This is a genomic window from Duganella hordei, assembly GCF_040369125.1.
GTDB classification, from domain to species: domain Bacteria; phylum Pseudomonadota; class Gammaproteobacteria; order Burkholderiales; family Burkholderiaceae_D; genus Rugamonas; species Rugamonas hordei.
Genome location: NZ_BPWI01000019.1, coordinates 1 through 98,899, shown reverse-complemented (window position 1 = coordinate 98,899; position 98,899 = coordinate 1). Strand labels below are relative to the sequence as shown.

The following is a 98,899-nucleotide window of genomic DNA, read 5'->3' as shown; positions in this document are numbered from 1 at the left end:
TGGGCAGTCAACGTGAGCGTAGTGACGGCCGGCGGTTTCGTACTCGACGTGCGCGGTGTTGATGGTGATGCCGCGTGCTTTTTCTTCTGGAGCAGCATCGATCTGGTCGTAGGCTTTAGCTTCGCCGCCGAATTTCTTCGACAGAACGGTCGCGATAGCAGCGGTCAGGGTGGTCTTGCCGTGGTCGACGTGGCCGATGGTGCCGACGTTGACGTGCGGCTTGGTCCGTTCGAATTTCTCTTTTGCCATTTTATTCTTCCTTAGAACAATGTTTTAAATATGCGGGCGGAGGATCTCCCCGCCCGCAAAAATACAAAAATTACTTAGCTTTAGCGGTAACGATCGCGTCGATAACGTGCTTAGGCGCTTCCGAGTAGTGCTTGAATTCCATCGTGTAGGTAGCACGACCTTGCGTTGCGGAACGCAGGGTGGTCGAGTAACCGAACATTTCCGACAGAGGCACTTCAGCTTTGATGATCTTGCCACCGCCGCCTGGGATCTCGTCCATGCCCTGCACCATGCCGCGGCGGGACGACAGGTCGCCCATCACGGTACCGGCGTAGTCTTCCGGCGTTTCCACTTCCACAGCCATCATCGGCTCCAGGATGACCGGGTTGGCTTTACGGCAGCCTTCCTTGAACGCCATCGAAGCGGCCATCTGGAACGCGTTTTCGTTCGAGTCCACATCGTGGTACGAACCGAAGAACAGCGTGACCTTGACGTCGACCACTGGGTAGCCGGCCAGAACGCCGGTGTTCAGGGTGCCGCGCACGCCTTTTTCCACCGCAGGGATGTATTCGCGAGGAACGGTACCGCCCTTGATCGCGTCAACGAATTCGAAGCCCTTGCCTGGTTCTTGCGGTTCGATCTTCAGCACCACGTGACCGTATTGACCACGACCACCCGACTGCTTGACGAACTTGCCTTCGGATTCTTCGCAGGTCTTGCGGATCGTTTCGCGGTAGGCAACCTGTGGCTTGCCGACGGTCGCTTCGACGCCGAATTCGCGCTTCATGCGGTCAACGATAATTTCCAGGTGCAGCTCGCCCATACCACCGATGATGGTCTGGCCCGACTCTTCGTCGGTCTTGACGCGGAACGAAGGATCTTCCTGAGCCAGACGGTTCAGTGCCAGACCCATTTTTTCCTGGTCAGCCTTGGTCTTCGGTTCCACAGCCTGCTGAATCACCGGCTCTGGGAAGATCATTTTTTCCAGGGTGATGATCGACGATGGATCGCACAGGGTTTCGCCGGTGGTCACGTCTTTCAGGCCCACTGCGGCGGCGATGTCGCCGGCGCGCACTTCTTTGATCTCTTCGCGCTGGTTGGCGTGCATCTGCAGAATACGACCCAGGCGCTCTTTACGGCCTTTGACCGAGTTGTACACGGTGTCGCCCGAGTTGATGGCGCCCGAGTACACGCGGAAGAAGGCCAGCTGGCCGACGAACGGGTCGGTCATGATCTTGAACGCCAGCGCCGAGAACTTCTCGTCGTCCGCAGGGCGGCGGGTGGTCGGCTGGTCGTCTTCGTCCGTGCCGGCGACGTCTTCGATGTCCAGCGGCGAAGGCAGGAACTCGATGACCGCGTCCAGCATGGCCTGTACGCCCTTGTTCTTGAAAGCGGTACCGCACATCATCGGCACGATTTCCGAAGCGATGGTGCGTTCGCGCAGCGCTTTCTTGATCTCGGCTTCGGACAGGTCGCCCTCTTCCAGGTACTTGTTCATCAGTTCTTCGGACGCTTCAGCAGCGACTTCAACCATCTTCTCGCGCCACTCGGCGGCCGATTCGGCCAGCTCCGCAGGGATATCGACGTAGTCGAACTTCATGCCTTGCGACGCGTCGTCCCACAGGATCGCCTTCATCTTGACCAGATCGATCACGCCCTTGAAGTTTTCTTCAGCGCCGATAGGGATCTGGATCAGGACCGGGTTCGCCTTCAGGCGAGCGCGCATCTGCTCGTAGACCTTGAAGAAGTTGGCGCCGGTACGGTCCATCTTGTTGACGAAGGCCAGGCGTGGCACTTTGTACTTGTTGGCCTGACGCCATACGGTTTCCGACTGCGGCTGCACGCCGCCGACTGCGCAGTAAACCATGCAAGCGCCATCGAGCACGCGCATCGAGCGTTCAACTTCAATGGTGAAGTCAACGTGGCCCGGGGTGTCGATGATGTTGATGTGGTGTTCTGGGAAGTTGTTGGCCATACCTTTCCAGAAGCAGGTCGTCGCTGCCGAGGTAATGGTAATGCCGCGCTCTTGTTCCTGCTCCATCCAGTCCATGGTGGCGGCGCCATCGTGAACTTCACCGATCTTGTGGTTCACGCCCGTGTAGAACAGAACGCGTTCGGTGGTGGTGGTCTTACCTGCATCGATGTGAGCGGAGATACCGATATTGCGGTAGCGCTCGATGGGGGTCTTGCGGGCCATAATTATTCCTAAATCTTTGAATGGACAAAACCGAGCGCCATTTTTGCTGACAAAAATGAGCCCGGCCTCGAACAACAGATAACAACCAGATCCCCAAGGACCTGGCCGATTTTATTAGAAGCGGAAGTGCGAGAACGCCTTGTTCGCTTCAGCCATACGGTGGACTTCGTCACGCTTCTTCATCGCACCGCCGCGGCCTTCAGCCGCTTCCATCAGCTCACCGCCGAGGCGTTGTGGCATGGATTTTTCGCTGCGCTTGTTGGCAGCTTCACGCAGCCAGCGCATGGACAGAGCCATACGACGCACTGGGCGCACTTCGACCGGCACCTGGTAGTTTGCACCACCGACGCGACGGGATTTAACTTCAACCAGCGGCTTGGCGTTGTTGATCGCGGTAGCGAACACTTCCAGCGGGTCTTTGCCGGATTTAGCGGCGATGTGCTCGAAGGCACCGTAGATGATGTTTTCTGCGACCGATTTTTTACCGGACAGCATCAGAACGTTCACGAACTTGGCGACATCCGTGTTACCGAATTTTGGATCCGGCAGAATTTCGCGCTTGGGTACTTCACGACGACGTGGCATATCAATTCCTTTCAATCTTCAGTTGAGGTGCGCAGATATGGGATTCGCACTCTCGCGGAGGGCCATCATAGCCATCCACTTACTCGACCACTACGGTCGATTACATTCACTTAGCTAGCTGCCACTGAGCGAAAACTTTTATTGCAGATTACTTCTTGGCTTGCTTGGCGCGCTTGGTACCGTACTTCGAGCGAGCTTGCTTACGGTCTTTAACGCCCTGGGTATCCAGTGCACCGCGAACCATGTGGTAACGAACACCCGGCAAGTCTTTTACACGACCGCCGCGCAGCAGAACCACGCTGTGCTCTTGCAGGTTGTGGCCTTCACCGCCGATGTACGAAATGACTTCGAAACCGTTGGTCAGACGCACTTTGGCGACTTTACGCAAAGCCGAGTTAGGCTTCTTAGGAGTGGTGGTGTACACACGGGTGCAAACACCACGCTTTTGCGGGCTGTTTTCCAGCGCCGGCGATTTGCTTTTCACGGTCAGAGCGACACGTGGATTGCGAATCAGTTGATTGATGGTTGGCATCGTTCTAAACCCAACTAAATTACAACGTTGATAACCCGGACGGATGTCCGGGGACTAAAACCTAGTCCCAATTGATTTCACGACGGAGGCGCAAACAGCCACTCGCAAGGAGCGGCCTGAAACAGCGTATACGATGTGCAGAATAAATTGAGAACTCGCGAGTATAGACGTGGTCGAAGCGCCAGTCAATCTATTTCGCGGCAGCATGCGGCCGGGACGGCCTGTAAAAACTCGCTGCAAGGTCAAGAAACACTTGATAATAGCAGACAATATCATTGTCTCCGTTTCTATGCGATCCCTGTTGCGCCCCGCCCCCCTGTTCGTCCTCGCAAGCTATCTGCTGCTGTCGCTGGTGCCCTGCGTGCCAATCTTGCTGGGAAGGCAAGTGCCGGGTCTGGCGCATATATTGGCGGTCGAACTGCTGGCCTGGGCCGCGGTGTGGGGCGTGCTGCAGCGCCCAGCCTGGTTCCACTGGCTGCTGATCCCCGCCTTCCTCGCGCTGCCGACCGAACTCTACCTGTTCATGTACTACGGCCAGGGCATCTCCACCCACCACCTGGGCATCATCGCCGAGACCAGCCCGCGGGAGGCGCTGGAATTCCTCGGCCGTAAAGTCTGGCTGATGGGGCTGGTGATGCTGCTGGTCGTGGCCTGGTGGATCGCCGTGCAGGTGGCGGCGCGGCGCAGCCCGATGCTGGCCTGGCGCGGCAAGAGCCGCTGGAGCGTGCTGCTTATATTGGTGGCGCTGGCCGGGCTGTGGATCTACGGCTGGGAATTCGGCGTGCGCGCCAGGCCTGCTGTCAAAGCGGCGGCGGCCAAGGCCGCCAGCGCCAAGCCGGCCGGTTCGGCGTTGGGCTCGGCCATCGGATCCGCGCTGAGTTCGGCGCTCAGCCATGTGGGCATCACCGCCCCGGCATCGGCCAGCGATGACGCCTCCGACGAGGAGGAAGAGGAGGACGCCGAAGAGGACAGCGCGCCCGAGCACGCCGCCATCCCCGGCGCCGGCCGCAGCGGCTGGAAGTGGTCGCCTATGCCGTGGTGGGCCCGCTCGCCGCTGGGCTTCGACGACTTCGCCTCGTCGTGGCCGTTCGGCCTGGCCGCGCGCGGCGTCGACTTCTACAAGGAGCGCGAATACCTGGCCGACCTGGGCCGGCGCAGCAGCAGCTTCACCTTCAAGGCGCACCAGCCGGAAAAGAACGACAGGCCGGAAATCGTCATCATGGTGATCGGCGAATCGTCTCGCTACGACCGCTGGGGCGTCAACGGCTACGAGCGCGACACCAACCCGCTGCTGAAGAAGGAGGCCAACTTGGTCACGCTGCCGGACGTCATCACGGCGGTGTCGGCGACACGGCTGTCGGTGCCGGTGATCATCTCGCGCAAGCCGGCAACGCAGAGTCTGAAGGATGGCTTCTCGGAAAAATCCTTCTTGACCGCCTACAAGGAAGCCGGCTTCAAGACCTGGTGGCTGTCGAACCAGATCTCGTTCGGCCAGTTCGACACGCCGGTGTCGGTGTTCGCCAAGGAGGCCGACGTGATCCAGTTCATGAACCTGGGCGGCTTCACCAACAACTCCAACTTCGACCAGATCCTGCTCGAGCCGCTGCAGCACGCGATCGCCGATCCATCGCCGAAAAAGCTGATCGTGCTGCACACCCTGGGCAACCACTGGAACTACAGCCAGCGCTATCCGAAGGAATTCGACAAATGGCAGCCGTCGCTGTTCGGCGTCGACAAACCGGTCTACACCGACACCAAGATCAAGCCGCAGCTCAACAACAGCTACGACAACTCCATCCTGTACACCGACTGGTTCCTGTCGCAGGTGATCGGCCAGTTGAAGGGCACGCAGCAGCTGGCGGCTATGGTCTACGTGGCCGACCACGGCCAGACGCTGTACGACAACAGCTGCAACCTCGCTTTCCACGGCCACAACACGCAGTACGAATTCCACGTGCCGGCGCTGGTCTGGTACTCGGACGAATACAAGGACCGCTATCCGGAGAAAGTGAAGCAGCTGATGCGCCACCGCAAGGCGCGGCTGGCCACGGAAAACATCTTCCACACGCTGCTGGACCTGGGCAACATCGAGTACCCCGACGAGCGGCTGGAATGGAGCTTCATCAACAAGCAGTTCAAACAGCACAAGCGCTACGTCGACAGCTACGGCTGGAGCAACTACGACAACGCCAGCTTCAAGGGCGACTGCCGCGAGGTGATCGACAAGGGCAAGCCGCTCAAGCAGGAGAAATAATCGGGGATCAGGCCGGCTTGTGCACCATCAGCCAGTAGACGATCAGCAGCGCGCCGAAAGCGGGGATGCCCAATGCGATCCAGATTTTTTCATGGCGCCAGTAGCGCGCCGGCAGCGGCTCGCCGGCCAGCGCGGCATGCGCCGCCATGTCGCGCATTTTCAATTGCAGCCAGACCACCGGCAGCCAGCAGATGCCCGCCAGCGCATACAGCGCCACCGACCAGACGATCCACCGGGATGTGAACGGGAAGCCGGCAAGATGGATCATCCACAAGCCCGACAGCGGCTGGATGATGATGGCCGGCGTGGTGAACCACCAGTCGGCCCTGGCCACCAGCCGCGTCACCACCGCCATCGCCTGCACGTTGCCGCTGCGGTTGGCGAAGAACATGTAGAACGCCGTGCCAAAGCCGGTGCCGAACATCAGCGTGGCCGACAGGATGTGCAGCCATTTGATCGCCAGGTAGTCCATTATCTGCTCGCTCTCCACATCAGCAACATCAACGCCAGCAAGGGCAGGTTCTTGCTCAGGGGCCCAAACGGATGCAGCCAGAAGCCGGGCAGGCACACGCTCATGATCGCCGTGTAGCCGCCCACCAGCGCCAGCTGCAGCGCCCACACCCAGCGGCGCGGATACAGCAACAACAGCACGCCGACCGCCGCGTCGGCCAGGCTGGCGGCCAGCAGCATCGGCTGCTGCGCACCCGCGGGCACGCCGCATGCCGCCAGCCACGCCATGCTGTCCGCGCGCGGCCAGCCGAACCAGGACACGTAGGCGGTGATCAGCCACAGCAAGGCCATCGCCGCCGTCACCAGCGGCGCGCCCCAGGTCCAGGCGGCGGCGATGCGCTGGTCGGGGCGAGCAAACCGCACGGGGTCGCGCAGCGGACGGCCCAGCAGCGCGGCGGCCGGTCCGGCGTCGGCGGTATTGCCGCCATCGGCGCTTTGCTCCAGCATCAGCAGCGATTCCGGCGTCAGCGCGCTGGAAGGAATCATGCCGGCGACGCGGGCGACCACGCGCGCGAGCGGCATCGGCAAATCCAGCACCAGCGCCGGCGCGGCCTGCATGCCGCTGCGCAGCGCGCCGAGGTAACCGGCCATCGTCGTCGCGCGCGGCCCCACCACCGCCAGCTCGCGCGGCACGCCGCCCTCCGCCAGCACCAGCCTGACCAACACCGCCGCCAGGTCGTCGACGTGGATCGCCTGTACCTTGGCGCCGTGCGCCATCGGCATCATCAGCACCGGCAAGGTCGCCAGCATGCGGAACATCACGCTGCTGGCGCCATCCTCGCCATACACCAGCGACGGCCGGATGATGGTGACGCTGAGCCGGCGCGCCAGCAGGTCGGCTTCGGCCGCGCCCTTGCTGCGCCAGTAGCCGGTGGTGGCGTCCGGATGGCTGCCCAGCGCGGACACCTGCACCACGCGACGCACGCCGAGGCGCTCGCAGGCCGCGAACACGGCCACCGGCGCGGCGCGGTGCAGACGATCGAAATCGCCGTCGCGCGCTTCGCGGATAATGCCGACGCAGTTGACCACCGCATCCACGCCGGACAGCAGCGGCAGCCAGTCGCTCTCGCTGGTCATGCGGCCGAAATCGACCTCGATCCAGTCCTGCGCACGCTCGTCCGCCGGACGGCGGCGGCTGGCGCCGACCACGTCGCAGCCCGCCGCGCGCAAGGCACGCAAGGCGTGGCTGCCGATCAGTCCCGTCGCCCCAAGTATCAGCACTTTCATACCGTCTCCGTCTGTTATTTCTGTAAAAACAGAAATTAATGCTCAAAAAAATACAGCTTTTAATCCCCGCCCAGCAGCCGGGCCACCTTGCCGCCCATCTTCAGGAAGCGCTGCATGGTGGCCGGCGGCAGGTGCTTGTAATCGCCGTAGGTCGCGGTCAGCATTTCGAGGAAGTCCAGCACCTGCTCCATCTTGACCTTGGTGGCCTGCTCCAGCGCCGGATCGCCCTCGGCTTCCAGCGCGCACTCGCGCAGCACGGTCAGCGTCGGATCGATCTCGCGCTTCTTGCGCTCCTCGACGATGACGCGGAAGATCTCCCATACATCCTGCAGCGCGACGAAGTGGTCGCGGCGGTCGCCGGCCATATGCGTGATGCGCACCAGGCCCCAGCTTTGCAATTCCTTCAGGCTGTTGCTGACGTTGGAGCGCGCCACGTTCAGCGTGTCGGCGATTTCCTCGGCCGGCAGCGGGCGGTTCGACAGGAACAGCAGCGCGTGGATCTGCGCCACCGTGCGGTTGACACCCCAGCGCGTGCCCATCTCTCCCCAATGCAGGATGTATTTCTGGATGGTCGGTGCGAGCGTCATGGGCAATTCCTTTATTTCTGTCGTTACAGAAATAATAGAACTCCCAACGCCGGAAGTCAAAGACTATTTCGGACGTCTTCGCAATCGGCCGGATGCGCCATGTAGTCGCTCAGCCAGTCGAACACGCGGTTGGCCTTGGCCGATATGGCGTCGTCGAAGCCTCGGGTCCCGAGCAAGGCGATGCCGTTGGTCTCGCGCAGCACGCCGGGCGACAGCTGCAGGCGTCCGTCCACGCGGCTGACGCACCACGGCGCCAGCCGGTCTTCCAGCAGCGGCGCCAGCACCAGGTTGTGCGACGACACGATCACCGTGCCGCGCTCGGCCAGCGTGTGCAGCACCGCCGCCGCCGCCGATATCGATTCGAGGTGGTTGGTGCCGCGGAAAATCTCGTCGATGATGAACACCGCCGGTCCGCGCGCGGCCAGCGCCAGCAGCTCCTGCGCGCGGCGCAGTTCGGCGATGTAAAGACTCTCGCCGCCTTCCAGCGTGTCCTCGCCCTGCATGCTCGAATACACGGGCAGCATGGTCGCCGTGGCCGTGTCGGCATAGCAGAAGCCGAACGCGCGGGCGACGATCAGGTTCAGGCCGACCGTGCGCAGCAAGGTGCTCTTGCCGATGCCGTTCTGGCCGGAGATGAAGGCGCCCCGCTCGCGCGGCGCGAACGACAGCGGCGCCGCCTCCGCCAGCAGCGGATGCACAACCTGCGTCAACGCGACGCTGTCGCCGCGCTCGGCCCAGCAATAACGCGGCGTACCGGCAAGGTGCCGCGCCAGCGCCAGATCGGCCTCCAGCGTCGCGACGCGCGCAAAGCTGGAGCGCAGGAAGTCCGCCTGCGCGCGCACCACCTCCCGGCTGTTGAAGTAGTGACGGATATTCAGCAGCCAAAGCCAGTCGCCGTATTCACGCATGCCGGCCATGCCGGTCAGCGGCGAGCGCGCCAGGCTTCGGTTGATCTTGCCGGCACGCGCCGCGTCTTCGCTGAAGGCCGCGGTCGAAGACAAGCCGGATTCGGCCAGCAGCGTATGGGCGCGCAGCATCTGCTGCAGCGTCTCCAGTATGCGGCGCCATTCTTCGGCCGCTTCGTGAAACCGCACCTGCACCAGCGACAGCGCCAGCCATAATCCCAGCGCGACGCCCCACAGCGGCATGAAACCGGTCACCAGCGCCAGCGCCACCGACAGCAGGAAGGCCATCGGCATCCAGGGCAGCAAAGCGGTCCAGCGCGGGGCGGCCGCCATGGCGCGGCCGAACAGGGTGGCGCTGATCTCGCGATCGCTGCGGCGCAGGCCGCCGCAGGCCGCCTGCAGCTGCAGCCGTTGTCCGGCATCCCCGGCCAGTGTCCGCACGCGGACGGCGGACGCGGCGCCGTCCTCCCCCGCCTGCAAGCGGCGATGCAGCTCCTGCTGGCCGAAGATGCTGGTCTCGCGCGCCAGGTGGGCGCTGTATTGCGGCAGCAGCATATCGTCCCAGGTCTGCGCATCGATCGCGCCGGACTCGCCGTGCAGCGTGCGCTGGTACAGCGCGACATCGCTGGGGACGAACGGGTAATCGGCTATCGCCGCGTCATCGGCGGCAGGCGAAAGGAAGCGGGACAAACGGGAGATCAGGGTCATGGCGGGCCAGATGAACGGGACATCCCGGCATATGGCCCCGGATATCAAACTATCAAGTCCGGACGGACGCGCAGCGGACAAAGCGGACACCCATCGGACAGCGGACAGCTGCCTCAATTTCCTTTTAAATCAGCTACTTAAGAAGTGGCACGCTTCCTGCATAAAGTTGCCTGTCTTTTCACACTACCCAGCCAACCATGATACGTGACACCTCCAATCAAGACGCCGTCATCGCCCCGCCCAAAGGACAGGCAACCCGACGCCGCCTCGTCATCGCCGCCGGCGCCGTCGCCTTGCTGGCCGCGGCCTATGGCCTGGTGCACACCTGGCGCGGCAGCGACCACTCGGTCAACATCTCGCGCCTGCGCATCGCCGAAGTGGGACGCGGCACCTTGATACGCGACGCCGCCGTCAACGGCCGCATCGTCGCCGCCATCAGCCCGACGCTGTATTCGGCCTCGCCCGCCACCGTGACCCTGAAGGCGGCCGCCGGCGACACCGTCAAGAAAGGCGACGTGCTCGCCGTGCTGGAATCGCCCGACCTGACCGACGCGCTCAAGCGCGAGCAATCGAGCTACCTGCAGCTGGAAGCGGAAGTGGCGCGCCAGCAGATCCTGGCCCGCAAACAAAAGCTGCTGGCCCGGCGCGACGCCGACACCGCCGAAATCGACCGCCTGTCCGCGCTGCGCACGCTGGAGCGCTACAACGCCGTGTCCAACGAAGGCATCATCGCCAAGATCGAATACCAGAAAGCCAAGGACGCGCTGAACTCGGCCGAGATCCGCGCCAAGCACGCCGGCCAGGCGGCCGAGCTGGAAAGCGACAACGTCGCGCTGGAGCTGAAGACCAAGATCAATGAGCTGGACCGCCAGCGCCTGTCGCTGGCCAACGCCCAGCGCCGCGTCGACGAGCTGACCGTGCGCGCGCCGGTCGACGGCTTCATCGGCACGCTGTCGGTGGCCAACCGCAGCGTGGTGCCGGCCAATACGCCTTTGATGACATTGGTCGACCTGTCGCGCCTCGAAGTCGAGCTGGAAGTACCGGAGACCTATGTGTCCGACATCGGCCTGGGCATGAACGCGGAAGTGAACTTCGGCACCGGCACCGCCACCGCCAAGCTGTCGGCGCTGTCGCCGGAAGTGGTGAAGAACCAGGTGCTGGCGCGCGTGCGCTTCGCCGGCCAGCAGCCGCCCGGCCTGCGCCAGAACCAGCGCGTCACCGCGCGCCTGCTGATCGACGAAAAACCCAACACGCTGATGATCCAGCGCGGCCCGTTCGTGGAATCCGAAGGCGGCCGCTTCGCTTACGTAGTACGGGACGGCATCGCCATCCGCACCCCGATCAAGATGGGCGCCACCAGCGTCTCCGCGGTGGAGATCCTGAGCGGTCTGAAACAGGGCGACAAGGTCGTCATCTCCGGTACCGAGACGTTCGAGAACGCCGAGCGCGTCTCGATCAACCAATAATCCAACGTACATCCCAAGCAAAGAGGCCCTCCATGCTGCGCATGCAAAACCTGAGCAAAGTCTATCGTACCCACATGATCGAAACCCACGCGCTGCGCGGCTTCGAGATCAACGTCAAGCAGGGCGAGTTCGTCACCGTGACCGGCCCTTCCGGCTCCGGCAAGACCAGCTTCCTCAACATCGCCGGCCTGCTTGAAGAATTCACCGGCGGCGAGTACATCCTCGACGGCATCAACGTCAAGGGCATGGACGACAACGCCCGCTCGCGCCTGCGCAATGAAAAGCTGGGCTTCATCTTCCAGGGCTTCAACCTGATTCCCGACCTGTCGCTGTTCGACAACGTCGACGTGCCGCTGCGCTATCGCGGCTTCAACGCGGCCGAGCGCAAGGAGCGCATCGAGGACGCCTTGTCCAAGGTCGGCCTGGCCTCGCGCATGAAGCACTACCCGGCCGAACTGTCCGGTGGCCAGCAGCAGCGCGTGGCGATCGCGCGCGCGCTGGCCGGCTCGCCGAAGCTGCTGCTGGCCGACGAACCGACCGGCAACCTCGATACGCAAATGGCGCGCGGCGTGATGGAGCTGCTGGAAGAGATCAACGCCCAGGGCACGACGATCCTGATGGTGACCCACGATCCCGAACTGGCGGTGCGCTCGCAGCGCAACGTCCACATCATCGACGGCCAGGTGTCGGACCTGGTGCGCAAGGCGCCTTCCTTGTTCGACGCCAACGCCCACGCCGCCGACGGCAAATCCCATGTCGCTTAAGGAGCGCAGCATGTTCCAATACTACTTCCTGCTGGGCCTGCGCAGCCTGCGTCGCAACCCGGCCCTGACCGCGCTGATGGTGCTGACCCTGGCCGTCGGCGTGGCCGCCAGCGTGGCCACGCTGACCATCCTGCACGTAATGTCCGGCGACCCGATCCCGGACAAGAGCGCGCGCCTGTTCGTGCCGCTGGTCGACAACGGCCCGACCGAAGGCTACAAGCCGGGCGACGAGCCGAACGACCGCCAGCTCAGCTACCGCGACGCGGTCAACCTGATGAACAGCAAGATCGGCGAGCGCCGCACCGCGATATACGGCATCGGCGTGCCGGTCGAGCCGCAGCGCAAGGACATCGGTGTGTTCACCGCGCGCGGCCTGGCGCCGTACGGCGATTTCTTCAACATGTTCGAGGCGCCCTTCCTGCACGGCCAGGGCTGGAGCCCGGCCGACGACAAGGCCGGCGCCGACGTCGTCGTGTTGAGCCGCAAGCTGTCCGAAAAACTGTACGGCGACACCGATCCGGTGGGCCAGCGCATGACCCTGGCCGGCATGCAGTACCAGATCGTCGGCGTGCTCGACACCTGGAACGTGGTGCCGCGCTTCCACCGCATCATCGGCAGCAACGACGGCGCCTTCAGCGAGGAGGATGAACTGTTCATCCCCTTCACCAGCGCCATCCGCCACGAAATGCAGCGCAACGGCAGCACCAGCTGCTCCGTCGACGTCGGCCCCGGCTTCCAGGCCTTCATCGATTCCGAATGCACCTGGATCCAGGGCTGGATCGAGATGCGCAGCAGCGCCGACCGCGGCGAGCTGCAAAGCTTCCTCGACAGCTACGCCATCGAGCAGCGCAAGCTGGGCCGCCTGAAGCGCAACGCGGCCAACAAGCTGTATGACGTGCGCGAATGGCTGGACTACATGAAGGTGGTCGGCAACGACAACAAGCTGTCGGCCTGGCTGGCGTTCGGCTTCCTGGTCCTGTGCCTGGTCAACACCATCGGCCTGCTGCTGGCCAAGTTCTCGGTGCGCGCCGCCGAAGTGGGCATCCGCCGCGCGCTGGGCGCCTCGCGCCGCGAGATCTTCAACCAGTTCCTGATCGAGACCACGGTGGTCGGCCTGGTCGGCGGCTTCCTGGGCCTGGTGCTGGCCTTCGGCGCGCTGGCGCTGATCGCGATGCAGTCGAAGGCGCTGACGGTGGTCGCGCACATGGACTGGATCATGCTGCTGACGACCTTCGCGATGGCCGTGCTGTCGGCCGTGCTGGCCGGCCTGCTGCCTACCTGGCGCGCCTGCCAGGTCACGCCGGCGCTGCAACTCAAATCACAATAAGGGAGCCGCATCATGGAAATCCGCCCTATTCTCTCCGCGCTGCTGCGCAATAAAACCGGCCCGATACTGGTCGCCGTGCAGGTCGCCCTGAGCCTGGCGATCCTGGCCAACGCGCTGCACATCGTGCAGGTGCGCCAGGCGGTGTCGGCCCGCACCAGCGGCATCGCCAACGAGCAGGACGTGTTCGCCCTGCAGATCCGCCACCTGAAGAACGGCAGCCACCAGGACAAGCTGGCGGTGCAGTACCGCGAAACCGCGCTGTTGCGCGCAGTGCCCGGCGTGATGTCGGTCGCCGGCACCTCGCAGATGCCGCTGTCCCGCTCGGGCAACTACACCGGCCTGGCGGTCGACCGCAAGCAGGTCAAGTCGACCGCGCAATCGACCACCTATTTCGGCGCAGATTCGCTGGTCAAGACCTGGGGCCTGCAGGTGGTCGAGGGACGCGATTTCATGCCCAACGAGATCCCGGAAATCGACCAGAACACCAGCGACGAATTCCCCAAGGTGATCATGATCACCCGCAAGCTGGGCGAAAAAATGTGGCCGGGACAGAGCAGCTTCGTCGGCAAGACCATCTACTTCGGCACCGGTGAAAAGGCCAAGGACGCGCGCATAGTCGGCGTGGTCGAAAAACTGCAGACGCCGAGCGCCCAGATCGACGAAACCGGCGAGTTCTCGTCGCTGGTGCCGGTGCGCCTGACCGGCGACGACGCCGACAACTACACGCTGCGCGCCGAACCGGGCCAGCTGGACCGCGTCATCAAGGAAGCCGAGGCGGCGGTGCGCGCGGCCTCGCCGACGCCGGTGGTCATCCGGACCCGCAGCATGAATGAAATGCGCACCAACCGCTACCGCGCCGACAACGCGCTGGCGTGGATGCTGGTGACGGTCAGCGTGCTGCTGCTCTTGATCACCTCGAGCGGCATCGTCGGCATGGCCAGCCTGTGGGTCACGCAGCGGCGCAAGCAGATCGGCGTGCGCCGCGCCCTGGGCGCGCGCCGGGTCGACATCCTGCGCTACTTCGTCACCGAGAACATCATGATCACCAGCGTCGGCGTGGCGGCCGGCGTGCTGCTGGCGCTGGGCCTGAACCAGCTGCTGGTCAGCCAGCTGGAAATGGCGCGCCTGCCGGCCGGCTACCTGCTGGCAGGCGCCGGCGTGTTCTGGGCGCTGGGCATCGCCGCCGTGTACGGCCCGGCATGGCGCGCCGCCACCATCTCGCCGGCGACTGCCACCCGCAGCGCCTGACACCATGTTTGCAGCACCCGGCATGCCGCGACAATGTTATGCTTGCGGCATGCCTACCGTACTGATTATTGACGACAACTCCGCCGTCGCCATCGCCCTCGAAGTGCTGTTTTCGCTGCACGACATCGACGCGCTGCGCGCCGCCTCGCCCGAGGCCGGCCTGGCGCTGCTCAAACGGCACAACGTCGACCTGGTGATCCAGGACATGAACTTCAGCGCCGACACCACTTCCGGCGAGGAGGGCACGGCGCTGTTCCGCGCCATCCGCGAACAGCACCCGGACCTGCCGGTGATCCTGCTGACCGCCTGGACCCACCTGGACGCGGCGGTCGACCTGGTCAAGGCCGGCGCCGCCGACTACCTGGCCAAGCCGTGGGACGACAACCGCCTGATCGCCACCGTCAACAACCTGATCGAGCTGGGCCAGGCCAAGCGCGCCTTGCAGCAGCGCCTGCAGACCGAGCTGCGCCAGCGCCGCGAGCTCGAACGCGGCTACGATCTGCGCGGCATGGTGTGGCAGGATCCGGCCACCGAGCGCGTGGTGCACCTGGCCTGCCAGGTGGCGCGCGCCGACGTCCCGGTGCTGATCTCCGGCCCCAACGGCACCGGCAAGGAACGCATCGCTGAAATCATCCAGGCCAATTCCTCGGTGCGCGACGGCCCCTTCGTCGTGCTCAACTGCGGCGCGCTGCCGGCCGAGCTGATCGAGGCCGAGCTGTTCGGCGCCGACGCCGGCGCCTACACCGGCGCCTCCAAGGCGCGCGAAGGCAAGTTCGAGGCGGCCGACGGCGGCACGCTGTTCCTCGACGAAATCGGCAACCTGCCGCTGGCGGGACAAATGAAACTGCTGCGGGTGCTGGAAACGGGCCGCTTCGAACGGCTGGGCTCCAACCGCGAGCGCCAGGTGAAGGTGCGCGTGGTCAGCGCCACCAACGCCGACCTGCAGGCGATGATACGGGCCGGCAGCTTCCGCGAAGACCTGTTCTACCGCCTCAACGTAATCGAGCTGCGGCTGCCGCCGCTGGCCGGCCGTCCGGCCGACATCCTGCCACTGGCGCGCCACTTCCTCGGCGCCGGCAAGGAATTGCACCCGTCGGCGCAGGCGGCGCTGCTGGCCCATCCGTGGCCCGGCAATGTGCGCGAGCTGAAAAACATCATGGCGCGCGCCGGCTTGCTGGCCTCCGGCGACGTCATCAAGGTCGGCGACCTCGGCCTGCCGGCGGCCGCGGCCATCGCCATGGAGGACGGCGTGCGCGAACCCGACCGCGACGCCATCGGCCTGGCGCTGAGCCGCGCCGGCGGCGTGGTGGCGCAGGCGGCGGCCGAGCTGGGCCTGTCGCGCCAGGCGCTGTACCGGCGCATGGAACGGCTGGGCATCGCCCGCTCCTGATGGACCAGCACAACGCCTCGGCGCGCGGCAAGGGCACGCGGCTTTCGCTGCTGACGCGCTGGACGGCGATGGTCGGCACCCTGCTGACGGTCGGCATCCTGATCGCGCTGACCCTGACCCACTTCTTCCCCGACCATCCCGGCATGGTGCTGGCCGTGTGCCTGCTGTGCGTGCTGCCGATCTCCATCATCACCATCCGCGCGCAGCTGGAATACATGCTGTCCTTGTTCCGCGCGCTGACCGGCACCGTCACCAGCTACAAGGACGGCGATTTCTCGTTCAGCCTGCACTGGCCGCAAAACGACGAGCTCAGCGACCTGGTGGCCGCCCACAACGCGCTGGGCAACGTGCTGCGCCAGCAGCGGCTGGACCTGGTGCAGCGCGAACTGCTGCTCGACACCATGGTGCAGAACACGCCGGTGGCGATGCTGCTGGTGAACGAGGCCGGTCCCATCGTCTACGCCAACATCGCCGCGCGCCAGCTGCTCAACCAGGGCCGCAAGCTGGAAGGCCACCGGCTGGACGATGTGCTCAGCCACGCCGCGCCGGCGCTGGTGGAGGCGATGGCGCGCGGCGGCGACGGCCTGTTCACCACCAAGCAAGCAGGCGACGGCGACAAAGAAGCGATCGACGAGGAAGAGGTGTACCACCTGGCGCGGCGCAGCTTCAACCTCAACGGCCGCAAGCACGAGCTGCTGCTGCTGCGCCAGCTGACCATGGAGCTGCGCCGGCAGGAAGTGCAGACCTGGAAAAAAGTCATCCGCGTGATCAGCCATGAACTGAACAATTCCCTGGCGCCGCTGACCTCGCTGGCACACTCCGGCGCCGAGCTGGTGCGGCGCGGCCAGACCGAGCGGCTGCCGCAAATCCTCGCCACCATCGAGGAACGCACGCGCCACCTGGAAAGCTTTATCCTCGGCTACGCCCGCTTCGCCAAGCTGCCGACGCCGCGGCTCGAGCTGCACACCTGGCCGGAGTTCCTGGCGCAGCTGTCGGCGCAGGTGGACTTCACGATCAGCGGCGAGCCGCCGGCCGAAGCCTGCGCCTTCGATCCGTCCCAGCTGGAGCAGGCGCTGCTGAACCTGCTGAAGAACGCCCACGAATCCGGCTCGCCGGCCGGCGACGTCAGCCTGGAAGTACGGCGGCTGCACGGCGCGGTGCGCATCGACGTCCAGGATCGCGGCCCGGGCATGAGCGACACGGTGCTGACCAACGCGCTGGTGCCCTTCTATTCCACCAAGCGCAGCGGCACCGGCCTGGGCCTGGCGCTGGCACGCGAAATCGCCGAGGCGCACGGCGGCCGCATCACGCTGGCCAACCGCGACGGCGGCGGCCTGACCGTGACCTTGATCTTGCCGGTGTCGTCCGCCAACAACTAAGTCGCCTTGCATCAAGAGAAATGAATTTTAGAATTTATGCAAGGAAATTGAATTTTGGCAATTCCAGTACTGCTCAGCCCGTTCGATAGCATTTAGTTATGATAATTAGCTACATGATAAGAAAATAGCAAATGGACACCCGGCAACCGAAAAGGTACTTTGGGTCTTCTTTTGGGGAAAACTATGAAATTAAAATCAATCTTATTCGCGGCCATGCTGGCCGCAGGGTCGCTCGGCGCAGCGCATGCGGCCACGGACAACTGGACGGCACCGGTGGTGGCGCTCAACGGTGGGCCGATGGAATGGTCGATCGACTTCGGCCATACGCACACGGTGACGGGAACCTTCACCGATACTTACACGTTCACTTACTCCGGCCTGCCCAGCACCGCTTACGGCTTCTTCCTCAACATCAAGAATCCGGTCGGCGACATCAACTTCAACTGGGCCAAGCTGGACGGCACGACGATTCCGGCTGCCAACTTCGGTCCGCTGTCGGGTTCCGCCTTCTTCAACGTACCGGTTTCCGGCACAATCGAACTGCTCATCAAGGGCAAGACCCTCGACGCACCGGCTTCGTACAGCGGTACGCTGAGCGTGCTGACGGCCGTGCCGGAGCCTGCCACCTACGGCATGATGCTGGGTGGCCTGGCGCTGCTGGGCGTGGTCGCGCGCCGCCGCAAACAGTCCTGACCGCTCCGGCGCTCACCCTGAAAAGACGCTGCGGCGTCTTTTTTTTCGCCGGCTGGTAAACTGGCGCCATGTCCGCAAAAACTCCAACCCGCTACGACCAGCCCGGCCACCCTCCCGCCACCATCACCGAATACCAGGGCGTGCGCAGCCTGCACCTCGGCACCTCCTGGGTGCAGGGCGCGATGCGCATCGCCAAGCCCGACAACATCGAGCTCGAGTACGTGCAGATGATGATGATGTGGCTGCTCTTCAACGACAACCCAAGGCACGTCGTCCAGCTCGGCCTGGGCAGCGCCGCGCTGACCAAGTTCTGCTACCGCCGCCTGCCCGGCGCGCGCGTCACGGCCGTCGAGCTCAATCCCAACGTGATCGCCATGTGCCGCGCGCAGTTCGCGCTGCCGTCCGACGACGAGCGCCTCAGTGTGCGGGAAATGAACGCCATGGATTTCGTACTCGATCCAGCCAACCGCAACACGGTCGACGTGCTGCAGGTGGACCTGTACGACGAGGAGGCGCGCGGCCCGGTGCTGGACTCGCCCGAGTTCTACCAGGCCTGCTTCGACTGCCTGCGTGACGGCGGCATCATGACCACCAACGTGTTCGGCGATTTTTCCAACTACGACAAGAACCTGCAGGCAATGGAACTGGTGTTCGACGCCGTGGTCTGGCTGCCGGAGGTCCACGACGCCAACATCGTCGTGATCGCGTTCAAGCAGTCGCCGGTGCTGGATTTCAGCGTGCTGTACGAGCGCGCCGGCGCCATCAAGAAAAGCCTGAACCTGCCGGCCAAGGCCTGGGTCAACGGCCTCAAGGGCTGGATGCTGGACCAGCAATAAACTGGCCATAGTGATGCGTGCGCACCACACTTTTGCACCCTTATGCAGCAAGATTGATACCGACGGTTGGTCAGATTACGGTACATTCGGATACAAAGCACGCAATATTATCAAATGTGCATAAAACGCAACAAAATGGTGCAAGCCGCGTTGTAGCTCTTCAAGCCCGCAAGCTAGTATTTTCTCCACGGCGCCATCCGCAGCCGTAAAACAATGAGAGAGAAAATATGACAAGAGCACCGCAATTCAAACGTACCCTGCTGGCCAGCGCGATCCTGCTGCTGGCGGCCGGCCACGGCCAGGCGCAATCGGGCGCCGACGCCGCATCCGCCGCCAGGCCCGAAGAACAAACCGTCGTGGTGCTGGGCTCGCGCTCGGTCGCCAAGACCGCGCTGGACACTTCCGCGCCGGTCGGCCTGATCAGCCTGAAGGACATGCAAACCGCCGGCCCGCTGGAGCTGGGCAAGCTGCTGCAGACGCTGGACCCGTCGTTCAACTTCTCGTCCACCTTCATCAGCGACGGCACCGACAGCATCCGCCCGGCGACGCTGCGCTCGCTCGGCCCAGACCAGGTGCTGGTGCTGATCAACGGCAAGCGCCGCCACCAGCAGGCGCTGGTCAACGTGCAGCAAACCATCGGCCGCGGCTCGGCGGGCACCGACATCAACGCCATTCCGCTGGCCGCGATCCACCACATCGAAGTGCTGCGCGACGGCGCCGCCGCCCAATACGGCTCGGACGCCATCGCCGGCGTGATCAACATCGTGCTCAAGTCGAACGTCAACGAGACCTCGCTCAGCGGCAGTCTGGGCACCACTTCCGAAGGCGACGGCGACCTCTATTCGGGCAGCGCCAACACCGGCTTCGCGCTGGGCCAGGACGGCGGCTTCCTCAACCTCACCGTCGAAGCCCGCAAGCGCGGCGAGACCAACCGCGCCGGTCCCGATTCGCTGCGCGTCAACCCGCCGCGCGTGACCCAGCACATCGGCGACAGCAACACCAAGGATGTCTACCTGTGGTGGAACGCCGCGCTGCCGATCGACAAGGCCAGCGAGTTCTACGCCTTCGGCGGCCTGTCCAAGCGCAAGAGCGATTCCTTCGGCTTCTTCCGCTCGGCCGGCGACGACCGCACCGTGCCGTCGGTGTACCCGAACGGCTTCCTGCCGGCCATCCACACCGACATCAAGGACGCCTCGTTCGCCTTCGGCTACCGCCGCGACCTGGCCAACGACTGGAAGGCCGACGTCAGCATCAACCAGGGCAACAGCGAACTGGGCTTCCACGAATCGAACAGCCTCAACACCAGCTACTGGTACGAGCCCAAGCCGGGCGGCGGCATCTACGCCGAATCGCCGCGCGAAGCCGACACCGGCAAGCTGAAGTTCTCGCAAACCACCTTCAACGCCGACATCAAGGGGCCGGTCAAGTTCGGCGACGGCAGCATCTTCCTGGCCACCGGCTTCGAGTACCGCGCCGACAACTACCAGATCATCGCCGGCGATCCGGTCTCCTACCAGTACGGCCGCACCAACAACCCGGCCATCGCGATCACCACGCCGAGCGGCGCCACCGCCGGCGCGGGCATCCAGGGCTTCCCCGGCTACACGCCGGCCACCGCCGTCGATTCGGGCCGCCACAACATCGCGCTGTTCCTGGACGCCGAACACAAGCCGGTCGACACGCTGACCCTGGGCGGCGCCGTGCGCTATGAAAAATACTCGGACTTCGGCAGCACCGTCACCGGCAAGCTGAGCGCCCGCTTCGACCCGACCAGGCAGATCGGCTTCCGCGGCAGCCTGTCCACCGGCTTCCGCGCGCCGAGCGTGCAGCAGGAGTTCTACAGCTCCGTGTCGACCAATCTGAATAACGGCGTGCTGACCGAGACGCTGACCGCGCGCCAGGGCAGCGCCGTGACCCAGGCCTTCGGCATCGCGCCGCTGAAGGAAGAAACCTCGACCAGCGGCAGCATCGGCACCGTGATCCGTCCGGCCAGGAACATGTCGCTGACGGCCGACCTGTACGAGATCAAGATCAAGGACCGCATCGTCTTCTCCAGCGAGATCGCACCGGAAGCCGGCGGCGGCCCGATCGCCAACATCCTCAAGCCGCTGGGCGTGGGCCAGGCACAGTTCTTCACCAACGCCGTCGACACGCGCACCCGCGGCCTGGATATCGTGGCCGAGCACACCAGCAAGTTCGCCGCGTCGACCTTGGTGCTATCGGGTCAGTTGGGCTTCAACAAGACCGAGGTGACCAAGCGCCACTCGACGTCGACGGTGCTGAGCGGCGAGAAGCTGTTCGACAAGTCGCAGGTGACGCTGATCGAACACGGCCAGCCGCGCAAGCACCATGTGGTGGCCGCCGACTACACGATGGGCGCATGGAACCTGAACACCCGCGCCAACTACTACGGCGAGGTTGAAGCGGAAAACTTCAGCCCGTTGCAGAAGTGGGATGCGCGCTGGCTGGTCGATGCGTCGGTACGCTATGCGTTCAGCAAACGCACCTTCCTCAGCGTGGGCGTGAACAATATGTTCAACCAGCTGCCGTCGGAATGGACCAACGGCGGCGACTTCCCGAAACTGGGCTTCACCCGTTGCTGGGAAACCTGCCCGATCGGCGTCAACGGGCGCTCGATGTACATCCGCGCCGATACGGCGTTCTAAGCGGCCCGTCGTTTAGCGTTTGAACGGTTGGCGGCGTAGGCCGCAAGGTGCACGATCGCCGCCAACTGTTTGACCAGCCCTTCCATCCGCTCGGCCGGCACCTGCGCGTAGCCGAGCATCAGTCCCTTCCACCCGGACTCCCCTTGCGTATCTTGCCTGCTCAGGGAATTGACCACGATGCCGTGTTCCAGCGCTTGCGCGGCGACCGCCACGTCGTCGATGGCCGCGTCGTCGAAGCGCAGCGCCAGATGCATGCCGGCCGAACCGCCGTGCACCTTCGCCACCGATCCCAGATGTCTTTCCAGCGCCGCCACCAGCGCGTCGCGCCGCTGCCGGTACAGGCGCCGCATGCGCCGCAGATGCAGCGCGAACTGGCCGCTGCGCAGGAACTCCGCCAGTGCCAGCTGCTCGGCCACGCGTCCGCGTGCCGACGACTGCGCGCGCATCAGCGCGAACGGCTCGGCCAGCGCCGGCGGCACCACCACGAAACCGATCCGCAGCGACGGGAACATGGTCTTGCTGAAGGTGCCGAGATAGATCACCGGCGCGTCCGGCGCCAATCCCTGCATGGCCGGCAACGGCGGGCCGTCGTGGCGGAATTCGCTGTCGTAGTCGTCCTCGACGATCAGGGCGCCGGCACCGCGCGCCGCCTCGATCAGCGCCAGCCGGCGGCGCAAACTAAGCACGCTGCCGGTCGGGTATTGGTGCGACGGCGTGGTGTAGATCAGGCGCGGCGGACGCAATAGCCAGTCGTCCGGCCTGGGGGCGATGCCGTCATCGTCGACATCGATGCCGGCGACATTGAGCCCGCCCGCGCGCGACGCGGCCAGCGCCCCGCCGTAGCCGGGATTCTCGATCCAGATGGTGTCGCCCTGGTCGGCAAAGGCCTGCACGCAGACAGTCAGGCTGCTCTGGGTGCCGTCGGTGATGAACACTTGCGCGGCGTCGCACACCACGCCGCGCGCGGCACGCAGGTGGTCGGCGATGGCTTCGCGCAGCAGCGGCTCGCCGGCCGGATCGCCGTAGTTCAGCTGCGCCACGGTCATGCCGCGCAACGCGCGCTCCAGCATGCGGCGCCATAGCGTCAGCGGAAAGTGTTCAAGCGCCGGCACGCCGGGAACAAAGGCGCCCATCATCTCGGCCGGTCCCGGCAAGGACCTGAGCGCGCGGGCGCGCTGCGACAGGCCGGCCTGCGGCGGCTTCGACGTATGCCCGCCTGCGGTCGCAGCTTCGGCCGGCCCATCGGCCGGCTTGTGATCCGGCGCCAGCGCCGCGACCACGGTGCCGCGCCGGTCGGTGGTCACGTAGCCCTCGCTGGCCAGTTGCTCGTAGGCGTACAGCACGGTGTTGCGCGCCAGTCCCAATTCCTCGGCCAGCACGCGCGATGCGGCCAGCCGGGTGCCGGCAGCCAGCGTGCCGCTACGGATCGCGTTGCGCAGGCATTCGTGCAGCAACCGCTGGCGCGGCCAGCCGCGATGGGCGTTTTGCGCGGCATAGCCGTCGATCAGCAGCGTGAAATCCATTCGTGGCTCCATCAAATTAACGATTACTGGATCTGTTTAAGGAGCCAGCATCCCATTATATTGTCATTTCAACCTTTTTGGATGGAGATCATGACCGAACCAGCAACCCCAGCCGCACCGAGCGCACGCACCCGCATGCGCCGCGTCTCAACCAACGCGCACTACGACACCGCAACGCTGCATGCGATCATCGACGACGCTTACCTGTGCCACATCGCCTTCACCGACGACCATGGATCGCACTGCATTCCTACCGCCTGCTGGCGTGAGGACGGACACCTGTACATCCATGGCTCCAACGGCAGCCGCATGCTCAAGCGCCTGACCGAAAGCGAGACCTGCGTGACGATCACGCACCTGGACGGACTGGTGATGGCGCGTTCGGCTTTCAGCCATTCGATGAACTACCGGTCGGCGATGATCTATGGGCGCTTCGAGGTGGTGACCGACGAGGCCGAGCGCCATCGCACGATGGAAGCGTTCATGGAGAAGCTGGCGCCAGGCAGGCAGGCGGAGGTACGACCCGGTTCGGACAAGGAATACGCGGCCACAACGATCATGCGCATCGCACTCGACGAAGCGGCCTGCAAGGTGCGCTCCGGTGGTCCGACCGATGATGAGGAAGACCTGAGCTGGCCGGCGTGGGCGGGCGTGCTGCCGTTCGCCCGCGTGCCGATGAAGCCTGTCGCCGATCCGGCCTGCACCATCGACGCGCCGGCCTACGTCATCGGATGGCAGAAGTGGTAAGGGCGGGCTGACCGCAATAAGCGCTACGTCTTGCGCTGCTCGCGCCACCACAGGCCGAGCATGCAAAGCGCGAACAGCGCGCCAAATGGCGCCACCGGCAGCGGACGGCTGCTGCCGGTGACGCCGCTCTTCGTGGTGGTGCCTGGCGAGCGGGCCGCATACAACGCGGTGGCATCGCGCCGCAGCGCCTTCTGCCACGCCGGCCAGTCGCCGCGCGCGTAGACATACTCGGCCCCCGCCTCCGCCATGCCAGCCGCCTTGAATGCCAGCCATCCCGCCTTCTGCGGCCACATCGCCGCACACACAGCGTCCGCCTTGTCCGCGCGCGCCTGCAATTGAAGTTCCGCCGCACCGGCTACGCCAATCATCGTCCCCGGCTTCACGCCCTGCGCGCACACTTCGCTGCGCAAACCCGGCAGCGGCATCGGATCGGTCATCTGCCAGCCCGCCTTTTGTACGCTGGCCAGCGCGATACTATCCATCGCCCCCTGCCACCACAGGGCCAGCGCCTGAGGCGCGCTGATCGCATATTTGTGCCAGTCCGACACGCCGATCCATACTACGCGCCCTTGCTGCAAATCGCGCTGCCAGAGCCACGGTTGCTTCTTGCCGTCGCGCGCCAGCACTGACCATGGTCCTCCGGCACGATCATCAGGATTCAAGCCGGCCGGCGGCATCGCCAACGACGCACCGGCAACGCTGAACTGCCGCGTGTCTTCCTTCTCGGTGGTTGGCGACTGCGGGTGCAAGCGCAAGTCGAACTGACGCTGCCACAACGACGCGTCGGCCGCATTACCGCCCAAGACCACCAGCGGAACGCCCTGCCGCACCTGCGCCAACAACGCATCGCGCGCCGACGGATTCAAATGCTCCACGTAAGCCGCATCCACGACGACTGCGTTTGGCGCGGTCAACGGCACACGCGCCGTTTCGCTGCGCGCCACCGCCTTGCCCAGCGTGACGCTCCAGTCCAGGATCGCGCCGCCATCGGCCAGCAGCTGATTCAGCGCCCGCGCATCGAATGACGGCGCATCGAAGCGGCCCTGTATCTGCAAAGGCAGCGCATCCTTCACCTGCAGGGGAATCGGCCCCTGGGCGATCACGGCGCCGGCGGCGTCCAGCAAACGCGCCTGCAGCACCATGGCCTCCGCCACCGGCGGCAGCCACTGCACGCTCAACTGCGACGCGGCGGCGGTCGTCGAGGACTCCGCCAGCACCTGCTTGTTTTCCGCCAGCAGCTGCAAGCGCCAGCCGGCCTGCGCCTGCGAGCGGCGCACCGACAGCGTAAAAATCCGGCCCAGCGACATCGAACGCGGAAAATCCAGCCACAACAAATCGGCGGCGGCAGGCTTCCACTGCAAAGGCCGCGCAGGCAGATCGCGCCACTCCGCCTCGCGCAAGCCATCGCCAACCAGCGAGATGCCTTGCGCGCGCGGAATGGCCAGCCAGTCAGCCTCGCTGATTCCGCCCGACGCGTTGGTGGTCACCGTCAGAGTGTTCTCGCCGGCCTCCAGCAAGCGTATGTCCGCCAGCGCCACCGCCAGCGATGCGCCGGCCACCGCAGCCAGCGCCACATCGATCCATTTATGGCTGCGGGCGTACAGCATGGCGGCACTCACGACGCCAACCGCTAGCGCAGTCAATGGCGGGGCAACCGCCGCCAGATCCATCGACGAATTCACTGCGATACTCATTTCGACTGCTCCTTGCCACTCCAGGCCTGACGGAACGGGGTATCCGTCGAAGGGCGCGCCTGCAGCAGCACCGGCGCATCCGTCAGCGTGCCGCGCAGCCAGGCGCGCAGCTCACCGCGACAGGCGGCGCAGCCATCCTGCACATCCTGCACCGCGCGCTGGGCGCTCAGCTTCTGTTCCTGGTCGCCGATGCGCGCGGCGATGGTCTCGCGCGCCGCCTTGCTCCACAATGCGGGCAGCGCGCCGTCCTGCGCCAGCGCCTGCACCAGTTCGCGCACTTCGGCCGGCACCGTATCGCCGGCGGCGCCCTGCTCGCGCTTGTAACTCAGCACGCCGACGATATCGCCGCTCATGCGCTTCTCTTCCTTCAGCGCCGGCGGAACGAAAGCAGTACGATGCAGGTAGATACGTTCGGCTGCCTGCAATTCCTTGATCGCATCCAGCGCCTTGTACTCCGGCGGCAGTGCGGGCTTGGGTTCGACGGCGCGCAGCGATTTCTCCGCATCCCACATCGCCGACAGCGCGCGTTTCAATACGGCCTTGGTCTTCGGATCGAAGATGGTGGCATTGTCTTCCTGGTCGTGCGCGTGGCCGAATTCCTTCATGACGGCGATCTCGCCGCCGCCCGCCATGCCGCCGCCGTGGTGCTCTTCGCCTTCGTGTTCATGCTCGTCGCCGAACAGGCTCGATCCCTCGCCGAGGAACTGGCCGTAGCGCAGCCGCAGCTTGGCCTGGTCGGAAGCGATGCCTTCGCTGCGCGAGCGCACCGTGGCGGCAGCCATGTTCGGATTGGCCTTCATGTCGGCGACCAGTTGTTCGGTGTCGATGATGATCTGGCGCTGGCTGCGCAGGTTTTCCGGCTTGACCATCGACGGCAGCACGGTCGAATCCAGGCTCTCCGCCTCCGGCGCCGGCAGGCGCAGCGTGTAGGTCGGGGATTGCGTGGTGTGCGGATTGTCCGGCGCGTTGTCGGTGGCGCGAACGAAGAAGTACAGCTCGTCGCCTGGCTCCATGCCGAGTTCCGCCAGCGTCCACTGTTTTTTCCAGTTGCGCGTCTTCGGGTCCGCCGACTGCGGCAACGGCACTTCGCGGTCGCTGAAGCGGATGTTCTCGCCGCTGCCGCGCGCCAACGTCATGTGCAGGCTGGCGCGCGCGATGGCGTAGTCGTCGCGTGCCATGACGGACAGCTGCAAGGTCTTGGTTTCCTTCGGCAGGATGTGTATCAATTCGGTCGGCTCGATGATAGTGACTTGCGGCGGCTGATCGGGCGTGACGCGGATGTTGTAGCGCGAGCCCCCTTTGCCGCGCGCGCGCCAGAACAGCGATTCTTTCACGCGCTGCGATGCGCAGGCTTCGGTAACGGGGAGCGTCTGTCCGTCGCCCAGTTCCACTACCGGCTGCGCGCCACTCGGGTTGCGCACGCACCAGCGCACCTCGGAGAATTCCGGCACCTGGATGTCGCGGGCGGCGGTGTCGAACGATTTGACGCCGGTGTAAGCCGGCGGCGTAACGCGCAGATAAATTTCACCATCGACGATCGGCTTGTTGGCCGGCGCGCTCGCAACCGGTGCGGAGGCGGATTGCTTGCCGTGGTAGCCCCAGGCGACGCCAGCCGCCGCAAGGCTGAGCAGAACGGGCAGGATGCCGATGCGCACGCGGCTGCGGGCGATGCCGCGATAGTCGCCTTCGCCCAGAACAGCAGCAAGGCGGGTTTGCAGTCGCTGTCGCTGGAGTTTGGCGATGGATGTGTTGGCGTCGGCCGCCAGCAACATGCTGCTGTCTTCCAGCGCGGGGATGGCGGCGTTCAGCCACGATGTCCATTCGGCGTCGACCCGCCGGCGCCAGCGGTAAATGTCGGCGGCCAGCCAGATGGCCCACAGCGCGACCGCCGTCAGGACGATCGGGCGCGCGGGTGGGAGCAAGGCCGCGGCGATGACCAGCGGTGCCACGGCGGCAAGCCATTGCGGGGCACGGCGACGCAGGACGGCGGACCACAGCCGGCTGCGCAAATGCTTAGTTTCGCCGTGCATGGGTCAGTATCCGTTCTAATGCAAAAAGCGCGAGCAGGGCGAGAGCGAGCCAGGTTGCTGGCTTTGCGTTGGTGATGGCCGGCAGCGCGCTGCGGGCGGCGCCGAAGGTTTGCGACGGCGTCGGGTAGGCTGGCGCGGGAGATGCGGCCAGCAGTTGCCAGGCGTCGTAGATGGCGCGCCCGGTGTCGGCATCGCGCGCGGGCCAGGCGTCCGAGACCCACAGGCGGCCGCGAGGCGAGTCGACGTATTTCAGCGCGATGCCGTTGATGACCAGCGTCGAGGCCTTTGCCAATTCGGGGAAGGCGGCAGCTGCCGGGGCGGCGATCCACCAGTGCGGCGCGCGCCAGTTGGCGGGTGGCGCGTCCGGGGAATCCCAGACAATCAGCTCTGTGTTGACGTCCGGCTCGGAGGCCATGACGTAACGGCTGGCGCCAGTGCCGGCGCTGTCGAAGGCGGTGAACAGCGAGCGCCATGTGGCAGCGCGCTCCGCAACGGCGGTCAGCGCAACGCGATGCTGGACCGGCGCGGCGGCAGCGACGGGCGACAACTTGGTGCGCAGTTCAACTTGATGGCTGAATTGCGGCACGCGGGCCGGCATCGCTATCTGGTCGGCGCGGGCGACGACCAGCAGGCGCGCACTGGGGCGCCAGTCGCGTTCGTGCTCGCGCAGCCATTGCAGGCCATGCGAACCTTGCTGACCAGTGGCCGGCAGCTCAATGCGCTGCGCCGCGTTCATGCCGGCAGCAATGATCTGCTGATCCATCCACGCCTTGTCGGCGCCGGCATCAACCAGCACGGTATCGCCGCGCCACGGGAAGATGGTGGCCGCCAGCCACGCGATCAGCGCCACCAGCATCAGGCAGCGCACCAGCAACAGCAAGCGATCCCGCCACTGCCACACCCGCAGTTGCTCGGGTGCGGCGGAAGGCAGGAAGCGCGCGGTGGCCAAAGGCTCGGCTTTCAGCCGTTGGCGCTTCTGCCGATGCCACCAGATCGGCAGCAGCAAAACCGGCAGCGCCAGCCACCAGAAGGGATAGGAACTCAACATCATTTTGCCCGCGCTCCCGCCAACTGCAGCCAGCTGCGCAGCACAGCATGCAGCGGCTGCTCGATGCGCGCCTCGTAGTGGACGATATTGTTTTGACGGCAGTTGGCCGACACGCCATCGAAGTGCGCGCGGCTTTGCTGCTTGTAACTCTCGCGGTCGGCATTGCTCAAGCGATGCAAGCCGTCGCTTTGTTCGGGATCGCGGTAGGCCGTGCCGGATTTGAAGCTGGCATCCACCTCCGCCTGTGTGCGTAAGGTCAGCAATCGAACGTCATGCCGCAGGCTGCGCAGGCGCACCAGCGCTTCGCTCAACGGCGACGGCCAGTCGAGGAAGTCGCTGGCGGCGAAGATCAGGCTTGGCGAACGCGCGAAATGCAGATTCGCCCGCAGCACCTCGGCACTGGGCAAACTGCCTTCCGGCTTGGCCTTGGACAGCTGCGCCAGCACCCGCTGCAACTGGCGCGGCCCGCGCGAGGCTTGCGTGAATTCGACTTTTCCGCCGCCGCATATCACCAGCCCGAACGCATCGCCCTGCCGCTGCGCGATGGCTGCCACGCAGGCCAACACGGTGCAGGCGAACCAGAGTTTGTCGACACCGTTGATTTCGCGGCTGGGCTCCGCCATCGACGCGCTGGCGTCCAGCCACAGCCAGGTGGCGACGTGGCTGTCGCGCTCCGCCTCGCGGACGAAATAGCGGTCGGCGCGCGCCAGCAGCTTCCAGTCGACGCGGCGCCACTCGTCGCCCGGCGCGTAGGCCCGGTACTCGGAGAACTCCACGCCGGCGCCGCGCTCGCGCCCCGCATGCAAGCCATGGCCCAGCCCTGCCAGCACGTGACGGATGACCAGCTCCAGATCCTTGGTCTGGGCCATCATCGCAGTCATGGCGGCCGTCGCCGAACCTGGCACGGACGATGTCGAAGTCGCTTGCATAACAGCTTAGTCGGGACGGATATGCTCGCGCAACGCCAGCAGGATGTCGGCGATCGCGACACCGTCCGCCTCGGCCTCGAAGTTGCGGATCACGCGGTGCGCCAGCACAGGCAGCAGCATCTCGGCGATGTCCTCGCGCGTGACGGCCAGCCGTCCGTGCATCAACGCGCGCGCCTTGGAAGCCAGCACCAGCGCCTGTCCGGCGCGCGGACCGGCGCCCCAGCCCACATGCTTCTTCACCGCCGGCACCGTCGTCAGCGCCGGACGCGTGGCGCGCACCAGCCGCGTCGCGTAGGCCAGCAGATGATCGCCGATCTCGATGTCGCGCACCAGCTGCTGCAGCCGCAGCAGGGTCGCCACGTCCATCACCGGCTCCGCATCTTTCAGGCCGGTGTGCGTGGTGGCGGAGACCATCGCGATCTCCTCCTCCTCGGTCGGATAGACCACGTCGATGCGCAGCAGGAAGCGGTCCAGCTGCGCCTCCGGCAGCGGATAGGTGCCGGCCTGCTCGATCGGGTTCTGCGTCGCCAGCACGAAGAACGGCTTGGGCAGCTTGTGCGTCTGACCGGCGAAGGTCACGCTGCGCTCCTGCATCGCCTCCAGCAGCGCCGACTGGGTTTTAGGCGGCGCGCGGTTGATCTCGTCGGCCAGCAGCACCTGCGTGAACACCGGCCCTTGCTGGAAGCGGAATTCGCGCTTGCGCGTCGCATGGTCCTCTTCCAGGATCTCCGTGCCAACGATATCCGACGGCATCAGGTCCGGCGTGAACTGCACGCGATGGAAGTCCATGTCGGTCGCCTGCGACAACGACTTCACCAACAGCGTCTTGCCCAGTCCCGGCACGCCCTCCACCAGCGCATGGCCGCCGGCCAGCAGGCAGATGATCAGCGAATCGATCACGTTTTCCTGGCCGATGATCACGCGGGACATGCTCTTCTTCAGCGCCGCCACCTTGGCGCTCAGCGCGCCGATTTCATTTTCGCTCCAGGCGATTGCACTATCCAAGATCAAGCTCCCAACGCATATTGAATGATATTGACCGCAAAGCGGGTGTTGTCGACCACCAGCCACCGCTTGTTGCGGAAGTCGTAGTCCCACTCGCAGCCGTAGTCCTTGTTGCTGTACAAGAGCCGCACGCGGCCGCCGACTTCCACCGCCTTCAGGTAGTCGTGCACCAGGTCGTCGCCCCAGCCGTTCAGCTCGACGCTGGTGTTCGGCGGGCCGTCGAAATGGAAGAAGCTCGAATACACCGGATGGTTGTTCGGGATCTTGCGCAGCGCCTTGGGCCCGAAGATGCGGGCGATCTCCGCCTCGAACGATTTCGAGAACAGGCCGTCGATATCGTGATTGCAGTCGTCGACGAACAGGAAGCCGCCGCCCTTGATATAGCGCTCCAGGTTCTTGCGCTCCGCAGGCGTGAACTGCACCAGCTTATGGCCGGCGAAATAGCAGAACGGCGCCTCCAGCATTTTCGGATCGGACAGCGCGACGATGCGCTCGACGGGGTCGACCCGCAAGGTCGTATATTCGACCAGCGAGTTGAGCACGTTGCTGGGCATGCGGATATCGACGTCCCAGTCGCCCGACTCGTAGGTCAGGCGGGTGAAATAAAAATCGTAGTTGGCCACGCCGTTCCCTGTTCCCTTTGCCCCGCCCCTTAAACCGCGTCCGACAGGGACGTGAAGTTAAAGTCGCGCACCTTCATCGGCGGTATCAGCATCTGGAAGCGCACTTCGTCGCCGCCGATCACCACCGGCTTGCCCAGTTCATCGATATTGTTCAGCATCGACACCGGGCTTTCGTTGAAGCGGAAGTTCTTGATCGGATGCTTGATCTTGCCGTTCTCGATGTAGAACGTGCCGTCGCGGGTAAGGCCGGTCAACAGCAGCGATTGCGGGTCGACCATGCGGATGTACCAGGTGCGGGTGACCAGCACGCCCTTCTTGGTCGAGGCGATCAGCTCTTCGGTGGACTTGCCGCCGCCCGCCATGATCATGTTGCCGTGACGGCCTGCCGCGCGCTTGCCCTGCTTCTCCGCCCAGTAACGGGTGTAGTCCAGCGATTCGATCTTGCCGCCCTTGATCACGTCGGTGCGCTCGCGCGCCAGCATCGAAGCGCCGTCCCAGGCCAGCACCGGCACGTCCGGATTCCACGGATCGGCCCAGACGTTGACCTGCTCGTCGAACAGCTTCTCGCCAAGGCGGTTGCCGCCGCCCTTCTTCGACAGGAAGCTGCGGCCCTCGTCGGCCTGGCGCGCGTCGAAGGCGCCGAACATGCGGCCGATGATTTCCGACGTCGCAGCCGGCTCCAGGATCACGGTGTAGCGGCCCGGCTCCAGCGCCTTGGCCTCGACCGACTTCAACGCCTTCTCGATGGCGATCTCGGACGCTTCGCGCGCATCGAATTTCTTCGCATCGTTGGCCGAGCGCGTAGCCCAGCCGGAACCGCGCCCATCCTCGGTACGGGTGGTGACGGTGAAACCCAGATTGCTCAAGGTCTGGTAGCCGAACACGCCGTTCGAGTTGGCGATGGTTTCAAAGCCGGTGGTGTCGCTGAAGAAGCCTGCTGCGACAAGGCCCTGCTTCTTGCAGGCGTTGATGCTGACGGCGGCCACTTCGGCGCGGTAGTCCGGATCGATGGCGGCGGTGGCGTCGCTGTAGGTATTGGACAGCTTGTATTCCTGCTTCTTGATCGCCGGCTGGAACTCCGGATTTTCCGGCGCCAGGCGCGCCACGTCTTCGGCGCGGCGCACGGCCTTTTCCAGCGACTTGTCGTCGAACTCATTGATCGACGCGGTGCCCTGGCGCTTGCCGAAGGCGACGCTGACGGACAGCTGCGTGTTCTCGATCAAGCCGGCGGTCGACACCGCGTTGCGCGCATAGCGGATATTGCCGTTGCGGCTGCCGCTGATCTGCACACGGCACTCGTCGGCCTTGGACAGCGACATGATCTTGTCGCAAATGCGTTTTGCTTCTTCCTGGTTCAGCATCTTCATTGTTTATCCTATCTTGCGAGCGGTGTTGATCACGTTGATGCCGTTAAAGCGGGTGGTCGGCGAGCCGTGCGATACGGCGCTGACCTGGCTGGGCTGTCCCTTGCCATCGAAGAAGGAGCCGCCCATGCGCCAGTCGCGTTCATCGCACAGCGCCGTGCAGGCGTTCCAGAATTCCTGCGTGTTCGACTGGTAGGCCACGTCTTCCAGCTGATTGGCGATCTTGCCGTTCTTGATCTCGAAGTACAGCTGGCCGCCGAACTGGAAGTTGTAGCGCTGCTGGTCGATCGAATACGAGCCGCGGCCGAGGATATAGATGCCCTTCTTGACATCCTTGACCATGTCGTCCGGCGTCAGCGGCTTCTTGCCCGCTTCCAGCGAAACGTTCGGCATGCGCTGGAACTGCACGCTGCTCCAGCTGTCCGCATACGAGCAGCCGTGCGATTCCTTCTCGCCGATGATGTGCGCCTGGTCGCGCGTGGCCTGGTAGTTGACCAGGATGCCCTTGCGAATCAGGTCCCAGCGCTTCGAGGCCACGCCTTCGTCGTCGTAGCCCACGCAGCCCAGCGATCCCGGCGTGGTCTTGTCGGCGACGATGTTGACCAGCTCCGAACCGTAGTTGAATTTCTTGCTCTGCCATTTATCCAGCGTGGCGAAACTGGTGCCGGCGTAGTTGGCCTCGTAGCCCAGAACGCGATCCAGCTCGGTGGCGTGGCCTACCGATTCGTGGATGGTCAGGAACAGGTGCTCCGGCGACAGCACCAGGTCGTACTTGCCCGGCTCGACGGTTTTCGCCGTCAGCTTTTCCTTGGCCTGGCGGCCGGCCGCGCGCGCGTCCTCGATCAAATCGTAGGCGCCCTTGTACAGCGTGGTCACGCCGCCAGCGGCCTTGACCTTGTTGGCGGGCTTGGCGTCGAAGAATTCATAGCCCATGCTGGCCGGCGACGACAGGCCGTCGCGCGTGCGGAAGCGGTTGCTGGCCTTGTCGACCGCGGTGGCCGTCAGCGGCGCCCACAGGCGGTGGATGTCCTGGTCGATGTAGGAGCCGTCGGTGGAGGCGAAGTACTTCTGCTGGTTGACCTGGAACAGGTTGGACGACATGAAACTGGCGCCCGCCTCCATGCCGGCCTTGTTGGCGGCGATCAGCATCTCGGCTTTTTCCTTGATCGGCACGGTGCGCCAATCCTTCTTGAACGGCGTGGCCCAGGCCACCACGCCGACACCTTTGACGGGGGCAAGCTGCACCGGTTCGGTCTGCAGTTTGGCGTTGGCGCGGGCGATGGCGACGGCCTGCTGCGCGGCGGCGGCCACCGAGTCCAAGGTCATGACGTTGGTCGAGCAGAAGCCGTAGGCGCCGCCGGCGATCACGCGCACGCCGACGCCGGACGATTCGGTGTTGACGATGTTTTCCACGTTCAGGTCGCGCGTGGTGATGAACTGGTTCATGTAGCGGCCGATGCGCACGTCGCAGTAGCTGGCGCCGGCCTTGGTGGCCGCGTTCATCGCGGCGTCGGCCAGGGTCTTCTTGAACTGCACCGCCATGGGATTCATCAGCTCTTCAGCTGCGATGGCGTTGCCGAATACCGGTATCAGCAAGCTGCCGCCGGCGGCCGCGCCTACCTTCAGAAATGAACGTCGTTCCACAATAACTCCCCAATAAATGAAACAGGGCCGGAACCTGGGTTCCGGCCCTTGCTACCTTACACCGCGTCCGACAGCGACGTGAAGTTAAAGTCGCGCACCCGCATCGCCGGGATCAGCAGCTGGTATTGCGACTCGTCGCCCGACAGGATCTCCGGCTTGCCCAGTTCCTCGATGTTGTTCAACATCGTCACCGGGCTTTCGTTGAAGCGGAAGTTCTTGATCGGATGCTTGATCTTGCCGTTCTCGATATAGAACGTGCCGTCGCGGGTCAAACCGGTCAGCAGCACCGATTGCGGATCGACCATGCGGATGTACCAGGTGCGGGTGACCAGCACGCCCTTCTTGGTATTGGCGATCAGCTCCTCGGTCGACTTGTTGGTGCCGGCCATGATGATGTTGCCCGGCGAGCCGATGGCGCGCTTGCCCTGCTTCTTGGCCCAGTACATCGAGTAGTCCAGGTTGGCGATCTTGCCGCCCTTGATGATGTCCTGGCGTTCGCGCGCCAGCATGTTTTGCGCATCCCACGGCAGCACGGCGACGTCCTTGTCCCACGGGTCGGTCCAGACGTTGACCTGCTCGTCGAACAGCTTCTCGCCCATGCGGTTGCCGCCGCCCTTCTTCGACAGGAAGCTGCGGCCCTCGTCGGCCTGGCGCGCGTCGAAGCCGTTGAACATATAGGCCAGGACGTCCGAGGTCGCCGCCGGCTCCAGGATCACGGTGTAGCGGCCCGGTTCCAGCGCCTTGGCGTCCACCGAGCGCAGCGCTTTTTCAATCGCCACGTTGGACGCTTCGCGCGGGTCGAACTTGCTGACGTCGCCGACGCTGCGCTTGGCCCAGCCTGAACCGCGGCCGTCTTCGGTGCGCACGGTGACGGTGAAGTCCAGGCCCGTGTCGCGCTGGAAGCCGAACACGCCGTTCGAATTGGCGATGGCGGTGAACTGCGAGCTGTCGGTGAAGAAGCCCGCCGCCACCAGCTTGTTCTTCTTGCTGTTCTCGATGCTGTAGGCCGCCACCTGCGCGCGGAATTCAGGATCGATGTCGGCGGTCTTCTGCGAGAAGGTGTCGCTGGCCTTGTATTCCTGCTTGGTCGGCGTCGGCATGAACTCCGGGTTTTCCGGCGCCAGGCGCGCCAGGTCCTCGGCGCGGCGCACGGCTTTTTCCAGCGACTTGTCGTCAAACTCGTTGATGGTGGCGACGCCCTGCTTCTTGCCGAAGGCGACCGACACCGCCAGCTGCATGTCCTCGATCAGGCCGGCGGTCGACACGGCGTTGCGCGCATAGCGGATATTGCCCTTGCGGCTGCCGGTGATGTTCACCTCGCACTGGTCGCCCTTGGAATAGGACAGCACCTTGTCGCAGATACGTTTTGCTTCTTCTTGACTCAAATTCTTCATCTCGTGGTCTCCAGGGCTTAGGCGATCTTGCGCGCGGTGTTGATGACGTTGATGCCGTTGAAGCGCGTCGTCGAAGCGCCGTGCGATACCACGGACACTTGCGGCGGCTGGCCTTTGCCGTCAAAGAAGGAACCGCCCATGCGCCAATCGCGCTCGTCGCAGATGCCGACGCAGGCATTCCAGAACTCCTGGGTGTTCGATTGGTAGGCCACGTCTTCCAGCATGGCGCCGATCTTGCCGTTCTTGATTTCATAGAACAGCTGGCCGCCGAACTGGAAGTTGTAGCGCTGCTGGTCGATCGAGAAGGAGCCGTCGCCGACGATGTAGATGCCCTTCTTGACGTCCTTGACCATTTCGTCCGGCGTCATCTTCTTCTTGCCCGCCTGCAGCGAGACATTGGGCATGCGCTGGAACTGCACGTTGGCCCAGTTGTCGGCGTACGAGCAGCCGTGCGATTCCTTCTCGCCGATGATGTGCGCCTGGTCGCGCGTGGCCTGGTAGTTGACCAGGATGCCGTCCTTGATGATGTCCCAGCGCTTGCACTTGACGCCCTCGTCGTCGTAGCCGACGTTGGCCAGCGAACCCGGGGTGGTCTTGTCGGCGACGATGTTGACCAGGTCGGAGCCGTACTTGAATTTCTTGCTCTGCCATTTGTCCAGCGTGGCGAAGCTGGTGCCGGCGTAGTTGGCCTCGTAGCCCAGCACGCGATCGAGTTCGGTCGGGTGGCCGACCGATTCGTGGATGGTCAGCCACAGGTGTTCCGGCGACAGCACCAGGTCGTACTTGCCCGGCTCGACCGACTTGGCGGTCAGCTTTTGCTTGGCCTGCTTGCCGGCCGCGCGCGCATCCTCGATCAGGTCGTAGGACTTGGTGTACAGCGTGGTCACGCCGCCGGCGGCCTTGATCTTGTGCTCCGGGCGGGCGTCGAGGTATTCATAGCCCATGCCGACCGGCGACGACAGGCCCTGGCGCGAGCGGAACTTGTTGGTCTTCTGGTCGACGGCGGTGGCGAACACCGGCATCCACAGGCGGTGCACGTCCTGGTCGATGTAGGAGCCGTCGGTGGAGGCGAAGTACTTCTGCTGGTTGACCTGGAACAGCAGCGATTGCATGAAGCTGGCGCCGCCTTCCATGCCGGCCTTGTTGGCGGCGATCAGCAGTTCGGCCTTCTCCTTGATGGCGACGGTGCGCCAGTCCTTGACGATGGGCGTGGCCCACGCCACTTCGCCGACGCCCTTGACCGGCGCCAGGATCACCGGCTCGGTCTGCAGCTTGGCGTTGGCCTTGGCGATGGCGACCGCCTGGCGCGCGGCGCCGGCCACGCCGTCCGGCGTCATGTCGTTGGTGGCGGCAAAGCCGTAGGCGCCGCCGGCGATCACGCGCACGCCGACACCGGCAGATTCCGTGTTGGTGACGTTCTCAACGTTCAGGTCGCGGGTGGTGATGAACTGGTTCAGGTAGCGGCCCACGCGCACGTCGCAGTAGGAGGCGCCGGCCTGGGTCGCCGCCGTCATCGCGGTATCGGCCAGCATTTTCTTGAACTGCAGGGCGACCGGCTTCAACAACTCTTCCGCCGCGATCGCGCGGCCGAAGGCGGGCAGCAGCATCGTGCCCAGCGCCAGACTACTCACATTGAGGAATGCACGTCGTTCCATAGTATCTCCAACAGGATTGCGGGCCAGCCGCCCGAAGAGGCAATAAGAGCAAAATACGTGCCACCGAAATCATTATGCAAGTGACTGATATGCAAGACCGAAGCGGAGCGAAACGGATCGAAGTGTCCGCTCATCTGTCCGGCAAGTGTCCGCAAAGTGTCCGGCCGGTGTCCGCAGCCAATTAGCTTGACCTCCCTGCAAGCTTGACAGATGATCCGGCAGGGCGACCGTCCCCGCGTCGCCCCGAGCCCACGAACCTTCAGGAGACTTTGCATGAAACGAACCATACTGGCCGCGCTGGCCACCACCATGCTGCTTGGCGCCGGCGCCGGCGCCGCTGTCGCCGCCGAAGACGCCGCGCTGAAGGCCGCCATCGCCGCGCCGTCGCGCACGCCGGCCAACGTGGCGCGCGACGTCTACCGCCATCCGTACGAGACGCTGGCCTTCTTCGGCATCAAGCCGACCATGACGGTGGTGGAGCTGGCGCCGGGTGGCGGCTGGTACACGGAGATCCTGGCGCCCTACCTGCGCGACCACGGCAAGCTGATCACTGGCGGCAACGACCTGGCCTCGCCCGACGCCAACGAGCGCAAGGCGGCCGAGCGCTTCATGGCGCGCCTGAACGCCAATCCGGCCGTCTACAACAAGGTGGCGCTGGGCGTGTTCTCGCCGCCGCGCAAGTACGAGTTCGCGCCGGCCGGCAGCGTCGACATGGTGGTCACCTTCCGCAACGTCCACAACTGGATGGAAACCGGGCCCGACAATATGAAGACGCTGTTCGCCAGCCTCTACACCAGCCTGAAGCCGGGCGGCATACTCGGCGTGGAAGAGCACCGCCTGCCGGCAGGCAAAACCCAGGACGCCGACGCCAGCTCCGGCTACATGCACGAGAAATACGTGATCGGCCTGGCCGAAGCGGCCGGCTTCAAGCTGGCGGCCAAGTCGGAAATCAACGCCAATCCCAAGGACAACGCCGACCACAAGGGCGGCGTGTGGGCGCTGCCGCCGACCTACGCCAACAAGGATGAAGACCGCGCCAAATACCAGGCCATCGGCGAGAGCGACCGCATGACGCTCAAGTTCGTCAAGCCTTGATGCCGCAAATTTTTTGCTGAAGTCAGTCACTAGTTAATATCCTGTCGAAGGGGCCGGTCCTACACTCAGGCGTTTATTTCCAGTCGGAAATTAGCCTTTGAAGGAAACCATGCTACGCAATCTCAGCATCCGCGCCCGTTTGATTTTTGTTCTCGCCTTGCTGTCGCTGCAGCTTGTCGCCATCGGCGTCTACGGCCTGTCTGGCATGGCGCAGGTCAACGCTTCGCTGAAGACCGTGTACGACGACCGCCTGGTCGCGCTGGGCCAGCTCGACCAGGTGGCGCGCTCGCTGGTGCGGGCGCAATTGCAGATCGCGCTGGCCGCCAAGGCCGGCGCGCCGCCGCAGCTGGCGGCGATCCGCGAGACGCTGCAGCGCGAGCGCGACAACTGGACCGCCTACGCGGCCACCTACCTGACGCCGCGCGAAAAGGAACTGGCCGCGCTGTTCGTGGCGCGCCGCGCCGCTTTCGAGACGCAGGCCATCGCCACCACGCTGGCGGCGCTGGAGCACGGCCAGCCGGAACTGGCCGACCAGCTGGTGCGCGGCACCATGCTGCCCATGTACGACAGCCTGCGCGCGCCGCTCAACGACCTGATCGCGCTGCAACTCGACGTCGCCAAGGCCGAGTATCAACAGTCGCAGGACAACTACGGCGTGCGGCGCGCGCTGGCCACCGGCATCATCGCGCTCGGCCTGCTGCTCGCGGGCGGCATCGGCTGGTGGCTGGTGCGCGCCATCACGCGGCCGCTGGCGCACGCCGTCAGCGTGGCGCGCAGCGTCGCCGCCGGCGACCTGACCCGTGACATCGCCGTGCGCAGCAACGACGAAACCGGCCAGCTGCTGCAGGCGCTGCGCACCATGAACCGGGACCTGGTGGGCATCGTCGGCCAGGTGCGCAGCGGCACCGACAGCATCGCCACCGCGTCCAGCCAGATCGCCGCCGGCAACCTGGACCTGTCCGCGCGCACCGAGCAGCAGGCCGCCTCGCTGGAGGAAACCGCCTCCTCGATGGAACAGCTGACCGCCACCGTGCGGCAAAACGCCGACAACGCGCGCCGCGCCAACGAGCTGGCGGCATCCGCGTCGGAGGTGGCGGCGCAGGGCGGCGGCGTGGTCGGCCAGGTGGTCAGCACCATGGACGACATCAAGCACAGCTCCGACAGGATCGTCGACATCATCGGCGTCATCGACGGCATCGCGTTCCAGACCAATATCCTGGCGCTGAACGCGGCGGTCGAGGCGGCGCGCGCCGGCGAGCAGGGACGCGGCTTTGCCGTGGTGGCCACCGAGGTGCGCAGCCTGGCCCAGCGCAGCGCCGACGCGGCGCGCCAGGTCAAGGCGCTGATCGGCGATTCGCTGGAGAAGGTCGATGCCGGCAGCCGCCTGGTGCGGCAGGCCGGCGCCACCATGTCCGACATCGTCGCCAGCGTGGAGCGCGTCAGCGGCATCATGGCCGAGATCAGCAACGCCAGCCGCGAACAGACGCTGGGCATCGACCAGATCAACCAGGCCGTCGCGCAAATGGATGAAGTCACGCAGCAGAACGCCGCGCTGGTGGAGGAGGCGGCGGCCGCCGCGCAATCGCTGCAGGAGCAGGCCGCCGGCCTGCTCGGCACCGTCAGCGTATTCCAGCTGACGCCTGCCGCGCAGGCGCCGCGGCAGGGGCCGCGGCCGGGCTTGCATCAAGTCGCCATGCTCGCCTAGCGCCCCGCCGCCAGCCTAGAACCGGGTGAACTTGGTCTCGTCCGGCGAACCGTCGGCGACCAGGCCGAGGTTGCGCGGGCGGGCGGCGCGCGCCGAGGCGACGCCCGGCCGCAGCATCGTCGGACGCGTCGAGCGCGTGCCGCGCGGGGCCTCGTCGACCGCGTACTGCTTGAACACCGCCATCAAGGCGCCCAGCTGCTCGGCCTGGGCGCTCATCTCTTCCGACGTCGCCGCCAGTTCCTCCGAGCTGGCCGCGTTGAGCTGCGTGGTCTCGCTCAGCTGGATCACCGCGCTGTTGATCTGCCGTACGCCGGAACTCTGCTCCTCCGACGCCGCCGTGATTTCCTGCACCAGGTCCGACGTCTTGCGGATGTTGGGCACCAGCGCGTCGAACATCTGGCCGGCCTGCTCGGCCAGCTCCACGCTGTCCGACGCCACCTTGCTGATTTCCTGCGCCGCCACCTGGCTGCGTTCGGCCAGCTTGCGCACCTCGGCCGCCACCACCGCGAAGCCCTTGCCGTGTTCATGCGCGCGCGCCGCCTCGATCGCCGCGTTCAGCGCCAGCAAATTGGTTTGATAGGCGATGTCGTCGATGATGCTGATCTTGCTGGCGATCTGCTTCATCGCCGCCGCCGTCGCCTTCACCACCTCGCCGCCGCGCGTCGCGTCCACCGCCGCCTGGGTGGCGATGCCGTCGGTGACCTTGGCGTTTTCCGTATTCTGCGCGATCGACGCCGTCATCTGCTCGATCGAGGCGCTGGTTTCCTCGACGCCGGCGGCCTGCTCGCTGGACGCCTGCGACAGCGACTGCGCGGTGGCGCTGACTTCCTGCGAGGCGCCGGCCAGGCTGGCGACCACCGACTGCACCTCGCGCACGATGCCCGACAGGCTGCGCGCCAGCCACACCGCCAGCACGCAGCCGAGGATGGCGATGCAGACGTCGACCGCCAATATCATCTGCTTGGCGGAGTTGGTCACCTCGGTCATCGCCGTCGATTCAGCCTGCGTTTCGCTGGCGTTGACCTTGAGCAGTTTGCGGAAGGCGCTGGCGATGGCTTCGTCGGCGCCCTTGATCGACTTGTCCATCTCCACCGGGGTCATCCCCTTCTCGTGCATGGCCTCCAGCTGGGTCATGCTGTCGCCATAGGCCTTGGTGCTCACCGCCACCTCGTTCAACAGCGCCTGCTCCTCGGCGGTGACGCTGCCGGCGCTCTTGTAACCGGCCATATGCTGCTCGATGGTGGCCAGGTCGGCGCGGAACTTGCTGTTGTAGTCGCCGCCGCGCAGGATGTAATTCTTGAAGTGGTGCACCGCCAGGCCTTGCGCCGTCACGCCTTCCAGCACCGCGTTCTTGCGCGCCAGGGTCACGGTCTCGAACTCGTTCCAGTGATCATGCAGAGAAGTCAGCTTGGCGAAGGCTATTACGCCCAGCAATATCACCAGCAACACGATGCCGCCAAAACCGGCATGCAGCCGGGTTTCCATTTTCATCTGCTTGAACATGAGGGGTTTCTCCGAGGTAACGTGTAGCCACTAGCCATTGTGAACCAATCCGCAGCACCAAATCTAACCAATACTCACGCTGTGGCGTACGATCCACGCCACACGCGCCGGGACTCAGAACTTGATGAAGTTCATCTCGTCCGGATCGCTCATTTCGGCCATGCGGCGGCTGCCGGCCATGGCGCCGGCTTTCGGCTTGGCCCGCGGCGCCATGCGCACCGGCGCCACCGCGCGCACGCTGCGCGACACACCAGCGAGCTTGAAGAAGGACATCGCCTGTTGCAGCTGCTCGGCCTGGCCGCTCATCTCCTCGGCGGTGGCGGCCAGCTCCTCCGAGCTCGACGCGTTCTGCTGCGTGGTCTGGCTCAGCTGCGTGACGGCCGAATTGATCTGGCCGACGCCGGCCGACTGCTCTTCCGACGCCGCCGTGATCTCCTGCACCAGGTTGGAGGTGCGGCGGATGTTGGGCACCATCTCGTCCAGCAGCCGGCCCGCCTTCTCGGCCAGCTCCACGCTGCTCGACGCCACCTGCTCGATTTCCTGCGCCGCCACCTGGCTGCGCTCGGCCAGCTTGCGCACCTCGGCCGCCACCACCGCGAAGCCCTTGCCGTGCTCGCCCGCGCGCGCCGCCTCGATCGCCGCGTTCAGCGCCAGCAGGTTGGTCTGGTAGGCGATGTCGTCGATGATGCTGATCTTCTTGGCGATCTGCTGCATCGCCGCCACCGTCGAACGCACCGCCTCGCCGCCCTCGGCCGCCTCCAGCGCCGCCTTGCTGGCGATACCGTCGGTGACCTTGGCGTTCTCGGTGTTCTGCGAAATCGACGCCGTCATCTGCTCGACCGAGGCGCTGGTCTGTTCGGTGCCGGCGGCCTGCTCGCTGGCCGCCTGCGACAGCGACTGCGCGGTCGCGCTGACCTCTTCCGAAGCGCTGGCCAGCGCCTCGGCGCCGTTGTTCACTTCCTGCACCACGTGCGACAGCTTCTCGATCATGCCCTTCATCGCCGCCAGCAGGCTGGTGCTGTCGCCGGACTTCAGCTCGACGTCGGCGCTCAGGTCACCGTCGGCCACCTGGCGCACGATCCGGGCCGCATAGCCCGGATCGCCGCCCAGCTGGCGCATGATGCCGCTCAGGATCAGCAGGCCGATCGCCACCAGCAGCGCAAGCGCCACGCCGGACGCCACATACATGCTGGTCAGCGCGCTGGACGACGCCGCATCCGCCTCCTGCACGGAGTCGTCGCCGTATTTGACGTTCAACTCGACCAGCTTGTCGAGACTGGCCTCGACCTCGCGGAAGACGGGGCGGTTGTCGGCCTGGTTGCGGTGCAGCTCAAGGAACAGCTCCTTGCGCCGGGCCAGATCGGCGCCGCGGATCTGGCTCAGCAGGCCGCCGAACTCCGCGTCCTTCAGGCGCCAGGCGTCCCACTGCTTGACAAAGGTCTTCCACAGCGCGGCTTCATCGGTGCTCTGCGGCAGCGGCTCGTAGACTTTCCAGGCGCTGTCGATCTCGGCGAAGATCTCGGTGCGACGCTTGATCTGCTGCGCGATTTCCGCCGTATCTTCGGGATAGGCGGCGACCACCTCGGCCGCGCGGTTGGCCGAGCGGATGCCGGTCTTGCCCTCGTTGATCGCCATCAGCGCCTTCACCGAAGGCATGCGGTTCTTGCCGATTTCGGCCAGCATCTCGCTTTCTTTTTTCAGCCCCTGGAAAGCGATCGCCATCACCATCAACAACGCCAGCACGGCGATCGCGATCAGCGTCAGGATCTTGGTCCTGACGGTTATCTGTGCAAACATATCCGTCTCCTGAAGAGTGGCGCTATGAATTCTGTGGCAAGGCCCCGCCGGCCGACAGCGCGGCGATCTCGCTGGCCGATACCACGTGTTGCACGTTCAGCAGCAGCACGAAGCGGCCGTTGACCTTGCCTATGCCCTGCAGCAGCTCGGCGCGCACCTGGGCGCCGAAGCTGGGCGCCGGCTCGACATCGGCGGCCGGAATATCCAGCACCGCGTTGACGGCGTCGACCAGGATGCCGATCACGAAGGGGCCGTCGTCGCTGTCCACTTCGACCACGATGATGCAGGTGCGCTTGCCGATCGGCGACGGCGCCCGTTCCAGCCGCCGCGCCAGGTCCAGCACCGGCACCGCCGTGCCGCGCAGGTTGATCACGCCGCTGATACAGGCCGGCATCTGCGGCACTGGCGTGACGCCGGCATACTCGAGTATCTCGCGCACCGCCAGGATGCCGATGGCGAACATGTCCGGTCCCAGCATGAAGCTGAGATATTGCGCTGGACCCGCCGCCAGTTGCCGCGGCTCCGCTACGCTCAAGGTATTCATGCCGGCCTCGCTTAGAATTTAGTGAAATTGCTTTCGTCTGGATCGCTCATTTCCGCCATGCGGCGGTTGCCGGCCGTGGCGCCGGCTTTCGGCTTGGCCCGTGCCACGCGCACCGGCGCCACCGCGCGCACGCTGCGCGTGCTGGCGCCATAGCCGGCCAGCTTGAAGAAGGACATGGTCTGCTGCAGCTGCTCGGCCTGGCCGCTCATCTCCTCGGCCGTGGCGGCCAGCTCCTCCGAACTCGACGCGTTCTGCTGCGTGGTCTGGCTCAGCTGCGTGACCGCCGAATTGATCTGGCCGACGCCGGCCGACTGCTCTTCCGACGCCGCCGTGATCTCCTGCACCAGGTTGGAGGTGCGGCGGATGTTGGGCACCATCTCGTCCAGCAGCCGGCCCGCCTTCTCGGCCAGCTCCACGCTGCTCGACGCCACCTGCTCGATTTCCTGCGCCGCCACCTGGCTGCGCTCGGCCAGCTTGCGCACCTCGGCCGCCACCACCGCGAAGCCCTTGCCGTGCTCGCCCGCGCGCGCCGCCTCGATCGCCGCGTTCAGCGCCAGCAGGTTGGTCTGGTAGGCGATGTCGTCGATGATGCTGATCTTCTTGGCGATCTGCTGCATCGCCGCCACCGTCGAACGCACCGCCTCGCCGCCCTCGGCCGCCTCCAGCGCCGCCTTGCTGGCGATACCGTCGGTGACCTTGGCGTTTTCCGTGTTCTGCGAGATCGACGCCGTCATCTGCTCGACCGAGGCGCTGGTCTGCTCGGTGCCGGCGGCCTGCTCGCTGGCCGCCTGCGACAGCGACTGCGCGGTGGCGCTGACCTCTTCCGAAGCGCTGGCCAGCGACTCGGCGCCGTTGTTCACTTCCTGCACCACGTGCGACAGCTTCTCGATCATGCCCTTCATCGCCGCCAGCAGGCTGGTGCTGTCGCCGGATTTCAGTTCGACGTCGGCGCTCAAATCGCCGTCGGCCACCTGCCGCACGATCTCGGCGGCGTAGCTCGGGTCGCCGCCCAGCTGGCGCAGGATGCCCGTCAATATCAACAGGCCCAGCGAAACCAGCAGCGCCAGCGAAATGGCGGACGCCGTGTACATCTGGGTCTGGGCGCGCGACGACGCGATCTCGGCCTCCTTGACCGAGTCGTTGCCGACGTCGACGTTGATCTGCACCAGCTTGCCCAGGCTGTTCTCAATCGCGTGGAAGGCGTCGCGGTTGGCCAGCAGCACCTTGTGCAGCTCGACGAATTCCTCCTTGCGCTTGTCCTTGTCGGTACGTATCAGTTTCGACAGCTGATCGGTGAACATGGTGTTCTTCTGCTTCCAGTCGTCCCACTCCTTGATGAACTGCTTCCACACCTTTTCTTCCTCGACCGTCTGCGGCAGCGGCTCGTAGATTTTCCAGGCTTTCTCGAACTGCGCCATGATATCGCCCTGCCGCTTCAGCTCATGCGGCAGCTCGTCGGCCTGGTCGGGATAGTTGGCCAGCGCATCGACGGCGCGCGCCGACGAGCGCAGCGCCGTCTTGGCCTCGTTCATCGCCATCAGCGCCTGCACCGACGGCAGGCGCACCACGCCTATCTCGCGCAGCATCTCGCCTTCCTTTTTCAAACCCATGAAGGAAATGATCACCACCACCAGCAGTGCCAGCACTGCGACGCCCAGCAGCGTCAAAATCTTGGTCCTGACTGTAATCGTTGCAAACATAATAGCTCTCCAGTTAGGCCGTTTTTTTAGATATATTTAATCAGGACGCGATGCCGCGCCCTGGCCCTGCTCGTCCACCGCCAGCGCCCGCAAGCGGCGCCGGTCCTGCCTCATCCACCCGACCAGATCCTCCGCCGGCATCGGCCTGGCCAGCAGATAGCCCTGCGCCATGTCGCAGCCCAGCTCGCGCAGCAGCTTCCAGTCCTCGATCGTCTCCACCCCCTCCGCCACGGTGGCCACGCCCAGGCTCTGGCCCAGGTCCAGCGCGCTCTTCAACACCACGTGGCGGTTGGCCCGCTGCGACGCGCCGTTGACGAAGGCGCGGTCGATCTTCAGTTCGGTGAACGGGCAACGCGCGAACTGCTGCATCGACGAATAGCCGATGCCGAAATCGTCCATCGCCAGGCCGAAGCCCATCAGCCGCAAGCGGCCCATATTGGTCAGCGCCTGCGACAGCTGGCGCATCACGCTGGTCTCGGTGACTTCCCACACCAGCGTGGCCGGCTTCACCGAGGAGGCCATCACCAGCGCCGTCAGCCGGTCGATGAAGCTGCGCTCGGCCAGGTTGTCGGCCGACAGGTTGATCGACACCGTCAGCGGCGGCAGGCCGTGCCGCTGCCATTCCTCCAGCTGCGCCAGCACCTGGCCGACCATCGCCAGCGTGAAGTCCTCCATCAGCGGCGTGCCTTCCAGCGCATCGATGAAATGCGCCGGCGCCAGCAGGCCGCGCACCGGATGGCGCCAGCGCGCCAGCGCTTCCATGCCCTTCAGCTGGCCGCTCTGCATGGCGATCTTGGGCTGGTAGTAAGGCAGGAATTCGCCGCGCGCCAGCGCCTGCGCCAGTTCGTCGAGCAGCGGCTGGTCCGGCTGCGCGCAGGCCGGCTTGGCGGCCACCGCACGCCCGGCGCGCTCCAGCAACTGCGTCAGCGCGTCCAGCTGCACCGGCTTGAGCAAGGTGCCCAGCAGGTCCAGGCAGGCATCGTCAAAGCTCATGTTCTCGATGATCTCCAGCAGCCGCGGATCGCGCGCGCTGACCACGATCAGGTTTTGCGCCAGCCGACGGTCGCGCAGCTGGCAGGTCAGCTCGATGCCGTCCATGCCCGGCATTTCGAGGTCGGTCAGCACCAGGAACATCGGCTCGCCGTCCTGCCGCTCCAGCATCTGCAAGGCTTCGTTGCCGTCGCCCGCCTCCAGGATGTCGCCGAAGCCGAGCTGGCGCAGCAGGCCGACCAGGTAGCCGCGCTGCACCGCGCTGTCCTCCACCACCAGCACGCGCTGGCCGGCCCAGGCCCGGGCGACGGCGGTCTCGTTGACGGTGGCGGTTTGTGTCGGCATGGTGCGCGCTGGTTCCATATGCGGTAAAAGGTCAGTAGCCGAGCTGCTGCAGGATTTCACGGTAGATCGCGTTCAGCGGCACCGACTTCTCCACGCCGCCGCGCTTGACCGCTTCCTTCGGCATGCCGTACACCACGCAGCTGGCCTCGTCCTGCGCCACGGTGCGCGCGCCGGCCTTGAACATCTCCAGCATGCCGGCCGCGCCGTCGTCGCCCATGCCGGTCATGATCACGCCCAGCGCGTTGGCGCCGGCCGCGCGCGCCGCCGAGCGGAACAGCACGTCGACCGACGGCCGGTGGCGGTTGACCAGCGGGCCGTCGACCACCTCGACGAAATACTGGGCGCCGGTGCGGCGCAGCAGCATATGCTTGCCGCCCGGCGCGATCAGCACCTGGCCTTGCAGCACGCGGTCGTTGTTGGCGGCTTCCTTGACGCGCACCTCGCACACGCTGTCGAGGCGGGCGGCAAAGGCGGCGGTGAATTTTTCCGGCATGTGCTGCACCACCACGATACCGGGCGACACGCGCGGCAGCGACGTCAGCACCTCTTCCAGCGCCTGGGTGCCGCCGGTGGAGGTGCCGATCGCCACCACGCGCTCGGTGGTGGCGGTCATCGGCTTGTGGTCGGACGGCGGCAGCACGGCGTCGGCATTGAGCTTGGGCGCCGGCACCGGCGGCGGACGGTTGACCAGCTTGCCGACGTGGGCGCCGGCGGCGGCGCGCACCGCCGACACCAATTCGTCGGCGCTGTCGTGCAGGAACTGCTTCAGGTCCAGCCGCGGCTTGGTGATGATGGCCACCGCGCCAGCGCTGAGCGCCTCGACCGAGGTCTGCGCGCCCTTCTCGGTCAGCGTCGAGCAGATCACCACCGGCGTCGGGCGCTCGGCCATGATCTTGCGCAGGAAGGTGATGCCGTCCATCTTCGGCATCTCGACGTCGAGCACGATCACGTCCGGCCATTGGACCTTCATGCGCTCGATCGCCAGCAGCGGATTGGCCACTGCGTGGGTGACGGTGATGCCGGCCGCCGCGTTGAGCAGGCCGCTCAGCACCTGCCGCACCACGGCCGAGTCGTCGACGATCATGACCTTGATTCCACTCATGCCTTTTCCTTGGTCTTGCGGGGCGCCGCCGTATCGGGCGCCACCTGGCGGCTCAATACTTCGCCGCTGCGGATGGTGAAAATCAGCTGGCGGTGTCCTTCGCCGAACAGGCTTTCGGACACCGCCTGGATGCCGTGCTGCTGCAACAGGCTGCGCGCGTAGTCGCCGTTCTGCATGCCGATGTCGCGCACCTTGGCGTTGCGCGGGAACATGGCGGCGCCGCCGAAGATCTTGCCCTGGCACTGGATCGGCGGCGCGCCGTGCTGCGCCATCCCTTCGAGCATCAGCGCCATGGCGTCGGCGCCGTAGATGCCGGGCTTGTCGTGGGCCTTCCTGCGGCCGGTGCCGGGCAGCAGGAAATGCGACATCGCGCCGATGCGCAGGGCCGGATGCCACAAGGTGATCGACACGCAGGAGCCAAGCAGCGTGCGCACGCGGTAGCGCTGGTCGCCGACGAAGAAATCGCCGGGCATCAGGAAGATATCGATCAGCTTGGAATCGGCCATGGTCAGCGTCGCCGTCATGGTTTGCGATAGATGGAGGGCGCCACCGCAAGCAGGGTATCGTTGATGTCGTTGAGCGTCTCGGAATGGCCGATCAGGAAGTAGCCGCCGGGCCGCAGCTGCGCCAGCAGCCGCGCCACCACCTGACGCTTGGTCTCCAGGTTAAAGTAGATCATCACGTTGCGCAGGAAGATCACGTCGAAGCTGCCGATCTTGGGCAGCGGCTCGTTCAGGTTCAGGTGGCGGAACTGCACGCGCTGGCGCAGCGGGCGCTCGATCAGCATGGTGCCGGCCTCGCAGCCCTGGCCCTTGAGGCAGAAGCGCTTCAGGTAGGCCGGCGGCATCTGGCTGGCGCGCTCCATCGGATAGTGGCCGCTGCGGGCGCGCTCCAGAACCCGGGTGCTGATGTCGGTGCCCAGCACCTCCCAGGCGGCGTCGCCCAGCACGTCGGCCATCACCATGGCGATGCTGTACGGTTCCTCGCCGCTGGAACTGGCGGCGCTCCACACGCGCAGGGTCTGCTTCTTGTCGCGCGCCTCGGTGGCCAGGTCGCGCAGCAGCGCGAAGTGCTTGGGCTCGCGGAAAAAATAGGTTTCGTTGGTGGTCAGCAGGTCGACCGCCACCTGCAGCTCGGCCGGCTGCGTGCGGCTTTCCAGCAGCCGCAGATAGTCGCCATAGCTGTTGAGCTGATAGTGGGCCAGCCGCTTGGCCAGACGGCCGCTGACCAGCGCCTGCTTGCCGTTGGCCATGAAGATACCCGCCGCATCGTAGATGAAGCGCTGGAACTGCATGAACTCGCGGTCGGTGATGGCGGTGACGGGCATGGGCTGCTTTGCTTCGATGGTCAGTTGCTGCGGGCGGCGACGGTGTCGCGCGCCATTTCCACGATTTCCTCGTTCGACAGCACGTGTTCGATGTCGAGCAGGATCACGAACTTGCCGTTGAATTTGCCGATGCCGGCGATGAAGTCGGGCCGGATGCGGGTGCCGAACGACGGCGCCGGTTCGATGTCGCCGGCGGCGATCTCCACCACCGCGTTGACCGCGTCGACCAGCATGCCCAGCACCTGCTTGCACTCGCCGTCGCCGCTGTCGACTTCGACGATGACGATGCAGCTGCGCTTGCCGATGACGCTGGGACTGCGGCCGAAGCGCGCCGACAGGTCCATCACCGGCACCACGGCGCCGCGCAGGTTGATCACGCCGCGCACGCAGTCCGGCATCATCGGCACGGTCGCCAGGCTGCCGTACTCGATGATCTCCTTGATGTGCAGGATACCGACCGCGTACTGGTCCTCGCCCAGCATGAAGGTCAGGAACTGGCTGGGCAGCGCGGCGCCGCTCTGCAGCGCGACGATGGCGCTGCTCCCGTAAGTCACGACATTGTTGACGGCGGTATTCATGGTTTCCTCTTTCAGGCTAGGCGGCCAGCGCCACGGCGGCGCCCTTGCCGCTGACGGCCTGCATCAGCGCCGACACGTCCAGGATCAGCGCCACTTCGCCGCTACCCAGGATGGTCGAGCCGCTGATGCATTTGACTTCGCTGAACATCGGGCTGAGCGGCTTGATGACGGTCTGGAATTCGCCCAGCAGCGTATCGACCACCAGCCCGGCGCGCTGGTTGCCCAGCTTGAGCACGACGATGCTCTCGCGCCGCGTGGCGGCGCCGTCGATGCGGAACAGCTCGCGCAGACGCACGAACGGCAGCACCTGCCCGCGCAGGTTGCAATAGTCCTGGCCCGGCTCGGTGGCGTACTCGATGCACTCCTCGATCATGTCGAGCGGGATCACGAACACCGACGATCCCACCTGCACCAGGAAGCCGTCGATGATGGCCAGCGTCAGCGGCAGGCGCACGGTGACGGTGGTGCCGGCGCCTTCCTTGCTGCTGACGTCGACGCTGCCGCGCAGCGCGGTGATGTTGCGCTTGACCACGTCCATGCCGACGCCGCGTCCGGACAGGTTGGTGATCTTCTCGGCGGTGGAAAACCCGGCCTCGAAGATCAGGTTGTAGATCTCGCTGTCGGTCAGCTTGCGGTCGGCGTCCACCAGCCCGCGCTCGACGGCCTTGGCCAGGATCTTTTCCTTGCGCAGGCCGCCGCCGTCGTCGCTGACTTCGATGACGATGCTGCCCGATTCATGGAAGGCGTTGAGCTTGATCATGCCCTTGGCAGACTTGCCGTTGGCCACGCGCACGTCGGCCGGCTCGATGCCGTGGTCCATGGCGTTGCGCACCAGGTGCATCAGCGGATCGCCGATCTTCTCCACCACGGTCTTGTCCAGTTCCGAATCCTCGCCGTCGACGATCAGGCCGATGTCCTTGCCCAGCTCGCGCGCGACGTCGTGCACCACCCGCTGGAAGCGGTTGAAGGTGGCGCCTATCTTCACCATGCGCAGCTCGAGCGCGGCGTCGCGCACGTCCTCCACCAGCCCGGTCAGGGTCGAGGTGCATTCGAGCAGCTCGGCGTTCTGGATATGCTGGCCTATCATGTTGGCGCGCGCGCCGGCGATGATCAACTCGCCGACCAGGTCGATCAGCCGGTCCAGCTTGTCGGAATCGACGCGGATCGAGCGGCTCTCCTGCGCCTTCTGTTCGCTGACCTGCTTCTGCTTGGCCAGCGCCGCCTCCACCACCACCGGCGGCACGTTGCCGGCGCCGACCAGGATGCTGCCCAGCTGCTGCTGCGGCTCGTCGGCCGGGCGCTCCTCGGTCGACTGCTGGTGCAGCGCCCCCTCCAGCTCGAACGCGGTCACGCTGCCGCAGCGCACCAGTATCTCGCCCAGGCGCGCGGCCTGCTCCGGCAAGGCGCGGATCAGGTCGACGTAGTGCGACACCTTGCTGTGCGGCGGGATGATGCGGATCTCGCAATCGTCCTGCACGAACTCGAACACGCCGGCGATGGCGTCGCGGTCGGCCGTGCTGTCGAAGGCGATTTCAAAGCCGAGGTAGCACAGCTCCGCGTCCATCTCGTCGGCGGGCGGCAGCGCATCGGGCACGGTGGCGATGCCCACCACGCGGCCCAGCTTGGCCAGGTAGCGCAGGAAGGCGATCGGGTCCATGCCGTTCTGCAGCACGCCGCGGCCGAAGCGCAGCGAGATGTGCCAGTAGTCGCTGTCGCCGCCGTGCTGGGCGATGCGCTCGACGCCCGGCTCGGCCTGCACCGCCAGCGGCGCCGACGCTGCACCTGCGGCTGTGCCGGCGGCGTCCGCGCCGCCTTCCATGTGGCGGCGCAGCTGCTGCAGCAGCATCTCGCCTTCGGGCGCGGTGTCCGGATCGGCCTCCAGCCGGCCGGCGGCCAGCGCGTCCGTCATGCCGGACAGGTAGTCGCAGCACGACAGCAGCAGCACGATCATTTCATCGTTGAGCACCACGCGGCCGTCGCGCACTTCGTCGAGCAGGCTCTCGACCACGTGGGTGAAGGCGACGATGTGATCGAGGCTGAACAAGCCGGCCGAACCCTTGATGGTGTGGGCGGCGCGGAAGATGGCGTTGATCGCCTCGCTCTGGTCGCCCGCAAGGTCGACGTTGAGCAGCGCGTTTTCCATTTCCTCGAGCAGTTCGCGGCTTTCCGTGATAAATGTCTGTAGCGCTTCGTCCAGGTTCATGGCGTGGCCTCGCAGGTCAGTCGTGTATCAGCAGGGCGTCGCCGAAGAACGCGCCCAGGTCCAGCATTTCGAATATCTCGACCACGGCCGGGCTGTGGTGCAGCAGGCGCAGTTCGCGCTTGTCGGCGTTGGCGGTCTGCTTGGCCAGCATCAGCACCTGCAGGCCGGCGGTATCGAGTTCGGTGATGCCGGCCAGGTCGATCTCCAGCACGCGCGACTTGCGCAGCGCTTCCAGCACCGTGACTCTGAGGTCGGCGGCGCGGTAGATCGTCATCTCGCCGTCGATGGCAATGCGGGTGACGTCCTGCGGTGATTGGTCCGGCATCGCGGCCTCCGTTCAGTCGTTCGGTCGTTCGGTTTAGGGCAGCACCAGCTTGGCGACGGCGCCGAGCAGCACCTCGGGCTTGAACGGCTTGACCACCCATGCCTTGGCGCCGGCAGCCTTGCCCTCTTCCTTCTTGCTCTCCTGCGATTCCGTGGTCAGCATGATGACCGGCGTGAAGCGGTAGTTGGGCAGGGCCTTGAATTCCTTGACGAAGGTGATGCCGTCCATATTCGGCATGTTGACGTCGCACACCACCAGATGGATTTTCTGGCCGGTGCATTTGGACAGCGCGTCGACGCCGTCGCGGCCCTCGATCACGTCGTAGCCGGCGCCCTTGAGCGCGATGCCGACCACCTGGCGCAGGGATGCGGAATCGTCGACCACCATAATGGTTTTTGCCATGGTTTAGCTATCCTCAGAAGAAAGTGATTTCATCGGCCGCGGCGGCGACCGGGGTGGCGTGGCGCGAGCCGGTGTGGATCGCGTGCTCCTCCGCCATCGCATAGGTTTTTTGCAGTTCGTGCAGCAGCGGCTGCGGGTCGAGCGGCTCCAGCACCTGGTCGGCGTGGTAGCGGTCGCGGTTGTCGCGCAGCAGCGCCGGCAGCAGCTCCATGTTTTCGCGCACATGCGCCATCACCTGGCTGACGCGGTCCTGGAACTGCAGCTGCACCAGCGCCTCGCCGACCTCGCCCTGGATGCCGACGCTCTGCTGCTTGAGCAGGTCGGACGACTGCACCAGCTCGTCGGTCATCCGGCGGAAGTCCTGCAGCACCGTATCGATCATGCCTTCGGCCGACTGCATCGACTTGTCTTCCTGCTCGCTGGACTGTTCGGCCGCCTGGCTGGCGGCCAGGATGGCGCTGCTGATCAGGCCGACGCGGTTGGAGATGTTGCGGCCGGTCTCGGCCGAGCGACTCGACAGGTTGCGCACTTCCTGCGCCACCACCGCGAAGCCGCGGCCGGCGGGACCGGCGCGCGCCGCCTCGATGGCCGCGTTCAGCGCCAGCAGATTGGTTTGCGCGGCGATGCTGGCCACGCCTTCGGCCATGTCGCGCAATTCGCGCGTGAAGCTTTCGAGGTCCTTGATCTTGGCCAGCATGGCCTGCTTGGAAGCCATCGCCGATTTCATCGACACCACCACCGAGCCCAGCTGGGTTTCGCTGCGCGCGAACACCTCGGTCATCGCGGGGCCGCCCTGGCCGCCGCCGTGGCTGGACACATGGACCGCGTTGTCGAGCTTGTCGACGATGCTGGAGAAACGCCCGGCCAGGTCGGCCACCGCTTCCTCCATCTGGGTGCGCGAGTTTTCGATGTGGCGGCACCAGATCGGCAGCACGGCGTCGCCGAACTGCTCGCGTCCGGCCAGGTAGCTGTCTATCATCTGCTGCTCGCCGCCGCCCATGCCGGCCGCGCCCGACGCGCGCGCGCACCACGCGGCGGCGGCCAGCAGCAACGCCGACCACAACAGCGTGTACCAGCCCCAGGTGCTCCAGCCGGCAACCACGGTCCCCAGCGCGCCCGCGCCGGCCAGGCCGAAGGGCATCAATATCCTGCTATCCATACCCGCATTATTCTTCACTGGACGCCACCCCACTATCATCTCGCAAGGCGCATGTGCGGCCTTGTGGAAGTCCAACTGTATCCCAGAAATAAAGCCTGCGCCACAATGTGGCCGACAATCAATTGTATTGTGGAGTTTTAAGCCACAGCACCTCAAATTGCTTCAAAAGAAAAATAAAGTAAAGTTAAGATAGATGCTTGCATGATGGATGTTGCTTGCTACTGTTGTAGCAGCACCACCGCAGCAAGCCAGCGCGGCATTGCCTTACTTTCGACCTTACTCACTATCACGCTGGAACCTTCTATTCCTCTGCCGAATATCGATCTCTCGCTACCGTTGCTGGTGGTGGACGGCAATCAACAAATGCGCTCCCTGGTCAAAGGCATCCTCGCCGATCTCGGCTTCGCCAACGTGTTCCTGGCCGGCAGCGGCGAAGAAGCTTGCCGCATCCTCAACGAACGGCCGATCGCCGCCGTCATTTCGGACCTCGACATGCCGGGCATGAACGGCCTGCAATTGCTGCGCTGGGTGCGCAGCACGCTGGCCGACAAGGAGCTGCCGTTCATGCTGCTGCCCGGCGAAGCCAACCGCGAAGGCTTGCTGGCGGCGACCCAGGCCGGCGTGACCGATTGCCTGATCAAGCCCTTCACGCTGGCCACCTTCCACAGCAAGCTGCAGGCGATGTTCCAATCGCGCGGCGACGCCGCCGCCAAACGCGCGGGCATGCGCCGCGCCGCCGCGTCCGCCGCCACGCCGGCGCCGGCGCCGCTGATCGGCATGGAACGCCCGCTGGAGGAACGCCTGCGCGAAGCGACCGTGCTGGTGGTCGACGACATCGCCACCAACATCAAGGTCATCGCCGGCATGCTGCCGAGGACGGCTACGGCGTCAAGGTGGCGATCTCCGGCAAGAAGGCGCTGGAGATCATTCCCGTGCACCGGCCGGACCTGATCCTGCTCGACATCATGATGCCGGAGATGGACGGCTTCGAAGTGTGCCGCCGCCTCAAGGCCGATCCCGCCACCGCCGACATCCCGGTGATCTTCCTGACGGCCAAGGACCAGACCGGGGCATCGTCGGCGGCCTTGAGCTGGGCGCGGTCGACTACGTCACCAAGCCGGTCGATCCGGCCATCCTGAAGGCGCGCCTGCGCACGCACCTGCGGCTGGCCGGCATGATGGCCGACCTGAAGCGGCAGAACTCGGCCGTGGCCGACAACGCCCAGCTGCGCGAGGAAGTCGAGCGCCTGAGCCGCTACGACCTGAGCGCGCCGCTGGCCGAGGTGATCGCCGCCGGCGAACAGCTGCTGGCCGATCCCGCGCTGGCCGCGGCGCCGGCCCGGCGCGACACGCTGCAGCGGCTGGACGAGGCGGCGCACCGCGCTGCGGCTGGCCAGCCTGTCACTCGAACTGTGCCGCATCGAACAGGGCGTGTGCCAGCCGGGCAGCGAGCCGCTGGCGCTGAACGCGGTGCTGGCGCGCGCCACCGCCGCCACCGCCCGCACCCATCCGGTGATGCTGCCGCCGGCGCCGGTGCTGGCCGACCGCACGCTGTGCCAGACGCTGTTCGAACACCTGGCGCTGAACGCCGCGGCCCATACGCCGGCGGGCACCTCCATCGTGCTGGGCGCCGCGCTGGAAGACGGTTGCTGGACGCTGTCGCTGGAATATGCCGGCGTGCTGCCGGCCGCACCCGTTTGCTGCTGCGCCTGCCGGCCGCGTGAAAATTCCGCGCTCGACTTTTTGCTCCGTCCCGGGTAGATTGACAACGTTGCAAATACATTATGCAAACTGGCTCATTCTATCGAAGGAAAAACATGAAACAATATGGCGCGGAATTTTTTGGAACATTTTGGCTGGTGCTCGGCGGTTGCGGCAGTGCCGTGCTGGCGGCGGCCTTTCCCGGTGTCGGCATCGGCCTGCTGGGCGTATCGCTGGCCTTCGGCCTGACGGTGTTGACGATGGCCTACGCCATCGGCCACATCTCCGGCTGCCACCTGAATCCTGCGGTGTCGATCGGCCTGTGGGCCGGCGGCCGCTTCCCCGCCAATAAGCTGCTGCCCTACATCATCGCGCAGGTACTGGGCGGCATCGCCGCCGGCGGCGTGCTGTTCGTCATCGCCAGCGGCAAGGCCGGCTTCGACGTCATGGGCGGCTTCGCCTCCAACGGCTACGGCGCGCATTCGCCGGGCGGCTACTCGCTGCTGGCGGCGCTGGTGACCGAGGTGGTGATGACGATGATGTTCCTGCTGATTATCCTCGGCGCCACCGACGAGCGCGCGCCCAAGGGCTTCGCGCCGCTGCCGATCGGCCTGGGCCTGACCCTGATCCACCTGATCAGCATTCCGGTCACCAACACCTCGGTCAACCCGGCGCGCAGCACCGGCGTGGCGCTGTACGTGGGCGACTGGGCGGTCAGCCAGCTGTGGCTGTTCTGGGTCGCGCCGATCGCCGGCGCGCTGCTGGGCGCGGCGATCTACCGCTTCATCGGCACGCCGGAAAAAGCCTAAACATTACCGCCTGAGCGTTACGGCCTGAGCGTTACAGCTGCCCCTCAGGCCAGCATGGCGCGCGCGCCGCCGCGCGCCGGCATCGCCGGCCGCCGCGGCGCGGCGTCGCCCAGCTTGAAGATGCTGACGGCGTCGGCCAGCTTGGCGGCCTGTTCCTGCATCGCATCGGCCGCCGCCGCGGCCTGCTCCACCAGCGCCGCGTTCTGCTGCGTCACGTGATCCATCTGCGTGATCGAGTTGTTGATCTGCTCGATGCCGTTGGTCTGCTCGCTGCTGGCGTTGCTGATCTCGGCCATGATGTGCGTGACGCGGGCTATGCTGGCCACCACCTCCTCCATCGTGCTGCCGGCCCGGCCCACCAGCCGCGTGCCGGTCGCCACCTTGGTCACCGAATCGTCGATCAGCGCCTTGATCTCCTTGGCCGCGCTGGCCGAGCGCTGCGCCAGGTTGCGCACCTCGGTCGCCACCACGGCAAAGCCGCGCCCCTGCTCGCCGGCGCGCGCCGCCTCGACCGCCGCGTTCAGCGCCAGGATGTTGGTCTGGAACGCGATGCCGTCGATGACGCCGATGATGTCGACGATCTTCTTCGACGAGGCGTCGATCGACGCCATGGTCTGCACCACGTCCGACACCTCGGCGCCGCCGCGCGCGGCCACTTCCGACGCCGACGCCGCCAGCTGGTTGGCCTGGCGCGCGTTCTCGGCGTTCTGCTTGACGGTGGACGTCAGCTGCTCCATCGACGACGCCGTCTCTTCCAGCGAACTGGCCTGCTGCTCGGTGCGCGACGACAGGTCCAGGTTGCCGGCGGCGATCTGCGACGACGCGGTGGCGATGGTGTCGGTGCCGCTGCGCACGTCGCTGACGATCTGCACCAGGCCGCTGGACATGCGGTGCAGCGCCTGCAGCAGCTTGCCCGGCTCGTCCTGGTTGTAGCCGGTCGTCGCATGGTTGCTGTGATCGACCAGGTCGCCGCAGGCCACGCACTCGGCCAGCGCCACCGCCTCGTTGATCGGCCGCGTGATGCCGGCCGTCAGCCACCACGCGAACGCCACGCTGAAGGCCACCACCAGCGCCGCCATCAGCACCAGCAGGTTGCGGCTGTTCCTGGCCACCTCGTCGATGCGGGCGGCGGCGCTGTCGATTTCCTTGCGCTGGTGGTCCAGCATTTTCTGCAGCATGGTCTCGTAGACCTTGGAGGCCGGCAAGTAAGCGCTTTCCAGCAGGCGGCTGGCCTCGTCGGCGTCGCCGCCGGCCTTGGCCTTCATCACGCCGTCGCGCGAAGCCACATAGTTCTTGCGGGTGCTGACCAGGTCCGCCATCAGCGCCTTGTCGCCGTCGTTGGCAAGCTCTTCGATTTTCTTGATCAGGCCCTGGGCGTAGGCGGTGGAGACCTTGGCGTCCTCGGCGAAGAAGGTGGCCAGCGCCGGATCGGCGCTCTTGGCCACCGCCGTGGTGCGGCGGATGCCGGCAAACACCACACGGTACCAGTCGGCGATCAGGCGCTCCTTGGCCAGCGGCGCCTCCATCATGGCGCGGGTGGATTCAGCGACGCCTTGCAGGCGGTAGATGCCGACACAGGTGTTCAATATCAGAATCGCAAGGATGACAGCAAAGCCAAGGGACAGTCGGCGTCCGATGCTGAGGTCGCTGATTTTCATGTGAGTCTCCCGAATTGTAGGCCGGTCGTGCGCCGCCGGCTGCGCTGGTGCTGTCTTATGGTAACGCCAAAATCCAGCCCCGCTCAACCTCTTTCAATTGCTTTAAGCTTGAAATATATTTGCGTTTTTAGTTCCAATCCGCAACGAAAATTGTCCCTTCCGCTGAGAAAACGTTTACACTTCCGGATATTATGTACGGCCATTTACATGCCGGGATTTCACAGCAAACCAAAAAAATGAATCAGGCATTCTTAGAACATAGAGCAAAATACCGGGAAATCATCGCCGAACGCTACAAGGTGACGACTGAAATGTACGATGAGGTGACGCGCCAGCTGGCGCCGCTGGCGGTGCCGGTGAGCTTGCGCAAGGGTGAATTTTTACAACGCATCGGCACGGTGGCGCAGAACGTCCACTGGCTGCACAGCGGCGTCGCCCGCACCGGCTTCATCACCGAGACCGGCAACGAAGTCACGCTGCAGTTCCTCACCGACGGCCAGCCGGCCGCCGCCCACGACGACCTGTTGCGCGCGCGCGAGGAAAAGCCCGCGCTCAATTTCGTCGTCGCCGAGACGGCCGTGCACGGCTACCGCCTGGACTGGCTGGAACTCAGCAAGCTGGCCGACAGCAGCCATGTGTTGCGCGACTACTACCTGAAGGTGTCCGAGCGCGGCATCATCGAGCAGGGCCGGCGCCTGTACCTGAACGCCTCGCCGGCGCAGGGTCGGCTGAACGCCTTCCGCCGCCAGTACCCGGGGCTGGAGCAGCGCATCTCGCAGAAAGTGGTGGCATCGTTCCTCGGCATCACGCCGCAGTACATGTCGCAGTTGCTGCGCAACGACAACGCATCGAAGCCGGAATAAAAAAGAGCCTTGCGGCTCTTTTCGGTTTACTTCTTCACTTATTTCTTCATGCCCGTGATCTTGTTCTTGTCGTCGACGAACACGACTTTCGGCTTGTAGTCCTTCGCCTGGTCCTCGGTCATCGGCGCGTAGGTGCAGATGATCAGCAGGTCGCCCAGCTGCGCGCGGCGCGCGGCGGCGCCGTTCAGCGAAATCTCGCCGGTGCCGCGCAGGCCGGGAATGGCGTAGGTGGAGAAGCGCTCGCCGTTGTTCACGTTGTAGAGCTCGATTTTTTCGTTGCCCCAGATATCCGCCGCTTCCAGCAGATCCACGTCGATACCGCAGGAACCTTCGTAGTGCAAGTCCGCCTGGGTGACCGTCACCCGATGCAACTTGGACCGCAGCATCACTCTTTGCATAGACATCTTCTTCATCCTTCGATTAGTAAACATTCAAGCTTTGCATTCAGGCCAGCATGGCTCCCCGACGCGCGGGCGACATGCTACCACATGGGCTGATACGCAACCACGCCGGCGCCGCTTTGTGGCATATTGCTAAGTAGCAAATCGGAAGGTGGACCGCAACATGAGACTAACCCGGTTATTCGGCGTCGCCGGTGCGGTGCTCGCGCTGCTGGTGTGCGGCATGCTGGGCCGGCTGCTGTGGGGCGAATGGCAACACTACAGCGCCACCGACAGCGGCCGCCATACGCTGCAACTGATGCGGCACTCGATGGTCGCCGCCGAAAAACTCTCCTCCGAACGGGGCCCGGTGAACGGCGTCCTGGGCGACCGCGCACCGGCCGACCCGGCGCGGCGCGAAGGCTTGCTGCGCGCCCGCGCCGCCACCGACCAGGCACTGGCCGAACTGCAGCAGGCATTGGCCGGCGGCGCCCGCACCAGCGTGCTGGCGCCGCTGTACGAAGCGCTGCGCGCGGCCCGCCTGACGGTGGACCGGCTGGCCGCGCTGCCGCCGGCCGAACGCACGCCGGAGCGCCTGACGGCCGCCGTCGACGCCATGTTCGGGCTGGTGCCGCTGGCGCTGGACACGGTGACCGGCTACACGCGCGCCTCCGAGGACATCTATCCGCGCATCGCCCGCATCCTGATGAAGGTGCGCTTCGCCGTCGAGCTGCGCGAATACGCCGGGCGCCTGGGGTCGGCGCTGACGGTGCCGCTGGCGCGCAGGCAGCCGCTGACCGAGGCGGACCGCCAGCAGCTGCAGTTCCTGCGCGGCCGCATCGAGCAGTTGCGCCAGCTGATCAAGATGCCGAGCAGCGACGCCGACCACGACCCGCGCGTGCTGGCGGCGGTGGCGCGCATGGACATGGTGTACTTCGGCCCCGGCCAGCAGCTGGTGGCCGGCGTCGAACAGGCCAGCCGCGAGGGCCAGGGCTACGACATGGACACGGCGCAGTTCGCGCGCCGCTACGTGCCCAGCATGGCGCCCATCCTGGCGCTGCGCGACGTGCTGCTGGAGCAGGCGCAGGAGCAGGCGCGGCAAGATTACGACGCGGCCCGCCGGGAACTGATGCTGGCCCTGCTGATCGGCGCGGCGATCCTGCTGTCGCTGGCATTGCTGCTGCTGATCGTACGGCGGCGCGTGGCGGTGCCGCTGCTGCACGCCACCGCCGCCGCGGTCCGGCTGGGCAACGGCGACTACACGCTCGACACGCTGGCCCATCGCGGCGCGGACCGCGCCGACGAAATCGGCGACATGCTGCGCGCGCTGTCGACGCTGCGCGCCAACAGCATGGAGCGCCAGCGGCTGGAGCAGGAACGGGGACATCTGATCGAGGAGCTGAGGCTGAGCGCGGACACCGACTACCTGACCGGCATCCTCAACCGCCGCGCCTTCACCGCGGCCGGCAACCAGCGCTTGCGCGGCGCCTGCGGCCGCAACGAAGCGCTGGCGGTGATCCTGTTCGATATCGATCACTTCAAGTCGGTCAACGACAGCTACGGCCACGACGCCGGCGACCAGGTGCTGATACGCATCGCCGGCGTGGTGCGCACCCTCCTGCGCGACGGCGAGATCGTGGCGCGCTACGGCGGCGAGGAGTTCGTGGTGATGCCGTCGCACTGCGGCATGGACTCGGCGCGGGCGCTGGCGGAGCGCCTGCGCGATGCGATCGCCGGCGAGCCGCTGACGCTGGCCGACGGCCACATTCTGCGCGTGACGGCCAGCTTCGGCGTGGCGGTGGCGCACGGTCCGTACGCGGCGCTGGACGACCTGTTCCACGCGGCCGACCTGGCGCTGTACCGCGCCAAGAGCGGTGGCCGCAACCGCGTGGAAGTGCAGGCCTGAGCTGGATTACTTCTTCTTGGCCTCGGCCTTGACCGGCGTGAAGGTGAGGTCGCGGAAGTCATAACTGAAATCGGTCTCGGTCGACACCGGCGCCATCTTCATGCGCTCGATGCTGCCGTCCGGGTTCAGCGCGAAGCTGACGTAGGCGTCGGCGTTGAAGTTGCGTTCCTTCCAGCGCACGATGAAGGTGTCATGCTGGAAGTGCTCCAGTTCCCCGACCAGGTCCGGCGTGCGGGCAAAGCTCATGACGTGTTTCTTGCCCTCGGCGCGGATGCTGATCTTGCCGTACCAGGCGTCTTCATACTCGCCATCGTAGGAAGCCAGCGGCAGCGACGGCGACGACTTCGCCGCGCGCGCCGACACTTCCTTGCCCTGCCGTTCCAGCTCCTCCTTGTGCATCGCCGCTTCCTGCTCGGCGTACAGCGAGATCCAGTCGCTGGCCGGCACGTTCAGGTACTGGTCCAGGATGCGCCAGTACAGCGACGCCATCACCGGGCTGTTCTCGGCGTTGGTCAGGATGGCGATGCCGAGTTTTTCCTCGGGCACCATCAGCACCGTCGAATAGAAGCCCTGCAGCGCGCCGCCGTGCATGGCGATCTTGCGGCCCTTGTAGTCGCGCAGGCTGAAGCCCAGGCCATAGGCCGCGAAGTTGGGTTTGGTGGCGGCCAGCGCCGGCTTCGGATCGCGGATGCGCATCGGCGTCTGCTCCGACCACATTTCGTTCAGCTGTTTTGTGCTGAGCAGCTGCTTGCCGTCTTCCAGCTTGCCGCCGCCCAGCAGCATGTTCATCCAGCGCGCGATGTCTTCGGCGCTGGTGTTGATGCCCACCGCGCCGACCGCGTTCTCCACCGGCATCGGCTTGACCACGGCGTTCCTGTCGTTGATCTTGCTGTGCGGCGCCGAGTAGTTGGACGAGGCCAGCATCTGCGCCACGCTGGTGGTGGTGCCGTTCATGCCCAGCGGCGCCAGGATGCGGTCGTGGATGGTTTCGCCCCAGCTCTTGCCGGATTTTTCCGCGACGATCTTGCCGGCGACGATGTAGAGCAGGTTGTCGTAGGCGTAGCTGTTGCGGAAGCTGGTGGCCGGCTTCACGTAGCGCAACCGGGCGATGATTTCGTCGGTGCTGAAATTGGTGGTCGGCCACCACAGCAGGTCGCCCGCGCCCAGGCCAAGGCCGCTGCGGTGCGTCAGCAGGTCGCGCACCGTCATCTGGCCGGTGACGTAGGAGTCGAACATCTGGAAACCCGGCAGGTGCTTGGTGACCGGATCGTCCCAGCCGATCTTGCCCTCGTCGACCAGCATCGCCAACGCGGCGGAGGTGAAGGCCTTGGAGTTGGAGGCGATCTCGAACTGCGTCTTGCCGTCGACCGGCGCGGTCGCGCCGCGCTGACGCACGCCGTAGCCCTTGGCGGCAACCACCTTGCCGTCCTTGACGATGGCGATGGCCACGCCGGGAATGTCGAAGGTCTTCAGCGCGCGCTCGACGTCGGCGTCGAGGTTGAAGACTGGCGCCGCGGCGGTCGCCGGCGCTGCCGGTACCGCCGGCGCATCGGCCGCCAGCGCCACGTTGGAGAAAGCCAGCAGCAGCGCGGCGGAAACGAAGGTATGGGAAAACTTGGTCATCATTTTTTGAATTGTTTATCGACGGAGCCCTGCGTCACAGGGTGGTAGTGTTCACGCGCCTTGGCGTAGATGGATTTGGCCCACTCCTTGTCGGACGGGTTTTTCAGCAGCGCGGTGTACAGCGGCACGACGAACTTCTGGCGGCCCACGCTCATCAGGAAGGCGCTCAGCGGTTCGCGCACATCGTAGCCGGCCTTGATCGAGGCCAGGTAGAAGCGGTAGGCGATTTCATTGTTGCCGCTCTTGCCCAGCGCGTAAGCCTGGTCCAGCTCTTTCAGCTGGGTGGCGTTGGCCTTGCCGTCGATATCGTTCAGGAAGTGCATCCACTCCAGCGCGATCCAGTGCTTGCCGTTCAATTCGGCGGTCGGCAGTTCGCCCTTCAGCCATGCGCTGCGCTGCGCGTCCAGCGCGGCCAGGCGCGGCGAGGCGGCGTGCCTGGCGCTGGCCGGGATGCCGGGACCGTACAGCCACTCGTCCAGCTCCGCCGGCGACATCACTTCCGGATGCGCGTCCAGCAGGTTCTTCTTCAGGTAGACGACGAATTCGTCGGTGGTGGCGGACTGGAACGCGTGCTGGTCGAACCAGCCGCGCAGGAATGGATCGAAGACGTCGCGGCCGGCGCGCTGTTCCAGCGTGCGCAGCAGCCAGGCGCCTTTCGGATAGACCAGGCCGCCGTCGGTGTAGGTGGCCGAGCTGGTGTCCGGATCGCGCGTGACCAGCGCCTGCTTGGCCGGCGGGATCGACGGCAGCGAAGCCATCGCCTCTTCCTGCTCGACCTGCAGGTTCATCTCCGCCACTTCTTCGCCGTACAGCTTCTCGACGATGCGGGTGGTGACGTAGGTGGTGAAGCCTTCGTTGAGCCAGAAGTGCTTCCACGACGCGTTGGTGACCAGGTTGCCGGACCACGAGTGCGCCAGTTCATGCGCGATCAGGTCGACCAGGCTGCGGTCGCCCGCGATCATGGTCGGCGTGAGGAAGGTCAGGCGCGGGTTTTCCATGCCGCCGATCGGGAACGACGGCGGCAGCACGATCATGTCGTAGCGCTCCCACCGGTACGGGCCGTACAGGCCTTCGGCGGCGCTGATCATTTTTTCGGTGTCGGCCAGCTCCCAGGCGGCGGCCTCGATGCGCGGCGCTTCCGCGTACACGGCGGAACGCGGGCCGAGGTTGCGCACTTCCAGCTCGCCGATGGCGATCGCCAGCAGGTACGATGGAATCGGCTGCGCCATCTTGAATTTCCAGCCGCCGTTGCCGGTGGCCTTCTGGTCGTTCTCGGCGCTCATCACCACGCGCATGCCGGCCGGCGCCTCGATGCGGGCGCTGTAGGTGAAGCGCACCGCCGGCGTGTCCTGCACCGGCGCCCACGAGCGGGCGTTGATTTCCTCGGACTGGCTGAACATGAACGGCAGCTTGCCGGACATGGTCTGCTGCGGCGACATCCACTGCAGCGCGGCGGCCGACGGCGCGGTGCGGTAGTAGACGCGCACCTTCTTCGGCTGGAACGGCACCGAGATGCGCAGCGCGCGGCCCTTTTCCGCATCCAGCTTGTCGAGCATGAAGGAGGCGGGACTCCAGCGGCCGTTCGGGTTCTGCACCTGCACCTTGGAGATGTTCAGTTCATTGGTGTCCAGCACCAGCGTGCGGGCCGCCTTGTCGATCCAGTCCAGCGTCAGCTCGGCGTAGCCGCCCAGCGTCTTGTGGCCGAAATCGGCCTTCAGGTCCAGATACAGGTCGCTGGTGCGCACCTGGTCGTAGCGGGCGTAGCTCAGCGGATCGGCGTGGGCAGATTGGGCCGCCAGCGCCGCCAGTGCGGATAGCACGAGCGCGGACATGGTCTTCTTGATGGGCATGGTGTTCTTTTCAATGAGTTGCACAAGCGCGAAGCAGAATAGCATAGCCATGTATCGGGCATGTGTACAGCCTGTCGGCTATGGTATGATGGCGGCCGTAAGTGGGGAGTAGTCGGCTTGCGCCGCCCGGTGCAAGAACCTGTGTCAACATAATCGGTCCGCAGACCGTGGTGCAGGTGGTTGAAAAACTTGACGAGACCATGATCGAGGTGCGGCCATGATGGGCCGGAGTCGCGCCTGGATCATTGGTTAATCGTTTCCGGCCCGCGTACTACACACACTCCCATGGAAGCTTTCTTCGTCTCTACCGGCATCGTCGCCCTCGCTGAAATCGGCGATAAAACCCAGCTGCTCGCCTTCGTCCTGGCTGCAAAGTTCCGCCGTCCGCTGCCCATCATCGCCGCGATTTTTGTCGCCACCATCGCCAACCATGCGTTTGCCGCCGCCGTCGGCAGCTGGATCACCGGCCTGCTCGGCCCCGACATCCTGCGCTGGGTGCTGGGCGTATCCTTCCTGGCGATGGCCGCGTGGACGCTGGTGCCGGACAAGATCGACGATGACGACGTGCCGCTGGCGAAGTACGGCGTGTTCCTGACCACGCTGATCGCGTTCTTCGCGGCCGAGATGGGGGACAAGACGCAGGTCGCCACGGTGGCGCTGGCGGCCCGCTATCACAGCCTGGTGGCCGTGGTCTGCGGCACCACCTTGGGCATGATGCTGGCCAACGTGCCGGCGGTCTACCTGGGCGACAGGATCGCCGGCCGCGTGTCGCTCAAACTGGTGCACGGCATCGCCGCCGCCGTGTTTGCGGTGCTGGGCGTGGCCACGCTGCTGGGCGCGGGCGCCGGCCTGGGCGCCTGATCGTCAAGACCTTTTTACGCCACTCTGTTAGCTTGCGCACCGATTTATCAAAATTGTCATTGTATTATACTTGCCAATCAGTTATTTTCTTGAGGCGGTACATGTCATTGTTGAGCAAGTCGGCAGCGCTGCTGCTGTGCGCCACCGTCTTCACCGTTGAGGCCCAGCCGATCGAGGTCGAGACGCAGGAGACGACGCAGGCCGAAACCTTCACCAAGGCGGCCCGGCCGCCGGCCACGGATCCGACGCAAGTTGGGGACCGGGGCGGCGTCAAACCGCAAAATCCCGCGGCGGCCAAGGTGGAACCGGCTCCGGTACCGGAGCCGGCGCATTACAAGCTGATACTGCTCGGCATAGCCATCCTGCTGCTGTTCGCGCGGCGCGACGCCCCGCGCGACGAGCCATGGACCAAGTGAGTTTCAGCTGATTACCAGACGTTACTGCGCAAGCAGGCTGACGTCGTCGACAATGAAGGCCGTCGATACCGTCGATCCTTCCACGCCTTCAAAGTAGATGCGCACTGTCTGACCCTTGTAGGCCGACAGGTCGAAACTCTTCTGCACGTACGTGCTGCCCTTGTTCAGATTCGAGTAGGTCGCCAGCGTCGCCAGCACGGCGTTGGCGCTGCTGCGCACCTGCACCTTCAGCGTGTCGTAGGCGGTGGTGGTCGTGGTTTCACTGGAATCCACTTTCAGCCAGAACGACAGCGTGGCGCTGGTGGCGGACGACGGAATCGTCACGGTCTGGTACAGCGTGTCGGTGTGGGCGCTGCCGTAACCGTCCAGCCAGGCCTTGTAGCTACCAGCATGCGCCGCCTGTCCTGAATCCGACGTGATCACGCCGGACGTCGCCGTCCAAGATGCAGCGCCCGATTCAAAGCCGCCGTTGGCGATCAGCTGCGTTGGAGTCGGGGTCGGGGTCGGGGTCGGTGTTGGAGTCGGCGTTGGCGTCGGGGTCGGCGTTGGCGTTGGCGTCGGCGTCGGCGTTGGTGTTGGAGTCGGGGTAGGTGTTGGGGTAGGCGTCGGCGTGCCGCCCGTCGTCTGCGTCACCCAGATCGGCGCCGACCACAGGATATTGCCGTCGTTCTGAGTCACCTTGGCGTAGTAGAAATGCTCGCCGACAGCCGGCGTGACGGTGGTGCTGGCGGTTGCCGACAGCTGCGTCACCGTGCCGTTGCGGCCCGGTACGCCCTCGTACATCTTCACCGTCGATACCGTCTTGCCGCTGCTGCTGGCGAAGTTGGCCACCAGCGCCAGGCTGCCGCTGTTGGTGAAGCGTTCGCCCATCACGTGGCCATTGGCGGTCAGGATCAGCTGCGAGGTCTTGTCCATCGTGGCGTACACGCGGCGCGCCTTGATGGCTGCGATCATGCTGGCCGACGACAGCGTGGTGCCGGTCGGGATCAACACGCCGGTGCGGTTGGTGTACGACGCGCCCCAGTTGGCGCAATGGTTGTCCTGGTCGGTCGAGAAGGCCACGTGATAGCCCGCCTCCAGCGCCTTGTTGCAGGCGCCTTCGTAGGTGCTGCGGCTGGTTTCGGTCTCGCTGGTGTTGGTCGAGAAGGCGGAGGTGTTGAGCACTTCGCACAGCGCCATCGCCTGGTCGCCGTCGGCCGTGTAGCCCAGCGCCGTGCCGTTGACGATGAACTGGCCCGACGATTCCGGGTGGTTGAACTGGCCCACCCAGCCGCGCTGGCGCATCAGCGTGTACAGGCCGGCGTAGTCGTTCTTGGCGGTGAGCGTGTCGGCGATCAGCTGGCCGCTGCTGTTGCTCTCCCAGCCCAGCAACTCGGTGGTGTTGAAGATGTTCATATGGCCGCCGTTGTTGATGACGCCCCACTCCAGGCCATACATCCCGAGGAAGCCGGGGTTCGCGCTGTTGTAGCTGGCGGCGGCGCTCAGGCCGGACTGGAACAGTGCCTTGGCCACGGCCGGATCGGCGGAGGCGTTGGTGCTGTCGGAGCCGTCGTACATGTGGTTATGCTCGGAGGCCATCAGGAAATCGAGGCCCTTGCCTTTGGCGTAGGCATAGGCGTCGGCCGGGCCGAGCGCCGCGCTTTGCGGATTCTGCGCGCCGGTGCAGCTGGACAGCGCGCCACCGCCGTCGCTGTGGTTGGTCTGGCTGTGCAGGTTGCCCAGGTAGACGGTGTATGGCAGCGACGCGGTGGCGGCGACGGCGCCCTGCACCACGCGGCCGTCGGTGCGCGCGGCGCGCGCGCGCGTGGCGGAAGTCGGCAAGGCCTTGAAGGCGGGCATGGCCTGCGCGGGCGCCTGGCCCACCGAGATGTCCCAGCTTTGTTCGATGGCCTCGTCGCCGGTGACGGCGCGCATGCGCGCCTGGTAGACGCCGTCGGTCAGGATCAGGCCTTCGGCGCGGCCGTCCCAGGCGATGCTGACATCGACCGGCTTGCCGCTGATGCCCTGCACGCCCTGCCACCGCTGCACCACGACGCCGTCCGGGCTGACCAGCTCAAGGTGCCAGTTGACGTCCTGCTCGCGCTCGAGCAGCGGGAAATCGAAGACCAGCTTGAAGGTGCGGGCTTCCGGCCGGTCCTGGTCGGCGCCGTCGGCGGTGAACGGCGCGTACAGCGTGGCCTCGAATTCATGGTGGTCGGCCTTGGACGCCTGGACCGCGCCAATGACGCCGGAAGACAAGAGCAACGTCATCGCGAGCCGGGACAGCATCTTAGATTTGTTCATTCTTTTTTCTCTCTCTATGCGGTTGGGGATCCAAAATTCTGGCAACTATGCATGACAAGAGGATGACGAACCAATTCGAATTTTCTTGGCTATTCAGATGTCTTTCAAATAAATGCGCTGACGCCCGGGAAGCGCGCCGCAACCGCACGAAAGATTATCTTCCGTGCTGTTGCGACAATGTTGAAAATGTCCAGAATGGGACACTTTGTTAAGAATCGGACTTCGCCGGTATCAGCAGTTCGACCTGATGGACGCTGGGAGTGTCGTACAGCTCGACCATCATGCCTGGCTGCCGTATGCCGTCCACCGTCATCTCCGGCACGATGGCCTGTGCCGACTTGACGACATTGATCACGTACGACGCGGCGCCGTGGCGATAGGTCAGCGAGAAGCGGTCCCACTCCGCCGGCATGCGCGGCGCCAGCGCCAGATGGTTGGCGGTGCGCGTGACGCCCAGCAGCGACTCCAGTATCAGCCGGTACATCCAGCCGGACGAGCCGGTGTACCAGCTCCAGCCGCCCCGTCCCACGTGCGGCGCCACCGCATACACGTCCGCCGTCACCACGTAAGGCTCGACCTTGTATTTCGCCGTCCCCTCGGCCGTCGCGCCGTGCATGACCGGATTGATCATGCGCGCCAGTTCCCACGCGCGTTCCGTGTCGCCCATGCGGGCGAACGCCATCGCGGTCCAGATCGCGGCGTGCGTGTACTGGCCGCCGTTTTCGCGCACGCCCGGCACGTAGCCTCTGATGTAGCCGGGGTTCGGCCCGGCCTTGTCGAATGGCGGATCGAGCAGCTGGATGATGCCTGAATCGCGCCGCACCAGCCGCTGGTTGACCTGCTCCATCGCGCCGCGCACGCGCACCGGATCGGCGGCGCCGGACAGCACGCCCCAGCTCTGCGAAATCGAATCGATCTGGCATTCCTCGTTGGTGTGCGAACCGAGCGGCGTGCCGTCGTCGAAATAGGCGCGGCGATACCACTGGCCGTCCCATGCATTGAGCTCGACGTTGGCGGCCAGCTTCTTCGCTTCGCTGCGGCACTCGGTGGCGAAATCGACGTCGCTTACCAGGTCGGCCACTTCGGCAAAACGCTGCAGCACCTCGCACAGGAAGAACGCCAGCCACACGCTCTCGCCCCGGCCATGCTCGCCGACCTTGTCCATGCCGTCGTTCCAGTCGCAGGAGCCGATCAGCGGCAGGCCGTGCTGGCCGAAGCGCAAGCCGTTGCGGATGGCGCGCACGCAGTGGTCGTACAGCGTGCCGCTCTGGCTCGAGCGGCTCGGCAGGTCGTAGTAGGAATCCTCTTCCGGCTTGACGGCGCGCCCTTCCAGGTAAGGCAGCGATTCGTCCAGCACGCTGGCGTCGCCGGTGCCGATGACGTAGCGCCAGGCCCCCAGCGGCAGCCACAGGTAGTCGTCGGAACAGTGCGTGCGCACGCCCCGGTCCGACGGCGGATGCCACCAGTGCTGCACGTCGCCCTCGATGAACTGGTGCGCGGCGCACAGCAGCAGCTGGTCGCGCAGCAGCTTCGGTTGCGTATGGATGGTGGCCATGGCGTCCTGCAGCTGGTCGCGGAAGCCGAACGCGCCGCCGGACTGGTAGTAGCCGCTGCGGGCCCAGATGCGGCAGGCGATGGTTTGATACATCAGCCAGCCGTTGGCGAGGACGTCCAGCTCGGGCTCCGGAGTTTCAATGCGCACCGCGCCCAGCGTCTGCTCCCAGTGCGCGTGCACGGCGGCCAGCGCCTCGTGCGCGGCGTCGGCGCCGCGGTGTTTCTGTACCAGGCTGCTGGCGTCGGCGTTGCGGCGGCCGCCCACGCCCAGCACGAACACGATCTCGCGCTCCTGGCCCGGCAGCAGGTCGAACGGCACCTGGATCGCGGCGCAGGCGTCCAGGCCGGCGCCGACCTTGCCGGACAGGCGCTGGCGCCGCAGCGCCACCGGCGCGGCCAGCGTACCGTTGCGGCCGAGGAATTCGCCGCGGTCGCCGGTGTAGCTGCGCAGCGTTGCGTCGCAATTGAAGAAGGCGACCCGGCCGGTGAACTCGGTGTTGTAGGCGTTCTTGGCGAACAGCGCGCCGCTGACCGGATCGGCCTCGGTGACGATGTGCATGCCCGACTTGGAGCGCATGTCGCCCAGCACCCACTCGACATAGCCGGTGGCCGACAGGCGGCGCGCCACCAGCGAATCGTTGCGCACCTTGAGCACCGTGTACTTGATTGGCGCGTCGATGGCGACGAAGGTCGTCATCTCGCTGGTGATGCCGGCCTCGGTGTGCTCGAACACGCTGTAGCCGAAGCCGTGGCGCGTGACATAGATGCCGTTGCCGCGCGCCGGCAGCGCCGTCGGCGACCAGTACTGGCCGCTCTGCTCATCGCGCAGGTAGAACGCCTCGCCGCTGGCGTCGCTGACCGGATCGTTGTGCCACGGCGTCAGGCGGAACTCGTGGGCGTTCTCGTGCCAGGTGTAGGCCTGGCCGCTTTCCGAGATGACGCTGCCGAATTGCGGGTTGGCCAGCACGTTGGACCACGGCGCCGGCGTGCGCTGCTCCTCGCTGGTGGTGATGACGTATTCGCGGCCGTCCGAAGAGAAGCCGCCGATGCCGTTTTCCAGCATCAGCCCGCGCGCCGGATGGGTGACCGGGCCGGCGTCCGCGTACTCGCCGCGGTTGTCCGTCAGCAGCGGCGGCATGCGCAGCGCCGGCGGGCCGGGACGCTTGATCTGCTCGGCCAGCGTGCCGCGGCTGTCGCTGAGGATGGCGCGCGCCACCGATTGCAGCAGCACGCGGTCCTCGTTGGCGATCTGGTCGGCCAGGCGCACGAAGATGCCGCCCGGGCGGTCGATCGCCTGGGCGTCGATGCCGGAGGCGATCAGGCCCATGATCTGTTCATGCAGCAGCTGGCGGTAGCCCGACTGGTCTTCGTACCAGATCACCAGGTCGACCACCAGCCCCTTCAGGCGCCAGTAGGCGTGCGCCTGCACCATCTGGCGCGCCAGCTCGATGTTGGCCGGGTCCTTGATCTGCAGCAGCACGATCGGCAGGTCGCCGGAAATCGCATACGCCCACAGGCCGGACTGGCCGCGCTGGTTCTTGATCAGGGTGGCGGCATCGGCGCGCAGCGCGGCGTTCGGATAGATGACCGAATTGGCCAGGCGGCCGTACAGCTGGGCGTCCGCCTCGCTGGCGTTGAGCTGCCGCAGCACGACCTGGCTGTGGGTCCACGCCAGTTCGAACACGCGGTCGGCCAGGTGGCGGTCCTGGTATTTGTCGATCAGGTGCAGCGCGGCCTCGCGCTGCTCGGTCATGCCGGTGACGATGTCGACGATGGCCGTCTGGTCGGGCTTGAGCGTGATGGTGTAGCGGATCGCCACCACCGGATCGAGCACCGAGCCTTCGCCGCCGCTCAATTCGCCCTCGCCCAGCATGGCGCTGGGCGCGGCCTGCGTGTTGCCGCGGCCGATGAAGCGCGAACGGTCGGTTTCGAACGAGACGTCCGTCACCGGCGCGTCGTGCACCATCATCGAATGCATCAGCCACGGCATGGCGTCGGAGTCGCCGCGCGGCCGGCGCGTGCACAGGATGGCGTTTTCGTCGCGCAGGATCTCGGTCTGCACGAACAGCTTGCTGAAGGCCGGGTGCGCGGCATCGGCGGCGGCGGGCGCCATCACCACTTCGGCGAAACTGGTCACCTCGATGGTGCGCACGCGGTCGGACTTGTTGGTGATGCGTGTGCGGCGCAGCTCGATGTCGTCTTCCGGCGAGACCACGATTTCCGTGTACAGGTCGATGTTGCGGTCGGAGCGGCGGAACTCGGCGCGGCCTTCGGAGAAGATCACTTCGTATTTGCGCGGCTCGGCCAGCGTGGGCTGGTAGGTGGTGGACCAGAAGCGGCCGTCGTCCATGTCGCGCACGTAGCAGAAGTTGCCCCAGTTGTCGCGGGTGCTGTCTTCGCGCCAGCGGGTGACCGCCAGGTCCTTCCAGCGGCTGTAGCTGCCGCCGGCGTTGGTGACCATGACGTGATAGCGGCCGTTCGACAGCAGCTGGGTTTCCGGCACCGGCGTGCTGTGCTGGGTCAGGATGCGCATCGGCATGGCCTGTTCCGGCGCGGTGGCGCGGATGGCCGCCATCTCGGTGGTGTTGGAGTAGAAGGCGCCCACCTGCGGGCTGCGCTCCTGCAGCACCAGCAGGGTCGATTGCAGCAGCGGGTCGGACTCGAAGCGGCGCTGCATCGGCCGGTCGTGCAACAGGTAGCTCAGCGCCAGCAGGCCCATGCCCTGGTGGTGGACCATGAACGAGCGGATGATGGCCGCGCTCTGGCCGCGCGGCAGGCGCGAGGCCGTGTAGTCGACCGCCTCGAAGAAGCCGTAGCGGCCCATGTAGCCCAGCCCCGCCATCTTCTGCAGGTTGAGGCAGGCCGCTTCCGGCTGCACCATCAGGCCCAGCATGGTGGCGTAGGGCGCGATGACCAGGTCGTCGGCCAGGCCGCGCTTGAGGCCCAGGCCCGGCACGCCGAAGGCGCGGTACTGGTAATTGAGGCTGGCGTCGACCGTGTTGTAGCCCGACTCCGAGATCCCCCACGGCACGCTGCGGCGCTTGCCGTAGTCGATCTGCGCGTCGATCACCGCGTTGTAGGTCTGGTCGAGCAGCGTGCTCGGATAGTTCGGCATCACCAGCAGCGGCATCAGGTACTCGAACATCGAGCCGCTCCAGGACAGCAGCACCGGCTTGCCGGCGACGATGCACAGCTGGCGGCCCAGCGCGAACCAGTGCTCCTGCGGCAGCTGTCCCTGGGCGATGGCGACGAAACTGGCCAGCCGCACTTCGGACGCCAGCAGGTCGTAGTAGCTGGCATCGAGCCGGCGCTCGCTGACGTTGTAGCCGATGGCCAGCAGGTTGGTGGTGGCGTTGTACAGGAAGCCATATTCCATCAGGGCGTAGGCGCCGCTGCGCTGCCCCAGCTCGGCCAGCGCGCGCATGCGTTCGTGCGCGGCGACGGCGCCCTGCTCGCACAGTCCGGCCAGCTGCAGCCGGCGTTCGAGTTCGGCCGGAGCCAGGTCGGTGACCGGCACGGCGGCCGAGCTGGCGGCCATGGCGGCCAGCTCGCGCAGCGTCGGCATGCGCGTCATGCTGGTGTCGAACACGGTATCCGGCGGCAGGCCGGCCCACGGTGTCAGCACGGCCAGTTCGGCCAGCGCGGCGCGGCATTGACGGACCAGCGCAGCGGCCCACATGGCGGCGGCCTCGCCCTGCCCTTCGGCCTGCGGCTGGTAGTGGTCGGCGGCATCGGCGACGCGGTTCAGCCAGCCGTGCAGCTGCTGCAGGTTGGCGGTGTCCGGCGCCGGCGTCAACGCCGCCAGCAGCGCCTTGATGTCGCGCGGATCGGCGCCGCTCTCTGCGTCCTGCTCGGCGTAGACCGGATTCGACGGCGAGGTGCCGGCGGCGGTGGCGCCCACGCTGGTTGCCGGGTGCGCGGCGGGTGCCTGCGCCGGCGTGGTGCCGGCCAGCGTTTCTTCCAGCACGCGGCAGGTGGCGACGATGCCGTCGACGATCTGCGGTCCCAGCACCGGCTGGTCGTACAGGCCGGTCAGGCCGGCCTGCAAGGTCAGCAGATGGCCGGCCAGGTTGCCGCTGTCGACCGTGGAGATGTACACGGGGTGCAGCGGTTTCAGCGTCTGGGTGTCGTACCAGTTGTAGAAGTGGCCCTGGTGGCGCTCCAGCTTGTCCATGGTCTCCAGCGTGGCGGCGGTGCGCTCCATCATCTGGCCGACGGTGATGTAGCCGAAGTCGCTGGCGCTCAGGTTGGCCAGCAGCGCCATGCCGATATTGGTCGGCGAGGTGCGGTGCGCGATCACCAGCGCCGGATGCTCCTGCATGTTATCCGGCGGCAGCCAGTTGTCCTCCGGCCCGACGAAGCGGTCGAAATAAGCCCAGGTGCGACGCGCCAGCTTGTTCAGGAACTGGTGCTGTTCCGGCGTCAGCTGCGCCGTCTTGCGCACGATCGGGCGGCTGATCCAGTCCGCCACCGCCGGCGCGACGAGCCACGCCAGCAGGAACAGCGCGGCCGGCGGCAGGCTGGTCGGCCGCCATCCCAGCAAGGCGCCGCCGACGAACAGCGCCAGCACCGGCGAGGCCCACATGGTGCGCCAGGTGCCGGCGTCGGCGTGGGCCAGGTTGGAGGCGCGCCATTCGAGCAGGCGCTTGCGCGACACCAGCATGCGCCAGGTGCTGCGCAGGATCGCGTCGAGGCTGAAGTAGGCCTCGTACGGCAGGAACACCAGCATCAGGATGGCGTGCGAGAACTGCAGGCCGCTGCGGCGCATCGAGGCGCGCACGTGCTGGCTCCACAGCGTGTCGCGCGGGCGGCGGAACAGGTCGTGCAGCGCGCTCACCAGCGGCGGCACGAAGATCACGGCCAGCACGGCGCCGGTCCACAGCCACGGGTCGGGCAGCCAGCGCCACGCGGTGATCAGCGACAGCACCAGCGCCGGCGCGGTCAGGCTGCGGCGCAGGTTGTCGAACAGCTTCCAGCGCGACAGCAGCGACAGCGGGTTGCGCTCGCGCTTGCGGTTCGCTCCCGGCACGCGTCCCAGCAGCCATGACACCAGCTGCCAGTCGCCGCGGATCCAGCGCTGGCGGCGGCTGACGTCGTCGCTGTAGCGGGCCGGGTATTCCTCGTACAACTGGGCGTCGCTCAGCAGGCCGGCGCGCAGGTAGCAGCCCTCCAGCAGGTCGTGGCTGAGGATCTGGTTCTCCGGCAGGCGCTGTCCCAGCACCTGCTCGAACACGTCGACGTCGTAGATGCCCTTGCCGATGAAGGAGCCTTCGTAGAATACATCCTGGTAGACGTCGGACACGGTGCGGGTGTAGGGATCGATGCCGGGTTCGCCGCCGCACAGTTTTTCGTAGCGCGAGGCGTTCTCGCTCGGCAGCGCCACCGTCACGCGCGGTTGCAGGATGCCGTAGCCTTCGACCACGCGCCCGCGCGCGGCGTCGATGCGCGGCTGGTTCAGCGGATGGCGCATGGTGGCGATGAACTGCGCCGCCGCGTCGCGCGGCAGCTGGGTGTCGGTGTCGAGGGTGATGACGTACTTGATGCTTTCCAGTTCGCTGGTGTCGCCGACGACGACGCTGAACTTGTCGCGCGCGCCGCCGCGCAGGAAGCGGTTCAGGTCCTGCAGCTTGCCGCGCTTGCGTTCATAGCCCATCCACACGCCCTCCTGCGGATTCCACAGGCGCGGGCGGTGCAGCAGCAGGAACGGCGAGGCCGGCTCGCCGTTAGGATGGGTGGCGTACTTGCGGTTCAGGTTGCCGATGCAGCGATGCATCTGTTCCACCAGCGCGGCGTCGGTGGGCAGCGTCTCGGACGGCGCGTCGGCGAAGTCGGTCAGCAGGCAGAACATCAGGTTCGGATCGCGGTTGGCGAGGAAGCGCACTTCCATCTGTTCGCACAGGTCCTGGATATTCTCCTTGCTGAAGGCCAGCGTCGGCACCACCACCATGGCGCGGGCGTCGGTCGGCACGCCGTCCTTGAAGTCCATGCGCGGCAAGGGGTGGGGCCGGGTGACCAGCGTGGCCACCCAGTTCACCAGGTTCAGCGCCAGCTGGCTGCTGCCCAGCAACACCAGCACGGCCAGGATCCCGATCACCGCGCCGTGGACGCCGTCGTGCACGGCCCGTTCCAGCAGCAGCGAGGTCGATACCAGCGCGATGGCGGAGATCGCGCCCAGGTAGGAAGTCAGCGGCGAGGCGCGCGAGGTTTGCTGCAGGGCCTCCAGCCAGGGACGGCGCATGCCGGCCTGTTTTTCCAGCGCGGCCAGGCCGCCGCCGATCAGGTAGAAGCCGACGTGGCCATGGCGCACGTTGCCGCCCTGGTAATTGGCCTGCGCCAGCTGCAAGGCTTGCTGCGCCACCTCGGCTTCCGAATATTTCGAACGCTTGGCGATTTTCTCGATCGCGTGGCGGTACTGGTCGCGCGTGGCGAATTCCATGCCGCCGTAGACGCCGGCCGGATCCTCGCGCAGGGTCTGCTCGACCACGCTCATGGTCTCGACGAACTCCTGCCAGTCCATGGTGCCGAGGAAGCGCAGGCTGCCGATGCTGTTGGCGATCGACACCTGCTCGGCCGCCTGCTGCTGGATCTCCAGCTGGATCTGCTGTTCGATGGTCTGGCCCGACTCGGCCAGGCGGTGCGTGATCCACGACAGCGCCAGGGTCAGCGCCGGGCTCTGTCCCTGCAGCCGGCGCGCCAGTTCGGCCACGAAGGCGCTGGTGATCGGCGGATTGGAGCGGGCCATGTCGGCCACCATCAGGATCAGGCCGCTGGGATTGCGGTCGGCGACGTCGGTCATCTGGTCGGCCCAGCTGTTGGCCAGGTCGCGGTGGATGCGGTTGTCGGCCACGCGGGCGGCCACGCGGCGCAGGTTCTCGATCAATGCCAGCCGCAGCATGATGGGGATCGCCCACAGCTCGCCCAGCTTCAGGCTGGCCACCTCCTGGTAGGCGTCGACGAAGCGGCACAGCGATTCGGGATCGACGCGGCCGTCGCCGTGGGAAATGATTTCCAGCGCGATCTTGTAGACGCGCGGCGTGCCCTCCGGCGCGCCGCGGCCCAGGCGCGGCAGCTCCTTGCTGTAGTCCTTAGGCAGGTGGCGGCGGGCGATGCGGATCTGGTCTTCGATCAGGTAGAAATTGTCCAGCAGCCATTCCGATGCCGGCGTGATCTGGCGGCCGGCCTTGACGGCGCCGGTCAGCTCGTCGCAGGTGGCGTCGATGACGGCGGCGTTTTCCGCCAGCCGCGACAACAGGCGATCGCGCCCGCCACGCTTGCTCAGCTCGTGGTGCATGGCCAGCGTCTTGCCGTGCGCAGCCATCTGCGCCGCGCTGAACAACTCGGCACGCAACGGCAAGTCTTCGTCGTCTTCGTCCGATAGCAGCGAGCCGGAGGGGGATTCGCGGAACCCGAGTGTCATCTCGGGCAGGAGGGGGGTGGGTTGGTTCAAAGCTGGTACCTCGCTTAAATCTGCGAATGGGAAATTATCTGTCAAGGCATCGTACGGGGGCGCACGGCAGGCGACTGTACGGTGGCGAACATAGTGCGCCGCACAAAAAAAAGGGCCGCTTGCGCGGCCCTGTAAAGGAAGAAAAACGAAACTTGAATGAGCGGCCTATGCGGCCAGCGGCAGCGGCGCCAGCGCCAGTCCGCCGACCAGGCTGTAGGCATAGGGATGGCCGAGACGGCGCAGGAACTGGGCGGCTTTCAAGCTGCGATTGCCGCTGCGGCAAAAGAACACCAGCGGCGCCGGCTCGCCGCGCAGCCACTCGCTGGCGTGCTCGGCCAGACGGCTCAGCGGCACGCTGCGGACCACGCTCCCCGCCGCGCCCGGTGCGATGGCGCCGGCGGCAAACTCATACGGTTCGCGCACGTCGATCAGCATGGCGTCGGGATGGGCTTGCAGGAAGGCATCCAGCGCGGCGCTGCCGAGCTGCGCATCGGCGGCCAGGCCGGCCTGGGGCTGGGCGGCCATGCTGATGCAGAATTGATTGTGTTCGTCGCGCGTCGGGCACAGCAGGGTCTGCGCGGCGCTGACCGCGCGCAGCGCTTCCTGCGCTGGCCGCGCGCTGAAGGCGAAGCGCACCGCGCCGGCAGGCAGGCGCGCGCCATCGGCGGCGCCCAGCAGGTAGTTGCGCAATTCGCCGCCGGCTCCGCCGGACACGCTGGCCAGCACTTGCGCGCCGAGTTTGATCGCGCCGACCAGCGCGCCGTCGTCCAGCGCGACAGTGGCGGCGTGCGCCGGCCAGCCATACACGTCCGTTTCGGCATGGCTGTCGAAGTGGCGGCCCAGCACGTCGATCAGCATGGCGCGGCCCGCGTTGGGCAAGGTGCTGACGATGGCCTGCACCTGGTAGTTCTGGCAGCGCACATACGATTCGATGCGGGCGCTCATTTCGGGCAGCGGGTCGATGACGATGCAGCTGCGGCTGGCGGCGTCCAGCACCATCCAGCTGCAGGCGCCCTCCACGCCCAGCTGCAGCAGGCCGTCGTGCGGCACGGCGGTGCGCTCGGACGGGATCAGGCAGCTGGCGCGCAGCGCGGCGCCGCAGCGCTCGATGCGGGCGCAGGCGTCGGTGATGGTGGCCTCGTCGACCAGCGGGCCGAAGGACATGCGGATCGCGCCGGCGCTGCGCCACAGCGGCGCGTGCATCGCGTCGAGCACGTAGCTGGGCGCGGCCTTGGCGGCCGAGCAGGCGCTGCCGGAGCTGACGCGCACCTGGGCCGCGTCGAACACATCCATCAGTTCGCGGCTGGCCAGGCCGGGCACGGAAAAGTTCAGCGTGGTCGGCAGCGATTTGTCGAAGGGATTGTTGAACACCACGCCGGGCAAGGCCGCGCGCAGGCTGTCGGCCAGGCGGGCGCGGAAGCCTTCCAGTTGCTCGTGGCCGCGGAAGGTGTCGCCGCGTTCCAGCGCGGCCAGCACCACGCCCAGCGCGGCGATGCCGGCCATGTTCTCGGTGCCGGAGCGCTGTCCGCCCTCCTGGCCGCCGCCCATGATCAGCGGCGTGAACGGCGCGCCGGCGCGCACGTACAGCATGCCGATGCCTTTCGGCGCGTACAGCTTGTGGCCGGAGAACGGCGCGTAATCGATGCGGGTCGACTGCAGGTCCAGGTCCAGCTTGCCCAGCGCCTGCACGCAATCGACCAGCCAGTAGGCGGCGGTGCCGGTCTCGGCCAGCACGACCTCGATGCCGGCCAGGTCGGTGACGACGCCGGTTTCATTGTTGGCGGCCATGGTGCACACCAGCGCCGCCCGCGGCGCCACGTCGCGCAGCAGCGCCAGGTCGTGCGCGCCGTGCTGGTCGACCGGCAGTTTGTACAGCTCCAGGTTCAGGCCCAGCAGGCGGTTCCAGTGCGCCAGGCTTTCCGGCACGGCCTTGTGCTCGGTGGCGCCGTAGACCAGCAGGCTGCCGATGGCCTCGCCGCCCGCCTGGCGCTCGCGCAACGCGACCAGCGCCGACAGCACCGAGGTCTGGATGCCTTCGGTGGCGCCGCTGTTGAACATCAGGCGGCCGTCGCCGACGCCCAGCAGACGCACCGCGCAGGCGCGCGCCTGGTCGAGCAGGGCCTTGGCCTTGAGGCCGGTGGCGTGGCTGCTGCTGGGGTTGCCGAAGCGCTGCCCCATGGCATCGGCCGCGGCGGCGATGGCGGCCGGCAGGACGGAGGTGGTGGCGTTGCCGTCAAGGTAGATTTCGGTAGTCATGTCGGTGCTGAGCTGTTGGAACAGGCTGCTAAATAATCGGTATACATAGCTTACCCATTCGAACGAAAATATATGTACTAAAATACTCTTCATGCGCACGCCATGTAGCATATTCATACCCAATTTCACGAATTAAGAGAATGAATCAACTTGACCGCTACGATTACGCCATCCTCTCCGCCCTGCAAGGGGACGGCACGCTCTCGATCGCCCAGCTCAGCGAGAAGGTCGGCCTGTCCAGCACGCCCTGCTGGAAACGCGTGCGCCGGCTGGAGGAGGAAGGCTATATCGAGAGCCGCGTGGCCATCGTCAACCGCCGCAAAGTGGGCTTGCCGGTGACGGTGTTCGTCAGCGTGCGCACCAGCCAGCACGATGAAAAGTGGCTGGCGCGCTTTGCCGCCGCCGTCATCGCGTTGCCGGAAGTGCAGGAATTTCACCGCATGAGCGGCGACATCGACTATCTTTTGAAGGTGGTTACGAGCGATATCGAAGGATATGACCGCTTTTACAAGAAACTGATCAAGGCCGCGCAGCTCACCGGCGTGTCGTCGGCGTTCTCGATGGAGCAGATCAAGATCACCACCGCCCTTCCGCTTGAGCTTGTTTCGCACCAATAAGGGGCAGACATGGGGTAATATTTGTCCCATTTCAAATACCTGATTTAACCCATGCGCGCATTGCTAGCCCCCTGGCTGCCCAGCCCCAGCACCGCCAGCCGCCGCGAACAGTTGCGCGCCGCCGGCGGCGCCCTGTTCGGCCTGCTGCTGACCGCCCTGATCGGGCTATACCTGTTCCCCGGCGGTTCCATCTTCCTGGTGGCGCCGATAGGCGCGTCCTCGGTGCTGCTGTTCGCGCTGCCCGCCAGTCCGCTGGCGCAGCCGTGGTCTGCCATCGGCGGCAACGTCGTCAGCGGGCTGATGGGTGTGATCTGCATGCGCTGCTTCGGCGACGTGCTGCCCGTGCCGCTGCTGTGCGCGCTGGCCGCCAGCACGGCGATCGCCGCGATGTTCGCGCTGCGCTGCCTGCATCCGCCCGGCGGCGCGGTGGCGCTGACCGCCGTGATCGGCGGCCCGGCCATCCACGCGGCCGGCTTCGCCTTCCCGCTGGTGACCGTGCTGGCCGACACCACGCTGCTGGCGGTCATGGCCATCCTCTACAACAACCTGACCGGGCGCCGCTATCCCCATGCGCAGCAAGGCGCGCATCCGAATCCGCACGCGACCCGGGACGCCGTGCCGACGGTGCGGCTGGGCTTCAAGCCCGAGGACCTGGACGCGGTGCTGCAGCAGTACAACCAGGTGCTGGACATCAGCCGCGACGACCTGGAGTCGCTGTTCATGCAGACCGAACAGCGCGCCTACCAGCGCCGCTTCGGCATCATCGCCTGCGCCGACATCATGTCGCGCGATATCGTCAACGCCGAGTTCGGCACACCGCTGGAAGAAGCCTGGCAGCTGATGCGCCTGCACCGCGTGGCCGCGCTGCCGGTGCTGAACCGGGCGCGGCGCGTGATCGGCATCGTCACGCAATCCGACTTCCTCGAGCATGGCGGACTGGACGACTATCGCGGCATCCGCCAGCAACTGCAGCGCTTCCTGCGCAAGACCGGCGTCACCCACACGGAAAAAGCCGAAGTGGTCGGCCAGATCATGACCCAGCATCCGACCACCGCGCGGCTGGACACGCCCATCGTCGACCTGGTGCCGCTGATGGCGGACTCGGGTTTCCACCACATCCCCATCGTCGACGAGGAGCAGCGGTTCGCCGGCCTCATCACGCAATCGGACCTGGTGGCGGCGCTGTACGAAAGCCGCTTCGCCGAGGCGGCGGCCTGATACAAATTTTTTCCCGGTCCGGCGGCGCTATCCCTTATGCTTAGCGCCGCTTGATTCACTATCGACCAGGAAACAGTTATGAAGCATCAACTTCGTCTCGCCGCGCTGGCTACCGCCGTAGCGCTGGCATTTGCCCCCGTTGCCAACAGCAACGCCGCCGATGCGCCCGCCGCACCGCACGCCAGCCCCGCGCCCGTGCACAAGGCCTTGCTGGCCATCGCCGACCAGTACTACGACGCCAGCGCGCGCTTCGAGCCCATCGGCGCCACCGAGAACGGCGACAACCGTTTCGACGACCAGCTCGGCATGAGCATCGCGCCGGCCAAGCGCGCGCAGCAATTCAAGCTGTACCGCCAGTTCGCCACCCGCCTGAAGACGATCAAGCGCGAGCAGCTCGACAGCGCGGACCGCATCAATTACGACATCCTCAGCTACGAGCTGCACGGCCTGCTGGCGATGGAGCGCTTCCCCGAGCACCTGCTGCCGATCAACCAGATGGACAGCGTGCCGGTCACCCTGGCCAACTACGCCGGCGGCGAGGCGTCGCAGCCGATCGGCACGGTCAAGCAATACCAGGCTTACCTGAGCCGCGTGGCGCAGCTGCCGGCCTGGATAGACCAGGCCATCGCCAATATGCGCGAAGGCATGAAGCAAGGCATCACCGAGCCGAAAGCCATCATGGAATCGGGCCTGCCGCAATTCAAGAAGCTGGTCAGCGACACGCCGGAAAGCAATATCTTCTACACGCCGATCACCAAGCTGCCGGCCGCCTTCTCCGACGCCGACAAGCAGCGCCTGACCGCGGCCTACCGCAAGGCCATCGCCGACAAGGTGATGCCGGCGCTGGCGCGCCTGGCGAACTTCCTGGAAACGGAATACGTGCCGGCCTGCCGCACCACGACCGGCCTCGGCGCGCTGCCGGACGGCGCCGCCTGGTACCAGGCCCGTGTCGCCAACGCGACGACAACCTCGCTGAAACCGGATGAAATCCACGCGATCGGCCTCAGGGAAGTCGCGCGCATCCAGGGCCAGTTCGAACTGCTCGGTCCCAAGCTGGGCTACAACGGCCCGGCCGCCGGCTTGCCGGTGTGGGTGGCGGCGCAGCCGAAGTTCTACCCGTTCAAGACTGAAGATGAAGTGCAGGCGGTGTACCGCAAGCTCAACGACGTGCTCGACACCAAGCTGCCGCTGATGTTCACGCTGCAGCCGAAAGCCAGGCTGGACCTGCGCCTCGAGCCCGAGCTGAGCCGCGCGACGGCTTCGGACCACTACACCGCGCCGGCCGGCGACGGTTCGCGTCCGGGCGTGTTCTGGTCGGTGGTCAACGATCCGACCAAGTACGGCAGCCCCGGCATGACCACGCTGTTCCTGCACGAAGGCAAGCCGGGCCACCACTTCCACATCGCGCTGATGCAGGAATTGAATCTGCCTAACTTCCGTAAATACGGCGGCAACAATGCCTACACCGAGGGCTGGGCGCTGTATGCGGAAACGCTGGGCAAGGAAATGGGCTTGTTTGAAGATCCGGCACAGTATTTCGGCCACCTGAACGACGAGCTGCTGCGCGCCACCCGCCTGGTGGTGGACACCGGCATGCACGCCCAGGGCTGGACCCGCGAGCAAAGCATCCAGTACATGCACGACACGCTGGGCTACGACACGGTGGCCAAGAGCGAAACCGAACGCTACATGGCGTGGCCGGGCCAGGCGCTGGGCTACAAGATCGGTTCGCTGAAGATCGTCGAGCTGCGTCAGCGCGCCGCCGCGGCGCTGGGCGACAAGTTCAGCCTGCCGAAGTTCCACGCGGTGGTGCTGGGCGACGGCACGCTGCCGCTGGCGCTGCTGGAGGAAAAAGTCGATCGCTGGATCGCGGCGCAAAAGTAATTGCCGGGAAAGTGACGACGCCCGCTGGCGGCGTCGTCAACGCGCTTTTCCATTTACTTGGCGTAACGCTTGATGCGAGCAATCACCCGTTCAGGCAAGGCCGTGATCTGTTTGGCATGATTGGCGAAGACGACCTGCTGACGCCCGACGGAGACCGCCTTGCCATCCGCATAAAAACGGAATTCCAGCCAAAATGAGCACTTCTTTATGTCAAAAGTATTCATCTCGCAGCTGATATCCTGGAACGGGAAGGTTTCCTGCAAATAGTCCTGTTCCGCATGTTTGGTGATGAATACCCCTTCCTTTTGCAGCATGTCGCGTGAAATACACTCGAAAAACCACTTTTCCCGGCAAATCCCCTGCCATTCGAAGTAACGCGCAAAGTAGGTATTGCCGTAGGCATTCGAGTCCTTCAGGTAGACCGTCAGGGTGTGGATAAAGGTCAGCCTGGCGTTGGCGGCGACAGCAGCGTTGATTTCGGACATTTCGACTTCGGTAGCGCGCAGCAACATGAGTATTCCCCTTTAAAAATGAAGCGCCGCGGCCGGCCGACCGCATGCGATCACTTAAAGCGGGTTTGCGTGATGCATGTTTGATCTGGCGCAAACTATTGTTCAATAGACAAGCGAACTATATCAACACGCGCAATACTTCGGGCTACCATCCAAAGCCCGTTGGAAAGAGCACATGCATTCCCTCCTGCCCGCCGTGGTTTCCCTGCTATTCCTTTGCTACGGCGCCTACGTGCTGCATTCGCGCGGGGTAAGCCGCATCAGCCTGACCTTTTTCCTGTTGTGTACAACCACCTTTTGCTGGCAGTTCACCTGGGCAGTGCTGTTCCAGATCCACGACGAACACGAGGCTATGTCGCTGGCGAAGATGGGGTATCTGCTGATCCTGTTCCTGCCGACCACGCTGTACCACTTCATCGCCGAATTGACGGCGCAGCGCAGCGAGCGGCGCTGGGTGGAGCTGTCCTATCTGCTGGCCGGCCTGCTGGGCGTGATCCTGTTGAGCACGAACTACCTGATTTCCGGCCTCTATCCCTATTTCTTCGGTTTTTACCCCAAGGCCGGCCCGCTGCACCCGCTGCACCTGGCGCAGACCGGGATCGTCGTCAGCCGCGGCCTGTGGCTGCTCTACAGGCGCCAGCGGATGGCGGTATCGACCGAAAGGACCCGGCTGCGCTATTGCCTGGTCAGCATGCTGATCTATTTCTTCGCCTCGGTCGATTATTTGTGCAATTACGGCATGCAGTTCTATCCGCCGGGCGTGCTGTTCGTGGCGGCCAGCCTCGGCCTGATCGCCCAGGCCATGGTCCGGCACAACCTGCTGGCGGACCCGATGGAGGTGGCGGCCACCATCGCCCACGAAATGCGCACGCCGCTGGCGACCATACGCAACCAGTCCCGGGTGCTGGCCAAGTGCCTGCCGGAACTGTTGGCCGGCTACCAGATGGCGGTCGAGCACCAGCACATCGACCAGCGGCTGCAGCCGGCGCAGCTGCAATACCTGGGCAAGCTGACCCAGCACATCGATGCCGAAATCAGCCGCTCCAATTTCATCGTCGACATGATGCTGGCCTCGGCGCGCGCCGGCACGCTGAACCGTAGCGATTTCGCCCATCACTCGATCAAAAAATGCGTGGAGGAGGCGCTGGCCTGTTATCCGTTCGAGAGCTCGATGCGCGATAAAGTGGTGGTGAAGGCGGCCGAGGACTTTACCTTTTTCGGCTCGGATGTATTGCTGGTCTATGTTTTATACAATCTCTTTAAAAACTCGCTGCATGCGATCAAATCCGCAGGACGGGGTGAAGTCGAGATTGCTTTCTTTACGAACGGGAATAGCAAGCAATTGCTGGTGACGGATACCGGCGCGGGTATTCCGGATGATGTATTGCCGCATGTATTCGAGCCGTTTTATAGCACCCGGCATAATGGCGGCGGCACCGGCATGGGATTGGCATTCTGCCAGCGTGTCATTACCGCTTTTGGCGGCAGGATTCATTGCGAATCCCAGGCGGGGCGATATACGCGCTTTTCTTTATTATTCCCGCAAAAAGACACGACGCCGATGTGGGCCGCCGCCGAGCTGATGGATTAATTCACGGCTACGTCTTCGCCGCTGATTTTCTCAAGATCGTTTTCATCGCCCAATACATAAATCTTTTGCTCGCGTAGCACTTGCAGAATAAATGGCTGTTGTTCGCGCAGGCGGCGCTTGAAATCGGGAATGGAGTACAGGTTGGGATTAATCTTGCGGCGTAATAAACGCTCGGCGACCGGCAACCTGGATAATAATTCGCCGTAGCTGGTGTTATCGCCGATCAGCATTAATTCCACCGGCGTATCCATGCCCTCGTGTTCCTTGGCGGTGGCGCCATAAACAAATGCCACATTCAATACGTGTTGCAACGGCGCCAGCGCCGAATTCAACACGCTGACCAGTCCGAAGGTTTTCTTGACCAGGTTGCTTAATTCCCCGAACACGATGCATTCCTTGTTGGGCTTGAACCGGCGCACATTGCCGATCCGCTCGGACACGATGACGCCCGACTCATGCAGCCGTTTGAGCTCCCGCTGAGCCGATGCGCTGCCCAAACCGGTCAGGCGCATGATCTCGTTCAAGTGGAAGCCTTGATTGACACGTACAAAGAGCAAGCCCAGCAGCTTTTGCTGGGCAGGGGTAAAGAGTGCTTGAGCGATCATGAGCCAAATCTTAGCATGAACGAACTGCTGTCTGGCATGTTTAACATGGGTTTTGCAGGCCAGCTTGCATCGGACCAGGCTGCGGGCGGACTTGGCGGTTGCAGGCCAGCAAATCACGCTAGACGAGACCCGTCCATATTGGATATGCGTACAGATAAACGGAGGTTACGATAAAGCCGAAACTGCTCGAGCGAACCACAATGGGCCAGGCTCAGCGTGGATGAAAAGCATGCATATGCCATTTAAGGCTAAGAGTATGCGATATATTAAATCTTTTAGAGCCCGGCGAAAGCCGTCGACAGATGAGATTAAACTATTCAGCAATACCTGGCGAAGTTGTTAATCGCGAATGCAAATAAAAAAACGGCACCCGAAGGTGCCGTTTTTATTTGCGGGACTAAAAGCTGAATTACGCTTCGCCGTCGTGCGGAGTAACCGTTTCGGTTGCTTCCACATCGCCGCCGGACATCGAGGCTTTTTCCGCCAGCAGCAGGGCTTGACGCTCTTCCACTTCCCACGCTTCTTTTTCTTTGCGTGCGCGGTGGAATGCCAGACCCGTACCGCCTGGAATCAGGCGACCAACGATGACGTTTTCTTTCAGACCGCGCAGACCATCGCGCTTGCCCATGATTGCGGCTTCGGTCAGAACGCGGGTAGTTTCCTGGAACGATGCGGCCGAGATAAACGAATCGGTCGACAGCGATGCCTTGGTAATACCCAGCAATACGTTTTCGTAGGTGGCAGGCAGTTTGCCTTCCGCGGTAACGCGATCGTTTTCGTCCAGCAGTTCCGAACGCTCAATCTGCTCGCCAACGATATAGTTGGTGTCGCCGGCATTAACGATCTGAACACGACGCAGCATCTGACGCACAATCACTTCGATGTGCTTGTCGTTAATCTTCACGCCCTGCAGACGGTACACGTCCTGCACTTCGTCAACGATGTAGCGAGCCAGCGCTTCGATACCCAGCAGGCGCAGGATGTCTTGTGGATCGGCCGGGCCGTCCACGATCATCTCGCCCTTGTTCACCACCTGGCCGTCGTGCACCAGCACTTGCTTGTCCTTGGTAATCAGGAACTCGTGCTTGTTGCCGTCCATGTCGGTGATTTCCAGACGCTGCTTGCCCTTGGTTTCTTTACCGAATGCAACAGTACCGGTAACTTCCGCCAGCATGCCCGCGTCTTTCGGCGAACGTGCTTCGAACAGCTCGGCAACGCGCGGCAGACCACCGGTAATATCGCGGGTTTTCTGCGATTCGGTCGGGATACGTGCCAGCACTTCACCAACCGATACCGACTGGCCATCTTTCACCATGATCAGCGCGCCGACCTGGAAGCCGATCGCCACGGCGTGTTCTGTGCCGGCGATCTTCACTTCTTGGCCTTCTTCGTTCAGCAGCTTGACCTGTGGACGCATGGTCTTGGTCAGCGAACCACGGCGTTTCGCATCGATGACCACCAGGGTCGACAGACCGGTGACTTCGTCGACCTGACGGGCAACGGTCACGCCTTCTTCCACATTCTCGAAACGCACGGTACCGGCGTATTCGGTAATGATCGGACGGGTCAGCGGATCCCAGGTTGCCAGCGCGGTACCGGCCTTGATCACCAGACCGTCCTTGACGATCAGGGTCGCGCCGTACGGCACCTTGTGACGCTCACGCTCACGGCCGTGGTCGTCGGTGATCAGCACTTCGCCCGAACGGGAAATGACGATTTGCGCGCCCTTGCCGTTGGTAACGTAACGCATGGTCGAGGTGAAACGGATGGTACCGTTCGACTTCGCTTCCACCGACGATGCCACTGCCGCACGCGACGCCGCACCACCGATGTGGAAGGTACGCATGGTCAGCTGGGTACCAGGTTCGCCGATCGACTGCGCAGCGACCACACCGACGGCTTCGCCGGCGTTGACCAGCATGCCGCGACCCAGATCGCGACCGTAGCACTTGGCGCACAGGCCGAAGCGCGTGTCGCAAGTCAGCGGAGTGCGAACCTTGACTTCGTCGATCGACAGACGCTCGATCTCTTCGACCATGTCTTCGTCCATCAGCGTGCCGGCTTCGTACAGCGTAGCCTGGGTCTCTGGATTGACGACGTCGTTGACCACCACGCGGCCGAGGATACGGTCGCGCAGCGCTTCGATAACCTCACCACCCTCGACCATCGCCTTCATCAGCGTGCCGTTGGTCGTGCCGCAATCATCTTCGATAACGACCAGATCCTGGGTCACGTCGACCAGACGACGGGTCAGGTAACCCGAGTTCGCGGTTTTCAGTGCCGTATCGGCCAGACCTTTACGAGCGCCGTGGGTCGAGATGAAGTACTGCAACACGTTCAGGCCTTCGCGGAAGTTCGCGGTAATCGGCGTTTCGATAATCGAACCGTCCGGTTTCGCCATCAGACCACGCATACCTGCCAGCTGGCGAATCTGCGCCGCGGAACCGCGGGCGCCCGAGTCGGCCATCATGTAAATCGCGTTGAAGGATTCCTGGGTGGACTTGGTGCCGTCACGCTTGATGACGTCTTCCACTTTCAGCTGGTCCATCATGGCCTTGCCGACTTCATCGGAGGTCTTGCCCCAGATGTCGACCACTTTGTTGTAACGCTCGCCGGCGGTCACCAGACCCGAAGCGTACTGCTGCTCGATCTGTTTGACTTCGGACTCTGCAGCCGAAATCAGGGTGACTTTTTGAGGCGGTACCAGCATGTCGTCCACGCAGATCGAAATACCGGCGCGGGTCGCCAGGCGGAAGCCCGACTGCATCAGCTGGTCGGCAAACACCACCGTCGCGCGCAAGCCGCACTTACGGAAGGACGTGTTGATCAGCTTGGAAATCTCTTTCTTCTTCAGCGCGCGGTTCAGCACGGAGAATGGCAGGCCTTTCGGCAGGATTTCCGACAGGATGGCGCGGCCGACCGTGGTCTCGTAGCGGGTCACGGTGCGGACGAATTCGCCCGTCACTGGATCCTTGGGATTCTCGACGATACGCACGGTGATACGGGTGGTCAGTTCCACTTCCTTGTTGTCATAGGCACGAATGACTTCCGACACGTCAGGGAACAGCATGCCTTCGTTTTTCGCATTGATCGCTTCGCGGGTCGCGTAGTACAGACCCAGCACGATATCCTGCGAAGGAACGATCGACGGCTCGCCGTTCGACGGGAACAGGATGTTGTTCGAAGCCAGCATCAAGGTGCGGGCTTCCATCTGTGCTTCGATCGACAGCGGAACGTGGACTGCCATCTGGTCACCGTCGAAGTCGGCGTTGAATGCCGCGCAGACGAGTGGGTGCAGCTGGATGGCCTTGCCTTCGATCAGGACCGGCTCGAAAGCCTGGATACCCAGACGGTGCAGCGTAGGCGCACGGTTCAGCATGATCGGGTGTTCGCGGATCACGTCTTCCAGGATGTCCCAGACGACCGGTTCCTGGATCTCGACCAGCTTCTTGGCGGCCTTGATCGTGGTAGCCAGGCCCATCAGTTCCAGCTTGTTGAAGATGAACGGCTTGAACAGTTCCAGCGCCATCAGCTTCGGCAGGCCGCACTGGTGCAGTTTCAGCTGCGGACCCACCACGATGACCGAACGGCCCGAGTAGTCGACGCGCTTGCCCAGCAAGTTCTGACGGAAACGGCCGCCCTTACCCTTGATCATCTCAGCCAGCGATTTCAGCGGACGCTTGTTGGCGCCGGTCATCGCTTTGCCGCGACGGCCGTTGTCCAGCAGCGAATCGACCGCTTCTTGCAGCATGCGCTTTTCGTTGCGCGTGATGATCTCTGGAGCGCGCAGCTCCATCAGGCGTTTCAGGCGGTTGTTACGGTTGATCACGCGGCGATACAGATCGTTCAGATCCGAGGTCGCGAAGCGGCCACCGTCCAGCGGTACCAGCGGACGCAGTTCCGGCGGCAGCACCGGCAGCACTTCCATGATCATCCACTCAGGCTTGATGCCCGAGCGCTGGAACGCTTCCAGCACTTTCAGGCGCTTGGCGTATTTCTTGATCTTGGCTTCGGACTTCGATTCCTTCAGTTCCACGCGCAGGGTCTCGGCATCGCGGTGGATGTCGATCGAGCGCAGCAGTTCGCGGATACCTTCAGCGCCCATGAAGGCGGTGAAGTCGTCGCCGTACTCTTCGTACTTGGCGGCGTAGTCGTCTTCCGACATGATCTGGCACTTCTTCAGCGGGGTCATGCCTGGATCGGTCACGACGTATGCTTCGAAGTACAGCACGCGTTCGATGTCCCGCAGCGTCATGTCCAGCACCATGCCCAGACGGGATGGCAGCGACTTCAGGAACCAGATGTGCGCGGTCGGCGACGCCAGCTCGATGTGGCCCATGCGCTCGCGGCGCACCTTGGCCAGCGTGACTTCAACGCCGCACTTTTCGCAGATGACGCCGCGGTGCTTCAGGCGCTTGTACTTGCCGCACAGGCATTCGTAGTCCTTGATCGGGCCAAAGATCTTGGCGCAGAACAGACCGTCGCGCTCAGGCTTGAAGGTACGATAGTTGATGGTTTCCGGCTTTTTAACTTCGCCGTAGGACCACGAACGGATTTTTTCAGGCGAAGCGAGACCGATTTTGATCGCGTCAAAAGTCTCGTTCGTCTGTACTTGCTTGAATAGATCGAGCAGTGCTTTCATGTATCACTCCAGGTAGTGATGAATTCTTTAAACTGCCCCGCCGGCGAAGGCCGGCGGGGCCCGTGCGATGTTTTAGTTGCGTTCCAGGTCGATATCGATACCCAGGGAACGGATCTCTTTCACCAGCACGTTGAACGATTCAGGCATACCGGCGTCGATCACGTGGTCGCCTTTGACCAGGTTTTCATACACTTTGGTACGGCCGTTCACGTCATCCGACTTAACGGTCAACATTTCTTGCAGCACATACGATGCGCCGTATGCTTCCAGTGCCCACACCTCCATCTCACCGAAGCGCTGGCCGCCGAACTGGGCTTTACCGCCCAGTGGCTGCTGCGTTACCAGCGAGTATGGACCGGTCGAACGCGCGTGCATCTTGTCGTCGACCAAGTGGTGCAGTTTCAGCATGTGCATCACGCCGACGGTAACCTTGCGCTCGAACGCTTCGCCGGTGCGGCCGTCATACATCGTGACCTGATTCTTCGACGGGGTCATGCCCAGCTTGGCGGCGATGTCGTCCGGATACGCCAGGTCCAGCATGCGGCGGATTTCCGATTCGTGCGCGCCGTCGAACACCGGAGTAGCGAACGGAACACCCTTCTTCAGGTTGTTCGCCAGCTTCATGATCTCTTCGTCGTCGAACTGGTCCAGGTCTTCCGGACGGCCGTTCTCGTTGTAGACGGTGGTCAGGAACTTGCGCATCTCTTCGACCTTGATCTGCTGCTGCAGCATCTCGCCGATACGGATACCCAGGCCCTTGGCGGCCCAACCCAGGTGGGTCTCGAGAATCTGACCCACGTTCATACGGGAAGGCACACCCAGCGGGTTCAGCACCACGTCGGCCGGCGTACCGTCGGCCATGTATGGCATGTCTTCCACCGGCACGATACGGGAAACCACACCCTTGTTACCGTGGCGACCCGCCATCTTGTCGCCCGACTGCAGGCGGCGCTTGACGGCCAGATACACTTTGACCATCTTCTGCACGCCAGGTTGCAGCTCGTCGCCCTGGGTCAGTTTCTTGCGCTTCTCTTCGAAGGCCAGGTCGAACTGGTGGCGCTTCTCGTTGATCGATTCCTTGATCGCTTCCAGCGCGGTAGCAGCGGCGTCGTCCGCAGGGCGGATGTCGAACCAGTGGTACTTGTCCAGATCGGCCAGGTATTCCTTGGTGATCTTGGCGCCCTTGGCCAGCTTCTTCGGACCGCCGTTGACCACTTGGCCGATCAGCATTTTTTCCAGACGCTGGAAGGCATCGCCCTCCACAATACGCATCTGGTCGTTCAGGTCCAGGCGGAAACGCTTCAGTTCATCGTCGATGATCTGTTGCGCGCGCTTGTCGCGAACGATGCCTTCACGGGTGAAGACCTGCACGTCGATGACGGTGCCGATCATGCCCGATGGCACGCGCAGCGAGGTGTCCTTGACGTCCGATGCCTTCTCGCCGAAGATCGCGCGCAGCAGCTTCTCTTCCGGGGTCAGCTGGGTTTCGCCTTTAGGCGTGACCTTGCCGACCAGGGTGTCGCCCGCTTGCACTTCCGCGCCGATGTAGACGATACCGGACTCATCCAGACGAGCCAGCTGGTTCTCAGCCAGGTTCGAGATGTCGCGGGTGATTTCTTCCGCGCCCAGCTTGGTATCGCGTGCAACAACGCTCAGCTCTTCGATGTGAATCGAGGTGTAGCGGTCGTCCTTGACGACGTTTTCCGAGATCAGGATCGAATCTTCGAAGTTCAGACCATTCCATGGCATGAAGGCCACGGTCATGTTCTGGCCCAGAGCCAGCTCGCCCAGGTCGGTCGATGCGCCGTCGGCGATCACGTCGCGCTTGGCCACGCGGTCGCCCACCTTGACGATAGGACGCTGGTTGATGTTGGTGTTCTGGTTCGAACGGGTGTACTTGATCAGGTTGTAGATGTCGACACCGACTTCGCCGGCGGTGGCTTCGTCATCGTTGACGCGGATCACGACACGGCCCGCGTCGATGTAGTCGACGATACCGCCGCGCAGTGCCTGCACGGTGGTGCCCGAGTCGACTGCCACGGTGCGTTCGATGCCGGTACCGACCAGTGCTTTTTCAGGGCGCAGGCAAGGAACCGCCTGGCGCTGCATGTTGGCACCCATCAATGCGCGGTTCGCGTCATCGTGTTCGAGGAACGGAATCAGCGATGCCGCCACGGAAACGATCTGGCCAGGCGCCACGTCCATGTACTGGATGCGCTCCGGGGATACCAGGATGGTTTCGCCGGCTTCACGGGCCGATACCAGCTCATCGCTCAGCGTGCCTTCATCGCTGATGGTCGCATTCGCCTGGGCGATGATGTAGCGGCCTTCTTCGATGGCGGACAGGTAGTCGATCTGGTCGGTGATCTTGGAGCCCTCGACCTTGCGGTATGGGGTTTCCAGGAAGCCGTATTCGTTCAGGCGGGCGTACAGCGCCAGCGAGTTGATCAGGCCGATGTTCGGGCCTTCAGGCGTTTCGATCGGACACACGCGGCCGTAGTGGGTCGGGTGCACGTCGCGCACCTCGAAGCCGGCGCGTTCGCGGGTCAGACCGCCAGGTCCCAGGGCGGATACACGGCGTTTGTGCGTGATTTCCGACAGCGGGTTGGTCTGGTCCATAAACTGAGACAGCTGCGACGAGCCGAAGAACTCGCGGATTGCGGCCGAGATCGGCTTCGAGTTGATCAGGTCGTGCGGCATCAGGTTGTCGGCTTCTGCCTGACCCAGACGCTCTTTCACGGCGCGCTCAACGCGCACCAGGCCGGCGCGGAACTGGTTCTCGGCCAGTTCGCCGACGCAACGCACGCGGCGGTTACCCAGGTGATCGATATCGTCGACTTCGCCGCGGCCATTGCGCAGTTCCACCAGGATCTTGATCACGGCCAGCACGTCTTCGTTCGACAGCGTCATGGCGCCGGTCAGTTCGTCGCGGCCGATGCGGCGGTTGAACTTCATGCGGCCGACGGCGGACAGGTCGTAGCGGTCGGCGCTGTAGAACAGGCCGTTGAACAGCGCTTCGACGGAGTCTTCCGTTGGCGGTTCGCCAGGACGCATCATGCGGTAGATCGCGACGCGGGCGGCCATCTGGTCGGCGGTGTCGTCGATGCGCAGGGTTTGCGAAATATAGGCGCCCTGGTCCAGGTCGTTGGTGTACAGCGTCTGGATTTCGGAGATGTTGGCTTCGCGCAGGCGGCCCAACACGTCTTCGGTCAGCTCGTCGTTGGCGGACGCGACGACTTCGCCGGTCTCAGGATCGACGATGTTCTTGGCCAGCACGCGGCCCAGCAGGTAGTCTTCCGGCACGGAGATATGCTTGATGCCGTTCGATTCGATGTCGCGCACGTGCTTGGCGTTGATGCGCTTGTCCTTCAGGACCAGCGTCTTGCCTTCCTTGTTGACGATGTCGAAACGCGCGACTTCGCCACGCAGGCGCTCGGCGACGAATTCCATTTCCGCGCCTTCGGAGCGCAGGTTGAAATTGTCGAACACGAAGAAGTTCGCCAGGATCTGCTCGTGCGACATGCCGATCGCCTTCAGCAGTATCGTTACCGGCATCTTGCGGCGGCGGTCGACGCGGAAGAACAGGATGTCTTTCGGGTCGAACTCGAAGTCCAGCCACGAACCGCGGTAAGGAATGATACGCGCGGAGAACAGCAGTTTGCCCGACGAGTGGGTCTTGCCGCGGTCGTGCTCAAAGAACACGCCAGGGGAGCGATGCAGCTGCGAAACGATAACGCGCTCGGTACCGTTGATGACGAACGAACCGGTGGTGGTCATCAGGGGCAGTTCGCCCATGTAGACTTCCTGTTCCTTCATCTCCTTGACGACCGGCTTGGTCGGCGATTCCTTGTCCAGGATCACCAGGCGCACCTTGGCGCGCAGCGGCGACGCGAACGTCAGGCCACGCAGTTGGCATTCCTTGACGTCGAAGGCGGGATCGCCCAGAACGTACGACAGGAATTCGAGACGCGCAAAACCATTGTGCGAAACGATAGGGAAAATCGAGGTAAAGGCCGACTGCAGGCCGTCGTTCTTGCGTGTCGACGGTGCTACGTCTTCTTGCAAGAAACTATGGTAGGACTCGAGCTGGGTAGCCAGCAGGAACGGAACGTGGTGAACGTTGGCGCGCTTCGCGAATGATTTGCGAATGCGTTTCTTCTCAGTAAATGAGTAGTGCATGGACACTCCGTGAGTGACAGAAAGGATAAAAAATTCAGGTTTTGCCAGTGCACTATTAGCCACTTCAGCAACAAGATCGGCTGCATGTCACACAGACGAAACCTGAAACTTCTACCATTTCCAGCTGATGATATAAAAACTGCTTCAAACTGCGGCGTTGGACAAACGCTACAAATACGACGAGGACGACAAAGGAGCCAAAGCCGGATTTCCTCCCTTTCGAAAGGAAATCCGCAGCTTTGGCTCGTGGCGCTAGCTAGCCGCCGTACAACTTGATTACTTCAGGTCGGCCTTGGCGCCAGCTTCTTCCAGCTTTTTCTTAGCGGCTTCAGCGTCAGCTTTCGACAGGGCTTCTTTAACGGTCTTAGGAGCGCCATCAACCACGTCTTTGGCTTCTTTCAGGCCCAGACCGGTGATTTCGCGAACTGCTTTAATAACGCCAACTTTGTTTGCGCCGACTTCGGTCAGAACAACGTTGAACTCGGTTTGCTCTTCAACTGCAGCAGCAGCTGCGCCGCCGGCTGCTGGAGCAGCCATTGCAGCGGCCGAAACGCCGAATTTTTCTTCGAATGCTTTGACCAGTTCGTTCAGGTCCATTACGGACATTTCGCTAACTGCGTTCAGGATGTCGTCTTTGCTAATTGCCATTTGAAACTCCAATAATTTTTTGATTCGTTAATACATCAGATTGGTACTTGAGAAAAAAACCGGCTGCGGCAATTAAGCCGCGGCTGGGGCTTCTTCCGCTGCAGCTGCAGCAGGAGCGCCTTCGGATTTTTTCGCTGCCAGAGCAGCCAGACCACGTGCAAAGCCCGACACCGGAGCCAGCATAACGCCCAACAACTGCGAAATGAGGACTTCACGGCTAGGAATGCTCGCCAACGCTGCAACAGCTGCTTTATCCAGCTGCTTGCCTGCGTAGTTGCCTGCGGTGATGACCAGTTTGTCGTTGGTTTTAGCAAAGTCAGCGATGACTTTAGCTGCTGCAACGGCATCGTCCGAGATCGAGTAGATCAACGGACCGGTCATGCTGTCTGCCAGGCTGGCGAACTGCGTGCCTTCGACGGAGCGACGTGCGAGGGTGTTTTTCAACACTCGCAGGTACACGCCTTGAGCGCGCGCTTTGGCACGAAGTTGCGTCAAGTGAGCAACCTGGATGCCACGATATTCGGCCACGACGATAGTTTGCGCAGTTGCTACTTTTGCGGAAACTTCGGCGACGACGGCCTTTTTGTCATTCAGATTGAGACCCACGGTCAACCTCCTTAAATGATGACGGGCAACTGCCTGCCATCGGTTCGAACAACGGCGTCCGAGGTTTAGGAGTCCAATGGACTACGAAACTTGATCGGGTACACCATCTGCGTTGGGTGAAAAATTCAATTAACCCGGCGCCTGCCTGATGCGCTGAGCCCAACGGTCTTTGATTGTTGGCCGCCGCTGCCGAAGCAACGACAACCATCCCAAAGAACTGCCCCAGGCTTTTCAGCCCAAGGACTTAATACGATAAAACTTAAGCAGCCAGGGTAGCCTGGTCAACACGGACGCCGGCGCCCATGGTCGACGACAGCGATACCTTGCGCAGGTATACACCCTTGCTGGTGGCTGGCTTGGCTTTGTTCAGTGCGTCGATCAGGGCAACCAGGTTGCTCTTCAGATCTGCGTCAGCGAACGACTTGCGGCCGATGGTCGCGTGGATGATACCGGCTTTGTCGGTACGGTACTGAACCTGGCCGGCTTTCGCGTTTTTCACGGCGGTAGCGACGTCAGGGGTAACGGTGCCGACTTTCGGGTTAGGCATCAGGCCGCGCGGGCCCAGGATCTGACCCAGGGTACCAACGATACGCATGGTGTCTGGCGAAGCGATGACGATGTCGAAAGGCATGTCGCCGGCTTTGACGCGCTCGGCCAGGTCTTCCATACCGACTACGTCGGCGCCGGCGGCTTTAGCCTGCTCGGCTTTTTCGCCCGAAGCGAACACAGCAACGCGAACGGTCTTGCCGGTGCCGGCTGGCAGCACGACGGAACCGCGAACGACCTGGTCCGACTTCTTAGGATCCACACCCAGCTGTACCGACACGTCGATCGATTCATTGAACTTGGCGGTGGCCAGTTCCTTGATCAGAGCGACAGCGTTGTCGAATGCGTAGGTTTTGGTGCTATCAACTTTGGCTTTGATAGCTTTAGCGCGTTTGGACAGTTTTGCCATGATTACAGACCTTCCACCGTGATGCCCATCGAACGTGCGGAACCAGCGATGGTGCGTACAGCAGCATCCATGTCGGCAGCGGTCAGATCTGGGGTTTTCAATTTAGCGATTTCTTCAGCTTGAGCGCGGGTCAGCTTACCGACTTTGTCGGTATGTGGCTTCGGCGAACCTTTGGTGACGCCCGAGTGCTTCTTGATCAGGTAGGTCGCTGGAGGGGTCTTCATCACGAAGGTGAAGGACTTGTCAGCGAACGCGGTGATCACGACTGGAATCGGCATGCCTGGTTCCATACCTTGGGTCTGCGCGTTGAACGCTTTGCAGAATTCCATGATGTTCAGACCGCGTTGACCCAGAGCTGGACCGATCGGTGGGGATGGGTTTGCTTTACCAGCTGGCACTTGCAGCTTGATAAAACCAATGATTTTCTTTGCCATGATGGCTCCTATCTTGGATATGAGTAGTAGCGCCCCACCATGCGTGTTCTGCAGGGCAGGGCTCCTCTTGCGCCAGATTTGCGGTGGTTTTCACACCGTCGCCCGTTCTGGCGAACGGTGCTGCTTATACTTTTTCGACCTGGCCGAACTCAAGTTCCACCGGAGTGGCGCGACCGAAGATGGTAACCGACACGCGCACTTTGGATTTCTCGTAGTTGACTTCTTCGACATTGCCGTTGAAATCGGTGAACGGGCCATCCTTGATGCGGACTTGCTCGCCCACTTCGTACAGCACTTTCGGCCGCGGCTTCTCGACACCCTCTTGCATCTGCTGCATGATCTTGTCGATCTCGCGCGCTGGAATCGGGGTCGGCTTGTTCGATTTGCCGCCGATGAAGCCGGTCACCTTGTTGGTGTTTTTCACCAAGTGCCACGTTTCGTCGGTCATTTCCATCTCAACCAGCACATAACCCGGGAAGAAACGACGCTCGGTGACGGACTTTTGGCCGTTGCGGACTTCGACCACTTCTTCGGTCGGCACCAGGATCTGGCCAAACTGCTCTTGCATGCCGGCGCGCTCGACGCGCTCCATCAGGGCACGCTGGACACTTTTTTCCATGCCGGAATACGCATGTACAACGTACCAGCGCTTGTTGCTCACCGGTACGCTGATTGGCGCTGCGCCAGCATCTTGCGGCTGATCGTCACCCGGCCCGGGGACGCCCGCCGCGCCATCTTGCACATTTTCGCTCATTATTTTCGTATACCCAGAATGACGTCGTACAACAGGAACTCAAGTGTCTTATCCGTGCCCCACAGGAACAACGCCATCACCAGCACAAAGGCAAACACGATGCCCGTGATCTGGGTAGCTTCGCGACGGGTAGGCCAAACGACCTTTTTCGTTTCGCGTACGGCTTCTTTGGCGAAATTCAGGAATTCACGGCCAGTCGTCGAGGTCCACAAGAGCAGAACGGCAAAAGCCAAACCAGCTACAAGTGCGCCTGCGCGTACGAGAGCTGGTTTGTCTGACAGGTAATAAAACCCGACCACACCTGCGATTGCAACGGCTATTGCCAGAGCAACCTTAATCTTGTCATTCGACGTGCTGACGGTCTGCACGGATTGATTTGACATTTATATTTACTTTCGGTGCCCTGCACCTGAAAACGGTGGCAGGGACGGAGGGCATCGAACCCCCAACCTTCGGTTTTGGAGACCGACGCTCTGCCAATTGAGCTACGTCCCTACGTAAAACTACAAAGGATAACGATTATACCACCAGAGACGCCCCTGGTGGTACGACCACTATTCCTTAGGCGATGATTTTCGCCACAACGCCTGCGCCAACGGTACGGCCGCCTTCGCGGATTGCGAAGCGCAGACCTTCTTCCATCGCGATCGGGTTGATCAGCTTGACGGTGATCGACACGTTATCGCCTGGCATAACCATTTCTTTGTCCGCTGGC

75 protein-coding genes, 1 tRNA gene, 1 pseudogene and 1 riboswitch are annotated in these 98,899 nt (G+C 64.5%); of the genes and pseudogenes, 25 read left to right on the top strand and 52 right to left on the bottom strand.

The window, feature by feature from the left end:
- The 4 genes from ABWW33_RS28625 to rpsL form a co-directional block, all read right to left on the bottom strand.
- Window positions 1-249 (bottom strand): GTP-binding protein (locus ABWW33_RS28625; RefSeq protein WP_353403951.1); only part of this gene is annotated, 249 nt, incomplete at its 3' end.
- A 70-nt stretch (window positions 250-319) separates the two neighbouring features.
- Entirely contained in the window at window positions 320-2,425 is a 2,106-nt protein-coding gene (gene fusA / locus ABWW33_RS28620) for an elongation factor G (protein WP_176655918.1), read from the bottom strand.
- 114 nt (window positions 2,426-2,539) lie between these two features.
- On the bottom strand, window positions 2,540-3,010 hold the full coding sequence (gene rpsG, locus ABWW33_RS28615; RefSeq protein ID WP_008444271.1) for a 30S ribosomal protein S7: 471 nt from the start codon (window positions 3,008-3,010) through the stop codon (window positions 2,540-2,542).
- A gap of 148 nt (window positions 3,011-3,158) precedes the next feature.
- Window positions 3,159-3,542, bottom strand: coding sequence for a 30S ribosomal protein S12 (rpsL, locus tag ABWW33_RS28610; RefSeq protein ID WP_008444270.1), 384 nt, complete (start codon window positions 3,540-3,542; stop codon window positions 3,159-3,161).
- Between the two features lie 301 nt (window positions 3,543-3,843).
- Between rpsL and ABWW33_RS28605 the strand changes: the two genes are divergently transcribed.
- Window positions 3,844-5,796 carry a phosphoethanolamine transferase gene (locus ABWW33_RS28605; RefSeq protein ID WP_510182396.1) on the top strand — a complete coding sequence of 651 codons (1,953 nt, stop codon included), beginning with the start codon at window positions 3,844-3,846 and terminating at the stop codon, window positions 5,794-5,796.
- A 7-nt stretch (window positions 5,797-5,803) separates the two neighbouring features.
- On the opposite strand, the gene ABWW33_RS28600 is transcribed toward ABWW33_RS28605, so the two are convergent.
- The 4 genes from ABWW33_RS28600 to ABWW33_RS28585 are packed head-to-tail and all read right to left on the bottom strand — an operon-like array spanning window position 5,804 to window position 9,733.
- On the bottom strand, window positions 5,804-6,268 hold the full coding sequence (locus ABWW33_RS28600) for a DUF2269 family protein (protein ID WP_353404812.1): 465 nt from the start codon (window positions 6,266-6,268) through the stop codon (window positions 5,804-5,806).
- Window positions 6,268-7,533, bottom strand: a complete 1,266-nt coding sequence (locus ABWW33_RS28595; RefSeq protein ID WP_353404811.1) for an SDR family oxidoreductase — start codon at window positions 7,531-7,533, stop codon at window positions 6,268-6,270. Before ABWW33_RS28595 ends, ABWW33_RS28600 begins: the two co-directional genes overlap by 1 nt.
- 59 nt (window positions 7,534-7,592) lie before the next feature.
- On the bottom strand, window positions 7,593-8,120 hold the full coding sequence (locus tag ABWW33_RS28590; RefSeq protein WP_176655922.1) for a GbsR/MarR family transcriptional regulator: 528 nt from the start codon (window positions 8,118-8,120) through the stop codon (window positions 7,593-7,595).
- A gap of 56 nt (window positions 8,121-8,176) precedes the next feature.
- Window positions 8,177-9,733 carry a MutS-related protein gene (locus tag ABWW33_RS28585; RefSeq protein WP_353404810.1) on the bottom strand — a complete coding sequence of 519 codons (1,557 nt, stop codon included), beginning with the start codon at window positions 9,731-9,733 and terminating at the stop codon, window positions 8,177-8,179.
- A gap of 197 nt (window positions 9,734-9,930) precedes the next feature.
- Between ABWW33_RS28585 and ABWW33_RS28580 the strand changes: the two genes are divergently transcribed.
- The 9 genes from ABWW33_RS28580 to ABWW33_RS28540 all read left to right on the top strand — a co-directional run bounded on the left by ABWW33_RS28580 (window position 9,931) and on the right by ABWW33_RS28540 (window position 21,502).
- A complete protein-coding gene (locus tag ABWW33_RS28580; RefSeq protein WP_176655924.1) occupies window positions 9,931-11,199 on the top strand; it encodes an efflux RND transporter periplasmic adaptor subunit in 1,269 nt (422 codons plus the stop codon).
- Window positions 11,200-11,231: 32 nt separating this feature from the next.
- Window positions 11,232-11,963: an ABC transporter ATP-binding protein gene (locus tag ABWW33_RS28575; protein WP_353404809.1), complete on the top strand. Its 732-nt coding sequence runs from the start codon at window positions 11,232-11,234 to the stop codon at window positions 11,961-11,963.
- A 10-nt stretch (window positions 11,964-11,973) separates the two neighbouring features.
- On the top strand, window positions 11,974-13,290 hold the full coding sequence (locus ABWW33_RS28570; RefSeq protein ID WP_176655926.1) for an ABC transporter permease: 1,317 nt from the start codon (window positions 11,974-11,976) through the stop codon (window positions 13,288-13,290).
- Between the two features lie 12 nt (window positions 13,291-13,302).
- Entirely contained in the window at window positions 13,303-14,538 is a 1,236-nt protein-coding gene (locus tag ABWW33_RS28565; protein ID WP_353404808.1) for an ABC transporter permease, read from the top strand.
- 49 nt (window positions 14,539-14,587) lie between these two features.
- Entirely contained in the window at window positions 14,588-15,928 is a 1,341-nt protein-coding gene (locus ABWW33_RS28560) for a sigma-54-dependent transcriptional regulator (RefSeq protein ID WP_353404807.1), read from the top strand.
- Window positions 15,928-17,307 carry a sensor histidine kinase gene (locus tag ABWW33_RS28555; RefSeq protein ID WP_353404806.1) on the top strand — a complete coding sequence of 460 codons (1,380 nt, stop codon included), beginning with the start codon at window positions 15,928-15,930 and terminating at the stop codon, window positions 17,305-17,307. Before ABWW33_RS28560 ends, ABWW33_RS28555 begins: the two co-directional genes overlap by 1 nt.
- Window positions 17,308-17,490: 183 nt before the next feature.
- Entirely contained in the window at window positions 17,491-18,000 is a 510-nt protein-coding gene (locus tag ABWW33_RS28550) for an FxDxF family PEP-CTERM protein (RefSeq protein ID WP_353404805.1), read from the top strand.
- A 68-nt stretch (window positions 18,001-18,068) separates the two neighbouring features.
- Window positions 18,069-18,836 (top strand): spermine/spermidine synthase domain-containing protein, encoded by a 768-nt coding sequence (locus ABWW33_RS28545; protein WP_353404803.1) that lies wholly within the window; start codon window positions 18,069-18,071, stop codon window positions 18,834-18,836.
- A gap of 227 nt (window positions 18,837-19,063) precedes the next feature.
- Window positions 19,064-21,502 (top strand): TonB-dependent receptor plug domain-containing protein, encoded by a 2,439-nt coding sequence (locus tag ABWW33_RS28540; protein ID WP_353404802.1) that lies wholly within the window; start codon window positions 19,064-19,066, stop codon window positions 21,500-21,502.
- On the opposite strand, the gene pdxR is transcribed toward ABWW33_RS28540, so the two are convergent.
- Entirely contained in the window at window positions 21,499-23,025 is a 1,527-nt protein-coding gene (gene pdxR / locus ABWW33_RS28535) for a MocR-like pyridoxine biosynthesis transcription factor PdxR (RefSeq protein ID WP_353404801.1), read from the bottom strand. The genes ABWW33_RS28540 and pdxR overlap by 4 nt on opposite strands.
- A 90-nt stretch (window positions 23,026-23,115) precedes the next feature.
- Here pdxR and ABWW33_RS28530 point away from each other — a divergent pair, with 90 nt between their 5' ends.
- Window positions 23,116-23,772, top strand: a complete 657-nt coding sequence (locus ABWW33_RS28530; protein ID WP_353404800.1) for a pyridoxamine 5'-phosphate oxidase family protein — start codon at window positions 23,116-23,118, stop codon at window positions 23,770-23,772.
- 23 nt (window positions 23,773-23,795) lie between these two features.
- Here the strand turns inward: ABWW33_RS28530 and ABWW33_RS28525 are convergent, their stop codons facing one another.
- The 10 genes from ABWW33_RS28525 to ABWW33_RS28480 are packed head-to-tail and all read right to left on the bottom strand — an operon-like array spanning window position 23,796 to window position 37,158.
- Entirely contained in the window at window positions 23,796-25,466 is a 1,671-nt protein-coding gene (locus tag ABWW33_RS28525) for a hypothetical protein (protein WP_353404799.1), read from the bottom strand.
- A complete protein-coding gene (locus ABWW33_RS28520) occupies window positions 25,463-27,496 on the bottom strand; it encodes a DUF4175 family protein (protein WP_353404798.1) in 2,034 nt (677 codons plus the stop codon). Before ABWW33_RS28520 ends, ABWW33_RS28525 begins: the two co-directional genes overlap by 4 nt.
- Complete coding sequence (locus ABWW33_RS28515; RefSeq protein ID WP_353404797.1) at window positions 27,480-28,547, bottom strand: BatA domain-containing protein; 1,068 nt, start codon at window positions 28,545-28,547, stop codon at window positions 27,480-27,482. The genes ABWW33_RS28520 and ABWW33_RS28515 overlap by 17 nt, the downstream gene beginning before the upstream one ends.
- Complete coding sequence (locus ABWW33_RS28510; RefSeq protein WP_353404796.1) at window positions 28,544-29,425, bottom strand: DUF58 domain-containing protein; 882 nt, start codon at window positions 29,423-29,425, stop codon at window positions 28,544-28,546. The genes ABWW33_RS28515 and ABWW33_RS28510 overlap by 4 nt, the downstream gene beginning before the upstream one ends.
- Window positions 29,426-29,479: 54 nt before the next feature.
- Complete coding sequence (locus tag ABWW33_RS28505) at window positions 29,480-30,478, bottom strand: AAA family ATPase (RefSeq protein WP_353404794.1); 999 nt, start codon at window positions 30,476-30,478, stop codon at window positions 29,480-29,482.
- Window positions 30,479-30,480: 2 nt separating this feature from the next.
- Entirely contained in the window at window positions 30,481-31,101 is a 621-nt protein-coding gene (locus ABWW33_RS28500) for a DUF4159 domain-containing protein (RefSeq protein ID WP_353404793.1), read from the bottom strand.
- Window positions 31,102-31,130: 29 nt separating this feature from the next.
- The gene (locus tag ABWW33_RS28495) at window positions 31,131-32,468 is read right to left on the bottom strand and encodes a TldD/PmbA family protein (protein WP_353404791.1); all 1,338 of its coding nucleotides are present in this window, start codon (window positions 32,466-32,468) and stop codon (window positions 31,131-31,133) included.
- A gap of 3 nt (window positions 32,469-32,471) precedes the next feature.
- Window positions 32,472-34,109, bottom strand: a complete 1,638-nt coding sequence (locus ABWW33_RS28490) for a TldD/PmbA family protein (protein WP_353404790.1) — start codon at window positions 34,107-34,109, stop codon at window positions 32,472-32,474.
- A 56-nt stretch (window positions 34,110-34,165) separates the two neighbouring features.
- Window positions 34,166-35,503, bottom strand: coding sequence for a TldD/PmbA family protein (locus ABWW33_RS28485; RefSeq protein WP_353404789.1), 1,338 nt, complete (start codon window positions 35,501-35,503; stop codon window positions 34,166-34,168).
- Window positions 35,504-35,520: 17 nt separating this feature from the next.
- Complete coding sequence (locus ABWW33_RS28480) at window positions 35,521-37,158, bottom strand: TldD/PmbA family protein (protein ID WP_353404788.1); 1,638 nt, start codon at window positions 37,156-37,158, stop codon at window positions 35,521-35,523.
- 273 nt (window positions 37,159-37,431) lie between these two features.
- On the opposite strand from ABWW33_RS28480, the gene ABWW33_RS28475 reads away from it, so the two are divergent.
- A complete protein-coding gene (locus tag ABWW33_RS28475) occupies window positions 37,432-38,253 on the top strand; it encodes a class I SAM-dependent methyltransferase (protein WP_353404787.1) in 822 nt (273 codons plus the stop codon).
- A 109-nt stretch (window positions 38,254-38,362) separates the two neighbouring features.
- Window positions 38,363-39,958 carry a methyl-accepting chemotaxis protein gene (locus ABWW33_RS28470; RefSeq protein ID WP_353404786.1) on the top strand — a complete coding sequence of 532 codons (1,596 nt, stop codon included), beginning with the start codon at window positions 38,363-38,365 and terminating at the stop codon, window positions 39,956-39,958.
- Between the two features lie 15 nt (window positions 39,959-39,973).
- Here ABWW33_RS28470 and ABWW33_RS33160 read toward each other — a convergent pair.
- The 13 genes and pseudogenes from ABWW33_RS33160 to ABWW33_RS28405 all read right to left on the bottom strand — a co-directional run.
- Window positions 39,974-40,804: pseudogene (locus tag ABWW33_RS33160) on the bottom strand (methyl-accepting chemotaxis protein); the annotation flags it as partial.
- Window positions 40,805-41,575: 771 nt separating this feature from the next.
- Entirely contained in the window at window positions 41,576-43,258 is a 1,683-nt protein-coding gene (locus ABWW33_RS28460; protein WP_353404784.1) for a methyl-accepting chemotaxis protein, read from the bottom strand.
- A 22-nt stretch (window positions 43,259-43,280) separates the two neighbouring features.
- Window positions 43,281-43,802, bottom strand: coding sequence for a chemotaxis protein CheW (locus ABWW33_RS28455; RefSeq protein WP_176655946.1), 522 nt, complete (start codon window positions 43,800-43,802; stop codon window positions 43,281-43,283).
- Window positions 43,803-43,813: 11 nt separating this feature from the next.
- A complete protein-coding gene (locus ABWW33_RS28450; protein WP_176655947.1) occupies window positions 43,814-45,502 on the bottom strand; it encodes a methyl-accepting chemotaxis protein in 1,689 nt (562 codons plus the stop codon).
- A gap of 36 nt (window positions 45,503-45,538) precedes the next feature.
- Window positions 45,539-46,837: an EAL domain-containing response regulator gene (locus ABWW33_RS28445; RefSeq protein ID WP_353404781.1), complete on the bottom strand. Its 1,299-nt coding sequence runs from the start codon at window positions 46,835-46,837 to the stop codon at window positions 45,539-45,541.
- Between the two features lie 31 nt (window positions 46,838-46,868).
- Window positions 46,869-47,939 (bottom strand): protein-glutamate methylesterase/protein-glutamine glutaminase, encoded by a 1,071-nt coding sequence (locus ABWW33_RS28440; protein ID WP_176655949.1) that lies wholly within the window; start codon window positions 47,937-47,939, stop codon window positions 46,869-46,871.
- A complete protein-coding gene (locus ABWW33_RS28435) occupies window positions 47,936-48,463 on the bottom strand; it encodes a chemotaxis protein CheD (protein ID WP_353404778.1) in 528 nt (175 codons plus the stop codon). Before ABWW33_RS28435 ends, ABWW33_RS28440 begins: the two co-directional genes overlap by 4 nt.
- A complete protein-coding gene (locus ABWW33_RS28430; protein WP_353404777.1) occupies window positions 48,460-49,266 on the bottom strand; it encodes a CheR family methyltransferase in 807 nt (268 codons plus the stop codon). The genes ABWW33_RS28435 and ABWW33_RS28430 overlap by 4 nt, the downstream gene beginning before the upstream one ends.
- Window positions 49,267-49,286: 20 nt before the next feature.
- Window positions 49,287-49,844 (bottom strand): chemotaxis protein CheW, encoded by a 558-nt coding sequence (locus tag ABWW33_RS28425; RefSeq protein WP_353404776.1) that lies wholly within the window; start codon window positions 49,842-49,844, stop codon window positions 49,287-49,289.
- Window positions 49,845-49,860: 16 nt separating this feature from the next.
- Entirely contained in the window at window positions 49,861-52,047 is a 2,187-nt protein-coding gene (locus ABWW33_RS28420) for a chemotaxis protein CheA (protein ID WP_353404775.1), read from the bottom strand.
- A gap of 16 nt (window positions 52,048-52,063) precedes the next feature.
- Window positions 52,064-52,372, bottom strand: a complete 309-nt coding sequence (locus ABWW33_RS28415) for an STAS domain-containing protein (RefSeq protein WP_176655954.1) — start codon at window positions 52,370-52,372, stop codon at window positions 52,064-52,066.
- Between the two features lie 33 nt (window positions 52,373-52,405).
- Window positions 52,406-52,774 carry a response regulator gene (locus ABWW33_RS28410; protein WP_176655955.1) on the bottom strand — a complete coding sequence of 123 codons (369 nt, stop codon included), beginning with the start codon at window positions 52,772-52,774 and terminating at the stop codon, window positions 52,406-52,408.
- 13 nt (window positions 52,775-52,787) lie between these two features.
- Window positions 52,788-53,915 carry a methyl-accepting chemotaxis protein gene (locus ABWW33_RS28405; protein ID WP_353404774.1) on the bottom strand — a complete coding sequence of 376 codons (1,128 nt, stop codon included), beginning with the start codon at window positions 53,913-53,915 and terminating at the stop codon, window positions 52,788-52,790.
- 381 nt (window positions 53,916-54,296) lie between these two features.
- Here ABWW33_RS28405 and ABWW33_RS28400 point away from each other — a divergent pair, with 381 nt between their 5' ends.
- Window positions 54,297-54,884, top strand: a complete 588-nt coding sequence (locus ABWW33_RS28400; RefSeq protein WP_353404773.1) for a response regulator — start codon at window positions 54,297-54,299, stop codon at window positions 54,882-54,884.
- On the top strand, window positions 54,827-55,072 hold the full coding sequence (locus tag ABWW33_RS28395) for a response regulator (RefSeq protein ID WP_353404772.1): 246 nt from the start codon (window positions 54,827-54,829) through the stop codon (window positions 55,070-55,072). Before ABWW33_RS28400 ends, ABWW33_RS28395 begins: the two co-directional genes overlap by 58 nt.
- A gap of 115 nt (window positions 55,073-55,187) precedes the next feature.
- On the opposite strand, the gene ABWW33_RS28390 is transcribed toward ABWW33_RS28395, so the two are convergent.
- Window positions 55,188-55,337 (bottom strand): hypothetical protein, encoded by a 150-nt coding sequence (locus tag ABWW33_RS28390; RefSeq protein WP_353404771.1) that lies wholly within the window; start codon window positions 55,335-55,337, stop codon window positions 55,188-55,190.
- Window positions 55,338-55,363: 26 nt separating this feature from the next.
- Between ABWW33_RS28390 and ABWW33_RS28385 the strand changes: the two genes are divergently transcribed.
- Together ABWW33_RS28385 and aqpZ are read left to right on the top strand one after the other, a co-directional pair.
- Window positions 55,364-55,693 carry a hypothetical protein gene (locus ABWW33_RS28385; RefSeq protein ID WP_353404770.1) on the top strand — a complete coding sequence of 110 codons (330 nt, stop codon included), beginning with the start codon at window positions 55,364-55,366 and terminating at the stop codon, window positions 55,691-55,693.
- A gap of 56 nt (window positions 55,694-55,749) precedes the next feature.
- Window positions 55,750-56,442 (top strand): aquaporin Z, encoded by a 693-nt coding sequence (gene aqpZ, locus ABWW33_RS28380; RefSeq protein WP_176655957.1) that lies wholly within the window; start codon window positions 55,750-55,752, stop codon window positions 56,440-56,442.
- Between the two features lie 44 nt (window positions 56,443-56,486).
- Here the strand turns inward: aqpZ and ABWW33_RS28375 are convergent, their stop codons facing one another.
- Window positions 56,487-58,100, bottom strand: coding sequence for a methyl-accepting chemotaxis protein (locus ABWW33_RS28375; RefSeq protein WP_176655958.1), 1,614 nt, complete (start codon window positions 58,098-58,100; stop codon window positions 56,487-56,489).
- Window positions 58,101-58,336: 236 nt separating this feature from the next.
- Here ABWW33_RS28375 and ABWW33_RS28370 point away from each other — a divergent pair, with 236 nt between their 5' ends.
- Window positions 58,337-58,963: a Crp/Fnr family transcriptional regulator gene (locus ABWW33_RS28370; protein ID WP_353404769.1), complete on the top strand. Its 627-nt coding sequence runs from the start codon at window positions 58,337-58,339 to the stop codon at window positions 58,961-58,963.
- A 38-nt stretch (window positions 58,964-59,001) separates the two neighbouring features.
- Here ABWW33_RS28370 and panD read toward each other — a convergent pair whose 3' ends face one another.
- Window positions 59,002-59,361 (bottom strand): aspartate 1-decarboxylase, encoded by a 360-nt coding sequence (gene panD / locus ABWW33_RS28365; RefSeq protein WP_353404817.1) that lies wholly within the window; start codon window positions 59,359-59,361, stop codon window positions 59,002-59,004.
- A 166-nt stretch (window positions 59,362-59,527) separates the two neighbouring features.
- Here panD and ABWW33_RS28360 point away from each other — a divergent pair, with 166 nt between their 5' ends.
- Window positions 59,528-61,249, top strand: coding sequence for a GGDEF domain-containing protein (locus ABWW33_RS28360; RefSeq protein ID WP_353404768.1), 1,722 nt, complete (start codon window positions 59,528-59,530; stop codon window positions 61,247-61,249).
- A gap of 6 nt (window positions 61,250-61,255) precedes the next feature.
- On the opposite strand, the gene ABWW33_RS28355 is transcribed toward ABWW33_RS28360, so the two are convergent.
- Complete coding sequence (locus ABWW33_RS28355) at window positions 61,256-62,875, bottom strand: serine hydrolase (protein WP_353404767.1); 1,620 nt, start codon at window positions 62,873-62,875, stop codon at window positions 61,256-61,258.
- The gene (locus tag ABWW33_RS28350; RefSeq protein ID WP_353404766.1) at window positions 62,872-64,722 is read right to left on the bottom strand and encodes a M1 family metallopeptidase; all 1,851 of its coding nucleotides are present in this window, start codon (window positions 64,720-64,722) and stop codon (window positions 62,872-62,874) included. Before ABWW33_RS28350 ends, ABWW33_RS28355 begins: the two co-directional genes overlap by 4 nt.
- A 91-nt stretch (window positions 64,723-64,813) precedes the next feature.
- A riboswitch (yybP-ykoY riboswitch) is annotated at window positions 64,814-64,997 on the top strand.
- A 10-nt stretch (window positions 64,998-65,007) separates the two neighbouring features.
- Between ABWW33_RS28350 and ABWW33_RS28345 the strand changes: the two genes are divergently transcribed.
- Window positions 65,008-65,583, top strand: coding sequence for a TMEM165/GDT1 family protein (locus ABWW33_RS28345; protein WP_176655962.1), 576 nt, complete (start codon window positions 65,008-65,010; stop codon window positions 65,581-65,583).
- Between the two features lie 101 nt (window positions 65,584-65,684).
- A complete protein-coding gene (locus ABWW33_RS28340) occupies window positions 65,685-65,999 on the top strand; it encodes a PEP-CTERM sorting domain-containing protein (protein ID WP_353404765.1) in 315 nt (104 codons plus the stop codon).
- A gap of 21 nt (window positions 66,000-66,020) precedes the next feature.
- Here the strand turns inward: ABWW33_RS28340 and ABWW33_RS28335 are convergent, their stop codons facing one another.
- The 3 genes from ABWW33_RS28335 to ABWW33_RS28325 all read right to left on the bottom strand — a co-directional run bounded on the left by ABWW33_RS28335 (window position 66,021) and on the right by ABWW33_RS28325 (window position 79,539).
- On the bottom strand, window positions 66,021-68,282 hold the full coding sequence (locus ABWW33_RS28335) for a CehA/McbA family metallohydrolase (RefSeq protein ID WP_353404763.1): 2,262 nt from the start codon (window positions 68,280-68,282) through the stop codon (window positions 66,021-66,023).
- 208 nt (window positions 68,283-68,490) lie between these two features.
- Window positions 68,491-77,253, bottom strand: coding sequence for a glycoside hydrolase family 94 protein (locus ABWW33_RS28330; RefSeq protein ID WP_353404816.1), 8,763 nt, complete (start codon window positions 77,251-77,253; stop codon window positions 68,491-68,493).
- 195 nt (window positions 77,254-77,448) lie between these two features.
- Window positions 77,449-79,539, bottom strand: a complete 2,091-nt coding sequence (locus ABWW33_RS28325) for an aminotransferase class V-fold PLP-dependent enzyme (protein WP_353404762.1) — start codon at window positions 79,537-79,539, stop codon at window positions 77,449-77,451.
- Between the two features lie 140 nt (window positions 79,540-79,679).
- Between ABWW33_RS28325 and ABWW33_RS28320 the strand changes: the two genes are divergently transcribed.
- The 3 genes from ABWW33_RS28320 to ABWW33_RS28310 all read left to right on the top strand — a co-directional run bounded on the left by ABWW33_RS28320 (window position 79,680) and on the right by ABWW33_RS28310 (window position 83,258).
- Window positions 79,680-80,156: an Lrp/AsnC family transcriptional regulator gene (locus tag ABWW33_RS28320; protein WP_176655965.1), complete on the top strand. Its 477-nt coding sequence runs from the start codon at window positions 79,680-79,682 to the stop codon at window positions 80,154-80,156.
- Window positions 80,157-80,207: 51 nt separating this feature from the next.
- Window positions 80,208-81,374 carry an HPP family protein gene (locus ABWW33_RS28315; protein WP_353404761.1) on the top strand — a complete coding sequence of 389 codons (1,167 nt, stop codon included), beginning with the start codon at window positions 80,208-80,210 and terminating at the stop codon, window positions 81,372-81,374.
- 78 nt (window positions 81,375-81,452) lie between these two features.
- A complete protein-coding gene (locus ABWW33_RS28310; protein ID WP_353404760.1) occupies window positions 81,453-83,258 on the top strand; it encodes a DUF885 domain-containing protein in 1,806 nt (601 codons plus the stop codon).
- 53 nt (window positions 83,259-83,311) lie between these two features.
- Here the strand turns inward: ABWW33_RS28310 and ABWW33_RS28305 are convergent, their stop codons facing one another.
- Window positions 83,312-83,770, bottom strand: coding sequence for an acyl-CoA thioesterase (locus ABWW33_RS28305; protein WP_353404759.1), 459 nt, complete (start codon window positions 83,768-83,770; stop codon window positions 83,312-83,314).
- Between the two features lie 175 nt (window positions 83,771-83,945).
- Here ABWW33_RS28305 and ABWW33_RS28300 point away from each other — a divergent pair, with 175 nt between their 5' ends.
- Entirely contained in the window at window positions 83,946-85,361 is a 1,416-nt protein-coding gene (locus tag ABWW33_RS28300; RefSeq protein WP_353404758.1) for a sensor histidine kinase, read from the top strand.
- On the opposite strand, the gene ABWW33_RS28295 is transcribed toward ABWW33_RS28300, so the two are convergent.
- From ABWW33_RS28295 to ABWW33_RS28245, 11 genes are all read right to left on the bottom strand, one after another.
- Window positions 85,358-85,966: an ArsR family transcriptional regulator gene (locus tag ABWW33_RS28295; RefSeq protein WP_176655970.1), complete on the bottom strand. Its 609-nt coding sequence runs from the start codon at window positions 85,964-85,966 to the stop codon at window positions 85,358-85,360. The two genes, ABWW33_RS28300 and ABWW33_RS28295, sit on opposite strands and share 4 nt — an antisense overlap.
- A gap of 409 nt (window positions 85,967-86,375) precedes the next feature.
- A complete protein-coding gene (gene rpoC, locus ABWW33_RS28290) occupies window positions 86,376-90,608 on the bottom strand; it encodes a DNA-directed RNA polymerase subunit beta' (RefSeq protein WP_353404757.1) in 4,233 nt (1,410 codons plus the stop codon).
- Between the two features lie 72 nt (window positions 90,609-90,680).
- Window positions 90,681-94,787 (bottom strand): DNA-directed RNA polymerase subunit beta, encoded by a 4,107-nt coding sequence (gene rpoB, locus ABWW33_RS28285; protein WP_176655972.1) that lies wholly within the window; start codon window positions 94,785-94,787, stop codon window positions 90,681-90,683.
- Window positions 94,788-95,063: 276 nt separating this feature from the next.
- On the bottom strand, window positions 95,064-95,435 hold the full coding sequence (gene rplL / locus ABWW33_RS28280; protein WP_117012784.1) for a 50S ribosomal protein L7/L12: 372 nt from the start codon (window positions 95,433-95,435) through the stop codon (window positions 95,064-95,066).
- Window positions 95,436-95,507: 72 nt separating this feature from the next.
- Window positions 95,508-96,041, bottom strand: coding sequence for a 50S ribosomal protein L10 (gene rplJ / locus ABWW33_RS28275; RefSeq protein ID WP_176655974.1), 534 nt, complete (start codon window positions 96,039-96,041; stop codon window positions 95,508-95,510).
- Window positions 96,042-96,300: 259 nt separating this feature from the next.
- Entirely contained in the window at window positions 96,301-96,996 is a 696-nt protein-coding gene (rplA, locus tag ABWW33_RS28270; protein WP_117012693.1) for a 50S ribosomal protein L1, read from the bottom strand.
- Between the two features lie 2 nt (window positions 96,997-96,998).
- Window positions 96,999-97,430: a 50S ribosomal protein L11 gene (gene rplK / locus ABWW33_RS28265; protein ID WP_093561569.1), complete on the bottom strand. Its 432-nt coding sequence runs from the start codon at window positions 97,428-97,430 to the stop codon at window positions 96,999-97,001.
- A 124-nt stretch (window positions 97,431-97,554) separates the two neighbouring features.
- Window positions 97,555-98,184, bottom strand: a complete 630-nt coding sequence (gene nusG, locus ABWW33_RS28260; protein WP_353404756.1) for a transcription termination/antitermination protein NusG — start codon at window positions 98,182-98,184, stop codon at window positions 97,555-97,557.
- Entirely contained in the window at window positions 98,184-98,567 is a 384-nt protein-coding gene (secE, locus tag ABWW33_RS28255; protein WP_008444107.1) for a preprotein translocase subunit SecE, read from the bottom strand. The genes nusG and secE overlap by 1 nt, the downstream gene beginning before the upstream one ends.
- A gap of 36 nt (window positions 98,568-98,603) precedes the next feature.
- Window positions 98,604-98,679: transfer RNA gene (locus ABWW33_RS28250), tRNA-Trp, on the bottom strand.
- Window positions 98,680-98,745: 66 nt separating this feature from the next.
- The coding region (locus ABWW33_RS28245; RefSeq protein WP_509944966.1) for an EF-Tu C-terminal domain-related protein at window positions 98,746-98,899 on the bottom strand (154 nt) is incomplete at its 5' end.

What these genes read in the sequence shown, in the direction of transcription:
- ABWW33_RS28510 (WP_353404796.1), bottom strand. Translation starts at nt 29,425, where the DNA reads ATGACTGCGATGATGGCCCAGACCAAGGATCTGGAGCTGGTCATCCGT.
- ABWW33_RS28430 (WP_353404777.1), bottom strand. Translation starts at nt 49,266, where the DNA reads ATGCCCGTCACCGCCATCACCGACCGCGAGTTCATGCAGTTCCAGCGC.
- ABWW33_RS28480 (WP_353404788.1), bottom strand. Translation starts at nt 37,158, where the DNA reads ATGGAACGACGTGCATTCCTCAATGTGAGTAGTCTGGCGCTGGGCACG.
- ABWW33_RS28375 (WP_176655958.1), bottom strand. Translation starts at nt 58,100, where the DNA reads ATGAAAATCAGCGACCTCAGCATCGGACGCCGACTGTCCCTTGGCTTT.
- ABWW33_RS28515 (WP_353404797.1), bottom strand. Translation starts at nt 28,547, where the DNA reads ATGATGTTGAGTTCCTATCCCTTCTGGTGGCTGGCGCTGCCGGTTTTG.
- ABWW33_RS28410 (WP_176655955.1), bottom strand. Translation starts at nt 52,774, where the DNA reads ATGGCAAAAACCATTATGGTGGTCGACGATTCCGCATCCCTGCGCCAG.
- ABWW33_RS28600 (WP_353404812.1), bottom strand. Translation starts at nt 6,268, where the DNA reads ATGGACTACCTGGCGATCAAATGGCTGCACATCCTGTCGGCCACGCTG.
- ABWW33_RS28315 (WP_353404761.1), top strand. Translation starts at nt 80,208, where the DNA reads ATGCGCGCATTGCTAGCCCCCTGGCTGCCCAGCCCCAGCACCGCCAGC.
- ABWW33_RS28370 (WP_353404769.1), top strand. Translation starts at nt 58,337, where the DNA reads ATGAATCAGGCATTCTTAGAACATAGAGCAAAATACCGGGAAATCATC.
- secE (WP_008444107.1), bottom strand. Translation starts at nt 98,567, where the DNA reads ATGTCAAATCAATCCGTGCAGACCGTCAGCACGTCGAATGACAAGATT.
- ABWW33_RS28570 (WP_176655926.1), top strand. Translation starts at nt 11,974, where the DNA reads ATGTTCCAATACTACTTCCTGCTGGGCCTGCGCAGCCTGCGTCGCAAC.
- ABWW33_RS28305 (WP_353404759.1), bottom strand. Translation starts at nt 83,770, where the DNA reads ATGTTGCTGCGCGCTACCGAAGTCGAAATGTCCGAAATCAACGCTGCT.
- ABWW33_RS28550 (WP_353404805.1), top strand. Translation starts at nt 17,491, where the DNA reads ATGAAATTAAAATCAATCTTATTCGCGGCCATGCTGGCCGCAGGGTCG.
- rpoB (WP_176655972.1), bottom strand. Translation starts at nt 94,787, where the DNA reads ATGCACTACTCATTTACTGAGAAGAAACGCATTCGCAAATCATTCGCG.
- ABWW33_RS28590 (WP_176655922.1), bottom strand. Translation starts at nt 8,120, where the DNA reads ATGACGCTCGCACCGACCATCCAGAAATACATCCTGCATTGGGGAGAG.
- rplK (WP_093561569.1), bottom strand. Translation starts at nt 97,430, where the DNA reads ATGGCAAAGAAAATCATTGGTTTTATCAAGCTGCAAGTGCCAGCTGGT.
- ABWW33_RS28320 (WP_176655965.1), top strand. Translation starts at nt 79,680, where the DNA reads ATGAATCAACTTGACCGCTACGATTACGCCATCCTCTCCGCCCTGCAA.
- ABWW33_RS28475 (WP_353404787.1), top strand. Translation starts at nt 37,432, where the DNA reads ATGAAACGAACCATACTGGCCGCGCTGGCCACCACCATGCTGCTTGGC.
- rplL (WP_117012784.1), bottom strand. Translation starts at nt 95,435, where the DNA reads ATGGCAATTAGCAAAGACGACATCCTGAACGCAGTTAGCGAAATGTCC.
- ABWW33_RS28540 (WP_353404802.1), top strand. Translation starts at nt 19,064, where the DNA reads ATGACAAGAGCACCGCAATTCAAACGTACCCTGCTGGCCAGCGCGATC.
- ABWW33_RS28445 (WP_353404781.1), bottom strand. Translation starts at nt 46,837, where the DNA reads ATGCCGACACAAACCGCCACCGTCAACGAGACCGCCGTCGCCCGGGCC.
- ABWW33_RS28300 (WP_353404758.1), top strand. Translation starts at nt 83,946, where the DNA reads ATGCATTCCCTCCTGCCCGCCGTGGTTTCCCTGCTATTCCTTTGCTAC.
- panD (WP_353404817.1), bottom strand. Translation starts at nt 59,361, where the DNA reads ATGCAAAGAGTGATGCTGCGGTCCAAGTTGCATCGGGTGACGGTCACC.
- ABWW33_RS28435 (WP_353404778.1), bottom strand. Translation starts at nt 48,463, where the DNA reads ATGACGGCGACGCTGACCATGGCCGATTCCAAGCTGATCGATATCTTC.
- ABWW33_RS28525 (WP_353404799.1), bottom strand. Translation starts at nt 25,466, where the DNA reads ATGAGTATCGCAGTGAATTCGTCGATGGATCTGGCGGCGGTTGCCCCG.
- ABWW33_RS28495 (WP_353404791.1), bottom strand. Translation starts at nt 32,468, where the DNA reads ATGAAGATGCTGAACCAGGAAGAAGCAAAACGCATTTGCGACAAGATC.
- ABWW33_RS28575 (WP_353404809.1), top strand. Translation starts at nt 11,232, where the DNA reads ATGCTGCGCATGCAAAACCTGAGCAAAGTCTATCGTACCCACATGATC.
- rplA (WP_117012693.1), bottom strand. Translation starts at nt 96,996, where the DNA reads ATGGCAAAACTGTCCAAACGCGCTAAAGCTATCAAAGCCAAAGTTGAT.
- pdxR (WP_353404801.1), bottom strand. Translation starts at nt 23,025, where the DNA reads ATGGATTTCACGCTGCTGATCGACGGCTATGCCGCGCAAAACGCCCAT.
- ABWW33_RS28450 (WP_176655947.1), bottom strand. Translation starts at nt 45,502, where the DNA reads ATGTTTGCAACGATTACAGTCAGGACCAAGATTTTGACGCTGCTGGGC.
- ABWW33_RS28585 (WP_353404810.1), bottom strand. Translation starts at nt 9,733, where the DNA reads ATGACCCTGATCTCCCGTTTGTCCCGCTTCCTTTCGCCTGCCGCCGAT.
- ABWW33_RS28295 (WP_176655970.1), bottom strand. Translation starts at nt 85,966, where the DNA reads ATGATCGCTCAAGCACTCTTTACCCCTGCCCAGCAAAAGCTGCTGGGC.
- rpsG (WP_008444271.1), bottom strand. Translation starts at nt 3,010, where the DNA reads ATGCCACGTCGTCGTGAAGTACCCAAGCGCGAAATTCTGCCGGATCCA.
- ABWW33_RS28310 (WP_353404760.1), top strand. Translation starts at nt 81,453, where the DNA reads ATGAAGCATCAACTTCGTCTCGCCGCGCTGGCTACCGCCGTAGCGCTG.
- nusG (WP_353404756.1), bottom strand. Translation starts at nt 98,184, where the DNA reads ATGAGCGAAAATGTGCAAGATGGCGCGGCGGGCGTCCCCGGGCCGGGT.
- ABWW33_RS28355 (WP_353404767.1), bottom strand. Translation starts at nt 62,875, where the DNA reads ATGATGACCAAGTTTTCCCATACCTTCGTTTCCGCCGCGCTGCTGCTG.
- ABWW33_RS28560 (WP_353404807.1), top strand. Translation starts at nt 14,588, where the DNA reads ATGCCTACCGTACTGATTATTGACGACAACTCCGCCGTCGCCATCGCC.
- ABWW33_RS28405 (WP_353404774.1), bottom strand. Translation starts at nt 53,915, where the DNA reads ATGCCCTTCGGCCTGGCCGGCGCGGGCGCGCTGGGGACCGTGGTTGCC.
- ABWW33_RS28400 (WP_353404773.1), top strand. Translation starts at nt 54,297, where the DNA reads ATGCGCTCCCTGGTCAAAGGCATCCTCGCCGATCTCGGCTTCGCCAAC.
- ABWW33_RS28415 (WP_176655954.1), bottom strand. Translation starts at nt 52,372, where the DNA reads ATGCCGGACCAATCACCGCAGGACGTCACCCGCATTGCCATCGACGGC.
- ABWW33_RS28530 (WP_353404800.1), top strand. Translation starts at nt 23,116, where the DNA reads ATGACCGAACCAGCAACCCCAGCCGCACCGAGCGCACGCACCCGCATG.
- ABWW33_RS28325 (WP_353404762.1), bottom strand. Translation starts at nt 79,539, where the DNA reads ATGACTACCGAAATCTACCTTGACGGCAACGCCACCACCTCCGTCCTG.
- ABWW33_RS28440 (WP_176655949.1), bottom strand. Translation starts at nt 47,939, where the DNA reads ATGAGTGGAATCAAGGTCATGATCGTCGACGACTCGGCCGTGGTGCGG.
- ABWW33_RS28345 (WP_176655962.1), top strand. Translation starts at nt 65,008, where the DNA reads ATGGAAGCTTTCTTCGTCTCTACCGGCATCGTCGCCCTCGCTGAAATC.
- ABWW33_RS28455 (WP_176655946.1), bottom strand. Translation starts at nt 43,802, where the DNA reads ATGAATACCTTGAGCGTAGCGGAGCCGCGGCAACTGGCGGCGGGTCCA.
- ABWW33_RS28520 (WP_353404798.1), bottom strand. Translation starts at nt 27,496, where the DNA reads ATGCACGGCGAAACTAAGCATTTGCGCAGCCGGCTGTGGTCCGCCGTC.
- fusA (WP_176655918.1), bottom strand. Translation starts at nt 2,425, where the DNA reads ATGGCCCGCAAGACCCCCATCGAGCGCTACCGCAATATCGGTATCTCC.
- ABWW33_RS28425 (WP_353404776.1), bottom strand. Translation starts at nt 49,844, where the DNA reads ATGAATACCGCCGTCAACAATGTCGTGACTTACGGGAGCAGCGCCATC.
- ABWW33_RS28335 (WP_353404763.1), bottom strand. Translation starts at nt 68,282, where the DNA reads ATGAACAAATCTAAGATGCTGTCCCGGCTCGCGATGACGTTGCTCTTG.
- ABWW33_RS28350 (WP_353404766.1), bottom strand. Translation starts at nt 64,722, where the DNA reads ATGCCCATCAAGAAGACCATGTCCGCGCTCGTGCTATCCGCACTGGCG.
- ABWW33_RS28360 (WP_353404768.1), top strand. Translation starts at nt 59,528, where the DNA reads ATGAGACTAACCCGGTTATTCGGCGTCGCCGGTGCGGTGCTCGCGCTG.
- ABWW33_RS28330 (WP_353404816.1), bottom strand. Translation starts at nt 77,253, where the DNA reads ATGACACTCGGGTTCCGCGAATCCCCCTCCGGCTCGCTGCTATCGGAC.
- ABWW33_RS28470 (WP_353404786.1), top strand. Translation starts at nt 38,363, where the DNA reads ATGCTACGCAATCTCAGCATCCGCGCCCGTTTGATTTTTGTTCTCGCC.
- ABWW33_RS28555 (WP_353404806.1), top strand. Translation starts at nt 15,928, where the DNA reads ATGGACCAGCACAACGCCTCGGCGCGCGGCAAGGGCACGCGGCTTTCG.
- ABWW33_RS28485 (WP_353404789.1), bottom strand. Translation starts at nt 35,503, where the DNA reads ATGAAGAATTTGAGTCAAGAAGAAGCAAAACGTATCTGCGACAAGGTG.
- rpsL (WP_008444270.1), bottom strand. Translation starts at nt 3,542, where the DNA reads ATGCCAACCATCAATCAACTGATTCGCAATCCACGTGTCGCTCTGACC.
- aqpZ (WP_176655957.1), top strand. Translation starts at nt 55,750, where the DNA reads ATGAAACAATATGGCGCGGAATTTTTTGGAACATTTTGGCTGGTGCTC.
- ABWW33_RS28340 (WP_353404765.1), top strand. Translation starts at nt 65,685, where the DNA reads ATGTCATTGTTGAGCAAGTCGGCAGCGCTGCTGCTGTGCGCCACCGTC.
- ABWW33_RS28565 (WP_353404808.1), top strand. Translation starts at nt 13,303, where the DNA reads ATGGAAATCCGCCCTATTCTCTCCGCGCTGCTGCGCAATAAAACCGGC.
- ABWW33_RS28595 (WP_353404811.1), bottom strand. Translation starts at nt 7,533, where the DNA reads ATGAAAGTGCTGATACTTGGGGCGACGGGACTGATCGGCAGCCACGCC.
- ABWW33_RS28580 (WP_176655924.1), top strand. Translation starts at nt 9,931, where the DNA reads ATGATACGTGACACCTCCAATCAAGACGCCGTCATCGCCCCGCCCAAA.
- ABWW33_RS28545 (WP_353404803.1), top strand. Translation starts at nt 18,069, where the DNA reads ATGTCCGCAAAAACTCCAACCCGCTACGACCAGCCCGGCCACCCTCCC.
- ABWW33_RS28420 (WP_353404775.1), bottom strand. Translation starts at nt 52,047, where the DNA reads ATGAACCTGGACGAAGCGCTACAGACATTTATCACGGAAAGCCGCGAA.
- ABWW33_RS28460 (WP_353404784.1), bottom strand. Translation starts at nt 43,258, where the DNA reads ATGTTTGCACAGATAACCGTCAGGACCAAGATCCTGACGCTGATCGCG.
- rpoC (WP_353404757.1), bottom strand. Translation starts at nt 90,608, where the DNA reads ATGAAAGCACTGCTCGATCTATTCAAGCAAGTACAGACGAACGAGACT.